Here is a 115343-nt window from a genome sequence, read left to right as displayed (position 1 = left end):
GCGGTGCTGGCGACGGGGAACCCGTTCGCGTCGTTCGCGGCGGCCTGGGCGCTGGGCGGGGCGCTGCGTGTGCCGTACGTGCTGGACTACCGCGACCCGTGGACGTTCAACCCGCTGACCGGCGAGCTGTCCTTCCCCCCGGAGAGCAACGCGTGGGCGTGGGAGCGGCGGGTGCTGCGCGGCGCGGCGGAGGTGCTCCACGTCAACGAGCCCATCCGGCAGTGGTACGCGGACCGCTACCCCTTCGCGGCGGGGCGGCTGCGGGTGGTCCACAACGGCTGGGAGCCGGAGATCCTGGGCCGCCCGCGCTGGTCGCCGCGGCCGAGGGGCCGGCCGCTGCGCTTCGGCTACATCGGGACCCTCACCGACCACCTGCCGCTGGAGGTGCTCTTCGACGGGTGGCGCCTCGCCCGGCGCGACCCGGCGCTCGCGGGGGCGGAGCTGCACCTCCACGGGCACCTGGGGTTCTTCGCGCACAGCGCGCGGCCGCTGCTGGACCGGATGCCCGACCCGGCGGAGGGCCTCGGCGTGGTCTACCGGGGGCCGGTGGCCAAGGCCGAGGTGGCGGCGGCGTACGCGGAGATGGACGCGGTGGTGTTCCTGGCCGGGGGCTCGCGCTACGTCACCTCCGGCAAGGTCTTCGAGTACATGGCCACCGGCAAGCCGATCGTCTCGGTGCACCGGCCGGACCACGCGGCGGCGGAGGTGCTGCGCGGGCACCCGCTGTGGTTCGGCGGCGGGCGGCTGGACGCGGAGGCGGTGGCGGCCGCGTTCACGGCGGCGGGCCGGGCGGCGCTGGAGCTGACACCGGACCAGGTGGACCGGGCGCGGGAGCACGCGGAGCGGTTCACCCGCGAGGCGACGCTGGCGCCGTTCGAGGAGCGGTTGAGGAGGATCGCAGGTGGCCGCTGACCGCAGGCAGCACAGGGCCGGGCGGGCCCGCCCCGAGGGGCGGACCGGGAGCCTGGCGGTGGTGACGCCCTGGTACCCGTGTCCGCAGCGCCCGCACGCCGGGTCGTTCGTGCGGACGGCGACCGCCGCCGTGGCGGAACGTTTCGCCAGGGTGGACGTCCTCAACGGCGAGGACTGGCCCTCCACCCCCGGGGAGTTCCGGCACGACCTGGTCCGCACCGCCTACGAGCGCCTCGCCGGACCGCCCGGCGCCGCCCGGGCGCCCGTCCTGCCCGAGCACACCGCCGAGGGCTGGCGGCTGACCCGCGTCCCCGTGCCGGTGCGCCCCCGCGCCCCGTACGCGGACTGGGCGCGCGCCCACGAGTCCGCCCTGCGGGCCGTGCTCCCCGGCGGCGTGATCGACGCCGACGTCGTCCACGGCCACACCGGCGTCTACGGCGGCTGGGCGGCGTGCCGCCTCGCCCGGCCGGGCGCGCGGATCGTCGTCACCGAGCACGCCTCCTTCCTGCCCGCCGTGCTGCGGCAGCCCCCCTCCCGCGAGCTGTACCGGCAGGTGGTGGAGCGGGCCGACGCCTTCCTCTGCGTCAGCCCCTGGCTGCGCGAACGGCTGGCGCAGTCCTTCCCCGGGCACGCGGGGAAGTTCCGGGTGGTGCCCAACGCCGTGGACGTGGCGGCGGTCCCGGTGCGCCCCCGCCCGGTGCGCGAGCTGCGCCGCTGGCTCTTCGTCGGCAACCTGGTGCCCGCCAAGGGCGTGCCGCTGCTGCTGGACGCGTTCGCGGCGGCCGCCGTCGACGACCCCCGGCTGGAGCTCACCCTGGTCGGGCCGGGCGACGCGGAGGCCGTCCGGCGGCGGGCCGCCGAGCTGGGCGTCGGCCACCGGGTGGCCGTCCGCGGGCCGGTGGAGCCGCACGAGGTCGTCGGCGTCATGCACGACCACGACCTGCTGGTGCACCCCAGCACCTTCGAGACCTTCGGCATGACGGTCGTCGAGGCGGTGGCCTCCGGCATGCCGGTGCTCGTCACCCGCTGCGGCGGCCCGGAGCAGACCCTCGCCGGACTGGAGGGCGCCGCCGGGCGCCTGGTCGACCTCGCCGACGGGCCCGGGCCGCTGCTGGAGGGCTACCGGGCACTCGCCGCCGGCGTCGGCCGCCTGGACCCGGCGCGCGCCCGGGCGGCGATCGAGCGCCGCTACGGGCTGGCCGCCGTCGGCGCCCGGCTGGCCGAGGTGTACGCGGAGGCGGCCGTCCGTCCGTCCGCCCCGCCGTCCCCCGGCGTCGCGGCCGCCCCCGCCGTCCCCGCCGCCCCCTCCGCCCCTGCCGGCGCGGGCGCGGGCGCTGACGCGGACGGGCGGTCCGGGCGGGCCGACCGGCCCGGACCGCCGGGCGGCACGGCCCCGGGCGGCCGCGCCCGGCCGTCCGGCGCCCACCCGGGAGCGCCCGTCCGAGGGGCGGCATTGCACGGGCCCGCGACTCACGGGCCCGCACTCCGGGGGCCCGCCGGACCGCGTCCCCCGGCCGGGGCCGTCCCCGGCGGCCCCCCGGCCGCGGCCTCCGCCGGCCCCGGCGACCTGCCCCTCCTGCCGTGCGAGGGCGGGTACCGCCCGCCGCCCCCCGCCCGCGACGGCGCACCCGCCGCGCCCGGCGCCGCCGCCGGCCCCGGAGCGCCGGGCCTCCCGCCCGGCACGCCCCGGCACCCCGCCGCACCCCGGCCGGCCGCGCACGGCGGCCGGTCCCGCCCGCCGCAGGCCCCCCGCCACCGCCCCGAGCGGCACTCCTGCCTCCACCCCGCCGACCGCCGCCCCGCGCCGGCGGCCGCGTACCCGGACCCGCCGCGCCCCGGCGCGGGCGCCGTGCTGCTGCTCGCCCTGGGCGCCACCCGGCAGCGGGCCGTCGTCGAGGACGCCCGGTTCCTGGCCGAGCGCGGTGTGCCCGTCGTCGTGGTCGCGGGCCGCCGCGAGGTCGCCGAGGCCGCCGCGGAGGACCCGCGCGTCTGGACGGTCCTGCTGCCCCCCGGCGGCGGACTCCTCGGCGGCTGGCAGCTGTGGCGTGCCGCCCGCCGCGGACTGCGCGGCCTGCTGCCCCGCGGCCCGCGCCCCCGGATCGCGGAGGCCGTCGTGTGCGACGCCCCGGCCGCGGCCCTCGCCTGGCACCTCGCCCGCGCCGAGCCCGGCCTGCCCCTGCGCTGGGGCGTGGCGCGCGGCGCGTACGGGGCCGCGGCCCCCGCGGGCCGCCCCGGGACCCCCGCCGACCGGGCGGAGGCGGTCCGATGAGCGCCCAGGCCGCCGCCCCGGCCGACGCCCCGGCCGCCCCGGTCCGCGCCCCCGACCGCCCGGCCGCTCCCGGGGGCGGCGCAGGGAGCGGTGCGGACCGCCGCGTGCTGCTCCTCGCCCTCAACACCCGCCGGGTGGCTGCGGTCTGCGAGGACGCCGCGTTCCTGCTCTCCCGCGGGTTCGCCGTGGACCTGCTCACCGTCAATCCCGACCCGTGGCGGGCCGCCGGGCTGCCCCCGGCCGTACGGGCCTGGTCGCTGCGGACCGGCGAGGGCCGCCACCCGCTGCCCCGCGGCGAGCGGCTGCTGGTGTACCGCGCCCCGCGCAAGGCCCTCGCCCTGCTGCGGAGGGCCGCCGAGCCCCACTACGGGCACCCCGGCGCGGGCCGCCCGCTGGAGCTCGCGATCGGCGCGGCCGTCCGTGCGCACACCCGGCTCGCCGACGCCTTCCACCACCGGTTCTTCATCCGCGGCTACCGCGTGGTGCGCCCCTACCTGCTGTGGCGGGTGGCGCGCCGCGACCCCGGCCCGGCCCTGGTGTCCGCGGGCACCGAGCGCGTCGTGGTCTACGACACCTACGCCGTGCCCACCGCCTGGCACCTGGGCCGCCGCCACCCGCGGGTGGCGATCTCGCTCGGCCTGGACCGGGACCTCCACCCGGAGGAGCCCCGCGCGGACGAGCCCCGCGCGGAGGAGAGCCGTCCCGAGGAGCCCCGTCCGGGGAAGGAGGGCCAGGGATGAGCGGCACCCTGACCGGGCGGCAGGCCGGACAGGCGCCGCCCGCCCGCAAGCCGGAGCACCACCTCTTCCGCGCCCGGCGCGCGGGACTGCCGCACGTCCCGGCCTACCTCGGCCAGCTGTGGCAGCGGCGGCAGTTCGTCCACGAGATGGCGCGCAGCACCCTGCGGGCGCAGAACTACACCAGCTTCTTCGGCCAGCTCTGGCTGGTGCTCAACCCGCTGCTGCTGGGCTGCGTCTACTACGTCCTGGTCGACATCCTGGGCAGCGGCACCCGCCAGCACGACTACTTCGCCAAGCTGCTCGCCGGGCTGTTCGCCTTCAACTTCTTCTCCGGCTGCCTCGCCCAGTGCGCCGGCTCGGTGATCGGCAGCAGCCGGCTGATCATGAACAGCTCCTTCCCCCGGCTGCTGCTGCCGGTCACGCAGATCGTCATCGCCTTCATGCGGTTCCTGCCGTCGCTGGTGGTGTTCCTGGTGGTCCACGAGGTGGAGGGGCTGCCGTGGAGCTGGGCCATGGCCTGGGGGGTGCCCGCCTTCGTCTGCGTGGCGCTCTTCGGGGCGGGCCTGGGGTTCCTGTCCGCGACCGTCCAGGTGTACTTCCGCGACTTCGCCAACTTCCTGCCGTACCTGATCCGGATCTGGCTGTTCCTGTCGCCCGTGCTGTGGGCGCTGGAGGACCAGCTGGCCAAGGGCGGCCCCAAGGCGGTCCTGATCGCGGCCAACCCGCTCTCGCCGATGCTCGGGACCTGGGGCGACGCCCTGGTGCGCGGCCGCTTCACCCACCCCGAGTGGCTCGCGCAGGGCGCCTGCTGGGCCGTCGGGGCGTTCCTGACGGGCGCCCTGGTCTTCATGTGGAGGGAGCGTGAGTTCGCTGTCCGCCTCTGAACTGTCCGCCGCCGGGCCGTCCGCCGCCGGGCCGTCCGCCCCCGGGGCGGCCCCTGCGGACCGGGACCCCGGCGCGGCACCCCGGCCCGGCCGGAAGGGGACGCCCGCGGTGCAGATCCGCGACGTCCACATCACCTACCGCATCCCGCGCGACCCGCGCGCCAACACCCTGCGCTACCGGCTGACCCGGCCCGCACAGCGGCGCCGGGAACTGGTCCGCGAGGTGCGGGCGCTGCGCGGCGTCAGCCTCGACGTGCCGCACGGCAGCGTCCTCGGCGTGGTCGGTGCCAACGGCGCCGGGAAGTCCACCCTCATGCGGGCCGTGGCGGGCATCCTGCCGCCGAGCGCGGGCGAGATCGAGGTCCACGGCCGCATCAGCACCCTGCTCGCGCTGGGCGTCGGCTTCAACGGCAACCTCAGCGGCCGCGAGAACGTGGTGCTGGGCGGACTGGCCGCCGGGCTGAGCCGCCGCCAGATCGCCGAGCGCTACGAGCGGATCGCCGCCTGGGCGGACCTCGGCGACTTCATCGACATGCCGATGAAGACCTACTCCTCCGGCATGTACGGGCGCCTCGCGTTCGCGGTCTCCACCCACATGGAGCCCGACGTGCTGCTCATCGACGAGGCGCTGTCGGCCGGCGACGCCAAGTTCAAGCGCAAGTCGTACGACAAGATCCGGGAGCTGGTGGACCAGGCCCGCACCATCCTCCTGGTCAGCCACGCCGTGGGCACCATCCGCGACCTGTGCGACGACTGCCTCTGGCTGCACCAGGGGCGGGTGATGATGCGCGGCGACCCGGAGGAGGTCACCGCCGCCTACATCCGCTTCCAGGACGTCGGCGAGGACGCGGTCGTCATGGAGGACGTCTGACCGGCCCCCGGCCGGGCGCCCCCGGTCCGCCCCGAGGACGGACCCGCCGGCCGGGCCCCGGGCCCCGGGCCCCACCCGGCCCCCACCCGGCCCCCACCCGGGCCCCACCCGGGCCCCGAGCCCCCACCCGAGCCCCGAGCCCCCACCCGAGCCCCGAGTCGGCGGTGCGAGCCATGACCCCTCCCACGCATCCCCCGCCCCCGGACGGCGCCCCCGCCGCCCTGCCCGCCCCGGTCGACGTCTCCGTGGTCACCAGCGGCCACCACGTCGCCGACGCCCGCCTGCACCGGCACTGCGCCGCCCTGCGCCGTGCCGGGCTCACGGTGGAGGTGCTGGCCCGCGGCACCGCCCGGGACGCGCCGCCGGGCGTCGACTTCCGGCCGATCCGCGCCGGCGGGCTGGCCCGCCGCGGCCTGCACGCCGCCCTGCTGCCGTCCCGCGCCCGCGGCCGGGTGCTGCTCACCCTCGACCCCGACCTGGTGCCCGCCGCCCGCCTGCACCGGGCCGTCCACCGTCCGCTGCCCGGCGGGCGCCGGCTGCTCGTGGTGGACGTCCACGAGGACTACCAGGCGCTGCTGCGCGACCGCCCCTGGGCGCGCGGCGCCGTCGGCGCGGCCGCCCGGGTGTGGGCGCTCGCCGCGACCCTGCTCAGCCGCGGCGCCGACCTCACCGTGGTCGCCGACGAGCACGTGCCGCCCCGCACCGCCGCCCGCCGCCTGGTCGTCCGCAACATGCCGGACGTCCGGCTGCTGCCCGCCCCGCAGCCCCCCGGCCCGGTCCCGCGGGCGCTGTACGTGGGGGACCTGCGCGGGAGCCGCGGCCTGTGGGCGATGCTCGCGGCCGTCGAGGCGGCGCCCGACTGGCACGTCGACCTGGTGGGCCCCGTCGCCCCCGCCGACCGCGACCGGCTCCTGCACTGGCAGCGGACCAGCCCGGCCGCCGGGCGGGTCCGGCTGCACGGCCGGATGCCGCCGCGGGCGGCCTGGCGGCTGGCCGAGGGGGCCTGGGCGGGGCTCGCCCTGCTGGAGCCGACGCGGGCCTTCGTCGACTCCGTGCCGTCGAAGGTCTACGAGTACCTGGCCTGCGGCCTGCCGGTGCTCAGCAGCCCGCTGCCGCGCGCGGCGGAGCTGGTCCGCTCCTGCGGTGCGGGCACCGTCGCCGACGGCCCGGAGCAGGCGGCCCGCATCCTGGCCGGCTGGTCGGGCGCGCACCGCGCCGCGTACGACCGCTGCCGCGCCGGCGCGCTGCGGTGGTCCGACGGGCACCGGCAGGCCGCGAGCCCCTACGACGAACTGGCCGCGGCGGTGGCGGGGCTGCTCGCCGCCGCCCGGCTCCACCCGCTGCCCGAACCGGCGGCGGCGGCGTGACCGGGCCCGGCCCCGGCCCGCCCGGGGCCTGCGACCGCGGCGCCCTCCCCCGGCTGCACGGCGCCGCGGCACACGACGACGCGGCACACGACGACCCGGCACACGACGACACGGCACACGACCACGCGGCACACGGACGCAAGCAGACGACACCACGGAGGTGGCCGCCATGCGCGGGAGAGACCGAGAGCTGATCCCTGCGGCGCCGGCCGGTGCCGCCCCGGCCCCGGCGGGCCGGCGATGAGCGCCCCGGCCGGGGCCGCCGGACGCCGCACCCTGCGGGCCGGCCTGATCGGCCTGGGCGCGATGGGCCGCAACCACGCCCGCGTGCTGCGCGGACTGGACGGCGTGGAGCTCGTCGCCGCGGTCGACCCCGCCGGCGACCGCACCGGCGCCGCCCGCGGCGTACCGGTCGTGCACACCGTCGCCGAGCTGGTCGCCCTGGGCGTCGACTACGCCGTGGTGGCCTGCCCCACCGCGCACCACGAGGCCGTGGGCCTGGAGCTGGCCGCCAACGGCGTCTGCGCGCTGATCGAGAAGCCGCTGGCGCACTCGGTGGCCGCCGCCGAACGGCTGGTGGACGCCTTCGAGGCGCGCGGCCTGGTCGCCGGCGTCGGCCACATCGAGCGGTTCAACCCCGCGCTGCAGTCGCTGCGGGCCCGGCTGGAGGCCGGCGAGCTGGGCGAGGTGTTCCAGGTGGTGACCCGCCGCCAGGGGCCCTTCCCGCACCGCATCGCCGACGTGGGCGTCGTCAAGGACCTCGCGACCCACGACATCGACCTCACCGCCTGGGTGACCGGCCAGGAGTACTGCTCGGTGGCGGCCCGCACGGTCTCCAAGAGCGGCCGTCCGCACGAGGACATGGTGGCCGTGGTCGGCGAGCTCTCCGACGGCACCGTCGTCAGCCACCTGGTCAACTGGCTGAGCCCGCTCAAGGAGCGGTTCACGGCGGTCACCGGCGCGCGCGGCTGCTTCGTCGCCGACACCCTCACCGCCGACCTCACCTTCTACGCCAACGGCGCGGTGACCACGGAGTGGGAGGCCCTGCGCGCCTTCCGCGGCGTGGCCGAGGGCGACATGGTCCGCTACGCGATCCCCAAGCGGGAGCCGCTGCTCGTGGAGCACGAGCGGTTCCGGGACGCGGTGGAGGGCAAGCCCGGCGACCTGGTGACGCTGCGGCAGGGGCTGCGCACGGTGCAGGTCTCGGCGGCGGTGCTGGAGTCGGCGCAGCGGCGGACGACCGTGGCGGTCCGGGCGCGGATCGCGGACGAACCCCAGCCCGAGCCCGCCTGAGCCGCCGGCCGGACCACCGCCCGGGGCACCGCCTGCGGCACCCCGGCCGACGGAGGCTCCGGCCGCCGTCGGCCCGCCGCGTCAGTCCCGCCCTGCCGCCGCCCGCTCCGTCAGCACCCGCGCCACCCGGCCCGCCGCCCGCCCGTCCCCGTACGGGGCGCCGCGCGGCGCCGCGGGGGCCGGGCGGGCGGCGGTGGCCGCCCAGGCGGCGGCGGTCAGCAGCTGCGGGTCCGGCACCAGGGCGTTCCAGCCGCCCTCCAGCGTCTCCGGCCACTCGGTCTCCGGACGCAGCGTGGTGCAGGGGCGGCCCAGCAGGTACGCCTCCTTCTGCAGGCCCCCGGAGTCGGTGACCACCCCGGCGGACCCGAGCACGGCGGCCACCAGGTCCGCGTACGGCAGCGGCCGGCCCACCCGGACGGCGCCGCGGGCCAGCTCCACGCCGTGCTCCCCGGCGCGGGCCAGCAGCCGGGGGTGCGCCAGCAGGGCGACGGGCAGCGGCAGGGCCGCGAGGGCGTCGGCGATCGCGGCGAGCCGCTTGGGGTCGTCGGTGTTCTCCGCCCGGTGCAGGGTCGCCAGCAGGTACGGCCGGTCCGCCGCCACGCCCTCGGGCAGCCGTGGCACCCGGCGCTCGGCCAGCGCGGCGTCGCGCACCCGCAGGCAGACGTCGACCATCACGTCGCCCACCAGCTCGGTGCGCTCCGCCAGGCCCTCGGCGGCCAGGTGCCGCACGGCCTCCTCGGTGGGGGCGAGCAGCAGGTCGGCGGCGTGGTCGGTCAGCACCCGGTTGTGCTCCTCGGGCATCCGCCGGTTGAACGACCGCAGGCCGGCCTCCAGGTGGGCGACCGGCAGGTGCTGCTTCACCGCCGCCACCGCCCCGGCCAGCGTGGAGTTGGTGTCGCCGTACACCAGCACCCAGTCGGGGCGCTCTGCCGCCAGGACGGGGTCCAGCGCGGCGAGGACCCCGCCGGTCTGCACGCCGTGGCTGCCCGAGCCGACGCCCAGGTGCACGTCGGGTGCGGGGATGCCGAGGCCGGTGAAGAAGACGTCCGACAGGTCGGCGTCGTAGTGCTGCCCGGTGTGGACGATGACGTGCCGCGCCCCGGCGGCGGTCAGCGCCTCCGCGACCGGGGCGAGCTTCACCAGCTGGGGCCGGGCCCCGACGACACTGAGGACCTTCACGGCGGGTTCCTCCTCCGGGCGGGAACGGGGGCGCGCCCCACAGGGGTGCGCTCCTCACGCTAGGCAGCGCCCGCGTGCACGCTCCCGGACCACGCCGGGCGGCCGCGGCCCGTCCCCCGTCTGCCGCCCCCCGGTACGCCGCTCCCCGCCCCCGCCCCCGCTCCCGCCCTCGCCTCCGCCCTCGCCTCCGCCCTCGCCTCCGCCCCAGGCCCCGTCCCCCGTCCGCCGCGCCCGGGAGGCCCGCCCGCCGGCCCGCGCCGACAATCGCAGGGGAGCGGGCCGCAGCCGGGGCCCCGGGCCTGCGGAGGGCAGCAGCCGTGCGGATCTGTGTGGTGGCGCTGGGCAAGATCGGTCTGCCGCTGGCGGTGCAGTTCGCCGCCAAGGGGCACCACGTGGTCGGTGCCGACGTCGACGAGCGGGTGGTGCGGCTGGTGGGGGAGGGGACGGTGCCCTTCCCCGGGGAGGCCGGGCTGGACGTCCGCCTCAAGGAGGCCGTCTCCGCCGGGCTCCTGCGGGCCACCACCGACACCGCCGCCGCGGTCGCGGAGGCCGAGGCCGTCGTCGTGGTGGTGCCGCTCTTCGTGGACGCCGCGGGCGAGCCGGACTTCGGCTGGATGGACGAGGCGACCTGTGCCGTCGCCGCCGGGCTGCGCCCCGGCACCCTGGTCAGCTACGAGACCACGCTCCCGGTGGGCACCACCCGCGGCCGCTGGGCGCCCCTGCTGGAGCAGGGCTCCGGCCTGACCGCCGGGCGGGACTTCGCGCTCGTCTTCAGCCCCGAGCGGGTCCTCACCGGCCGCGTCTTCGCCGACCTGCGCCGCTACCCCAAGCTGCTGGGCGGCGTCGACGCGGAGTCGGCCCGGCGCGGGGCGGAGTTCTACCGGGCCGTGCTCGACTTCGACGACCGCGACGACCTGCCGCGCCCCAACGGCGTGTGGGACCTCGGCTCCGCCGAGGCCGCCGAGCTGGCCAAGCTCGCCGAGACCACCTACCGCGACGTCAACATCGGCCTGGCCAACCAGTTCGCCCGCTACGCGGACACCGTCGGCGTGGACGTCACCCGGGTCGTCGAGGCGTGCAACACCCAGCCGTACAGCCACATCCACCAGCCCGGCGTCGCCGTCGGCGGCCACTGCATCCCGGTCTACCCGCGGATGTACCTGTGGAACGACCCGGCGGCGACCGTGGTCCGCGCCGCCCGCGAGGCCAACGAGGCCATGCCGGGCTACGCGGTGGACCTGCTGGAGCGGGAGTTCGGGCCGCTCACCGGGGCGGGCGTGCTGGTGCTGGGCGCCGCCTACCGGGGCGGGGTGAAGGAGACCGCGTTCTCCGGCGTCTTCCCGGTGGTGGCCGCGCTGCGGGCGCGCGGCGCGCAGCCGTACGTCTCCGATCCCCTCTACACCGCCGCCGAGCTGTCCGCGCTCGGCCTGCCGCCGCACGGGGGGCAGCCGGTGTCCGCAGCCGTGGTGCAGGCCGACCACGCCGACTACCGGGTGCTGTCCGCCGCGGACCTGCCCGGCGTGCGGGTGCTCGTGGACGGCCGGCGGGTCACCGACCCCGACCGCTGGCCCGGCGTGCGGCGGCTGGTGATCGGCGGCTGAGCCGCCCGGCACCCCCTCGGTCCCGGCGGGCGTCCACCGGGGTCTACCGTCTGTTCATCGCGGGGGACCGGCCGGAGTCCTCCCCGCCCGACGGGGGCGGGACGGCCCGGTGCCCCGGGGAGGGCGTGGCCGGTGCAGAACCTCACCCTGTCGTGGCAGACGGCGGGCGGCGCGTCCGCCGTGCTGCTCGCCGCCTCGTACGCGGTGCGGCGGGCGGCGGCCGTCCGGCCCGACGCACACCGGTCCGCCAAGGACCGGCCCGCCACGGACCGGTCCGCCAAGGACCGGCCCGCCACGGACCGGTCCGCCGCGGACCGGCCCGCGACGGGCCGCGCCCCGGCGGCCGCCGCGGTGCTGCGCGAGGCCGGCACCCTGCTGGCGCTCTTCGCCCTGTGGCAGCTGGCCGGCCACCTCTCGCTCATGGGCACCGACCACGCCCTGGACCGCGCCCGGCGGATCCACCGCGCCGAGCTGGCCCTCGGCCTGCCCGACGAGGCGTCCTGGCAGCGCGCCGTGCTGCCGCACCCCTGGCTGGTGAAGGCGGCGAACTACTACTACGCGGTCCTGCACTTCGGCGCGATGATCGCCCTCCTGCTCTGGGTCTTCCTGCGCCACCGGCGGCGCTACGCGTGGGTGCGCACCACGGTGGTCCTGGTCACCGCGGCCTGCCTGCTGGTGCAGTTCGTCCCGGTGGCGCCGCCGCGGATGCTGCCCGGCAGCGGCTTCGTGGACGTCGCCGTGCAGTACGGGCAGTCGGTGTACGGCGGGCCGGTGGGCGGCGTCGTCGCCGACGAGCTGTCCGCGATGCCGTCGGTGCACGTCGCCTGGTGCGTGCTGGTGGCGGTGGCGGTGGTGCGGATCTCCCGCAGCCGGTGGCGCTGGCTGGCGGTGCTGCACGCCGCCGCCACCGTGGCGGTGGTCGTGGTGACCGCCAACCACTTCTGGGCCGACGGCATCGTGGCGGTGGCGTTGCTGCTGCTCGCGTACGCGGTCCAGGCGGGCGCCGCCGCCCTGCTGCGCCCCCGGGCGGCCGGCGCGGTCCCGGGATCCGCACCGGGATCCGCACCGGGTCCCGGGCCGGGTCGCGCCGCCCCCGCCGCGGAGGCCGCACAGCAGCCGGTGGCCGGCCGGGGCTGAGCCGGACGGGCGGCCGGCCCGGTCCCGGGCGCCCGCCCGGCCCCGTGCCCCCGGACCCTCAGACCTGGCGCTGCGCCGGGATGCGCAGGGCCAGGATCGCCATGTCGTCGGAGGGCGGTTCGGCGGCGAACCGCTCCACCGCGCGCTGCACCCGGGCCGCCACCGCCCCCGCGGTCAGGCCGGTGCAGCCCGCCAGCACCTCCGCCAGGCCGTCGTCGCCCAGCATCCGGCCGCCCTCGCGCCGCTCGGTGACGCCGTCGGTGACGCAGAGCAGCACGTCGCCCGGGTCCAGGACGACGGTCTCCTCCGACAGCTCCAGGTCCTCCATCACGCCCAGCAGCGGCTGGGGCTCGGCGGCGGGCACCACCTCGCCGCCCGGCCGCAGCCGCAGCGGCAGCGGGTGCCCCGCGCAGACCAGCCGCAGCTCCACCGAGCCGTCCGGGCACGGCGTCATCTCCCCGTAGAGGAGGGTGAGGAAGCGGCTGCGGGAGCCCTCGTCGAGGATCGCCGCGTTCAGCCGCTGCAGCACCTCGGGCGCGGCCAGGCCCTCGCGGGCCAGCAGCCGCAGCGAGTGCCGGGCCAGGCCGGTCACGGACGCGGCCTCCGGCCCGGTGCCGCAGACGTCGCCGATGGCGAAGCCGTAGGTGCCCTCCCGGATGGGGAAGACGTCGTAGAAGTCGCCGCCGACCTCGTTGCCCTCGCCCGCCGCCCGGTAGATCACCTCGACCTCGACGCCGGGCACCGGCGGCAGCTCCGGCGGCAGCAGGCTGCGCTGCAGGGCCTGGCTGATGGCGGTGCGCTCCGAGTACAGGCGGGCGTTGTCCAGGGCCAGGGCGGCCCGCCGGGAGAGGTCCTCGGCGAGCTCCAGGATCTCCCGGCGGAAGCGCTCCTCCGCGGACCGGCCGAGCGCCAGCAGCCCGATGACCCGGTTGCGCGCCACCAGCGGCAGCACCACCGTCTCGCCGCCGACCGCCGCCGAGGTGGCCAGGGCGGTGCCGGGGCCGGCGGCCGGCTGCGCGGCGTCGCCCAGGCCCAGAGAGCGCAGCGAGGCGCGCAGGGCGGCGGCGTGGGCGGCCTCGGCGGGGGCCTTCCAGGGGCGGGCGCCGGGGCTGGGGTCCGGGTCCGGCGGCGGCACCTTCTCCAGCAGGGCCCGCAGGCCGTCGATCCGGTCCTCGTCCTCGTGCAGGACGAACGCCAGCTGCGGCGGCCCGGCCTGGTCGCCGGTGGTGTACACCGCGCACCACGCGGCCAGGGTGGGCACGGTCATCTGCGCCATCAGCGCCAGCGTCTGGTCCCGCTCCAGGGTGCCGGCCAGCAGGTCGGAGGCCTCCACCAGGAAGGAGAGCGAGCCGCGCCGCAGCCGCTCCAGCTCGGTGAGCCGGGCGCTCTCCACCGCCAGCGAGATGCGGTCGGCGGCGAACTGCAGGCGCAGCGCGTCGTCGTTGGTGTAGCGGGCGGGGGCCTGGGCGGCGACGCCCAGGGAACCGGTCAGCCGCCCCTCGACCTTCAGCGGGACGGTGACCACCGAGCGCATCCCGGTGCCCGTCAGCAGCGGCACCGCGCCGGGCTGCGCCGTGAGGTCGTCGTGGACGGCGGGCATCCGCGCCGAGCCGTACCGGCCGGTGCCGCCCTCCACCGGCACGCGCGCGAACCGCTGCCGCCCCGAGGGCAGCCCGGCGCTGGCCCGGACCTCCAGCTCGGTCTCGTCGTCGGTGGCGAGCAGCAGGTAGGAGGCGTCGCCGTCGAGCATGTCGCGGGCCCGCTCCACGGTGCGCTGCAGCAGCCCGTCGAGGTCGTCGGCCGACGGGCTGCCGAGCAGCGCGTCGAAGGCGTCGGCGGGCCGCCGGTCGCGGCCGTCGGCGCGGCCCGCCGCGCCGCCCTCGGCAGCGGGTGCCCGGAACGGCGACTGCAGCACCGCCCGGTCCTGCTCGCGGACCAGCAGGCAGACGGTGGAGGGGGCGCCCTCGGCGTCCCGCATCCGCAGGTGGGAGCCGTACACGCCGGTCACCCGGCCGTCGCCGCCGCGGATGCCGTAGCTGCCCTCCCAACGGGAGAGGGCCAGCGCCTCCTGGAGCCCCAGGCCGGTGCCCGGCGTCTGCGGCCAGGCCGCGTACTCCGCCAGCGGGTGCCCGGTGACCTGCGCGGCCGGCAGGTGGAAGAGGCCCTCGGCGTCGGCGTTCCAGGACCGCACGACCCCGTCGGCGTCCACCCGGACCACGCCGACCAGCACGCCGTCGCCGGCGGCCGGCAGCGCCCCCTCCGGCCCGGCGGGGGCGGCGAACCGGGTGCCCGCGCCGCGGGCGGGCAGCACCATGCGGAACCACACCAGCTTGTGGGTGGCGCTGTACTCCACGCCCCAGCGCGGCGCCAGCGCGGAGCAGAGGAGGAGGCCGCGGCCGCCCTCGCGCTCCGGGTCGCCGAGCCGCCCGCGCGACGGCTCGCCGACCGGGCCGACCCCGTCGAGCGGCAGCTCCCGCTCCGGGTAGCGGTCGGCGACCTCGATCCGCACCGCGTCGTCCTCGCGCAGGCAGGTCACCTCGGCGGCGGTCCCGGCGTGCACCACGGCGTTGGTGACCAGTTCGCTGGCGAGGACCACCGCGTCGTCCACCACGTCCGCGAACCCCCAGCCCTGGAGGGTGTCGCGGACGAAACCGCGGGCGGCGGCGACCGAGCGGCCGACCGGCTCGAAGGTGGCGGCTGCCCGCGCGGTGACCACTGCTCCCGGCTCCTCACGTCTCGTCGGCCGCCCTTCCACGGGGCGCCGCCCAGGCCGACAGGTTACTTTCCGCCGCTGCTCCCGTGTGGCTCCGTCGCCGAGGAAGGGCGGGGCGGACGGGACTTTTCGGGTCCGCGTCCGAACCGGTGCGGGGCCGGTCGAGAATGCGATACCCCGGGACCGGCCCCGTACAACCGTCCTCGTGCCCGTGTCCTCGCACACCCCGTGATGCAAGACTGGGGGGTCCGCGCACGGTGTCGGTGCTGTGCCTGCTCCAGCAGCCACATCGAGACCTGCCAGATCGACTACGCGGGAGGGACCCGTTGAGTTCGGGCGAATCGGCACCAGCCGGTACGACGGGGGGCGCGTCCCCCCGTGGCGGCACCAGGACCGCCGCGGCGGGCGGGGCGTCCCCCCGCAGACCGGTCCCCGCCGGCGGCGCCAGGGGGGCCGACGCCGCCAACCTGCGCAAGCTCCTCTCCGCGCTGACCGCGATGCGGGACGGGAACTTCCGCCGCCGGCTGACCGTGCCCGGCGACGGCGTCATGGCCGAGATCGCCGCGGTCTTCAACGAGGTCGCCGAACGCAACCAGCACCTCACCGGCGAGCTGGCGCGCGTGCGGCGGGTGGTCGGCCGCGAGGGGCGGCTCTCCGAGCGGCTGGAGGCGGGCGCCGGCGAGGGCGCCTGGGGCTCGGCGGTCGACAACTGCAACGCCCTGATCGACGACCTGGCCCGGCCGATGGCCGAGGTGGGGCGGGTGCTGGGCTCCATCGCCGAGGGCGACCTGGAGCAGCGCATGGAGCTGCGCTCGCTGGGGGCCGACGGCCTCACCCACCCGCTGCGCGGCGAGTTCCTGAAGATCGGCCGCACGGTGAACGGGCTGGTCGACCAGCTCTCGGAGTTCACCGACGAGGTCACCCGGGTCGCCATCGAGGTCGGCACCGAGGGCAAGCTCGGCGGCCAGGCTCGGGTCCGCGGCATGTCCGGCAGCTGGAAGGACCTCACCGACTCGGTCAACACCATGGCCGGGCGGCTGACCGCCCAGGTCCGCGACATCGCCCTGGTGACCACCGCGGTCGCCAAGGGGGACCTGTCCCGCAAGGTCACCGTCCACGTGGACGGCGAGATGCTGGAGCTGAAGAACACCGTCAACACGATGGTCGACCAGCTCTCCTCCTTCGGCGCCGAGGTGACCCGCGTCGCCCGCGAGGTCGGCACCGAGGGCCAGCTGGGCGGTCAGGCGCAGGTGCCGGGCGTCGCCGGCATCTGGAAGGACCTGACCGACAACGTCAACTTCATGGCGAACAACCTGACCGCCCAGGTCCGGGAGATCGCCCAGGTCACCACGGCCGTCGCCAACGGCGACCTCTCCCAGAAGATCACCGTCACGGCGCGCGGCGAGATCGCCCGCCTGGCGATGACCATCAACGCGATGACCGAGACGCTGCGGACCTTCGCCGCCGAGGTCAACCGGGTGGCGAGCGAGGTCGCCTCCGAGGGCCGCCTCGGCGGCCAGGCGATGGTGCCCGGCGCGGCGGGCGTGTGGAAGGACCTCACCGACTCGGTGAACAACGCCTTCCGGGACCTCACCGCGCAGGTCCGCGACATCGCCCAGGTGACCACCGCGGTCGCCTCCGGCGACCTGACGCAGAAGGTCACCGTCGACGTCTCCGGCGAGATGCTGGAGCTGAAGAACACCGTCAACACGATGGTCGACCAGCTCTCCGCCTTCGGCGGCGAGGTCACCCGCGTCGCCCGGGAGATCGGCGCCGAGGGCCGCCTCGGCGGCCAGGCGCAGGTGCCGGGCGTCGCCGGCACCTGGAAGGACCTCACCGACTCGGTGAACAACGCCTTCCGCAACCTCACCGGCCAGGTCCGCAACATCGCCCAGGTGACCACCGCGGTCGCCTCCGGCGACCTGTCGCAGAAGGTCACCGTCGACGTCTCCGGCGAGATGCTGGAGCTGAAGAACACCGTCAACACGATGGTCGACCAGCTCTCCGCCTTCGCCGCCCAGGTGACCCGGGTCGCGCGGGACGTGGGCGTGGAGGGCCGCCTCGGCGGCCAGGCGCGGGTGCCCGGCGTCGCCGGGGTGTGGCGCGACCTGACCGACTCGGTGAACTTCATGGCGAACAACCTCACCGACCAGGTCCGCAACATCGCCCAGGTGACCACGGCGGTGGCGCGCGGCGACCTGTCACAGAAGATCGAGGTGGACGCCCGGGGCGAGATCCTGGAGCTGAAGAACACCATCAACACGATGGTCGACCAGCTCTCCGCCTTCGCCGAGCAGGTGACGCGGGTGGCGCGCGAGGTGGGCACCGAGGGCATGCTGGGCGGCCAGGCGAGCGTGCCCGGCGTCGCCGGCACCTGGAAGGACCTGACCGACAACGTCAACTTCATGGCGAACAACCTCACCGGCCAGGTGCGGAACATCGCCCAGGTCGCGACCGCGGTGGCGCGCGGCGACCTGTCGCAGAAGATCGAGGTGGACGCCCGGGGCGAGATCCTGGAGCTGAAGACCACCATCAACACCATGGTCGACCAGCTCGGCGCCTTCGCGGACGAGGTGACCCGGGTCGCCCGCGAGGTGGGCACCGAGGGCCGCCTCGGCGGCCAGGCCCTGGTGCCGGGCGTCTCCGGCACCTGGAAGGACCTGACCGACAACGTCAACCTGATGGCGAACAACCTCACCGGCCAGGTGCGGAACATCGCCGAGGTGACCACGGCGGTGGCCCGCGGCGACGTCTCCAAGAAGATCACCGTGGACGCCCGGGGCGAGATCCTGGAGCTGGTCACCACCGTCAACACGATGGTCGACCAGCTCTCCGCCTTCGCGGACGAGGTGACGCGGGTGGCGCGCGAGGTGGGCACCGAGGGCATCCTCGGCGGCCAGGCCCGGGTGCGGGGCGTCTCCGGCATCTGGAAGGACCTCACCGACAACGTCAACTTCATGGCGTCCAACCTGACCAGCCAGGTCCGCAACATCGCCCAGGTCGCCACCGCCGTCGCCAACGGCGACCTGTCGAAGAAGATCACCATCGAGGCGCAGGGCGAGGTCGCCGCCCTCGCCGGCACCCTCAACACGATGGTCGACCAGCTCTCCGCCTTCGCCGTCGAGGTGACGCGGGTGGCGCGCGAGGTGGGCACCGAGGGCATCCTCGGCGGCCAGGCGAACGTCCCCGGCGTCGCCGGCATCTGGAAGGACCTCACCGAGAACGTCAACCTGATGGCGAACAACCTCACCGGCCAGGTGCGGAACATCGCCCTGGTCACCACCGCCGTCGCCAACGGCGACCTGTCGAAGAAGATCGACGTCGACGCCCGCGGCGAGATGCTGGAGCTCAAGACCACCCTCAACACCATGGTCGACCAGCTCTCCGCGTTCGGCGTCGAGGTGACGCGGGTGGCGCGCGAGGTGGGCGCCGAGGGCCGCCTCGGCGGCCAGGCCCGCGTCCCCGGCGTCGCCGGCACCTGGCAGGACCTCACCGAGTCGGTGAACGAGCTGGCCGGCAACCTCACCCGCCAGGTCCGGGCCATCGCCCAGGTCGCCACCGCGGTGACCCGCGGCGACCTCTCGCTGCGCATCGACGTGGACGCGTCCGGGGAGCTCGACGAGCTCAAGGACAACATCAACCAGATGATCGCCAACCTGCGCGAGACCACCCGCACCAACAAGGAGCAGGACTGGCTCAAGACCAACCTCGCGCGGATCTCCGGCCTGCTCCAGGGCCGCCGCGACCTGGAGGCGGTCGCCGCGCTCATCATGAGCGAGCTGACGCCGGTGGTCTCCGCCCAGCACGGCGCCTTCTTCCTCGCCCAGCCCGGCGGCCGCTCCGCCGCCCTGGTCACCGAGGACGACGACCAGAGCGACGTCGTGCTGCGCCTGATCGGCTCCTACGGCTACCAGCGCCGCGCGATGCCCACCCACTTCCGGCTCGGCGAGTCGCTGATCGGCCAGGCCGCGGTCGAGAAGCGGCCGGTCATGCTCCGGGACGCCCCGCCCGGGTACCTCAAGATCGCCTCCGGTCTCGGCGAGGCCTCGCCGGCCCACGTGATCGTGCTGCCGGTGATGTTCGAGGGCCGGGTGCTCGGGGTGATCGAGCTGGCCTCGTTCAGCTCCTTCACCAGCGTCGTGCTGGACTTCCTGGAGCAGATCGCCGAGATGATCGGCGTCACCGTCAACAACATCAGCGTCAACACCAAGACCGAGGGCCTGCTGCTGGAGTCGCAGCGCCTCACCGCCGAGCTCTCCATGCGCTCCGCCGAGCTGGAGGCGCGCCAGGAGGAGCTGGAGCACACCAACGAGGAGCTGCAGGAGAAGGCCGAGCAGCTGGCCCAGCAGAACCGCGACATCGAGATCAAGAACAGCGAGATCGAGGAGGCCCGCCAGGTCCTGGAGGAGCGCGCCGAGCAGCTGGCGCTGGCCTCCCGGTACAAGAGCGAGTTCCTGGCCAACATGTCGCACGAGCTGCGGACCCCGCTCAACTCGCTGCTCATCCTCGCCAAGCTCCTCGCCGACAACAACGAGGGCAACCTCTCGCCCAAGCAGGTGGAGTTCTCCGAGACCATCCACGGCGCCGGCACCGACCTGCTCCAGCTGATCAACGACATCCTGGACCTGTCCAAGGTCGAGGCGGGCAAGATGGAGGTCCGCCCCTCGCGGATCGCCCTGGTCCAGCTCGTCGACTACGTGGAGGCCGCCTTCCGGCCGCTCACCGCCGACAAGGGCCTGGACTTCGCCGTCCGGGTCTCCCCGGACCTGCCCGTCACCCTCCACACCGACGAGCAGCGGCTCCAGCAGGTGCTGCGCAACCTGCTCTCCAACGCGGTGAAGTTCACCGACGGCGGTGCGGTGGAGCTGCTGATCCGCCCCGCGGGCGACGACGTGCCCGCGTACGTGCGCGAGCAGCTGCTGGAGGCCGGGGCGATCGCCGGGCCCGAGGAGCCGCTGGTCGCCTTCTCGGTGACGGACACGGGCATCGGCATCCCCAGCAACAAGCTCCGGGAGATCTTCGAGCCCTTCCGGCAGGCCGACGGCACCACCAGCCGCAAGTACGGCGGCACGGGGCTCGGCCTGTCCATCAGCCGGGAGATCGCCCGGCTGCTGGGCGGCGAGATCCACGCCGAGAGCGAGCTGGGCCGCGGCTCCACCTTCACCCTCTACCTGCCGCTGCGCGCCGACGAGCCGGACGCCGAGCGCCGCGGCGGCGAGCCGTACCCGGCGGAGGCCGCCCGGTCCGGGCACGACGCTGCGGCCGGCAGCCCGGCGGAGCACTGGGCGCAGGAGGTCCGGGAGCTGGCCGAGGAGCGGCGGCGCGGGACGGCGGCCGACCGCCGCCGGGCGGCCGCGCAGCGCGACGCGGCGCACCGCGACGCCGGGCACCGGGCGGGGCCGCCGCCGGCCGCCGCGCCGGAGCCCCCGGCGCCGCCCGCCCCCCGCGCGCTCCCGCGCGCCGTCGCGTTCCCCGGCCGGGGCGCCGCCGCCGCGGACGACCGGGCCGGGGAGGGGCAGCCCTTCCAGGGCCGCTTCGAGGGGGAGAAGGTGCTGATCGTCGACGACGACATCCGCAACGTCTTCGCCCTCACCAGCGTGCTGGAGCAGTACGGCCTGACCGTGCTCTACGCGGAGAACGGCCGGGAGGGCATCGAGGTCCTGGAGCAGCACGACGACGTCGCGCTGGTGCTCATGGACATCATGATGCCGGAGATGGACGGCTACGCCACGACCGAGGCGATCCGCAGCATGCCGCAGTTCGCCGGACTGCCCATCATCGCCCTCACCGCCAAGGCGATGAAGGGCGACCGGGAGAAGAGCATCGAGGCGGGCGCCTCCGACCACGTCACCAAGCCCGTGGACACCGACCACCTGCTGGGGGTGATGGACCACTGGCTGCGGGCGCGCGGACGGTAGCCCCGGCGCCGCCCGCCGCGCCCCGCCGCGCCCCGGGCCGCGCCGTCACCCGAACGCGTGGTGGCCCCCCGGGACGGGAACCGGGTAGGGTCGCTCGGCGTTGCCAGGAGGGGCCGGGGGATCCGGTGGCAGGTCGCGTGCCGCGAGACGTCGTCGCGGCGGGCGGCGACGTGCTGTGGCCGACGAAAAGGTGCGACTACCATGACCGGCACGAGGGCAGGCGGCGCACAGGTGTCGCCCGTGGGGGCGGCGACCGGGGCACTCCCGGGGCGAGGAGGACGGGCCATGGTGCAGAAGGCCAAGATCCTCCTGGTCGATGACCGGCCGGAGAATCTGCTGGCGCTGGAGGCGATCCTCTCCGCGCTCGACCAGACCCTGGTGCGGGCATCGTCCGGGGAGGAGGCGCTCAAGGCGCTGCTGACGGACGACTTCGCGGTCATCCTGCTGGACGTGCAGATGCCCGGCATGGACGGCTTCGAGACCGCCGCCCACATCAAGCGCCGCGAGCGCACCCGCGACATCCCGATCATCTTCCTCACCGCCATCAACCACGGCCCCCACCACACCTTCCGGGGCTACGCGGCCGGCGCGGTGGACTACATCTCCAAGCCGTTCGACCCGTGGGTGCTGCGGGCCAAGGTCTCCGTCTTCGTCGAGCTGTACATGAAGAACTGCCAGCTCAAGGAGCAGGCGGCGCTGCTGCGCCTGCAGCTGGAGTCGGGGCAGGCGGCGGGCGCCGACGAGGCCGAGCGCAAGGAGCCCCCGGTCAGCGGCGGGCTGCTCGCCGAACTGTCCGCCCGGCTGGCGGCCGTGGAGGAGCAGGCCGAGGCGCTCACCAAGCAGCTCGACGGGTCCGCCGACACCGCCGCCGCCGCGACCGCCGCCCACCTCGAGCGGAAGGTCGCCGGGCTGCGGCGGGCCCTGGACGCCCTGGAGCCCGGCGCGGGCGGCGTCGGCGGCGCCTTCCCCGGCTAGGGCCGCCCGGCCCGCCGCCGTCCGGGGTCCTGCCGTCCGGCACCGGCGTCCTCCGCAGGTGTGCCGGGGAAGGGCGGCCCGGACGGGATTGCCGGGACGGGCAGGTGACGGGCGCTCGGGTGACGGCCGTTCGGGTGGACCGCCGCGTCCCGCCCCGGCCGCGACACGCCCCCCGGGGCCGCGTCCGGCCGCATGTCCCCCGGGTGGCGGCGCCGGTACCCTCTGACCATGGCCACACGTACGTCCGGAAGTGCCCCGCGCACGCCGCCCTCGGGGCCGTCGAAGAAGGGCGCCTCCGGAGCGGCCGGCAAGGGGGCCGCCAAGCCCGCGGCCGCCAGGCCCGCGGCCCGCAGGGCCCCCGCGAGGAAGGCCGCCCCGCCGCCACCGCCGCCCCGGCCCGTGCTCTTCCGGGCCGTGCGCGCCTGCTGGCTGGGCCTCGCGCACGCCGTCGGCGCCGTCTTCCGAGGCTTCGGCGACGGCGCCAAGGGCCTGGACCCCGCCCACCGCCGCGACGGCCTCGGACTGCTGCTCCTCGCCCTGGCCCTGGTGACCGCCGCCGGCACCTGGTTCACCCCCCAGGGCTGGCTGGGCGTCGCCGCCACCGCCGTGGTCAGCGGCGCCTTCGGCCGCCTGGACGTCCTGGTGGCCCTGCCGCTCGCCGGGATCGCCTGGCGCCTGCTGCGCCACCCCGAGCGCCCGGAGGCCAACGGCCGGATCGTCATCGGCCTGGGCGCGCTGACCGTCGGCGTCCTGGGCCTGGTCCACATCGGCTGCGGGGCGCCCGGCATGCAGACCGGCGCCACCCGCATCCGGCAGGCCGGCGGCATCGTCGGCTGGGCCGCCTCCCGCCCGATGATGGCGGCCGCCGGACCGGCCCTCGCCGTGCCGCTGCTCCTCCTCCTGGCCTTCTTCGGCCTGCTGGTGGTCACCGCCACCCCGGTCAACCGGATCCCCGAACGGCTGCGGCTGCTGGGCCACCGCCTCGGCGTCGTGGAGCGGCCCCCGTCCGCGGACGCCGCCGCACCGGGCGCGGCCGACCGGGAGCACTCCACCGAGCCCCCCGAGGACGCCGACTACACCGCCCTGCCCTACACGCTGGAGAAGGACGGCGGCGACCCGCCGGCCAAGCGCCGCCGCCCGCGCCGCAGGCAGGCCGAGCCGCTGCCCGAGCCCGCCGACGACGGCCTCTTCGCCACCCGCGACGTGGCGCGCGGGGTCGCGGCCGACCTGCAGGGCGCCGTGGAGTTCGGCGTGCCCGGCTCCTCCACCCTGGCGGGCATGGTGCCCCGCGTGGTCGACCGCACCGCCCCGCCCGAGGAGCCCGTCCTCCCGGCCGCCCGCAGCGGCTCCGGCCCCCACGCCCCCGGCGGGCCGGACGCCCCCGACGGCCACGGCCCGGCCCCCGTCCGCATGGAGCAGCTGCAGCTCTCCGGGGACGTCACCTATGCGCTGCCCTCCCTGGACCTGCTGGAGCGCGGCGGCCCGGGCAAGGCCCGCAGCCAGGCCAACGACGACGTGGTGGCCCAGCTCACCGGCGTCTTCGCCGAGTTCAAGGTGGACGCGGCCGTCACCGGCTTCACGCGCGGCCCGACGGTCACCCGCTACGAGGTGGAGCTCGGCCAGGCCGTCAAGGTGGAGCGGATCACCGCCCTCGCCAAGAACATCGCCTACGCGGTCGCCAGCCCGGACGTGCGGATCATCAGCCCGATCCCCGGCCGGTCCGCCGTCGGCATCGAGATCCCCAACCGCGACCGCGAGATGGTCAACCTCGGCGACCTGCTGCGCTCCCGCGCCGCCGCCGAGGACGGCCACCCGATGCTGGTCGGCATGGGCAAGGACGTGGAGGGCCACACCGTGGTCGCCAACCTCGCCAAGATGCCGCACATCCTGGTCGCCGGCGCCACCGGCGCGGGCAAGTCCTCGTGCATCAACTGCCTCATCACCTCGATCCTGGCCCGCGCCACCCCCGACGAGGTGCGGATGGTGCTGGTCGACCCCAAGCGGGTCGAGCTCACCGCGTACGAGGGCATCCCGCACCTGGTCACGCCGATCATCACCAACCCCAAGAAGGCCGCCGAGGCGCTGCAGTGGGTCGTCCGCGAGATGGACCTGCGCTACGACGACCTGGCCGCCTACGGCTTCCGCCACGTCGACGACTTCAACGCGGCGGTGCGCGCGGGCAGGGTGCAGCCCCCGGCCGGCAGCGAGCGGGAGCTGGCGCCCTACCCGTACCTGCTGGTGATCGTCGACGAGCTGGCCGACCTCATGATGGTGGCCCCGCGCGACGTCGAGGACTCCGTGGTGCGGATCACCCAGCTCGCCCGCGCCGCCGGCATCCACCTCGTGCTGGCCACCCAGCGGCCCTCGGTCGACGTGGTGACCGGGCTCATCAAGGCCAACGTCCCCTCCCGGCTCGCCTTCGCCACCTCCTCGCTCGCCGACTCCCGGGTCATCCTGGACCAGCCCGGCGCGGAGAAGCTGATCGGCAAGGGCGACGCGCTCTTCCTGCCGATGGGCGCGGGCAAGCCGGTCCGCATGCAGGGCGCCTTCGTCACCGAGGCCGAGGTCGCCGCGGTGGTGAAGCACTGCAAGGAGCAGCTGACGCCCTCCTACCGCGAGGACATCACCGTCGGGTCCGGCCAGAAGAAGGAGATCGACGAGGAGATCGGCGACGACCTCGACCTGCTCTGCCAGGCCGCCGAGCTGGTGGTCTCCACCCAGTTCGGGTCGACCTCGATGCTCCAGCGCAAGCTGCGTGTGGGATTCGCCAAGGCGGGAAGGCTGATGGACCTGATGGAGTCGCGCGGGATCGTCGGCCCGAGCGAGGGGTCGAAGGCCCGCGACGTCCTCGTCAAACCGGACGAGCTGGACGGCGTCCTCGTCGAACTCCGGGGGTGACCTCCCGGTCCCGGACTCGTTCGGGAGGTGGGGAACCGATCGGCGTGCCGCTGCGTCCACGCGGGCAGGGGCCGTGCGGACGCCGGTCCGCACACGCGGCCGGCGCGGCCGGGACCGGGCGACCGGTCCGGGTACGGGCCGGTCCGGGCACGGGGGGCCGGACGCCGGTTCCACCGGGCCCGCCGGGTGCGTGGGCACGGGCCGTGCGCATTCGGTCCCGCCCGGCTTGATAAAGGGTTTCCCACCCCCTCTAGACTGATATTCCAGCAGGTGGCCAACGCTCGAAAGGCGCCCAAGTGACCATCGGCAAGTCCCCGCTCGGCGACAACCGCCGGTCCGACACCGCCGCGCCCGGCTCCGCTCCGACGATGTCCGGGTCCTCCGCGATCGGGCGGCGCAGACCGCCCGTACCCGCCTCCTTCCAGCCGCCTGCCGAGGCCGTGCCGGCCGCCGCCCCCCTGCCCACGATCGGCCGGATCCTGGCCTCCGCCCGGATCGACGCCGCGCTGACCGTCGATCAGGTCAGCTCCGCCACGCGGGTCCGGGTGCCGATAGTGCACGCCATCGAGGAGGACGACTACAGCCGCTGCGGCGGCGACTTCTACGCCCGCGGCCACATCCGGGCCATCGCCCGGTACGTCGGCGTGGACGGCGACGCCCTGGTCGCCCGGTACGACGCGGAGCACGGCGGCGCGCCGTCCTCCGCCCGCCCGGCGCAGATCTTCGAGGCGGAGCGGATCCGCACCGAGCGGCGGCGCCCCAACTGGACGGCCGCCATGGTCGCCGCGATCGTCGCCGTCGTCGCGCTCATCGGCTTCAACCTGGCGAGCGGCCGGGGCGCCGGGCACGCCGAGAAGGTCGCCTCCACGCCGCTGCCCAGCCGCAAGGCGTCGGCCCCGGTCACCGTCCGGCCGACCCCGCCCGCCACCCCGCGCACGGAGTCGCCGATCGCGGCCGCCCCCGCGGACCGGGTCACGGTCAAGCTGGTCGCCCAGAACGGCGACAGCTGGGTCTCCGCGATCGACAGCCAGGGCAACACCCTCTTCCAGAAGAACCTGCAGTCGGGGGAGGACCAGACCTTCACCGACCCCAGGAAGATCAGGCTGGTGCTCGGCAACGCCGGCGCCGTCCACCTGTACGTCAACGGCAAGGACCTCGGCCCGGCCGGGCCGGACGGCCAGGTGGTCAGGCTCACCTACACCCCGGGCGACCCCGAGGCCGCGTAGGCCCCGCAGCCCGGCCCTGCACTGCCCCCGCCGCCCGCCGCGGCGGCCGCGCGGCCTCCGGAGACACACCTCCGGGGGCCGCGCGTTAACCTTGCGGCATGCCAGAACGCCGTACTGTCGCCCTTGTCACGCTCGGATGCGCCCGCAACGAGGTCGATTCCGAGGAACTCGCCGGGCGGCTGGAGGCCGACGGCTGGCAGCTCGTCCCGGACGCCGCCGACGCCGACGTGGCCGTCGTCAACACCTGCGGCTTCGTCGAGGCCGCCAAGAAGGACTCCGTGGACGCCCTGCTGGAGGCCAACGACCTCAAGGGCCACGGCCGCACCCAGGCCGTCGTCGCGGTCGGCTGCATGGCCGAGCGCTACGGCAAGGAGCTCGCCGACGCCCTGCCCGAGGCCGACGCCGTCCTCGGCTTCGACGACTACGCCGACATCGCCGACCGCCTGCAGACCATCCTCTCCGGCGGCCACCACACCGCGCACGCGCCCCGCGACCGCCGCAGGCTGCTGCCCCTGACCCCCGTCCAGCGCCAGGCCGCCGCCACCGAGGTCGCCGTCCCCGGCCACGGGGCCCCGGAGGACCTCCCCGAGGGCCTGGCGCCCGCCTCCGGCCCCCGCACCCTGCGCCGCCGGCTGGACGACAGCCCGGTCGCCTCCGTGAAGCTCGCCTCCGGCTGCGACCGCCGCTGCTCCTTCTGCGCCATCCCCGCCTTCCGCGGGTCCTTCCTCTCGCGCCGCCCCGCCGACGTCCTCTCCGAGACCCGCTGGCTCGCCGAGCAGGGCGTCCGCGAGGTCATGCTCGTCAGCGAGAACAACACCTCGTACGGCAAGGACCTCGGCGACATCCGGCTGCTGGAGGCCCTGCTGCCGGAGCTCGCCGCCGTCGACGGCATCGAGCGGGTGCGGGTCAGCTACCTGCAGCCGGCCGAGATGCGGCCCGGCCTCATCGACGTGATGACCGGCACCCCCGGCGTCGTGCCCTACTTCGACCTGTCCTTCCAGCACTCCGCGCCCGCCGTGCTGCGCCGGATGCGCCGCTTCGGCGACACCGACCGCTTCCTGGAGCTGCTGGAGGGCATCCGCGCCAAGGCGCCGGAGGCCGGCGTCCGGTCCAACTTCATCGTGGGCTTCCCCGGCGAGACCGAGGCCGACCTGGCGGAGCTGGAGCGGTTCCTCACCCACGCCCGGCTCGACGCGATCGGCGTCTTCGGCTACTCCGACGAGGACGGCACCGAGGCCGCCGGCTACGACGGCAAGCTGCCCGAGGACGAGGTCGCCGAGCGGCTGGCACGGCTGAGCCGCCTGGCGGAGGAGATGACCGCCCAGCGCGCCGAGGAGCGCGTCGGGACCGAGGTCGAGGTGCTGGTGGAGTCGGTGGTCCCCTACGACGACGCCGAGGACGGCGACGGCGACGGGCCGGTGGTCGAGGGCCGCGCCGCGCACCAGGCGCCGGAGACGGACGGCCTGACCACGCTCACGGGCGCGGTGGACGCGGCGCCCGGCCGGTTCGTCCGGGCCCGCGTGGTGGCCGCCGAGGGCGTCGACCTGGTGGCCGAGCCGCTCGACGGCGGCGCGGGGGGCGGCGCGTGACCCGTGGGGCCCGGGCGGGGGGCAGAGGCGCCCGCGTGGAGGAGGCGGCCGGGCTGACGGCCGCCGAGGCGGCGGGAGAGGCCATGGCGGAGCACCACGCCCCCGTGCCCCCGTCGGTGCCGCCGGGCGCCGGCGGGGCGGCGGACGGCAGCGGGCCGCCGCCGGGCATCTGGAACGTCGCCAACCTGCTGACCATGCTGCGCCTGCTGCTGGTGCCGGTCTTCGTGGCGCTGCTCCTCGCCGCGGGCGGCCACGACCCCAAGTGGCGCGCCGTCGCCTGGGCCTCCTTCGCCGTCGCCATGATCACCGACCTCTTCGACGGCGAACTCGCCCGCCGCAAGGGCCTGGTGACCGACTTCGGCAAGATCGCCGACCCCATCGCCGACAAGGCGATCATGGGTGCGGCGCTCGTCGGGCTCTCCGTCCTCGGCGACCTGCCCTGGTGGGTGACCGCGGTCATCCTCGCCCGCGAGCTCGGCATCACCCTGATGCGCTTCTGGGTGATCAAGCACGGCGTCATCCCGGCCAGCCGCGGCGGCAAGCTGAAGACCCTCACCCAGGGCATCGCGGTCGGCATGTACGTGCTGCCCCTCACCGGCTGGCTGGCCACCGCGCGGGCGGTGCTGATGGGCGTCGCGGTGCTGCTCACCGTGGGCACCGGCGCGGACTACGTCCGCCAGGCGCTCGTGCTGCGGCGGGCCGGGCTTGCCCGCGCCCGTGCGGGGGCATGATCCGGGTATGAGCACGCCCGCACCCGGGGACGGCGGCGACGCCGTCCCCGACCTCGCCCGGCGGCTGCACGCGGCGCTCGGCGCCGCCGGCGGCACCGTCGCCGTGGCCGAGTCCCTCACCGGCGGCCTGCTGGCCGCGCAGCTGGTGGACGTCCCGGGTGCCTCCCGCACCTTCCGGGGCTCGGTGACGGCCTACGCCACCGACCTCAAGGAGTCGGTCCTCGGCGTCGACGGCGGCCTGCTGGCCGCCGAGGGCCCCGTCCACCCCCGGGTGGCGCTCCAGATGGCGGAGGGCGTGCGGCGGCTGATGGGCGCCGTCTACGGCGTGGCCACCACCGGCGTGGCCGGCCCGGACCCGCAGGACGGCAGGCCGGTGGGCACCGTACACCTCGCGGTGGTCGGCCCGGGGGGAAGTGCGGTCTCCTCGCCCGTGCTGTCGGGGGGGCGTGCCACAATCCGACGCAAGGCGGTGGCCGCCGCCCTGGAACTGCTCCAGGACCAGCTGGGACTCCCCGCCGGGGCCCACGGCGGGACTCCCGCCGGGCCCGGCCCCCGCGTCGGGGACGGGGAGGAACGGGGTGTGGACGGGGAGGGGCGGGACCGTGCGGGGAAGGACCGTGAAGGGGCCGGGAGGCACCGGAATGGGTGAGGGGCGCCCGGTGTTGCAGGCGTCCACCGGGGCGCCCGACGGCGCGTCCATAGCGGGAACCACAAGGGAGGGGCCATGCGTACAGCCGAGAGTGAACACGACCATGGCCCCCGCACGTGATGCGGGCAAGGCGGTACGGTGGGGACGTGACGTCTCGATCCGCGGTCCGAGGAGGGAGCCACCGATGATCCTGCTCCGTCGCCTGCTGGGTGACGTGCTGCGTCGGCAGCGCCAGCGTCAGGGCCGTACCCTCCGCGAGGTGTCCGCGGCGGCACGCGTCTCCCTCGGGTACCTCTCGGAGGTCGAGCGCGGACAGAAGGAGGCGTCCTCCGAGCTGCTCTCCGCCATCTGCGACGCGCTGGACGTCCGCATGTCCGAGGTCATGCGCGAGGTGAGCGACGAGCTGTCGCTGGCCGAGCTGGCCGCCGGCGAGCCGGTGCGCCCGGTGCTGGAGCCCGTCCCGGTCCCCGGCCCCGCCGCCGACCGGATGAGTTCGATCACCCAGAAGACCGCCCAGGCCGCCGCCGTCGACGTGGTGGCCGCCTGACGGGCCGGCCGCCCGCCGCCGCCCGTCCGGGCACCCTCCTCCCCGAACGGTCCGAACGCCCCCACCGGCCCGAATGGTCCGCCGGATCGGGGGCATGCGACCGGTGCCGCCCCGGAGACCGCTCCGGTCGGCGTGATCGAGTCCCCGGCTGCCCGGGGCGGCCGCCGCCGTCCGGGGCGGGAGGAGCAACCCAGAGATGACAGTCGTCAAGAGCCCGCTCTCCGACAGCGACCGCGAGGTCACCGGCAACGCCCTGCAGAGCGCGCTGGTCGACCTGCTCGACCTCTCGCTGCTGGCCAAGCAGGCCCACTGGAACCTGATCGGCCCGCGGTTCCGCTCCATCCACCTGCAGCTCGACGAGGTCGTCACCACCGCCCGCACCTACTCCGACACCGTGGCGGAGCGGGCCGCGGCGATCGGCGTCAACCCCGACGGGCGCGCCGCGACCGTGGCCAAGACCAGCGGCCTGCCCGACTTCCCCTCGGGCTGGGTGCGCGACACCGACGTGGTGGAGGCCCTGGTGGAGGCGTTCGCCGCCGCCATCGGCCGCATGCGCGAGCGCATCGAGGCCACGGAGAAGCCCGACCCGGTCACCCAGGACCTCTTCATCGGCCTCACGGCCGAGATGGAGAAGCAGTACTGGATGTTCCAGGCGGAGAACCAGAGCTGAACCCGGTGGAGGCGGCCGCGCCGGGAGCGGCGCGGCCGCCGAGCCGTGCGCCCTCACCCCTGCGGACCTGGCTCCCGCGGACCTGGCTCCCGCAGACCTGACCCCGCAGACCTGACCCCGCGGGTCCGGCCCCTGCGGACCGGGCGGACCGCGGGGCCGGAGCCCACAGGGGCCCTGGCCCCAGGGGCCGTGTCCTCCTTCGTCCCCGCCCGGCCCCTGGTACCGCGACCGGTCCGTGCCCCACCGTCGTGACCTCACCGCCCCGCCCGTGCCCCACCGTCCTGGCCCCACCCGTCCGTACTCCGCGACCGGCCCCTTCGAGGCCCCAGGGAGGCGGGTCCCATGCATCGGTCCACGCATCGGCCTCCGACGACCCCGCGCTCCGCGGACACCGTCCCGCGCGCCGTCCGTACGGCGGTCTCCGCCTGCCGCGCCGCGGTCCCGCTGCCCCGGCGCACTCCGGCGGCCTGGGCCGCCGCGGCCCTGCTGTCGGCGCTCTGCTGGTGGCTGCTGCTCGCCGGCCCGGCCGTCCTGCCGGGCGGGACCGCATCCGTGCTGGGGGCGCTGGCCGGCAGCGGTCTCGGGCTGAGCCTCCTGCCCGTGCACTGCAGCCGCCGGCGCACCGGCCCGGTCCGTCGCCGGCGCCCCGTCCGCCCGGACCCGGAAGGCCCCGGCCCGGGACGTCCCGACTCCGGGCGTCCGCTCTCCGGCGCCCCGTCCGCCGGCAGCTCGTCCTCCGGCAGTTCGTCCGCCGGCCTCCCGGATGCCTGCCCTCCCGTCTCGCGCGGTCCGGCCGGGCCGTACGGCTGCATCCCCGGGTGCCGGGTGCGCGCCGCCGGCCGGCAGCTCCGCGCTCCGGGTGGGGCGTCCCTCTGCGGCCGCCGGGTCAGCGGCGGGGAAGGCCTCTGCGGGGGGTCTGCGGAACCGGGGACGGACCCCGCTGGCAGACCGGGCACCAGTAGGTGATCCGCTCCAGGGACGGGTCCTCCCGCTCCGCCACCGCCACCGTGGTCCCGCACCGCAGGCACGGCTGCCCCGCCCTGCCGTAGACCCAGTGCCGCCGGCCCGGCCGCGTGTCGCCCGTGGTGACGTGGCCGTACCGCAGCTTGTTGGCGTCCAGCGCCCGGTGGGCCAGGTCGAGCAGCCGCCCGGGACGGTCCACCTCGCCGACGGGGGTCCACGGGGTGACCCCGCGCAGGAAGCACAGCTCGCAGCGGTAGACGTTGCCGATCCCGGCCAGGGTGCGCTGGTCGAGCAGTGCCTCGCCGAGGGGGCGGTCGGGCTGCCGCAGCAGCCGCCGCAGGGCCTCCTCCGGGTCCCAGTCCGGCCCGAGCAGGTCCGGCCCGAGGTGCCCGACGGCCTGCGCCTCGTCCTCGGTCCGCAGCAGCTCCACGACGGGGAGCCGGTAGCCGACGGCTGCGCCCGCCTCGGTGCCGAGGACCACCCGGACCTGCCAGTCGGGCCCGCCGCGCCAGCGCTCCCCGGGTCGGTACACCTGCCAGCGGCCGTCCATGCGCAGGTGGGTGTGGAGGGTCCAGCCGCCCGAGACGCGGGTCAGCAGGTGCTTGCCCCGGGGGACGACCGCGGTGACCTCGCGGCCGGCCAGGTCCGCGGTCGCCAGCCGGGGCACCCGCAGGTCGGCGGTGGTGAGCACCCGGCCCGCGAGCGCCTCGCGGAGCCGGGTGGCGGCCATGTACACGCTGTCGCCTTCGGGCACCCCTCCATCATGCCGCGCGCCCCCGGGCCGCGGCGGCGGTGTCGCCGTGCGGCCCGGGGGCTCACCGGTCCCGGTGCGGGAGGCGGGTGGACCTCAGTGCAGCGGGCCGGTCAGGGGGAGCACCACCTGGCAGGGGATGCTGCGGGGGTGCTCCGGGTCGAGGGCGTTGAGCACGTAGGTGAGGGCCACCGGGTCGTAGGACATCTCGAGGTGGTCGGTGAGGTCGGCCTCGCACTGGTCCTGCACCGTGATGTTGACGGTGTCCGGGCCGCTGAGGTAGGCGGTCTGGTAAGGGGTCACCACCTTGTCGTACCGGGTGACGACCGTGGTGTAGGAGATGCCCGGCACGGTGTCGCCGCCCGCGTTGAGCGCGGTGATGAACGGCGAGCCGGCCTGCTGGTCGGCCAGGGCGGGGAAAGTGGTGTTGAGCAGCCGGTTGACGGGCTCGAGGATGTGCAGGGCCTGGCCGAGCCCGGTCAGGCCGTCCAGGGTGGTGCCGTGGCCGCTCGGGGACATTCCGACGAGCCGGCGGACCTTCGTGGAGCCGCCGAGGAACTTCGTGTAGTAGCGGGCGACGGCTCCGCCCTGGGAGTGGCCGACGAGGTCGACCCGGTCGGCCCCGGTGGCGGCGAGGACGCGGTCGACGAACGAGGCCAGGGATGCCGCGCTGCCGGTGATGCGGCCGACGCCCTGGATGGCGGAGTCGGGGGAGGGGCCCCCGTAGGTGAGGGCGAAGACGCAGTAGCCGTTGTTCGCCAGCAGCGGCGCCGCGCCGCGCCAGGTGCTGTTCATGTTGCCGAACGTGCCGTGCACCAGCACCACGGGGTCCGGGTGGGCGGCGCTCGGACGGCAGCTCCAGTTGTTCGCCCCCGGCGGCGCCTTCTGAGGGGTCAGGAACCCCCGGACGAATCCGGACGAGAAGTTGTAGTTCACCGGGAGCTGCTGGGCCTGGGCGGGTGCGCCGACGACCGCGGACAGGGCCAGTGCCGCCGAGGTGGCGGCGGCGGTGGCGGCCGCGCGGAGGGTGCGGCGGGTACGGCGGGCAGTGCTGCCGGAGTGGGTCGCGGTGCCGTCGGAGGTGGCGGGTTCGGGGCGGGTTGCGGGTTCGGGGCGGGTTGTGGAGGTGCTCCGCGTGCTCGGGGTGAGGTGCCGGCGACGGGTGGGACGCATGGCAGGTCCTCTCGCTCGGGGTGCCTGCGCGGTCGATCGGGTGGTGCGCAGGGTCACCGGTGGCGCCCCGGCCGGAATGCCGGCCGGGGCGTGCGCGGGAATGGCGAGGAACGAGGAATACGACCTGCGGAGAGGAATTCGGGGGCGCGGGCAATCCCTCCCGCAGGCTGGCCAGACCGTAGGATCCGGCCTTTCCGGGTGTCAACGGAGAAGTACGCGGCGGGTCGAAGATGGCGGCGGGCGAAGAGTCCGGTACGGGGAAACACTCGCCGGGGCGAGTGTTTCGCCGGTGTTGCGGGCTCCCGTCGCGGACGCTCCTCCGGCGCCCGTGAGCAGCTTCCGCCGAGGGACGGTGACGGACCGTCATGACGGTGCAGGGCCGGTGCGCGGCCGGTGCGGGCCGGCGGAACCGGCGGCCGGCGCCGCTGCACACGGCCGTTCCGTGCGCAATCCTTCACAGGACGGAAAGGCGCGGGATGCGGCGTTGACACGGGTCCGGAAGCAATTCGATACTGCGGCGGAGTCGGAAATCCTCCGTTTCGGCAGGGCGTTCCACCGCGTCGCGCCGTCCCCGCCGGCAGTCGTCCGCTTGCACCTGCGGAGGGCCGGGGGTGCGGAGGGAGTGGGACGGATGCCGCCGGTACGGGACGGCAGGGCCGGCGGACCGGCGGCGGGCCCCGGCGGGCCCGGAGCGCCGGAGGTCTCCTACGACCGCCCGTGGGCCGCGCTGCCGCCGGAGTTCGCGCCGCTGCTGCGCGCCGAGCACCGCAGGCTGACCGCGGAGATCGTCGCGGAGGTCCGCCGCCGGATACCGGAGTTCGCCCGGCCGCTCCACGGCTCCTTCGGCACCGGCATCCAGCTCGGGGTACGGCAGGCGCTGGACCGCTTCGCCGACCTGATCGCGGGCGACGACGCCCCGGACGAGGAGGGCACCCGCGTGTTCCGCGCCCTGGGGCGCGGCGAACTGCGGGAGGGGCGCAGCCTGGACGCCCTGCAGGCCGCCTACCGGCTCGGCGCCAGGCTCGCCTGGCGGCGCTACTCGGTCGTCGCCGAGCGCGCCGGGATGAGTCCCGCCCTGCGCGCGGTCCTGGCCGAGGCGCTCTTCGCCCACATCGACGGGATCGCCTGCGCCTCCGTGGAGGGCTACGCGGAGGCCCAGGCCGACGCCGCGGGCGCCCGGCAGCGGCGGCGGCACCGGCTCCTGGAACTGCTCGCGGAGGGAGCGGCCCCGCCGCTCGTGAGGGAGGCGGCGCGCGCGGCCGAGTGGCGCTGGCCGCAGGAGGTCAGCGCGGTGGTGCTGGGGCCGCCCGCCGACCCCTGGGCCCCGCGGACGTCCGCCGCGGCGCCGGACTGGCCCGCCGGGGTGCTCTGGGACTTCGAGCGGCCCGACGCGTTCGCCCTGGTGCCGGAGCCCCGGGACCCCGGCCGGGCGGCCCTGCTGCGGGCCGTCCTGGCGGGCCGGACCGCCGTCGTCGGCCCGGCCGTCGCCCCGGAGCGGGCCGCCCACTCGCTGCGCTGGGCCCGGCTGCTGCTCGACCGGCTGCTTCCGGACCCGGCGCAGCAGCGGGCGCCGCGGGCGGTGTTCTGCGACGACCGGCTCGACACGCTGCTGCTCCTGGTGGACGAGGAGCTGGTGCGGCTGCTGGCGGAGCGCCGTCTGGCGCCGCTCGAGGCGCTGACGGAGAAGCAGCGCCGCCGTATCGAGGAGACCCTGCTGGCCAGACTGGAGACCAACGGGAGCGGACCGGAGATCGCCGCCCGGCTGGGCATCCATCCGCAGACGGTGCGTCAGCGCATGCGCCGGGTGGAAGAGCTGTTCGGCCAGGCCCTCGTCGACCCCGGGGTGCGCTTCCAGCTGGAGGTGGCGCTGCGCGGCAGGATGCTGGCGGAGCGCGGACCGGCCGAGCGCGGACCCGCCGGGCCTGGCCCGGCCGGACGCGTCCCGGCGCGGCGCGACCTGACGGGGCACGACCTGACGGGGCGTGTTCCGGGCTGACCCGGGCGCGTCCCGGCCCGCTGCGGTCCGGCGGGACCGGGCGTCTCCGGCCGGGTGCCGGTGTCGCACGCACCCGGTGGCAGCCGCCACCGGCAGCCGGACGTCGCTGACGCCGGGTCAGCACGGCGAGGGAGCCGCCGCCGTACGGCCCCGGCCTCCTCGCCGGTCGCGGCGGCCGCCGTGCGCGGCGCCGCTCATCCGCGCAGCCGCAGCCCGCGGGGGGTGGGGTGGAACCCGGCCTCCTCCAAGGCGCGGCCCAGGGGCGAGGTGAGGGCGGCCTCCCCGTTGGTCCGCTCCACGGTGACCCCGCCGAGCGCCCCCTCCCGGACCGCCCGTGCCAGGGCCTCGGTGGCCGGCCCGAGCCGGTCGGCGTCGTCGGCCCAGGAGAGCAGCGACTTGCCGCCGCGCTCCACGTACAGGACCAGCTCCCCGTCGACCAGGACGACCAGCGCCCCCGCCTTGCGGCCCGGCTTGTGCCCCGACCGGGCGTCCTCGGCGCCGGGTGGGTCGGGCCAGGGCAGGGCCGCACCGTACGCGTTGGCGGGGTCGGCGGCCGCCAGGACCAGGGCCCGCGGGCCGTCGTCGGCCCGGGGGCCGCGGCCCCCGGGCGGTCGGATGCCCGGCGGCAGGGGGCCGGGACCGGGCAGGCCCGGCCCCCCGTCGGGGTCGCCCCATCCCGCATCGGCGGCGGCCGACCTCTCCAGGGCGCCGTTGACGGCGCGCAGCCGGTCCACCGCGCCGTCGGTGGCGAACTGGGCGGCGCCCAGGCCGTCCACGACGTAGCCGCGCCGGGCCCGGCCGTTCTCCTCGAAGGCGGACAGCACCCGGTAGGCGGCGGCGAAGCCGCCCGGCACGCGCTCGGCGGCCACCGCGCCCCGGGTGACGACGCCGTGCCGGTCCAGCAGGGTCTGTGCCACGGCGGTGGCGCGCAGCGTGGGGTCGCCGGTCCGTTCGGGAAGCAGCGACCAGCGGCCTGCCGTCGTGGGCGGCCCGGTGCGGGAGGTGTGTCCGGCGCGGCCGCCGAGCCCCCGGCCCGCGCCGCCGATGCGGCCGCGGGGGACGGCGCGCGGCGCCCGGTGGGCCGTGGAGCCCGCGGTGCGGCCCGAGCCCAGCAGGGCCCGCATCGGGCCGAGGGTGTCGTTGGTGGCGTACCCGGCCCAGACGAGGTCCCACAGGGCGTCGGCCAGGGCGGCGTCGGACGGCGGGGCGTCCCCGGCGGCGGCCGCCGCGGCCGCGGCCCGGTCGGCGAGCTGCCGGAAGAAGAGGCCGTAGCCGCCCGCCAGGGCGTCCAGCAGGGCGCGGTGGACGGGCGTGGTCTCCAGGGGCAGCGGCTCGGGCAGCAGCAGGTGGGCGGTGTCGGCGAGGTGGAGCGTGACCCAGCCGTCCTTGCCGGGCAGTGCCCCGGCGCCGGACCAGACGACCTCGCCGGCGGCGGTGAGCTCGTCGAGCATCGCGGGGGAGTAGTCGAGCATCCGGGAGGGCAGCACCAGCTTCTCCAGGGCGGAGGCGGGCACGGGGGCGCCCTGGAGCTGCTCCACGGCGCGGACCAGCCCGTCCACGCCCCGCAGCCGGCCGGCCCCGACGTGCTGCCACCGGGGGAGGAAGGCGGCGAGCGCGCGCGGCGGCACCGGCTCCACCTCCTGGCGCAGCGCGGCCAGCGAGCGCCGCCGCAGCCGCCGCAGCACCTCGCTGTCGCACCACTCGCTGCCGCTGCCGCCGGGCCGGAACTCGCCCTGGACGACCCGCCCGACGGCGGCCAGCCGGTGCAGGGCGCCGGCGGCCACGGCGGTGCCGAGGCCGAACCGGGCGGCGGCGTCGGCGGCGGTGAACGGCCCGTGGGTGCGGGCGTGGCGGGCCATCAGGTCGCCGAGGGGGTCCTTGACCGGTTCGGTGAACGCCTCGGGCACGCCCACCGGCAGCGGTGTGCCCAGGGCGTCGCGCAGCCGCCCGGCGTCCTCGACCGCGGCCCACCGCTCCTCGCCGGCGATCCGCACCCGGATGGCGCGGCGGGCGGCCTCCAGCTCCGCGGGCCAGCCGGGCTCCGCGCCCCGTTCGGCCAGTTCCGCCGTGGTCAGCGGGCCCAGCAGCCGCAGGGCGTCGGCGACGCCCTCGGCGTCCTTGACCCGCCGGTCGGGGGTGAGCCGCTGCAGCTCGGCCTCCAGCCCGGCGAGGACGTCCAAGTCCAGCAGCTCGCGCAGCTCGGCCTGGCCGAGCAGCTCGGCGAGCAGCCGGGAGTCCAGCGACAGTGCGGAGGCGCGCCGCTCGGCCAGCGGCGAGTCGCCCTCGTACAGGAACTGGGCGACGTAGCCGAAGAGCAGCGAGCGGGCGAAGGGGGAGGGCTCGGGCGTGGTCACTTCGACCAGGCGGACCCGCCGGGCCTCGATGTCGCGCATCAGCTCGACCAGCCCGGGGACGTCGAAGACGTCCTGCAGGCACTCGCGGACGGCCTCCAGCACGATCGGGAACGACCCGAACTCCGAGGCCACCTGGAGCAGCTGCGAGGCCCGCTGGCGCTGCTGCCACAGTGGGGTGCGGCGGCCGGGGCTGCGGCGCGGCAGCAGCAGGGCGCGGGCCGCGCACTCGCGGAACCGGGAGGCGAACAGGGCCGAGCCGCCGACCTGGTCGGTGACCAGCTGCTCCACCTCGCCCGGGTCGAAGACGGCGGCGTCCGCGCCGAGCGGTGCCTCGTCGGCGCCGGGGGCCGGTCCGGCGCCGGCCGCCCCGGCGAACGGGTCGAGCTCCTGCGGGAAGTCCAGCAGGTCCGCGTCGGGGAGCCGCAGCACGATGCCGTCGTCGGCGTGCATGACCTGCGCGTCCAGCCCGTACCGCTCCTGCAGCCGTGCGCCGAGGGCCAGCGCCCAGGGGGCGTGCACCTGGGCGCCGAAGGGGGAGTGCACGGCGACCCGCCAGTCGCCCAGCTCGTCGCGGAACCGCTCCACCACCACGGTCCGGTCGTCGGGCACGTGCCCGCAGGCCTGCCGCTGCTCGGCGAGGTAGGAGACCACGTTGGCGGCGGCCCACTCGTCCAGCCCGGCGGCCCGCAGCCGCTCGCGGGCGGCGTCGGGGGCGAGGCCGCCGACCTCCCGGAGGAACGCGCCGAGGGCCCGGCCCAGCTCCAGCGGCCGCCCCAGCGCGTCGCCGTGCCAGAACGGCAGCTTGCCGGGGACGCCGGGCGCGGGGGAGACCAGCACCCGGTCGTGGGTGATGTCCTCGATCCGCCAGGAGGTGGTGCCCAGGGTGAAGACGTCGCCGACGCGCGACTCGTACACCATCTCCTCGTCGAGCTCGCCGACCCGGCCGCCGCCCTTCTTCGGGTCCGCGCCGGCCAGGAAGACCCCGAACAGGCCCCGGTCGGGGATGGTGCCGCCGGAGGTGACGGCGAGCCGCTGGGCGCCCGGGCGCCCGGCGACGGTACCGGCCACCCGGTCCCAGACGACCCGGGGCCGCAGCTCGGCGAAGGCGTCGGAGGGGTAGCGCCCGGCGAGCATGTCCAGCACCGACTCGTACGCCGACTGCGGCAGCGCGGCGAACGGCGCGGCGCGCCGCACCACGGCCAGCAGCTCGTCGACGTCCCAGGTGTCCAGGGCGGTCATCGCGACGACCTGCTGCGCCAGCACGTCCAGCGGGTTGCGCGGCACCCGCAAGGACTCGATCCGGCCCTCGCGCATCCGCTCGGTGACCACGGCCGCCTGCACCAGGTCGCCCCGGTACTTGGGGAAGACCACGCCGGTGGAGACCGCCCCGACCTGGTGCCCGGCCCGGCCCACCCGCTGCAGGCCGGACGCGACCGACGGCGGCGACTCCACCTGGACGACCAGGTCGACGGCGCCCATGTCGATGCCCAGCTCCAGGCTGGAGGTGGCGACCACGGCGGGCAGCACCCCGGCCTTGAGCTGCTCCTCGACCACGGCGCGCTGCTCCTTGGAGACCGAGCCGTGGTGGGCGCGGGCCAGCACCGGCGGCGCCGCCCGGCTCGCCCCGGCCTGCGCCGCGGTCGCCGCGGGGGAGTGGTCCTCGGGCAGCGGTCCGCCGCCCGCACGCTCGTGGGCGATCTCGTTGAGCCGGTTGCAGAGCCGCTCGGCGAGGCGCCGGGAGTTGGCGAAGACGATGGTCGAGCGGTGCTCCTGCACCAGGTCGGTGATCCGCTCCTCGACGTGCGGCCAGATCGACGCCTGTCGCGCCGGGTCGCCCGGGGGGCCGTCCTGCTCCGGGGGCCGGCCCCCGGACAGCTCGCCCAGGTCCTCCACCGGGACGACCACCGACAGGTCGAACTCCTTCGCCGACGGCGGCTGGACCACCGCCACCCGGCGCTGCGGGCTGAGGAAGCGGGCGACCTCGTCCACCGGGCGCACGGTCGCGGAGAGGCCGATGCGGCGGGCGGGCCGCTCCAGCAGGTGGTCCAGCCGCTCCAGGGTGAGGGCGAGGTGGGCGCCGCGCTTCGTCCCGGCGACGGCGTGCACCTCGTCGAGGATCACCGTCTCCACACCGCGCAGCGCCTCCCGGGCCGCCGAGGTGAGCAGCAGGAAGAGCGACTCGGGGGTGGTGATGAGGATGTCCGGCGGGTGGGTGGCGAAGCGGCGCCGCTCGGCGGCCGGGGTGTCCCCGGACCGGATGCCCACCTGCACCTCGGGTTCGGGCAGGCCGAGCCGCACCGCGGTCTGCCGCAGGCCGGTGAGCGGGGAGCGCAGGTTGCGCTCGACGTCGACGGCGAGCGCCTTCAGCGGCGAGACGTACAGGACCCGGCAGCGCCGGACGGCCTCGGCGGGCGGCGGGACGGTGGCGAGGCGGTCCAGGGCGGAGAGGAAGGCGGCGAGCGTCTTGCCGGAGCCGGTGGGCGCCACCACCAGGACGTCGGAGTCCTCGCCGATGGCCCGCCAGGCGCCGGCCTGGGCGGGGGTGGGGGCGTGGAAGGCCCCCTCGAACCAGGACCGGGTCGCGGGGGAGAACCCGGCGAGCGGGTCGGACGGCGCGCCCGCGGGTGCGCCGGGCCCGGGGCCGGACGGCCCACCGGACCGCGGGCCGGACCGGGGTCCGCCGGCCGTGCGGGGCCGCCGGTCCGCGGCGTCCCGGGGGCCGGGGTCCGGGTCGGGGCCGCCCTTCGGGGCGGGGGTGCGTCGCGCCATCCCCCCATGGTGCCCCGCCCCACTGACAGCCGGCCCCGGACGGGACCGCCGTCCCGCGTCCGGTCCAGCCCGGCGCGGCATACCTCACATTCTGCTCATATCGTATGAAAGGACCTGTGATCTCCCGCAGGGCGCCGGCGACGGTTGGAGGTGCGGTGCAGCAGGTCAGGAGCCGCCGTACCCTCCTCCTGCCCGTCCGGTGCCTGGTCGTGCTCTCGCTCGCCGCACTGATCCTCGGCGGGGCCGTCCCCTACGTGGGCGGCCCCGGCCACGCCTACCTCGGCTACCTGGTCGTCGCCGACCGGGACGACGCGTCCGGCGCAGCCCTCGCCGGACGGGAGGTGCGCGCGGCCGGCGGCACCGTCGTCCAGGACTACCCCCAGATCGGCGTGGTCCTCGCCTACGCCGACAGCCGTTCCTTCGCGGACCGGCTGCGGCGGCGCCCCGGCATCGCCGAGGCCGGCGCCGCCCGCACCGCCCCCGTGCCCGCGCCCCCCGGGAGCCTGGCGGACCCCGGCGACCTCCGCCGCCCCGGCGGCCCCCGGCCCCCGCGCGGCGCCGCCCCCCTCCCGCAGGACGCGGCACCTGGGCCGCAGGGTGCGGCACCCGGGCCTGAGGGCGCCGCACCCGGGCCGCAGGACGCCGCCCCCGCCCGGGGCCGCCCGGCGGACCTGCTTCCGGCCGACAACACCCCGACCGTCCCGGACCCCCGCGAGCGGCCCGCCTGGAACCTGGAGATGATCGGCGCCGACCCGGGTCCGGGCGGCGACGTCGCCGGACTGCCCAGCGGGTTCGGCGGCGACCGGCGGCAGGAGGCGCTCGGCCGCGTGGTGGTGGCCGTCCTGGACTCCGGCGTGGACGACAGCCACCCCGACCTGCGCGCCGCGGTCGACCCGGACCGCTCGGCGTCCTGCGCCGACGGCAGGCCCGACCGCTCCGACGGCGCCTGGCGGCCCGACGGCACCATCCCCGAGAGCGGCCACGGCACCCACGTCGCCGGCATCGTCGGCGCGGCCCGGGACGGCGACGGCGTGGTCGGGGTGGCCCCCGGCGTGCGGATCGCCGCCGTGCGGCTGCTCGGCCCGCAGGGCCAGTACTACGCCGAGAACATCGTCTGCGGGCTGCTGTGGGCGGCCGACCACGGGGCCCGCGCCATCAACGACAGCTACTTCTCCGACCCGTGGAAGTACAACTGCCCCGAGGACCCCGACCAGGCGGCCGTCATCGCCGCCGTCGCCCGCGCGGTGCGCTACGCCCAGGAGCGCGGCGCCGTGGTGGTCGCCTCGGCCGGCAACGACGCCCAGGACCTCGGGGCGCCCCGCACCGACGCCCGCAGCCCCAACGACCGGACCGCCGGCGCCGCCCCGGTGGTCCGCACCCTCGGCAGCGAGTGCATCCGCCTGCCGGCGGAGCTGCCCGGGGTCGTCGCGGTGAGCGCCGTGGAGCGCTCCGGCGCGCTCGCCGGGTACTCCAACTACGGAGGCGGCCGGATCACGCTCGCCGCACCCGGCGGCGACCCGGACGGCGGTTCGGCCAGGGCCGTGGTCTCGGACTGGCCGGGCGGGCGCTACGCGGCGCTGGCCGGCACCTCGATGGCGGCCGCGCACGTCACCGGCGCGGTGGCGCTGGCGGCGGCCGCCCACCCGGACTGGGGCTCGGACCGGCTGCGGGAGGCGCTGACCGCCGCGGCGCGGCGGGGGCGCTGCCCGCTCGGGCCGGAGCTGTGCGCGGACCCCCGCTACTTCGGCGCCGGGGTGCTCGCCGTCCCGCCGGACCCGCCCGCTCCGGGTTCCGGCCCGTAGCCGCCCCGCGCCCCGTACCGGGGCCACCGCGCCGCCCGGCCGCCCGCCCGGGGCCGCGGGCCCGGGACCCCGGGTGCGGGGCGGCCGCGGCGGCGCCGGTGCGTCGGGCGGCCGCCCCCGGCGGCGGGGGCGGCGCGGGGCGCCATACTGGACGCCATGCGGCTGACAGAGTTCTGGCGGAGGATGAACGCCCACTTCGGCGAGGCGTACGCGGACAGCTTCGCCCGCGACCACGTGATGACCGAGCTCGGCGGGCGCACCGTCCACCAGGCCCTGGACGCGGGGTGGGAGGCCAAGGACGTCTGGCGCGCGGTGTGCGCGGCGATGGAGGTGCCCGCGGCCCACCGCTGAGCCCTCCGGGAACCCGTGAGCCCCGGGCCCCGTGCCCCCGGGGCTCTGCTCCCCGGTGCGCCCCGGGCCGCCGGACCTGCGGCGGAGCGGGCGGCGGGGTGGCGGGTCCGTGCGCGGGCCGCTGCATGCATGGGTGAGACTGGGCCCGTGGCCGGCAGCGACGAACCCCAGCAGACCCCCGGGATCCCGCAGGGACCCGGGCCCCGGCAGGCCCCCGGCGCCCCCGGGTCCGCGCCCGCACCGGGGCGCGCCTCCCGGTGGGGCGAGGCCATGCCCCCCTGGCTCCCCAGGGCGCTGCTGCTCGGCTTCGCCTTCGCGGGGCTCTTCGAGTTCGCCGACTGGGCCTTCCACCGGCTGGTCGGCCTCTTCACCATGCTCCTGGTCTCCTTCTTCCTGTCCCTGGCGATGGAGCCCGCCGTGGACCGGATGGCGGCCCGCGGGGTGCGGCGCGGCCTCGGCACCCTCGTCGTCTTCCTGGTGGTGCTGCTCTGCATGGCCGGCTTCCTGGCCGCCCTGGGCACCCTCCTGGTCGACCAGGTCGGCCAGGTGGCGCGGCAGCTGCCGCACCTGCTGGACGACCTGGTCCGCCGGGTCAACGCCACCTTCCACACGCAGCTGACCCTGGACGAGCTGCAGCGGCGAATCCTGCGGGACTCCGGCGACGTCGAGCGGTACGCCCAGCAGGCCGCCGGGAACGTCTGGGGCCTGTCCAGCACGCTGGTGGGCGGCCTCTTCCGCCTCTTCACCATCGCCCTCTTCACCTTCTACTTCACGGCGGACGGCCCCCGGGTGCGCCGCACGGTCTGCTCGCTGCTGCCGCCGTCGCGGCAGGCCGAGGTGCTGCGCGCCTGGGAGATCGCCCTCGCCAAGACCGGCGGGTACCTCTACTCGCGCGCCCTGCTGGCGCTCTTCTCCGCCGTGGCGCACGCGGCGCTCCTGTTCGCCCTGGGCATCCCGTACGCGGCCGCGCTCGCGGTCTGGGTGGGCGTGGTCTCGCAGTTCGTGCCGACCATCGGCACCTATCTGGCCGGGGCGCTGCCGATCCTGGTGGCGCTCACCGTGGACCCGGTCGACGCGCTGTGGGTGCTGGTCTTCGTGGTCGTCTACCAGCAGGTGGAGAACTACCTGCTGCAGCCCCGGGTGACCGCGCGGACGGTGGAGGTGCACCCGGCGGTGGCGTTCGGCGCGGTGGTCGCGGGGGCCGCCCTGCTGGGAGGGGTGGGCGCGGTCATCGCCATCCCGGTGGCGGCGACCCTCCAGGGGTTCGTCAGCACGTACGTCCGGCGCTACGAGGTCGCCCACGACCCGCGGATCGACCGGGGCGAGGCGCGGCGGCTGCGGCGGCTGCGGCGCGCCGAGGCGGCCCGGCGCCTGCGCCGGCTCGTCTCCCGGCGCCGCCGCGGCGGCGGGGGGACCGGCCCCGGGACCGGCCCCGGGGCGGGTCCCGGGGCAGGTGGCGGCGGGGACGCCGGCGGTCGGGACGGCGGTCCGGGCGGCGGTCGGGACGGCGGCGGGGGCGGGTCCGCGGCGGGCGGTCCGGACCGCGGCTGAGGGCGCTCCCGCGGGGCGCCGGTGCTGCTCCGGGGTGTCCCGGGCCCGGTCCCGGGGTGCCGTTCCCCCCGGTAATCGAACTTGTGTTCTGTATGCTGGTTCCCGGCGGGTTGTCCACAGGCGGGGCCGCCCGGGCCCGATTGTCAGTGGTACGCGCTAGCGTCGAGGACGATGAAGCGCACAGCACAAACCAGCAGGGTGGAATCCATGGCAGGTACCGATCGCGAGCGGGCCCTCGAGACCGCACTCGCGCAGATCGAGCGACAGTTCGGCAAGGGGTCGGTGATGCGCCTCGGTGACGAGGCGCGTGCACCGATCGAGGTCATCCCGACCGGCTCCATCGCCCTGGACGTCGCCCTCGGCGTCGGCGGGCTCCCGCGCGGCCGCGTGGTGGAGGTCTACGGTCCGGAGTCCTCCGGCAAGACGACCATCGCCCTCCACGCGGTGGCCAACGCCCAGCGGGCCGGCGGCATCGTGGCGTTCGTGGACGCCGAGCACGCCCTCGACCCCGACTACGCGAAGAAGCTGGGCGTCGACACCGACGCCCTCCTGGTCTCGCAGCCCGACACGGGCGAGCAGGCCCTGGAGATCACGGACATGCTGATCCGCTCCGGGGCCATCGACCTCATCGTCATCGACTCGGTGGCGGCCCTGGTGCCGCGCGCCGAGATCGAGGGCGAGATGGGCGACTCGCACGTGGGCCTCCAGGCCCGCCTGATGAGCCAGGCGCTGCGGAAGATCACCGGTGCGCTCAACCAGTCCAAGACCACCGCGATCTTCATCAACCAGCTCCGCGAGAAGGTCGGCGTGATGTTCGGCTCCCCCGAGACCACCACCGGTGGCCGGGCGCTGAAGTTCTACGCCTCGGTGCGCCTGGACATCCGCCGCATCGAGACCCTCAAGGACGGCACCGAGGCGGTCGGCAACCGCACCCGGGTCAAGGTCGTCAAGAACAAGGTGGCCTCGCCGTTCAAGCAGGCCGAGTTCGACATCCTCTACGGCGTGGGCATCAGCCGCGAGGGCGGCCTGATCGACATGGGTGTGGAGCACGGCTTCATCCGCAAGTCGGGCGCCTGGTACACCTACGAGGGCGACCAGCTCGGCCAGGGCAAGGAGAACGCGCGCAACTTCCTGCGCGACAACCCCGACCTCGCCGACGAGATCGAGAAGAAGATCAAGGAGAAGCTGGGCGTCGGACCGCGCGTCGACACCCCCGCCGCCGACCCGGCGGACCCGGCCGCCGCGGCTGCTCCGGCCGTCCCGGCCGCCGCCGCCGACGACGCGGCCAAGCCCATCACGGCCACCGCCGCCAAGGCCGCGGCGGCCAAGAAGACCGCCAAGGCCTGATCCGCCGATGCGGAGCAGCGCCGAGCCGCCCGTCCCCGGCGGAGAACCGGGGACGGGCGACTGGGGTCCCCTGGACTGGTGCGCCAGCGGCGTCGGGGGCACCTCGTACCAGCAGCACGAGCCCCGGCCGGAGCCCGGACCGGCTGCGCCCGACGGGGACGGGGGCGAACGGCCGCCGTCCGCGCCGGCCCGCCGGTCCCCGGCCGGGTCCGGCCGACGCACACGCACCGGCCGGTCCGGGCGTACGGCGGGCCCCTCCTCCCGTGCGGAGGAGGAGCCCGACACGCGCGATCCCGCGACGCAGGCGCGGGCGATCTGCCTGCGGCTGCTCACCGGGTCGCCGCGCACCCGGAGGCAGCTCGCGGACGCCCTGCGCAGGCGGGGCATCCCCGAGGAGGCCGCCGAGGAGGTGCTCTCCCGGTTCGAGGACGTGGGCCTGATCGACGACGCGGCCTTCGCCGGAGCCTGGGTGGAGTCCCGTCACGCCGGCCGCGGGCTGGCCCGGCGCGCCCTCGCCCGGGAGCTGCGTTCGCGGGGGGTCTCCGGCGACGTGGCCGACGAAGCGGTCTCCCGGCTCGACCCGGAGCAGGAGGCGCAGACCGCCCGCGCCCTGGTGGACCGCAAGCTGCGCTCCACCCGCGGCCTCGACCGGCAGGTGCGCATCCGCCGCCTGGCCGGGATGCTCGCCCGCCGTGGGTACCCCGAGGGCCTGGCCCTGCGGGTCGTGCGGGAGGCGCTCGCCGAGGAGGGCGAGTCCGGCGAGGCACTGGACCACTGGCTGCCCGACGACTGAGCACCCGACGATCGAGAGCCCGACGACCGAGCACCGAGCACCGGGCGGCCGGGCACCCGACAGCCGGGCACCCGGCGGCTGGGCGCAGGGCGGTTGGACCCGCGGAGACCGGCTCCCGACGGCTCGGCGCACGATCACGGAGCACGCCGACGGTCGAGCCGCCCGGCGGTTGCTGTCCGCCGGTCCGGCCGCCGGAGGGGTGCCCGTCCGCCGACAGGGCTTCGGGCGTCCGGTGCCGGTCCGGGCCGTGCGGTGGCCCCCCTGCCCGGGCCGGTGCGCGGGGGACGCGCCGGGTCCCGGCAGCGGAGCGGGGCCCGCGGCCGGCGGGCTCACATCTCCGGCACGGCACACACCGCACGGCCGACCGCCCTGCCGTCCGCTCGTCGCTGTCCGCTCGTCGCCGTCCATTCGCCGACGTCCGTTCCGCCGCCGGCCGCTCCGACTCTGCTCACTCCGGGGCCGGCGGCTCGACGGGCAGGCCGGCGGCGGCCCACGCCTGGAAGCCGCCGACCATGTCGGTGGCCCGGTGCAGGCCGAGTTCCCGCAGGGAGGCCGCGGCGAGGGAGGAGGCATAGCCCTCGTTGCAGAGCACGATCACCCGCAGACCGTGGTGGACGGCCTCGGGCAGCCGGTGGTCGCACTGCGGGTCGAGACGCCACTCCAGTTCGTTGCGCTCCACGACCAGGGCGCCGGGCACCGTCCCGTCCCGTTCGCGCAGCGCGGCGTAGCGGATGTCGACCAGCAGCGCCCCCTCCTCCCGCACCGCGGCATCCGCCTGACGGGGCGTCACCCTGTCGAGACGGGCGCGGACCGCCGCGAGGACCTGGTCGATGCTGCGGGGTGCCCCCGTCACCGCGTCCACTCCCCGGGCTCCTCGACGGCTTCCAGGCGCAGCACCTGTCCGTCCCTGCTGTAGCGCCGCAGCAGGGGCAGCGGCGGGTGGTAGACGTGCACCGAGACGGCGTGCCCCTCCGGTGAGGTGTTCACCACCTGGTGCACGTGGTGGGGGCCGAAGGCCCGTCCTCGCCCGGCCGGGAGGTCGCGTTCGCGGTCGACGCCCTCCATCAGCTCCAGCGTCCGCCACCCCTCGGTGGGCAGCTCCGCGGCGAGCGACTGCTCGGTGAGCCGGCCTGCGGCGGTGGCGAAGGCGCCGCGGGAGCCGCCGTGGTCGTGCCAGCCGGTTCCGCTCCCCGGCGGCCAGCCGATCACCCAGGCCTCACTGCCGCCGGGCCCCTCCAGCGCGATCCAGGTCCGCTCCTCCGGACGGAGCGGCAGCCGGGCCAGGACGGCGGGGTCGGCGGCGGTGCGGTGGGCGAAGTCCAGCAGCTCGGCGAGCGAGGGGCCGCCGTCCGCAGGAGCGGCCACCACGGGAGCGGCTGCGGCAGGAGCGTCCGCCGGGTTCCCGGTCCTCGGGTTCCCGGCCGCCCGGCTGCCGGTCGCCGGGTTCCCCCGCGTCACGCGTGCGGACACCGGCGGGGCAGGCGCGGACGTACGGGAGGAGGCGGCGGACGTGCGGGTGGACGCGGACGCGGATGAGTCGGTGCGGGGCAAGGAGGACCGTCCTGGGGCGGCGCCCGGGTGCGGGCGACTGCGGGTGCGGATGGCCCGGCCGGGAGTGCGGCGGGGCGGCTGCGCTGGGCGCGACGACGCGGACGGCGCGGGCTGCGGGGCGGCGGCCGGCGGGATCCGCGGACGGGGTCGGTCAGACGGCGCAGCGGCAACACAGGCAGCCGACGTACCGGACCGTGTCCAGGTGCGTACGGCGGAAGAGCCTGATGCCGAGAAGTCCCACGGTCGGACTCAACCACGTGAGCGGAACCCGGTCAAGGACGCACCGCGCCGCCGGTGGCCCGCACCCCCGCATCCCGCAGCACCGCCGCATCCCGCCGTCCCGCCGTCCCGCGGTGCTGCTCCCCTGCGCGCCGCCCCGGGCGCCGGTGGCCTGCTCAGCCGCGCCGTCGACCGCCGCGTGCGGCCCCCGTGCCCGACCCGCGTATGCGGCCCCCGGGCTCACCGCACGGGTCCGACCCCCGGGGCCGACCCCGGGCCCGACCGGCAGGCTCAGCCGGCGGGCTCGGTGGCGGGCTCCGCGGTGGGCAGGGCGGCGGGGCCGCCGCGGGCGCGGTCCGCGAGCTCCCGCAGCTCCTCCGGCCGGTGCCCCTGCACCGTGCCGACCAGGTGGCCGTCCGGCCGGACCAGCAGCACGGTGTGGGCGGCCGCACCCTCGTACACCTCGGCCACCACCACCTCGGCGGGCGCCGGCAGCGCCGCGGCGGACGCCGCGAGCCGCGGCATCAGCCCGGCCCCCAGCCAGTGCTCGCTGGCCCACACCCCCGTGCCGGGGGCCACCAGGACCAACAGGAACCCGCGGCCGAGCCGTTCGTACAGCCGGTGGTGCGCGCCGTCGGCGGTGATCACCGGGACGTCCGGCACCAGGACGCCCGGCGCCGTGGAGGCCATGCCCTCCGAGAGTGCGGTGGCGCCCCGCCCGCCCCGGCCGCCGCCCGTCCCGCCGGACCGGGCCGGGCCGCCGGGGCCGCCCGGGTAGGCCGGGGGGCTGCCGAAGCGCCCGGTGCCGAGCGTGCCGTCGGCCAGCAGCGGGGCGTGCCGGCGGAAGGAGCCGGACAGCAGGCTGCGCCGGGCCTGCTGCCAGCCCTTGACGGGCCGCAGCAGCGGCATGGCCTGGTCCACGGCCCGCAGCCGTGCGCCGACCGCGCCGCGCCGCTCGGCCTCGTAGGAGTCCAGCAGGGCGTCGCCGGCGTGGTGGTGCCAGACGAGGGCGAGCTTCCAGGCGAGGTTGGCGGCGTCCCGCAGCCCGTCGTCGAGGTTCTGCATGCCGAGCGCACCGTGCAGGTGGGCGGCGTCGCCGGCGAGGAAGCAGCGCCCGGTGCGGAACCGCCCGGCGAGCCGCTGCTGCACGGTGTGGTCGGCGGCGGCCAGCAGCTCGTAGCGGGGGACCTCGCCGCACCAGCCCGCCAGGGTGGCGCGGACCCGGGCGACCAGGGTGTCGCCGGTGACGATGCCGGGCCAGGTGGCGTGCGGGTCGACGGGTTCGGCGGGGGAGGGGCGGCCGGGCGGCAGCCGCCAGTCGAGCCGCCACACGCCGTCGGGCAGCGGGCGGGCCAGGGCCTCGCGGTCGCCGCGCCACGGCGGGTCGCGGTGCAGCCGGGCCTCGCCGGGGAAGGGCAGGTCGACACGGAGGGTGGCGACGGCGTACCGGTCGACGGCCGTCCGGCCGGGGAAGCGGACGCGCAGCAGGCGGCGCACCGTGGACCGGGCGCCGTCGCAGCCGACGAGGTGGCTGCCGCGCCACCAGGTGGACCGGCCGTCCTGGGCGTGCCGGGTGCGCACGCCCACCCCGTCGCCGTCCTGCTCCAGCTCCTCGACGCGCTGCAGCGGCACCAGTTCGACCAGCGGCTCGGCGCCGGCGGCGTCCCGCAGGCCGCGCTGGAGGCGGTGCTGGGGCAGGTGGAGGACGGGCGTCGCGGACAGGTCGAGGCGGAGCACCTCCTGGCGGCGGCGCAGGACGTGCCAGGCGTCCCAGGCGGCGCCGTCGGCGGCGGCGCGCGTGTAGCCGAGCCGGGCGAGCTGGGCCGCGGTGTCCGGGCGCAGGACGGTGGTGCGGGGCGACTCCGGGCACAGGCCCGGCCCGTCGTCGAGGACGACGCTGGGCACCTCGTGGCGGGCGAGGTCGAGCGCGAGGGCGAGGCCGACCGGTCCGGCCCCGACGATGATCACCGGATCCACGGTGCGGCTCCCGGGAGGGGCTGCGGGGGTCGCGTACGGCGCAGCCGACGGTGTGTCGGTCCGCCCGGTGGGCCGCCTGGCCGCAGTACCCCGCATCCTGTCACGAAGAGCAATGCAACAGATCGCCGGGGGGCGCGTCAAGCAGCTCCGGGTGCACGCCGGATCGCGCCGTGGAGACCGGGGAGCCCCCGGGGCGCCGGGCGCTCCGGGGGCGGTTGACGCTGCGTCAGCCGAGACGGTCCGCTCCCCGGCGGCCCGCCTCCCGCCGGCTCACTCCCCGGTGGCCGCCGATCCCGCGGCCGCGGGCCCCGCCGCGGCCGGCAGGCCCGCGCCGCCGGTCCCCGCGTCCTTCGCCGGTGCGCCGGGCCCCGCGCCGCGGTTCCGGCGGCCGCGGGTCTCCAGCCACCGGGCCAGGCCGGACAGGGCCAGGCACAGGCCGATGTAGACCGGCGCGATCACGAGCACGACCGGCACGTAGGGGTAGCCCTCGGCGGTGCTGGTGGTGCCCGCGATCAGCTTGCCGACGTACAGCAGCTCCTCGTAGGTGATGATGTAGCCGAGCGAGGTGTCCTTGAGGGTGACGACCAGTTGGCTGAGCACCGACGGCAGCATCGCCCGGACGGCCTGCGGCACCAGCACGCCGCCCATGACCTGGGACTTGCGCATGCCGAGCGCGTACGCCGCCTCGGCCTGCCCCCGGGGCACGGCGTTGATGCCGGCGCGGAAGATCTCGGCCTGCACCGAGCCGTTGTACAGCGTCAGGCCGGCCACCAGCGCCCACAGCGGGGCGTCGCCGAAGAGCCCCTGGTAGAGCGCGAAGATCATGATGACCAGCGGCATCGCCCGGAAGAACTCGACGAAGGCGGTGCAGAACCAGCGCACCGGCCGGTGGTCCGAGAGCCGCCCGGCCGCCAGCAGCGCGCCGAGGGCCAGCGACAGCACGGCGGCGAACGCGAACGCGGTCAGGGTGTCCTGCAGCCCGTGCAGCAGCCGCTCCTGCACGTTCTTGTACTGGAACGGCGCCCACATGTCGGCCGAGAACTGCCCGTGCGAGGCCAGCCGCGCCACCGCCACCCAGACCAGGGCGGCGATGCCCGCGGTGGCGAGCACGCCGACGGCGAGGTTGCGCCGGCGGGCCCGGGGGCCCGGGGCGTCGTAGAGGACGCTGCCGCTCATCGTGCCACCGCCAGTCGGTTCTCCAGGGCGCGGAACAGCCCGCTGATCGCGAAGGTGATGACGAGGTAGCCCACGGCCACCCAGAAGAAGATCGCGACGATGTCGTAGCCGCGCTCGTTCCAGGTCCGCATCACGCCGTAGAGCTCGAAGACGTTGAACGCGCCGGCGATCGCGGAGTTCTTGGCGAGCGCGATCAGGACGGACCCGAGGGGCGCCACCACCGTGCGGGTGGCCTGGGGCAGCACCACCAGGCGCAGCGTCTGGCCGAAGGTCATGCCCAGGCTGCGGGCCGCCTCGGCCTGGCCCAGCGGCACCGTGTTGATGCCCGAGCGCACCGCCTCGCAGACGAAGCTGGAGGTGTAGCAGCCCAGCGCCAGCACGGCGAAGGTGAAGTAGTCCAGCGAGACGCCGATCTTCGGCAGGCCGAAGACGACGGCGAAGAAGAGCAGGACGAGCGGGGTGTTGCGGAGCACGTTCACCCAGACCGTGCCGAAGACGCGCAGCGGCGGCACGGGCGAGACGCGGAAGGCGGCCAGCAGCACCCCCAGCAGCAGGGCGAGCAGGCCGCTGATCGCGGTCAGCTCGACCGTGTGCAGGAAGCCGTCGCGGAAGAGCGCGAGGTTGTGGTCGCGGAACAGGAGGTCCAAGGCGGCCTTCCTCCTCCCGGGGTGGGGATTCGGGCGTGGCCGGGGCGGCGGCCGGACGGCCGCCGCCCCGGGGTTCGGTCAGTAGCGGGCGAGCTGCGGGGGCGTGGCGGTCGACCCGGACTTGCCGAGCGTCGCGTCGTACGCCTTCTTCCAGTCGCCGTTCTTCTCGTGCGCCTCGATCGCGTTGTTGATCGCGTCGCGCAGCGCCTTGTCGTCCTTGTTGAGGCCGACGCCGTAGGGCTCCTGGGAGAACGGCTTGCCGACGACCTTGAGCTTGCCCTCGTACTTGGCGGCGTAGCCCTTGAGGATGGCGTCGTCGGTGGTGACGGCGTCCACCGAGCCGTCGAGCAGCTTGTCGACGCACTGCGAGTAGGTGTCGAAGGCGACGATCTGCGCGCCGTACTTCTTGATCCGCTCGATGGAGGTCGAGCCGGTCGCCGAGCAGACCTTCTTGCCCTTGGTGGCCTCGGGGCCGGTGATGTCCGTGTTGTCCTTGGCGACCAGCAGGTCCTGGCCGGCGACGTAGTACGGGCCGGCGAAGGAGACCTTCTGCTTGCGGTCGTCGTTGATGGTGTAGGTGCCGACGTAGTAGTCGACCTCGCCGCCGGAGATCGCCGTCTCGCGGTTGGTCGACGGGACGGTCTTGAACTCCACCTTGTCGGCGGGGAAGCCCAGGTCGGCGGCGATCATCTTGGCGATCTCGATGTCGAAGCCGGTGCGGGTGCCGTTGGCGACGTCCTCGAAGCCGAGGTTCGGCTGGTCGGCCTTGGCGCCGACGATCAGCTTGCCGCGCTTCTTCGCTGCGTCGAAGGTGGGGGAGCCGGAGACCGAGACGTCCTTCTTCACCTCGTACGAGGAGGCGGGGCCCGAGCTGTCGCCGTTCGGCGACCCCTCCTTGCCGCACGCGGCGACGGCGGTCAGGGCGAGCACGGCCAGTGCGGCCGCGGCGGTGCGACGAGTCCTCATGCGGGTTCTCTCCTTGGCGGGGTCTCGCCCGGCCCCCGGCCACGGGGAGCGGGCGTCGGCCTGCTCGGCGGCAGGGTGCGGGAGCGGACGGGAGGGGGCGGGAGGGGGCGGGATCGGGGCGGAAGGGCGGCCGCGGCCCGGTTCAGTGGTGGAGGATCTTCGACAGGAAGTCCTTGGCCCGGTCGCTGCGGGGCGCGGTGAAGAAGGCCTCCGGGGTGTTCTCCTCGACGATGCGCCCGTCGGCCATGAAGACGACCCGGTTGGCGGCGGAGCGCGCGAAGCCCATCTCGTGGGTGACCACGATCATGGTCATGCCCTCGGCGGCCAGCTGCCGCATCACCTCCAGGACCTCGTTGATCATCTCGGGGTCCAGGGCGGAGGTGGGCTCGTCGAAGAGCATCACCTTGGGGTCCATGGCCAGGGCGCGGGCGATGGCGACGCGCTGCTGCTGGCCGCCGGAGAGCTGCGCCGGGTACTTGTCGGCCTGGGCGCCGACGCCGACCCGGTCCAGCAGCGTCCGGGCCTTCGCCTCGGCCTGGTCGCGCGGCACCTTCCGCACCTTGACCTGGCCCATGACGACGTTCTCCAGCACCGTGCGGTGCGCGAAGAGGTTGAAGGATTGGAACACCATGCCGACCTCGGCGCGCAGCCGGGCCAGCTCCCGGCCCTCGGCGGGCAGCGGCCGGCCGTCCACGGTGATGGTGCCGGAGTCGACCGTCTCCAGCCTGTTGATCGTGCGGCAGAGGGTGGACTTGCCGGAGCCGGACGGGCCGATCACCACGACCACCTCGCCCGCGGCGATCTCCAGGTCGACGTCCTGGAGCACGTGCAGGGCACCGAAGTGCTTGTTCACGCCCTTCAGCGACACCAGGGCGTCGGCCCCGGCGGTGGTCCCGGAGGTGGCGGCCTCGGTCATGCGCACACTGCTCCTTCTCGCCGTCCTGCCGGCTGCTTCCGCCGGCTGCCCGTTCCCCGCCGGCCGTACCGGCTGCCCGGCCGTGCCGACCGTCCGGCCGTACCGGCTGTTCAGCCGGGGCGCGGACCGGCGGAGTCCGCAGCCCCGGTGGGGCGACCATAGGAGCGCGTGCGACGCTCCGTCAGCAGATCTGAGCGGAACTTGAGGATCACGATCGGGACACGGGGGGCCTCCCCGCAGGTGGCGGACGGCGCCGTCGGCAAGGTTCCAGGTCAATAACGGTACCTGCGGGTTCACCGGATCGGGGTTGACCCGGACGGGTGGCCTGGGCGTGGATTCAGGGAACCGCGGCGGCCTGCCGAAGCGACATGGACAGAGCGACAGCGACACGGACACCGACAGCGACACGGACGGGTCCGGACGGCACGGAGCCGGACGGCGCCGTGAGGGAACCCGGGCGGAAGGGGAGAGCGGGATGCGCCTGCTCCTCGTCGAGGACGACGACCGCGTGGCGGCCGCCCTGGTGGCCGTACTCGGCAGGCACGGCTTCCAGGTGCGCCACGCCCGCAGCGGCAGTGAGGCGCTCGACGCGCTCGTGCCCGACGGCGCGGAGCCCTACCGCGTGGTGCTGCTCGACCTCGGCCTGCCCGACCGCGACGGCTTCGAGGTGTGCAGCCGGATCCGGGACTCCAGCGGGGTGCCCGTGATCATGGTCACCGCGCGCGCCGACACCCGGTCCCGCATCCACGGCCTCAACCTCGGCGCCGACGACTACGTCACCAAGCCGTACGACATGGGCGAGCTGCTCGCCCGCATCCACGCCGTCGCCCGCCGCGGCTCCGCGCCGCCCGCCGACCGCGCCGGCGCGCCGCCCTCCGCCGACCGGGCCGCCGAGGCCGGTCCGCTGGCGGCCCGGGGCATCGCCATCGACCGGGAGTGCCGCCGGGTGACCGTGGAGGGCCGCGAGGTCCCGCTCACCCGCAAGGAGTTCGACCTGCTGGCGCTCCTCGCCCAGCACCCCGGCGTCGTCTACCGGCGGGAGCAGATCTTCAGCGAGGTGTGGCGCAGCGGCTGGGAGGGCAACGGCCGCACCCTGGAGGTCCACGTCGCCTCGCTGCGCGCCAAGCTCGCGCTGCCGGCGCTGGTGGAGACGGTGCGCGGCGTCGGCTACCGGCTGGTCCCCGAGCCCCCGGACGGGCCGCCCGCCCCGCCCGCCCCGCCCGCGGCGGCCCGGAACCCGGCGGCCCCGCCCTCGGCCCCCGGAAGCGGCCGCTGACCCGTCATGCGCACCCGCCTCCTCGGCATCCTCCTCTCCCTGATGGCCGGCGTCCTGGCCGCCCTCGGCGTGCCCCTCGCCGCCGCCGAGGCCGCCGCCGAGCAGCAGCGCGTCGTCGTCGACCGGATCGACGACTCCGCCCGCTTCGCGGGCCTCGCCCAGTACGTCCCCGCCGACAGCGGGGACTCCGCCCCGCTGGACGTCCTGCGTGCCGAGGTCGTCCGGTACAGCGAGGTGTACGGCATCCGGGCCGGGGTCTTCTCCCGCAGCGGACGCGCCCTCGCCGTCTCCCCGGGCCGCTGGTGGAGCCAGGAGGACGGCCCCCGGAGCGAGCCGTTCCAGGAGGCGCTCGACGGCCGACGCAGCCACAACCCCCCGCAGGTCTGGCCCTGGTCGGACGACCGCACCCTGACGGTCGCCTCCCCGGTGGTCCGCGACGGCGACGTGGTGGCCGTGGTCTACACCGACTCGCCCACCGGCGCGCTGCGCGCCCGGATCCTGCGCCGCTGGCTGCTGCTGGGCGCCGGCGAGGCCGCCGCCATGACCCTCGCCGTGCTGGCCTCCGTCCGCCTCACCGGCTGGGTGCTGCGTCCCGTGCGGGTCCTCGACCGGGCCACCCACGAGATCGCCACCGGACGGATGAACGCCCGCGTCGCCCCCGCCGGCGGCCCCCCGGAGCTGCGCCGCCTCGCCGGGTCCTTCAACGAGATGGCCGACCACGTGGAGCTGTCCATGCAGCGCCAGCGGGACTTCGTCGCCGACGCCTCCCACCAGCTGCGCAACCCGCTGGCCGCGCTCATGCTGCGGATCGAGCTGCTGGGCCTGGAACTGCCCGAGGGCCACGAGGAGGAGCTGGCCGCGGTGCGCGAGGAGGGCCGCCGCCTGGCCCGCGTCCTCGACGACCTGCTGGGGCTCGCCACCGCCGAGCACGCCCGCCCCGAGGCGGTCCGCACCGACCTGGTCAGGCTGGCGCTGGGGCGGGTGGACGCCTGGCGGCCGGTCGCCGGGCAGCGCGGTGTGGAGCTGGCCTGGGAGGGGCCGCCGATGGCCCTGGGCTGGACGGACCCCGTCGGCTTCGGCAGCGCGCTGGACGCGGTGGTCGACAACGCGCTGAAGTTCACCCCCCGCGGGGAGCCGGTACGGGTGTCGGTGGCCCTGCGCGGCGACGACGTCGCCGTCACCGTGGCGGACGGCGGGCCCGGACTGACCGACGAGGAGCTGGCACGGATCGGCGACCGCTTCTGGCGCAGCCCCCGCCACCAGAACGTCGACGGGTCCGGCCTCGGCCTCTCCATCGCCCGCACCCTGCTGGCGGCCACCGGCGGGGCGCTGGAGTTCGGCCCGGGCGAGCCGACGGGGCTGCGGGTGACCCTGACCGCCCCGCGCCGCACGGCGGACTGAGGCCGGACCGCCGGCCCCGGGACACCGGCCGCCCCCCCGGGACATCGCCCCCGGCCACGCCGTCCCGCCGCGCCCGCGCCGCGTCAGCCGGCGTTCCGCCAGGTCTGGTCGGAGCAGGTGCCCGGCCTCGGCTGCAGCAGGCCCAGCGGTTCCAGCCACCGCTTCCACGAGGCGTGCCAGGCGCCGCTGTCGACGTAGCGGTCGATCGACGCGCAGACCCGGCGCCGCATCGCCTCGTCGCCCAGCGCCATGCCGACGCCGTACGCCTCCGATCCGAAGGGGGCGTCCAGCAACTGCAGCCGGCCGCGGTACTGCTCCTGGTAGCCGGCCAGGATGATCTCGTCGGTCGAGACCGCGTCCACCCGGCGGGCCAGCAGGTCCTTGACGCACTGCTGGTAGCTGTTGCGGTACGCCACCCTGATGGCGGGGTAGTACTTCGCCAGCCGCTCCCCGGGGGTCGATCCGCGGGCCGTGCACACCGTGCGGCCGGCCAGGTCCTCCGCGCCCTGCACGCCGGTCTGGTCGGTGCGGAGCAGGAAGTCCTGCCCCGTCAGGTAGTACGGTCCGGCGAAGGTCACCTCCCGGGCCCGCTCCGGCGTCATGCTGTAGCTGGCCACCACCAGGTCCACCGAGCCGTTCTGCAGCATCAGCTCCCGGCTGAGGGTGTTCACGGTGACGAAGCGCACCCGGGACGCCCCGAACCCGAGGTCCCGGGCGATGTACGAGGCCATGTCCACGTCGAAGCCCTGGTAGAGGTTCCGGCGCGCGTCCTTGAGCACGCCCAGCCCCGGCTGGTCCTGCTTGACGCCGATGACCAGCATGCCGCGCTGGCGCGCCTGCACCATCGTCGGGGAGTCCGCCAGGTCGTCCTGCGCGTCCCGGCCGCGGTGGCCGAGCCAGGCCGCGCCCGCCACCAGGGCGAGCACGACCGCCAGCGCCGGCAGCCGCAGCCGCCGGTCCCGCCACCACGCCCGCCGGACCGGCCGGTCCCCGCCGGGGCCGGGCTCGGCGGGGCCGCCGTCCCGGCGGGCACCCCCGGAACCGGCCCCGCCGCCCCCGCCCCCGTCGCCGGTGCCGGTGTCCGACCCGACCAGGCGCCAGGTCCGCAGGTCGAGCGAGGAGGGCGTCGCCGGGGTGTCCTGCACCACGTGGCGCAGCAGCTCCTCGGCCCGGTCCGCGGTCGTCCGGTCCGCCGGGTCCTTGGCCAGCAGCCCCGCCAGCAGCGGCCCCAGCGGACCGGCGTGCACCGGCGGCGGGGGCTCCTCCTCGCGGACGGCCAGCAGCACCTCGTACGGGGTCGCGCCGCGGAACGGCAGCCTGCCCTCGACCATCTCGTACAGGGCCACGCCGAGCGACCACAGGTCGCTCGCCGGGCCGGGCGGACGCCGGTCGGACGGGACGGCCAGCTCCGGCGCCAGGTAGGCGGGCGTGCCCACGGTCTCGTGCAGCCGGGTCACCTGGGCGGCGCCCTCGAAGGTGGCGATGCCGAAGTCCATCAGCACCGCGCGGCCGTCGCGCCGGAAGAGGACGTTGTGCGGCTTGACGTCGCGGTGCAGCACCCCGGCGGCGTGCACCGCCCGCAGCCCGCGCAGCACCTCCAGGCAGATCCGGGCCGCGTCCTGCAGCGGCAGCCGCCCGTTGGCCCGCAGCAGGTCCGCCAGGGAGCGCGGGTCGACCTGCTCCATCACGATCCACACCTGGCCGTCGGCCTCGGTCACGTCGTACACCGTCACCACGTGCTCGTGGCCGATCCGGGCGATGGCCTGCGCCTCGCGGCGGGCGCGCTCCACCCACTGGGCCTGCGTCTCGGGGTCCACGGCGCCCCGGAAGAGCAGCTCCTTGACCGCCACCTGCCGGTGCAGCCGGGTGTCCCTGGCCTCCCAGACCACCCCCATGCCGCCCCGGCCCAGGCGGCGCTGCAGCTCGTAGCGGTTGTCGATCAGGCGTCCCGGGTGCCCCTCGGCCCCGTCCCGGTCGGCGGCCCGGGGGCCGTCCTCCTGCTCCCGCCCGGCGGGCGCGCCCTGCGCGCGCTCCTCGCCGTCGGGTCCACCCCCGGTCTGCATGCCCCGCCCCCTGGCTCGAGTGCCGTCCGGCCGTTCAGCCGTTCAGCCGTTCAGGGGATCAGGTTAGGGGGCCCGGCCGGGCGGGACCATCTCCCCTCCCCTCCCGTCCGGGGAACGCCGGGAGGAACCGGTCGAATACGGCGTCCCGCGCGGCGGTGCGCGACCCGCGGGCGGCTCAGGGCTTCACGGAGGCGTAGTAGCGGCGCGCCCCCTCGTGCAGCGGCAGCGGGGCGGTGTACACGGCCGTCCGCAGGTCCATCAGCTGCGCGGCGTGCACCTGGGCCCCGATCGCGTCCCGGCTGCCGACCACCGCCTGGGTCATCCGCTGGACCAGGGAGGTGTCGGTGTCGTCACGGGTGATCATCAGGTTGGCCACGGCCACTGTCGGCACCGGCTTCCCCGGGGCGATCGCCAGCGGATAGGCGTCGGCGGGCATCACCGCGGCCCGGTACGCCTCCGAGCCGTCGTCGCCGCCCTGGTGCAGCGCCCCGGCCAGCTCGCCGAGGGGCACCAGCCTGATCCGCATCTGGCGGGAGAGGTCCTCCACCGCCCCGGTCGGCAGGCCCCCGGACCAGAAGAAGGCGTCGATCCGCCCGTCCCGCAGGGCGTCGGCCGCGGCGCCGATACCCATCGGCATCGGCGTGATGTCCCGGGCGGGGTCCAGTTCTGCAGCCCTCAGCAGCCGCTTGGTCACCAGCGACACCCCGGACTGCGGCTGGCCCACGCCGACCCTCAGCCCCCTGAGGTCCGCCGCCCTGCGCACCGGCGAGCCGGCCGGCACCACCAGCTGCAGGTAGTCGTCGTACAGCCGGGCGATCGCCCGCAGCCGCTCCCTCCCGGGCCCGTCGTAGACGGCCACGGCGTCCGCGGTGGCGATGGCGAAGGAGTCCCGCCCGGTCGCCACCCGCTCCAGGTTGTCCGGGGAGCCCTCCGACGCGTCCAGCCGCAGGTCCACCCCCGGCATCGCGGTGCGCACGTACGCCCGCAGCATCGTCCCGTACTTCTGGTACACACCGCGCGGCACCCCGGTCGCGAAGCCGACGGTGCCCCGCGGGTAGGACGGCGCCTCGGGGGCGGACAGCCACCACCCCAGCAGGAGGGAGGCGACGACGGCCAGCGCCGTGCCCGCGCGCCACAGCCGGGACGAGGCACGGCTGCGGACCGCCGCGGCCAGGCGGGGGAGCGGGCGTGCTGCGGAGTCGGCCATGCCCGGATCCTGCCATCCGCGGCCTCCGGAGGGGAGGGGCGGCGGGGAGCCCGGGGCGCGTACCCTTGGCCCTGAGATGAGCGCGCGAACCTACCGAGTGGTCACCTACGGGTGCCAGATGAATGTCCACGACTCCGAGCGGCTGTCGGGCCTCCTGGAGGACGCCGGCTACGTCAAGGCCGACCAGGACGGCAGCCCCGACGTCGTCGTCTTCAACACCTGCGCGGTGCGGGAGAACGCCGACAACCGGCTGTACGGCAACCTGGGGCGGCTCGCCCCCGTCAAGGCGAACCGGGCGGGGATGCAGATCGCCGTCGGCGGCTGCCTGGCCCAGAAGGACCGGGACACCATCGTCCGCAGGGCCCCCTGGGTCGACGTGGTCTTCGGCACCCACAACATCGGCCACCTGCCGGCGCTGCTGGAGCGCGCCCGGGTGGAGTCCGAGGCCCAGGTGGAGATCCTGGAGTCGCTGGACACCTTCCCCTCCACGCTGCCCTCCCGGCGCGAGTCCGCGTACGCCGCGTGGGTCGCCATCTCCGTCGGGTGCAACAACACCTGCACCTTCTGCATCGTCCCCGCGCTGCGCGGCAAGGAGAAGGACCGCCGGCCCGGCGACGTCCTCGCCGAGGTCGAGGCGCTGGTCGCCGAGGGCGTCGTCGAGGTCACCCTGCTCGGCCAGAACGTCAACGCCTACGGCTCCGACATCGGCGACCGCGAGGCGTTCTCCAAGCTGCTGCGCGCCTGCGGGCGGATCGACGGCCTGGAGCGCGTCCGCTTCACCTCGCCGCACCCGCGCGACTTCACCGACGACGTCATCGCCGCCATGGCGGAGACGCCCAACGTGATGCACCAGCTCCACATGCCGCTGCAGTCCGGCTCCGACACCGTGCTGCGCGCCATGCGCCGCTCCTACCGGCAGGACCGCTACCTCGGCATCATCGAGAAGGTCCGCGCCGCCATGCCGGACGCCGCCCTCTCCACCGACATCATCGTGGGTTTCCCCGGGGAGACCGACGAGGACTTCGAGCAGACCCTGCACGTGGTCCGCGAGGCCCGCTTCGCCCAGGCCTTCACCTTCCAGTACTCCAAGCGTCCAGGCACCCCGGCCGCGGAGATGGACGGCCAGATCCCGAAGGAGGTCGTCCAGGAGCGCTACGAGCGGCTGGTCGCCCTCCAGGAGGAGATCTCCTGGGCGGAGAACAGGAAGCAGCTCGGACGCACCCTGGAGGTCCTCGTCGCCGAGGGCGAGGGCCGCAAGGACGACCGCACCGAGCGGCTCTCCGGCCGCGCCCCCGACAACCGCCTGGTGCACTTCACCCGGCCCGAGGGGACCGCCCCGCGCCCGGGCGACATGGTCACCGTCGAGGTCACCTATGCCGCCCCGCACCACCTGCTGGCCGAGGGCGCCCCGCTCGCGGTGCGCCGGACCCGCGCGGGCGACGCCTGGGAACGGCGCCACGCGGCCCCGGCCGCCGCGCCCGCCGGGGTGATGCTGGGCCTGCCCACCGTCGGCGTCCCGGCCCCGCTGCCCGCCGCGCCCGGCGGCGCCTGCGGCTGCGACTGACGGCACCGGCACCCGTGCGCACGGGCCCGGCGGGCGGACGACGCCCCGCCGGGCCCGCGCCGTTCCCGCACCCCGCGCCGCGCGGCGCCCCGCCGCGCGGCGTTCCCGCCGCCCCGCGCCGTGCCCGGCGCCGCACCGCCCGGCTAGAGTGCGGATCATGCTGGTCGCCGCCGCCGTCTGCCCCTGCCCGCCGCTGCTCGTGCCCGAGGTCGCCGCCGGCGCCGCCCCGGAGCTGGACGCGCTGCGCGACGCCTGCGACCGGGCGCTGCGCGCCGTGGCCGAGGCCCGGCCCGACCGGCTCTGGGTCGTCGGCACCACGGACAGCGACGACGGCGACTGGCGCAACTCCTTCCCCTGGGGTGCCCGGGGCTCCTTCCGCCGCTACGGGGTGGACCGCACCGTCCGCCTCGGCCTGGGCCGGGACCCCGGCGACGGCGTGTGGGGCGAGCTCACCGCGTCGGTGGCCGTGGGCGCCTGGCTGCTGGAGCGGGCCGGGTGGACGGGCCCCTGCGAGGCCAGGTGCGTGCGGCCGGACGAGGACCCCGGCGCCTGCCTGCGCCTCGGGGCGGAGCTGGCGCAGGCCGCGCCCCGCACCGCGCTCCTGGTGCTCGGCGACGGCAGCGCCCGCCGCTCGCTCAAGGCCCCGGGCTACCTCGACGAGCGGGCGGAGGCCTTCGACGCCGCAGCGGCCCGTGCCCTCGCCGCCGCCGACACCGCCGCCCTGGCCGCGCTGCCGCCGGACCGCGCGGCCGAGCTGATGGCCGCCGGGCGCGCGCCCTGGCAGGTGCTGGCGGGCGCGGCCGGGGGCGCCGGGCTCGGCGGCCGCCTGCTGTACGACGAGGCGCCCTACGGGGTCGGCTACCTGGTCGCGGCCTGGACCTGACGCGGGACGCCGCCGGGTCCGTGCTGGAGCGCCCTGTCCGGGTCCGGCGCCGTCGCTGCGCCCGCCGCCCCCGCGGAGCGGCGCCCACCCGGGCCGACCATCCCCCGCGGCCTGCGAAACTGGGTGCGTGACCAGCCCCACCCCCGCCCGTCCCGCCGCTCCCGCCGCCCCCGGCGGCCCGTCCGCGCAGCCCAGGGTCGTCGCCGTCGTCGGCGCGACCGCCGCCGGCAAGTCCGACCTGGCCGTCGCGCTCGCCCGCGAACTGGGCGGCGAGGTCGTCAACACCGACTCCATGCAGCTCTACCGGGGCATGGACATCGGCACGGCCAAGCTCACCCCCGAGGAGCGCCGCGGCGTCCCGCACCACCTCCTCGACGTCTGGGACGTCACCGAGGCCGCGAGCGTCGCCGAGTACCAGCGGCTGGCCCGAGCCGTCGTCGACCGGCTGCTCGCCGCGGGCCGCACCCCGGTGCTGGTGGGCGGGTCCGGGCTGTACGTCCGGGCCGCCGTCGACGTGATGGAGTTCCCCGGCACCGACCCGCGGGTGCGGGAGCGGCTGGAGGCCGAGCTGGAGCAGCACGGCTCCGGGACGCTCCACGCCCGGCTCGCCGCCCTCGACCCGGCCGCCGCCGAGGCCATCCTGCCGAGCAACGGCCGCCGCGTCGTGCGGGCCCTGGAGGTCGTCGAGATCACCGGGCGCCCCTTCACCGCCAGCCTCCCCGGCCACACCTCGGCCTACGACACCGTGCAGCTCGGTGTGGCGGTGCCCCGCCCGGAGCTGGACGCCAGGATCGCGCTGCGGGTCGACCGGATGTGGGAGGCCGGCCTGCTCGACGAGGTCCGCACGCTGGAGGCGGCGGGCCTGCGGGAGGGCCGCACCGCCTCGCGGGCGCTGGGCTACCAGCAGGTGCTGGCCCACTTCGCGGGGGAGTGCGGGGAGGACGAAGCCCGCGAGGAGACCGTCCGCGCCACCCGGCGCTTCGCCCGCCGCCAGGAGTCCTGGTTCCGCCGCGACCCGCGGATCCACTGGCTGCCGGGCGGGACCGGCTCCGACCCGGGCGACCTGCTGCGGCGCGCGCTGGAGCTGGTCCGGGCCCGACACGGCGCGGGGTCTGACGCAGGACCGGCCTGACGCGGCGCCGGGACCGGGGACGGCCCCGCCCGGCGCCGGACACGGCGCCGGGCGGGCCGCGCGCCGGCCGGTCCGGCCTCCGGCGCGTGCGCCGCGCACGGCGTGCGTCCGGGGCGGCCGGTGCATACGCAGGGCGCATGTGCAGGTGCAGAGGGACACCGCGGTCACGGCTGGATCACGTGATGGCCACGGATCACCCGAGGACCTCGTGTGACGCGCGGTGACCACCCGGGGGCGTGCCATCATCGACCACATCAGGGTGACGATCTCTTGTCGCACCATGCGTCGAATGTCCGGGGAGGCCGCGTGTCGACGGGTACCGGCCCCGAAGCGGACCGGAGGCTGGACGCCCCCGCCGCGGGACTGCGCGCCGCCCTCCCCGACCGGATCGGCGGGACGCCGCTCGCCCCGCTGGATCCGCAGGACCCCTTCGCCGGCGGCCTGGAGCTGATCGGCGGCACCGCCGCCGCCCCGCCGGACGGCGTGGTCCACGAGCGCGAGATCCGGCCCAGGCGGCGGCTCCGCTGGTGGCAGACGCTGCCGATCGCGGTGGTCGGCATCCTCGGCTCGCTCATGTTCGCCTTCCCGCTCGCCTTCGAGTCGGGCGGCGGCGGCGCCGTCGTCGGGATGCTCGGGCTGCTGCTGACGTCGGCCTCGGTCGGCTGGGGTGCGATGGCGGCCCGGCGGGTCGGCTACACCTGGCCCGGCCTGCCGCGGCGCGGCTCCGGCGAGCGGGCGGGCTGGCGGCCCCTGGCCGCGTACACCCTGGTCGGGCTCGCCGCCGTCGGTCTCGCCGTGTGGCGCGTCGCCCTGCTGCGCGGCTGACGCCCGCCCCGCGCCTCCGCCCGCCCCGCCGGTCCTGTCCCGCCGCGACCCGCACCGCCGCGACCTGCACCGGGGCGAACCCGTACGCTGGCACCGTGAGCGACCACACCCCGGGTGCGACCCCGACCTCCGACGGACCGGCCTTCCTCAAGGGCCACGGCACCGAGAACGACTTCGTGATCGTGCCGGACCCGGACGGCGTGCTCGACCTCGGCCCGGCCCAGGTCGCCCGGCTGTGCGACCGCCGCGCCGGCATCGGCGGCGACGGCCTGCTCCGGGTGGTCCGCTCCGCCGCCCACCCGGAGGCCGCGGCGCTCGCGGGCGACGCCGAGTGGTTCATGGACTACCGCAACGCCGACGGCTCCGTCGCCGAGATGTGCGGCAACGGCGTCCGGGTCTTCGCCCGCTACCTGGTCCACGCCGGCCACGCCAAGCCCGGCGACCTGGCCGTCGCCACCCGGGCCGGGGTGCGCCGGGCGCACGTCGCCGAGGACGGGCCGGACGGCCGCCCCGGGGACGTCACCGTGGACATGGGCCGCGCCGTGCTGCCCGGACCGGAGTCCGTCGAGGTGTCCGTCGGCGGCCGCCGCTGGCCCGCCCGCAACGTCAACATGGGCAACCCGCACGCCGTGGCCTTCGTCGAGGACCTCGGCCACGCGGGCGACCTGCTGACCGCCCCCTCGGTCGCCCCGGACGGGGCCTACCCCGACGGCGTCAACGTGGAGTTCGTCGTGGACCGCGGTCCGGCCCACGTGGCCATGCGGGTCCACGAGCGCGGGTCCGGCGAGACCCGCTCCTGCGGCACCGGGGCCTGTGCCGTCGCCGTGGCCGTCGCGCGCCGCGACGGCGCCGACCCCGCCGTCACCGGCCGGTCCGCGACCTGCACGGTCGACGTGCCCGGCGGCCGGCTGGTGATCACCGAGCACCCCGACGGCCGGGTGGAGATGACGGGTCCCGCGGTGATCGTGGCCGAGGGCGTCATCCTCCCCGACTGGCTGGCCGCGACGGCCTGAGCGGTCCCGCTCCCCAGCGCCGCTTCCGTTGAATCCCCCCTATCGGGTGATTGTTCTGACGCTCCGCAGGTGAACCGTCGCCTGCCGTGATGGGCTCGGTAGCATGGACCACCGGGGTCGGGACGCGCTCCGGTGTTCGCTGCCGGAGGTGCCCATGACCATTCGAGCCGGTGATCCGTCGGCCGACGCGCACGCCCCGACCACGCCCCCGCGGCAGCCCCCCGCCCAGGAGCCGCCGACCCGGCAGCCGCCCTTCCGCGAACCCGCCCCGAGGCAGGCCTCCCCGGAGGCCTCCCCGCGCCCGGCCCCGGCGGAGCGGGTCGCGGTGCAGGAGCCCCCGGGCCGGGCCGCGGCCGCCGGGGTCCCGAGGACCGTCCGCCGCCTCGGACGGGCCGCCCTCGGCAGGGCCGGCCGCGCCGCCCTGCTGGCCACCGGCCGGCCCCCGCTCCCCGACGCGATCGAGCCCATCGTCCGCGCCCACCGGGCCCACCACCCGCGCGCCGACCTGGCCCTGCTCGGCCGGGCCTACCTGAGCGCCGAGGCCGGCCACCGCGGCCAGACGCGCAAGAGCGGCGAGCCCTACATCACCCACCCGCTCGCCGTCACCATGATCCTCGCCCAGCTGGGCGCCGAGACCACCACCCTGGTCGCCTCCCTCCTCCACGACACCGTGGAGGACACCGAGATGACCCTGGACCAGGTCCGGGCGGACTTCGGCGAGGAGGTCGCCTACCTCGTCGACGGCGTCACCAAGCTGGAGAAGGTCGACTTCGGCGCCGCGGCGGAGGCGGAGACCTTCCGGAAGATGCTGCTGGCCACCGGCAACGACGTCCGGGTGATGGTCATCAAGCTGGCCGACCGGCTGCACAACATGCGCACCATCCGGCACATGAAGCCCGCCAGCCGCGTGCGGATCGCCAAGGTCACCCGCGACGTGCTCATCCCGCTCGCCGAGCGCCTCGGCATCCAGGTCGTCAAGACGGAGCTGGAGGACATCGTCTTCGCGACCCTCCACCCGGAGGAGTACGGGCGCACCGCCGCCCTGGTCGCCGCCGCCGACACCTCCACCGGGCCCCTCGCCGACCTCGCCGCCCGGCTGCGCCGCCAGCTCGCCGAGACGGGGGTCGCGGCGGAGGTCACCGTCCGGCCCCGGCACTGCGTCTCCGTCCACCGCGTGCTGCTCAAGCGGCTCGCCGCCCCCGGGGCGGACGGCCGCCCCCAGCAGCTGCGCCCCGCGGACCTCGGGCGGGTCCTGGTCGTGGTGGAGGAGAACGCCGACTGCTACGCCGCCCTCGGCGAGCTGCACACCTGCTGGACGCCGCTGCCCGGCGAGTTCAAGGACTTCGTGGCCGCACCCAAGTTCAACCTGTACCAGTCGCTGCACACCGCGGTCGCGGACGAGCGGGGCGACGTGGTGGAGGTGCTGGTCCGCACCCGGCGGATGCACCGGGTGGCCGAGTTCGGCGTGGTCGCGCTCGGCAGCCCCCGCCAGCCGGAGCCGCAGGGCCCCGGCGGCGGCCCGGAGGGGGACCGGCCGGCCGAGGACGGGACCGCCGGGTCCGGGACCGCCGGGTCCGGGACCGCCGTGTCCGCGCCCGCCCCGTCCGGGCTGGATGCGGACGGGCCGGAGGCGCCCGGCCGCACCGAGCCCGACCGCGACGAGCTGGACCGCACCGACCCGGCGCGCCCCGGCTGGCTCACCCGCCTCCTGGACTGGCAGCGCGACACCCCCGACCCGGACACCTTCTGGTCCACCCTGACCGCGGACCTCTCCGACGACCGGGAGATCACCGCCGTCACCGAGGAGGGCGCCACCCTCACCCTGCGGGCCGGCGCCACCTGCGTGGACGCGGCGTACGCCCTCGGCGAGCAGGTCGGCCACCGCTGCATCGGCGCCCGGGTCAACGGGCGGCTGGCCGCCCTCTCCACCCAGCTCGGCGACGGCGACGTGGTGGGCGTGCTCACCGAGCCCGGGCCCGGCGAGCCCTCCGGGCCCTCCCCGGAGTGGCTCCGCCACGTCCGCACCCCCCGCGCCCGGCTGGCCATCGAGCACTGGCTGGCGGCCCACCCGGCCCCCGCCGCGGAGGATCCCGCCGCCGGCCCGGCCACGGAGGGTCCGGCCCCCGCCGCCGACGGCGGGCCGCCGCCCGCCGCCCCGGCCCGCGGCGCCGACCGGGACGGCCGTGACGGCGGGCCCGGCGCCGCCGCCCCCACGGCGGGCCCGGTGGAGGTGCGCGGCCGCCCCGACGTCCCCGTGCGGCTGGCGCGCTGCTGCACCCCCGTCCCCCCGGACCGGGTCACCGGCTTCGCCATCCGGGGCGGCACCGTCGCCGTCCACCGGCGGGACTGCCCCGCCGGCCGCCAGATGCGGGCCGCCGGGAGGACGCCGGTCGAGGTCGGCTGGACCTCCGGCCCGCGCCGCCGGGGCTACCGGGTCACCCTGCTGGCGGACGCCCTCAACCGTCCGCGCCTGCTCGCCGACCTCACCGCCGCCATCGCCGCCGAGGGCGTCGGCATCGTCTCCGCCGCCGTGGAGCCCCCGCAGGAGCTGCGGGTCCGCCACACCTACACCGTCGAGCTGCCCGACCCGGCCGCACTGGCCCCCCTCATGCGGGCCATGCTGCGCGTCTCGGGGGTGTACGACGTCTACCGGCCGGGCCCGGGCGGGACCCGCCGCCGGGCAAATGCAGGTGACCCCGCGGCGCCGGGCGTGCGACCATCGTCGGGAATCCGCGGCGCCGCCGCGGCGTTCACCAGGAGTGCCGAGTGAGGCCGGGCGAGACGCCGGGCACGATCCCGGCGGCAGATCCGTTCCAGCACCCCTAAGGACACGATGACCTCCACGTTCGACAACCGCGACCACTCCACCGGGCGCGCGGCTCGCCGCCCGGAGGACCTCCGGGCGGCAGCCCTCATGGACGAGGACCTCGCGGGGATCGACGAGGACCTCGACCACGGCTTCGACGGCGACCAGTACGACCGCAGCGACCGCGCCGCCCTGCGCCGTGTCGCGGGCCTCTCCACCGAGCTCCAGGACGTCACGGAGGTCGAGTACCGGCAGCTCCGCCTGGAGCGCGTGGTGCTCGTCGGCGTGTGGACGGACGGCACGGCGGAGGAGGCCGAGACCTCCCTCGCCGAGCTCGCCGCCCTCGCCGAGACGGCCGGCTCCCAGGTGCTGGACGGTGTGATCCAGCGCCGCGACGTGCCCGACGCCGGCACCTACATCGGCTCGGGCAAGGCGAAGGAGCTCCGCGACATCGTCGCCGCCGTCGGCGCCGACACCGTCGTCTGCGACGGCGAGCTCACGCCCGGCCAGCTGATCCACCTCGAGGACGTCGTGAAGGTCAAGGTCGTCGACCGGACGGCCCTGATCCTCGACATCTTCGCCCAGCACGCCAAGTCCCGGGAGGGCAAGGCGCAGGTCTCGCTCGCCCAGATGCAGTACATGCTGCCCAGGCTGCGCGGCTGGGGCCAGTCCCTGTCCCGCCAGATGGGCGGCGGCGGCTCCGGCTCCTCGGGCGGCGGCATGGCCACCCGAGGCCCCGGTGAGACCAAGATCGAGACGGACCGGCGGCGCATCCGCGTCAAGATGGCCCGGCTCCGCCGCGAGATCGCCGACATGAAGAAGGGCCGCGACACCAAGCGGCAGGAGCGCCGGCGCCACCAGGTGCCGTCGGTGGCCATCGCGGGCTACACCAACGCCGGCAAGTCGTCCCTGCTCAACCGGCTCACCGGCGCGGGCGTCCTGGTGGAGAACGCGCTGTTCGCCACCCTGGACCCGACCGTGCGCCGCGCCACCACGCCGGGCGGCCGCGTCTACACCATCGCCGACACCGTGGGCTTCGTCCGGCACCTGCCGCACCACCTGGTCGAGGCGTTCCGCTCCACCATGGAGGAGGTCGCCGACGCCGACCTCATCCTGCACGTGGTGGACGGCTCGCACCCCGAGCCGGAGTCGCAGCTCGCGGCGGTCCGCCAGGTGATCAACGACGTCGAGGCGCAGCACGTGCCGGAGATCGTCGTGGTCAACAAGGCCGACGCCGCCGACCCGCTGGTGCTCCAGCGGCTGCTGCGCCGCGAGCCGCGCGCCATCGTGGTGTCGGCCCGCACCGGCCAGGGCATCGACGAGCTGCTCAAGCTGGTCGAGGACGAGCTGCCGCGGCCCTCGATCGAGGTCGAGGCCCTGGTGCCGTACACCCGCGGCGACCTGGTCTCCCGGGTGCACGCCGAGGGCGAGATCACCGGTACCGAGCACACCGCCGAGGGCACGCTGCTGCGGGCCAAGGTCGCCGCGGACCTGGCGGCCGAGCTGGGCCGGTACGCCGTGGCCGTCGCGCCGTGCCCGCGGGTCAGGACGACTTGCGCGTGAAGTAGTCGAACATCTTCTGGGCCACCGTGCCCAGGTACGGGCCGGCCTCCCAGGTCGGGTTGTCCACCGGGCCGATGGAGTTGTCGCTGACCAGGCCCGTCCTGCCGTCCGGCATCCGGGTGAACCAGCCGCCGCCGCTGGAGCCGGCGGTCATCGTGCAGCCGATGACGAGCATCGGCGGCCGGCTGGTGTCGAAGGACAGCCGCACCGGCGGGATCGTGCTGCGGCAGCGGTACAGCTCCTGCCCGTCGAAGGGCTCCTTGGCCGGGTAGCCCCAGTTGGCGACCGGGGCCATGGCGGTGCGCGGCGCGTTGAAGTACACCGGGATCGCGCTGCCGACCGTCTCCTCCAGCGAGCGGCCGTCCCCCTGCGGGTTGTGCACCCGCAGCACCGCGAAGTCGTACTGGCTGGACTTGTTCACCGGGCCGTGGGTGGCCGGCGGCCCCTCGGCCGCCCACTGCGGGGAGGTGACGATGTCGTCCGCCCACCACTGGCCGAGCGGGGCCAGCGCCCGGTCCAGCGACTGCTGCCCGCCGCTGCCCACGCCCGAGCTGTTGTAGCCCGGCACGAACATGATGTGCTTGTACCAGTCGCCGCCCCTGCCGCCGTGCACGCAGTGGCCGGCGGTCCACACCAGGTTGCTCTTCCCGGGGTGCGCCGGGTCGCTCACCACGGTGCCCGAGCAGACGGCCGTGCCCTCGGGCTCGTCGAAGAAGATCTTCCCGACGGCGCCGAACTTGGTGTAGGGGCGCTCCACGGCCGTCGCCCGGATCGGGGCGGGCTCCGGGTCGCTCCCGTTGTCGGTACCGCCGTTGCCGTTGTCGTTCGGCGGGTCCGCCGGGGGCGCCTGGTCCTTGGGCCGGGCCTGCTTCATCTTCTGCGGGTCCCACAGGCCCTTGATCACCGGGTTGTTGAAGACGTGGTCCTGGGCCCACTTGTCCCAGTCGTCGAACGTCCAGTTCTTCAACTGGTCCAGGCTGCTCGGCAGGCCGTCGAGCAGGCCGCTGGGCAGGCCGCTCGGCAGCGCGCTGGCCAGGTCCCCCGGCAGGCCCCCGTCGGCCCCGGACGTCGCCCGGGCGGTGACGCTCCCGCCCGCCTCGGACGAGCCCCCGTCGCTGGTGCAGGCGGTCACCCCGAGCAGGGTGACGCCTGCCAGGGCGGCGGCGGCGAGGGAGGTGCCGGTGCCGGTGCGGGTCGTCCGGCGGCGCAGGGGCCCCCTGCGTATGGGTGACATGAGCTCAGTTCCCCCAGAGTTCAAGACACGGCTCGCGCCGTCGTCGGGCGGCACTACTTTCCCACCTCCGAGGTCGACGGGGCACATCGCCCCCCGGTTGCGGGCGCTGACGGACGGTCACCGAAACGTGACGACCGCCCGGGCCCCCTGTACGCGCCGCCCGCGGCCGGCGGTTCGCCGCGTCACCCCCCGGGGTGAAACGGGCGGCCGGAATCACCACTTCGAGTGGCCGGCCGCTTGCCCGCCGTCACCGAACTAAGGTAAGCCTTACCAGCTAACCCGCGGACGTGTCCGGGCAGCGCCGCTGCCGCCGCTACGCCGCTCGGAAACGCTGCCCAGCAGGAGGCGCCCGTGGACCCCGCCCTCACCGGCCCGAGCACCATCGTCCCCGTCCAGGCCGCCGACCCCGTCCAGGCCGCCGACCCCGTCCGGGCCGCCGGTCCAGACCCGGCGGCCGCCCCCTGGCGGGCCGCCGCAGCCGCCCGGCCGGACGGTTCCGCCGGACCGGGCGGCCGCGCCCCGGCCGACGGGCCCGCCGAGCCCCCCGGGCCGGACCCGCTGCTCCACCCGGACCCGGACCTCGCCGCCGACCACGCCGCACTCGAGAGCCTGCTGCGCTGCTGGGTCCGCGAGACCGGCGTCGCCCCGCCGCCCGACGGCGTCCTCCGCATCCCGGTCGCGGCCGGCGCCGCCCGCCTGACCGCGCCGGTCCGCCACTGGTCGGCCGCCGGCTGGCACCGCTTCGGCCCCGCCCTGCTCGCCCCGGCCGCGGAGCACGAGGGCCACCGGGACGGCGGTGCCCCCGCCGGAGCCCCACGGGACGCCGTACCGGTCGACGCCGTCACCGCCGCCGCCCTGCTCACCCGGGAGGCCGGCCCCGCCTCCGCCGCGGACATCGCCGACCTCGCGGGCCGCGTCGCCGACTCGGTCCGCCGCACCGCCCGCTTCCTCGCCCACCGCCGCTCCGAGCCCGCCGCGGCGGCCCGCCCGCCCCTCCCCTTCCTGGAGGGCGAGCAGGCACTGCTGCTGGGGCACCCCCTCCACCCCACCCCCAAGAGCCGCGAGGGCATCGGGGGGGCGGAGGCCGACGCCTACTCCCCGGAGCTGCGGGGATCCTTCCGCCTCCACTGGTTCGCCGCCGACCGCGACCTGGCGGCCGCCGACTCCGCCCTGGCCGTCCCGGCGGCCCGCATCGCCGAGGACCTGCTCGGCGGCGCCGCGGTCCTGCCCCCGGGCACCGTCGCCCTGCCCCTGCACCCCTGGCAGGCGAAGGACCTGGCGCTGCGTCCCGCCGTCCGCGCCCTGCTCGACGAGGGCCGCCTGCACGACCTCGGCGCGCACGGTGACCCCTGGTACCCCACCTCCTCCGTCCGCACCGTCTGCCGCCCCGGCACCCCCTGGATGCTCAAGCTCTCCCTCGGCCTGCGGATCACCAACTCCCGCCGGGAGAACCTGCGCAAGGAGCTCCACCGGGGGGTGGAGGTCCACCGCCTGCTGGAGAGCGGACTCGCCGCGGAGTGGCACGCCCACCACCCCTGCTACGACATCGTCCGCGACCCGGCCTGGCTGGGCGTGGACATCCCCGGCCTGCCGCCCGGCACCGCCGGCGGCCTCGACACCGCCGTCCGCCTCCAGCCCTTCGGCCCCGCCGACCGAGTGCTGTGCGTCGCGGGCCTGGTCGCCGAGCGGCCGCTGCCCGACCCCGCCGCACCCGGGCGCCCCGCCGCCCCCTCCCTCCTCGCCGACCTGCTGCACGGCCTCGCCCGCCGCACCGGCCGCCCGCTCGCCACCGTCGCCGCCGAGTGGTTCCTGCGCTACCTCGACGCCGCCGTCCTGCCGGTGCTCTGGCTCGACGGACGCGCCGGGGTGGCCCTGGAGGCCCACCAGCAGAACAGCCTGGTGCTCCTCGACGCCGACGGCTGGCCCGCCGGCGGCCGCTACCGCGACAACCAGGGGTACTACTTCCGCAGCTCCCGTGCCGATGCCCTGGACGCCCGCCTGCCGGGCATCGGCACCCGGAGCGACACCTTCGTCGACGACCGGGTCGCCGACGAGCGCTTCGCCTACTACCTGGGCATCAACCACCTCCTCGGCCTGGTCGGCGCGTTCGGCTCCCAGCGGCTCGCCGACGAGCGCCTCCTCCTCGCCGCCCTGCGCCGCTTCCTCGCCGCCGACCGCACCGCCGCCACCGGCTCCACCCTCCCCGCACGGCTGCTGGACTCCCCGACACTGCGCTGCAAGGCCAACCTCCTCACCCGGCTGCGGGGCATGGACGAACTGGTCGGGCCGGTCGAGACCCAGTCCGTCTACGTCACCGTCCCCAACCCGGTGGCCTGGGCGGGCACCCCGGACCTCCTCCCCGGCGGCCCGGCATGACCGTCCCGTCCGGAGCGCCGGAGGGCACCCGGACCCGGGCACCGGGGGACGCCCCGCCCGGGGGACTGCTCGGCGACCTCGGGCGCCTGCCCGCCGCGGACACCCCGGCGGGCCGGTTCCGCCTCCGCCCGGTCCGCCTGCCCGACGACCTCCCGATGCTCGCCGCGTGGATGAACGACCCGGCGGTCGCCGCCTTCTGGGAGCTCGACGGCCCCCCGGGGACCACCGCCGACCACGTCGGCGCCCAGCTCGCCGGCGACGGGCGCAGCGTCCCCTGCGTCGGCGTCCTCGACGGGCGGCCCGTGAGCTACTGGGAGCTCTACCGGGCCGACCTCGACCCGCTGGCCCTGCACTACCCGGCCCGGCCCCACGACACCGGCGTCCACCTCCTCCTCGGTCCCGCCGACACCCGCGGCAGGGGGCTGGGCGGCCTCCTGATCGGGGCGGTCGCCGACCTCGTCCTGCGGGCCCTGCCGCACTGCACCCGGGTCGTCGCCGAGCCGGACGTCCGCAACGCCGCCTCCGTCGCCGCCTTCCGCGCCGCGGGCTTCCGCCGGACCGCCGACCTGGACCTCCCGGGGAAGCGCGCCGCCCTCATGGTCCGCGACCGCTCCCCGCAGCCGACCCCGCCGGCTCCGCCCGTCCGCCGCTCCCCGGCGGATCCCCCCTGACCGCCCCCGGCGGTCCTCCCGTCCGCCGTCCCCGCCCGCACCCGCACCCGCACCCGCAGCCCTTCCCGTGCCCCGCGGCCGACCGGACCACCGTCCACGGCCGGCGGCCCCCACCCCGGACCACCGTCCCCGCACCCCCGGTCCCCGACCAGGAGCCCACCGTGCAGAAGTCCCCTGCCCGTCCCTCCGCCCCCGAAGGCCCCCTCCACCTCCCCCCGCACCTCGCCCCCGGGCCCTGGCGGCAGGCCTGCCGCGGCCTGGCGGCCAAGATGATCGCCGAGTTCAGCTACGAGGAGCTGTTCGCCCCGCAGCCCCTCGCCCCCGGCACCCCCGCCGCGTCCCCCGGCACCCCTGCCGCACCCCCCGGTGCCCCCGCCCTGCCCTACCGGCTCGCCCTCCCCGGCGGCGACTACCGCTTCACCGCCCGCCGCGGCGCCTACGGGAGCTGGCGGGTCGACCCGGAGAGCGTCACCGCGCCGGACGGCGCCGACCCCGACCCGGTCCGGCTCCTCCACGCGGCCCGCCACGCACTCGGCATCAGCGGCGACACCGCGGGCCACCTCGTCCGCGAGCTCACCGCCACCCTGACCGCCGACGCCCACCACGCCGCCCACCCCCTCACCGCCGCCCGGCTCGCCGACCTGGACCACGCCGACCTGGAGGGCCGTCAGACCGGCCACCCCTGGATCGTCCCCAGCAAGGGCCGCCTCGGCTTCTCCGCCGCCGACACCGCCCGCTGGGCCCCCGAGTCCCGCAACCCCCAGCGCCTCCCGTGGATCGCCGTCCACACCCGCCTCGCCGCCTACCGGGGCACCGCGGGCCTCGACACCCCCGACCGCCTCTACGACGCGGAGCTCGACCCCGACGTCCGCGAGGCCTTCCGGCGGGCCCTCCTCGCCCGCGGCGCCGACCCCGACGACCACCTGCTCCTGCCCGTCCACCCCTGGCAGTGGGACGAGACCGTCGTCCCCCTCTTCGCGCCCTCGATCGCCGCCGGGGACATCATCCCCCTCACCACCGACAACGACCTCCGGCTGCCCCAGCAGTCCATCCGCACCTTCCTCAACGCCAGCCGGCCCGACCGGCACCACGTCAAGCTCCCGCTCTCCATCCTCAACACGCTGGTGTGGCGCGGCCTGCCCACCGAGCGGACCCTCGCGGCCCCCGCCGTGACCGCCTGGGTCCACTCCCTGCGCGACCGCGACCCCTTCCTGCGCGACGAGTGCCGGGTCGTCCTGCTCGGCGAGGTCGCCTCCGTCACCGTGGAGCACCCGGTGTACGGCGACCTCCCCGAGGCGCCCTACCAGTACAAGGAGCTCCTCGGCGCGATCTGGCGCGAGCCGCTCACCCGCCACCTGGCCCCGGGCGAGCGCGCCCGCACCCTGGCCGCGCTCCTGCAGACCGGCTGCGACGGCCGCCCGCTCACCGCCGAGCTGGTCGCCCGCTCCGGCCTCGCCGCCCGGGACTGGCTGCGCCGCCTGTTCGCCGTGATGCTGCCGCCCCTGCTGCACTTCCTCTACCGGTACGGCACCGTCTTCTCCCCGCACGGCGAGAACGCCGTCGTGCTCTTCGACGAGCGCGACGTCCCGGTGCGCCTCGCGGTCAAGGACTTCGTCGACGACGTCAACGTCAGCGACCGGCCGCTGCCGGAGCTCGCGGACATGCCCGCCGACGTCGCCGCCGTGCTGCTGCGCGAACGCCCCGACTTCCTCTGCCAGTTCATCCACTCCGGGCTCTTCGTCGGCGTCTACCGCTACCTCGCCCCCCTGGTGGAGGCCCACCTCGGCGTGCCCGAGGAGGAGTTCTGGGGCATGGTCCGCGAGGAGGTCCTCGCGTACCAGCGGCGCTTCCCCGGCGCGGCCGACCGATTCGCCCTCTTCGACCTGCTCACCCCCCGCATCGAACGGCTCTGCCTCAACCGCAACCGCCTGCTGCTCGACGGCTACCGCGACCGCCCGCAGCGGCCGCACGCCGCCGTCCACGGCACCGTGCCCAACCCGCTGCACCGCCCCGCACCGCCGGCCCCGCACCTGTCCGCGCGCCCGGCCGCGCCCGCCCGGTCCGCCGGGGGCCGCCCCGCTGTCGGCGGCGCCCCGTAGTCTGGTCGCGCCATGACGAACGACACCTCCACCCCGACGCCGGGCCCGCAGACCCCCGGTCCCCGGGCCGACGCCCCCGACCCGGCGGACGGCGGAGCCGTCCCGCCCGTCGCGGACGACGCCTCCGTCCACGCCGTGCCCGACGCCGAGCGCGCCCGCGTCCGGGAGCTCCTCCACGCCGCGGTCACCGCCGTCGGCGGCGTGGAGCGCCCCGGCCAGGTGCGGATGGCCGAGGCCGTCGCCGACGCGGTCGCCACCGGCGAGCACCTGCTGGTCCAGGCCGGCACCGGCACCGGCAAGTCCCTCGCCTACCTGGTGCCCGCCCTGGCGCACGGGGACCGGGTCGTCGTCGCCACGGCGACCCTCGCGCTCCAGCGCCAGCTGGTCGAGCGGGACCTCCCGCGGACCGTGGAGGCGCTGCGCCCGCTGCTGCGGCGCACGCCGCAGTTCGCGATGCTCAAGGGCCGCTCCAACTACCTCTGCCTGCACCGTGCCAACGAGGGCACCCCCAGCGACGAGGGCGAGGGCCTCTTCGACCCGGCGGAGGCCCTGGGCGGGCCCAGCAGCAAGCTGGGGAAGGACATCCTGCGGCTGCGCGACTGGGCGGACGAGACGGAGACCGGCGACCGGGACGACCTCACCCCCGGCGTCTCCGACAAGGCGTGGGCGCAGATGGCGGTCACCTCCAAGGAGTGCCTGGGCGCGTCGCGCTGCCCCTACGGCCAGGACTGCTTCGCGGAGAAGGCCCGCGAGCGGGCCAAGGCGGCCGACGTGGTGGTCACCAACCACGCGCTGCTGGCCATCGACTCCATCGAGGGCGCCCCCATCCTCCCCGAGCACGAGCTGCTCATCGTCGACGAGGCCCACGAGCTGGTCTCCCGGGTCACCGGCGTCGCCACCGCGGAGCTCACCGCGGCCGCCGTCAACCGCACGGTCAAGCGGGCCGCCCGGCTCGCCAACGAGAAGGCCGTGGACGCCCTCCAGGCGGCCGCGGAGAACTACCACGGCCTGATGGAGGTCGCCCAGCCCGGCCGGGTGGAGGAGCTGCCGGAGAACCTCGCCTACGCGGTGGCGGCGATCCGGGAGGCGTGCCGGGCGGTCATCACCTCGCTCGGCGAGGTCCGGGACAAGGGCGTCTCCGACGAGGACGCCGTGCGCAAGCAGACCCTGGCCTCCGCCGAGTCCCTGCACGAGACCGCGGACCGCCTCCTGGAGGAGTCGCCCTACGACGTGGTCTGGATCGAGCGCAGCGACCGCTTCGGGATGGGCGCCGCCTCGCTGCGGGTCGCCCCGCTCACCGTCTCGGGCCTGCTGCGGGAGAACCTCTACGCCGAGCGCTCCGTGGTGCTGACCTCGGCCACCCTCAAGCTCGGCGGCGACTTCGGCGGGGTCGCGGCCTCGGTCGGCCTGCCGCCGGAGGGCCGCCTGCCGGAGGAGCGCGGCACGGACGAGCCGGAGCGGGAGCGCGGGGAGGGCGCCCCGCCGGTCTGGCGCGGGCTCGACGTGGGCTCGCCGTTCTCCTATCCCAAGCAGGGCATCCTATACGTGGCGAGGCACCTTCCGCCGCCGGGCCGCGAGCCCGACCGGCCGGAGATGCTGGACGAGCTGGCCGACCTCATCGGCGCGGCCGGCGGCCGCACCCTCGGCCTCTTCTCCTCCATGCGTGCCGCCCAGGCGGCGGCGGAGGCGCTCCGGGAGCGGCTGGACCACCCGATCCTGCTCCAGGGCGAGGACACCCTGGGCGAGCTCATCCGGGCCTTCGCCTCCGACGCGGAGACCTGCCTCTTCGGCACCCTCTCGCTCTGGCAGGGGGTGGACGTGCCCGGCTCCGCGTGCCAGCTGGTGGTCATGGACAGGATCCCCTTCCCTCGGCCGGACGACCCGCTGATGAGCGCCCGGCAGAAGGCCGTGGAGGAGGCCGGCGGCAACGGCTTCATGGCGGTCGCGGCCACGCACGCGGCGCTGCTGATGGCCCAGGGCGCGGGCCGGCTGGTGCGGGCGGCCGACGACAGGGGAGTGGTCGCCGTCCTCGACCCGCGGCTTGCGACGGCGCGGTACGGCGGATTCTTCCGCTCCTCCATGCCGGACTTCTGGTACACCACCGACCGCAATCAGGTGCGGCGCTCCCTGGCGGCCGTCAATTCCTCCGCGCCCCCGCCCCGGGCGGTCGCGAAGCGGAAATAGCCGGGCCAGGCCGAACGGCGGAAAGGCCGGAGCCGCGTGCCCTGCTCTCGGAGGAGAGGGCGCGCGGCTCCGCGGGCGGCCGGACGGGTCGTCTCAGATACGGCGCAGGACCGCCACGACCTTGCCGAGAATGGTCGCGCTGTCGCCGGGAATCGGCTCGTAGGCGGCGTTGTGCGGCAGGAGCCAGATGTGGCCGTCCTCGCGCTTGAGGCGCTTCACGGTGGCCTCGCCGTCGATCATCGCCGCGACGATGTCGCCGTTCTCGGCGACCGGCTGGCGGCGCACGGTGACCCAGTCGCCGTCGCAGATGGCGGCCTCGATCATCGAGTCGCCGCTCACCTTGAGGGCGAACAGCTCCCCGTCGCCGACCAGCTGGCGGGGCAGCGGGAAGACGTCCTCGACCGTCTGCTCCGCGAGGATGGGGCCGCCGGCGGCGATCCGGCCGACCAGCGGCACGTACGAGGTGGACGGGCGGCCCGCGTTGTCCGCGGTGTTCGGCCGGGCCACCTCGACGCCGCGCACCTCGTAGGCGCGGGGGCGGTGCGGGTCGCGGCGCAGGAACCCCTTGCGCTCCAGCGCCATGAGCTGGTGGGCGACCGACGAGGTGCTGGAGAGCCCGACGGCCTGGCCGATCTCCCGCATGCTGGGCGGATATCCGCGGCGCTGGACGGAATCCCGGATCACCTCGATCACCCGGCGCTGGCGGTCGGTCAGGCCCGATTCGTCGGTGCGGATTCCGGGCGGCCGGCCCGGAAGCGACCGGGTGGGGACGTCATGGCCGCCCGGCAGCGCGGCGTCCTGTGCGGCGGCGTGCTCGACGGGCTGGTCGGGAACGAGGCCCGATCCGGCGGCGCGGCGGTCTTCCTGATTCTGGTCCATGGATTTCTGGGAGCGTTCCTGCACCGGGACGGTGCTGCTTTCTGCGGTGGTCACGGCGGCCCCTCTCGACGGAAGTTCTCCCTGAACAGGCCAACGGTAGTTCCTATCGAAAGGTTGCGCCAAACACACGTTCGAGTGAATTTACAGCGAGTCGGCTGACTTGATCAAGCATTTCGGTGTAAGGGGCTATACGAGCACGTGTTCGACGTGATCAGTCTAGTGGCCCCGGGCCGTGCACCGCAGCCCCTCCGCCGCGGCGCCCGTGCGCCCCCTCCGCCGCGGCGCCCGTGCTTTCCCTCCGGGGCGGACCGGGACGCCTTTCCGCGACACCCGTCCGCGCCACCCGTCCGCGTCACCCCTCCGGGCGCCGCCCGGAAGGGGTGTCCCCGCCCCCGCGGCCCCTCCGTCAGGCCCCTCCCGCCGGTCCCCGCGCATGCCCGGCGCGCCCCTCCGGGCGGCCGTCCGGGTGACCTTCCCCGCGGGCCCCGCGGGCCCCCGGCGACCGCTCGGCGCTGACCAGCGCCGATTGCGGGCGGTGAACCGGGCGCTACCGACACGCCACCCGTACGCGTGCAGCGGACACCACATCTTGTGGCTAGAGTGATGCCCGAGCCCACAGGTTGTGGTCCCCCGGGGATCACGCCCTCCGGGCGTCGCCTACACTTGTCGCTGCTCCGGGGGGTCGTCACCCGTCCTCCCGGTGTCGGTGATGCCCGCTGACGAAGGAAGGGAGCCCCCGTGCACTGCCCCTTCTGCAGGCACTCCGACAGCCGTGTGGTCGACAGCCGCACCACCGACGACGGCACCGCCATCCGGCGGCGCCGGCAGTGCCCCGACTGCAACCGGCGCTTCACCACCGTGGAGACCGCGACCCTGATGGTGATCAAGCGGAGCGGGGTCACCGAGCCCTTCAGCCGCGACAAGGTCATCTCCGGTGTCCGCAAGGCGTGCCAGGGGCGCCCCGTCACCGAGGACGCCCTGGCGCTCCTCGGGCAGCGGGTCGAGGAGTGCGTGCGCTCCAGCGGCAGTGCCGAACTGTCCACCCACGACGTGGGACTGGCCATACTCGGCCCGCTGAAGGAGCTGGACGTCGTCGCCTACCTGAGGTTCGCCTCGGTGTACCGGGCGTACGACTCCCTCGAGGACTTCGAGGCCGCCATCGCGGAACTCCGCGACGAGCGGCCCCCCGCGGCGGAGGAGGGCGCCCCCGTGCCCGCCCCCGCCCCCGCGCCCTGACCCCAGGGCGCCCCCGGCCCCGTGCGGGCCCACCTGATGCGAGAGGCAGTGCCCCGGGAAGCTGCGGGGCACGCAGGGCGTTTGCCCAGGAGGAGGAGAAGTGACCGAGACGACGAGCGGCTCCGCACGCGGTTCACGCGCCAAGGGCACCGGCAAGGGCGCCGCCAGGCCCGGCCGGGGCCTGCGGGTCGAGCGCATCCACACCACCCCGGGCGTCCACCCCTACGACGAGGTGACCTGGGAGCGCCGGGACGTCGTCATGACCAACTGGCGTGACGGCTCGGTCAACTTCGAGCAGCGCGGCGTGGAGTTCCCCGACTCCTGGTCCGTCAACGCGGTCAACATCGTCACCAGCAAGTACTTCCGCGGCGCCGTCGGCACCCCGCAGCGGGAGTGGAGCCTCAAGCAGATCATCGACCGCGTGGTGAGGACCTACCGCGCCGCCGGCGAGGAGAACGGCTACTTCGCCACCCCCGCCGACGCCGAGATCTTCGAGCACGAGCTGACCTACGCCCTCCTCCACCAGGTCTTCAGCTTCAACTCGCCGGTCTGGTTCAACGTCGGCACCCCCCAGCCCCAGCAGGTCAGCGCCTGCTTCATCCTGGCCGTCGACGACTCCATGGAGTCGATCCTCGACTGGTACAAGGAAGAGGGCATGATCTTCAAGGGCGGCTCCGGCGCCGGCCTGAACCTCTCCCGCATCCGCTCCAGCAAGGAGCTCCTCACCTCCGGCGGCAACGCCTCCGGCCCCGTCTCCTTCATGCGCGGCGCCGACGCCTCCGCCGGCACCATCAAGTCCGGCGGCGCCACCCGCCGCGCGGCCAAGATGGTCGTGCTGGACGTCGACCACCCCGACGTCGAGGCCTTCATCGAGACCAAGGTGAAGGAGGAGGAGAAGATCCGCGCGCTGCGCGACGCGGGCTTCGACATGGACCTCGGCGGCGACGACATCACGTCCGTCCAGTACCAGAACGCCAACAACTCGGTCCGCGTCTCCGACGAGTTCATGAAGGCCGTCGAGACCGGCGGCGAGTTCGGCCTGCGCGCCCGCCTCACCGGCGAGGTCATCGAGACCGTCGACGCCAAGAAGCTCTTCCGCAAGATGGCCGAGGCCGCCTGGGCCTGCGCCGACCCGGGCATCCAGTACGACTCCGTGATCAACCACTGGCACACCTGCCCGGAGTCCGGCCGCATCAACGCGTCCAACCCCTGCAGCGAGTACATGCACCTGGACAACTCCTCGTGCAACCTCGCCTCGCTCAACCTGATGAAGTTCCTCCGCGACGACGACACGTTCGACGCCGAGCGCTTCGCCAAGGTCGTCGAGCTCGTCATCACCGCGATGGACATCTCCATCTGCTTCGCCGACTTCCCCACCGAGAAGATCGGCGAGACCACCCGCGCCTTCCGCCAGCTCGGCATCGGCTACGCCAACCTCGGCGCCCTGCTCATGGCCACCGGCCACGCCTACGACTCCGAGGGCGGCCGCGCCCTGGCCGGCGCCATCACCTCGCTGATGACCGGCACCGCCTACCGCCGCTCCGCGGAGCTCGCCGCCATCGTCGGCCCCTACGACGGCTACGCCCGCAACGCCGAGCCGCACCAGCGGGTCATGCGCCAGCACGCCGAGGCCAACACCGCGGCCACCCGCATGGACGACCTGGACACCCCCGTCTGGGCCGCCGCCACCGAGGCCTGGCAGGACGTCCTGCGCCTCGGCGCCGAGAACGGCTTCCGCAACGCCCAGGCGTCCGTGCTCGCCCCCACCGGCACCATCGGCCTGATGATGGACTGCGACACCACCGGCGTCGAGCCCGACCTGGCCCTGGTCAAGTTCAAGAAGCTCGTCGGCGGCGGCTCGATGCAGATCGTGAACAACACGGTCCCGCGCGCCCTGGCCCGCCTCGGCTACCACCCCGAGCAGGTCGAGGCGATCGTCGCCCACATCGCCGAGCACGGCAACGTCGTCGACGCCCCGGGCCTCAAGCCCGAGCACTACGAGGTCTTCGACTGCGCCATGGGCGAGCGCGCCATCTCCCCGATGGGCCACGTCCGGATGATGTCCGCGATCCAGCCGTGGATCTCCGGCGCCATCAGCAAGACCGTCAACATGCCGGAGAGCGCCACCGTCGAAGAGGTCGAGGAGATCTACTTCGAGGCGTGGAAGCTCGGCGTCAAGGCGCTCGCCATCTACCGCGACAACTGCAAGGTCGGCCAGCCCCTCTCGGCCAAGACCAAGGGCAGCGACGCGAAGGCCGCCGAGAAGCCGGCCGCCGCGGTCGAGAAGGTCGTCGAGTACCGCCCGGTCCGCAAGCGCCTCCCGAAGGGGCGCCCGGGGATCACCACCTCCTTCACGGTGGGCGGTGCCGAGGGCTACATGACGGCCAACTCCTACCCGGACGACGGCCTCGGCGAGGTCTTCCTCAAGATGTCCAAGCAGGGCTCGACCCTCGCGGGCATGATGGACGCCTTCTCCATCGCCGTCTCCGTCGGCATGCAGTACGGGGTCCCGCTGGAGACCTACGTCTCCAAGTTCACCAACATGCGGTTCGAGCCGGCCGGCCTGACCGACGACCCGGACGTGCGGATGGCGCAGTCGATCGTCGACTACATCTTCCGCCGCCTCGCGCTGGACTTCCTGCCCTTCGAGACCCGCTCCGCCCTCGGCATCCACTCCGCCGAGGAGCGCCAGCGGCACCTGGAGACCGGCTCCTACGAGCCGGCCGAGGAGGAGGACGTGGACGTCGAGGGCCTGGCCCAGTCCGCGCCCCGGGAGAAGTCCCGGCCCGCCGACGTGCCCGCCACGCCCCGGGCGGCCGCCCAGCCGGTGCCGGTGCAGGTCCACTCCTCCACGGAGCTGGTCGAGGCGCAGCAGGGCCTGAACGCCGACGCCCCGCTCTGCTTCTCCTGCGGCACGAAGATGCGCCGCGCCGGCTCCTGCTACCTCTGCGAGGGCTGCGGCTCGACCAGCGGCTGCAGCTGAAAATGACCATCCTTGCCGTGTCCCCTCGTCGCCCGTTGGAGGAGCTGCAGGCGAAACGCCGACTGACGGCAGTGTGACCAACCAGTGTGTCCCCCCGGAGCACCCGCTCCGGGGGGACACACTGGTCTGGAGACGGCATGGCATGTGCGGTGAGGGTCTGGCTGTCGCGCGTCAGACTCTGTGGCCGGACCTGTTTCTTGTGGGTCCTGCCGGCGGTGAAGGAGTCTGATCGATCATGGTGAGGCCGCCGTCTGTGCCGCCGGAGGAGAAGGTCCGGATCGTGCTGTCGATCCTGGCCGGTGAGATGACCGTGGCGGAGGCCGCCCGTCGGGCGAAGGTCTCCGAGCAGTCCGTCGGGAACGGGAAGCGCCGGTTCCTGGAGTCCGGCCGTTCAGGGCTGGCGGCGGGCAAGACCGGTCCCGTCAGCCGCGAACATCAGGTGGAGGTGCAGGTCGCCGACCTGACTCAGGTGCTCGGTGAGGCCGCGGTCGAGCTGCGGGTGTGTGAGAAGTCCGCCGAGGGCCGTCTGGGCCCGTCGCGGACCTCGAGGTGATCCGCACGGAGGCGGGCATGCCGACCGCGAGGTTCTGTCGTCTGACCGGTGTGCCCGAACGGACCTGGCGCCGCCACCAGGCCCGTGCCAGGCAGGGTGCCCAAGCGCGGCGACCGTGGCCGCGTCCGGCCCGGGAACGGCTCACGCGAGCGCGGCTTCGGCTCGTTGAAGTACGAGAAGCTGTTCCTGGGGGAGATCCCCGACGCCCTCGACCTGGTCCGCCACGCCGAGGACTACCGGATCGAGTACAACGCCGCCCGCCCGCACGAGGCACTCGCCTGGAACCGGCCCCACGACGTCCACCTCGGACTGGCCGACCCCCTCGTCCCCAACTTTCCCGAGCCCGAGAACCTGCCAACTGCTTGACGCGGGACACGGTTGCTCATCACCGAAGCCGACGGCATGCGCATCGTCTGCTCCGCGACCAACGGCGTCGACATCCCGATCGCAGGCGCGGAATTGCGGCACCGTCGGCGGGCCTGCACTGAGGACCGCATCTGGGCGGCCCGCGACACCGGCCTGCGGAACCTGCCCCTGGCTGACGCCGCGCAGAATCGCATCTGCTCGGAGATCGTCCAGCTCGCCCTGGACCTGCCGGCCTGGATGTCCATGCTCGCCCTGGACGGGGCCGTCCGAGGCCGGGAGTCCAAGCGCCTGCGGCTGCGGTTGTTCCCCGCCGTGGCCCAGCCCGTCACCACCGGCAGCTGCCGCCGCCTTGCCCGCCACTGGCCTTGGACCCAGGTGGTCACCACCGCGTCCGAGCGACTCCAAGCCCTCTCGAAACCAGGCTGAGCAGCGAGGACGACCTGCCCCTACGAACCACCCCGCGACCGGAGCAGTGGAACCCGGCGCCCACCCGACGCCACAGCCATACCCGGCACCAAGCCGAACAGCCGAAGCCGCCCACCGGGAACCGACGGGCCGTCACGAAAGATCGAGACTGGAGGCGAACGGAACTCGGCGGCGCGGACGCCCGGGCATCGCTAGCATCACCTTTCTCATTGATCCACGAGCTACCCCAGGGGGACTGTTCATGCGCACGTCCCTGCGTACAGCCCAGGCTCTCGCCCTGCTGCTGGGCTTCTACACCCTCACCGTGGGCGCGCTCGCGGTCATCGTCACGGTGAACGTGGTGCTCACCCAGGTGTGGCTCCGCAGTGGCGGCCCCTCGCCGTTGCAGATCTGGGGATTCAGCGCGCTGCTCTGCTACCCCCTGGTGCGGGGGCTGTTTGTCGCCCGCGGCAACCGGCGCTGTCCCGACGGGGTCCGCGTGTCCGCGGAGGAGCAGCCGGAGTTGTGGCAGCGTGTCCACCGGGTTGCCGGGGCCGTCGGAACTCGTCCACCGGCCGAGCTCTGGCTTGTCGACGAGGTCGAGGCCGCGGTGTGGCAGAGTTCCTGGCTGCTGGGTCTGATCCCCGGAAGACGGCGGATGGTGCTCGGTCTGCCACTGTTGGCTGGACTGACGACGGCGGAGTTGGACTCGGTGCTGGCCCACGAGCTCGGCCACTACGCCCACTTCGACACCCGGCTGGCCGCCCTCACCGCGCGCAACCGTGCCGGGCTCCGGCAGATCGTGGCCCGTTACGGGGACGCGCAGGGCTTCGGGCACGGCATCGGCCGCGGTTTCGCCCGCTACGCCCGCATGTGCCTGAGCGTCAGTCAGGCGAGTTCGCGGGCTCAGGAGGTCGCGGCCGACCGCGCCTCCGTGCGGATCGCGGGCCGGGCCGCCGCGGTGTCGGCGCTGCGGCAGGTGCGGGCGCTCGATGCGGCGCACGGCCGTTACACCGAACAGCAGTCGGGGATCGGCTGGACATTGGGGCTCCGACCGCCGGCCGAGGACATGCTGCCGAGGTTCCGGCGCTTCCTTGGTACCGAGACGTGGCGACGCGAGGCGGAGCGGATGCTTGTCGACCCGCCGCGTGAGAAGGTCTCGCTGTACGACTCGCATCCACCGATCGAGGAGCGCATCGCGCTGATCGAGGCGCTGCCCGAGGCCGAGGCCGAGAACGCCGGCCGGGCAGTGGACGGCGCCACCGCTTCGGCGTACGGACTGCTGCGGGAGGCGGACGCATTGGGCGGCCGGACCGCACTGGCCAGGCCAGGTGCAGGGGAACGGCGCGAGGTGCCTTGGGATGTCCTCGCTGCCGCGGTCGGCCAGGCCGAACTGTTTTCGGAAGGCGAGCCCTTGCTGCGCTCTGCCTCTGCGGTGCTGCGGCGCAGGTCCGGCCTCGATGAAATACTCGATGCCGTCGACGCGGGGCGCTGGTCCGAGCTCGTGGACTGGATCCCTCACCAGGGATCGGTCATTGTCGTGTCGGCCCCCGCGAGCCGGACCATGAAGGTCGCTGCCGCCTCCGACGCGCTGTACTCCCTCTCTCTTTCCTCGCTTGTAGAGCGGGGGCGCGGGCGCTGGCGTATGGACGTCGGGCGCGGCAAAGTACTAGCTCTGGACGCGGGACTCGACCCGCTCTTCGGGCCGGCCATCGACGCCGCAGTGGACGCCGGAACCGCAGACACCTCCATCCTGCGCCAGCTGCTGGCAGATGCCGAACCGGAGGTCCGCGCCGAGCCCGAGCCGATGCCGAACTGAGTCGCTGCCCTGCCTGACGACGGCTTGGCGGTGGTCATCTGATCAAGGACGGCGGCTGGCCCGCGGGACTGGGCTGACGACACAGAGGCTTTTCCACCCTCAGCCTGACGTCGCCAGGTGAAGGGCGAGGACGGCCCTGACCAGGTCGGTGATGCGGGTGGTGCTGCAGCGGAGCTTGCGTAGCAGGCGCCAGGACTTCAAGGTGGCCATCGCCTGTTCGCCGACCGCGCGGATCCTGGCGTGGGGGCACCCCCGGCCGAAGGCCGGGGGTGCCCCCATCGGCCTTCTGGCCCGCGGAGAGCTTCTCCCAGCGGCCGCGGTAGGGGACGCGCACCGTGCCGCCGGCACCCTGGTACCCCTTGTCCGCCCAGCACCGCACACCGGCCTCGGCCAGGGCGTCGATGACGCCGTGGGCGCGGGCGGCCCTGATGTCGTGGACCGCGCCGGGCAGGGCGGGCGAGGCCCACAGCAGCCGCCCTGGGGGCACCTCCCGGCCGTCAGGCCGGGGGAGGGTCGGCGATGACCTGCACGTTCATGCCGTGCTTCTTGTGCTTCCCGGAGTAGTACGGCCGGTCGGCGGCGATCGCCCCCAGCCTCCGGCCGGGAGGTGCCCCCAGTCGATGGGCAGCAGGGTGCCGTCGAGGATGACGAACGCCTTGCGTGCGGCAGTGCGGGTGGCCGTGGCCAGGTCCGGGGCGACTGCGGCCAGGACCTCGACCGCTTCGGTCATGGAGCGGTGGACGGTGGCGATCCCGACGCCGAAGCCGGCTGCGAGCCGGGCGTTGGGGTCCCTCCCGGCCGGAGGCTGGGGGCGTGTGGCCACACCGCAGGTGGGCCAGGGCAAGCAGGGCCTGCCGGTCCGCGGGGAGCCGGCGCCACCGCGTGCCGAGCTCCCGGCGCCGAGCGGCCAGCAGGCGGGAGAGGTACCGCAGGGTCGAGCTGGACAGATCGATCCCCGATGGGTGGACAAGCATGCGAAGCTCCGGGCGGACAGGTTGCTCTTGGTCGACAACCGATCTACCAGGAGCTTCACCCCTTCCCGGACCCCGCACCCGCACCAACTGGCCATCCCCTCAGACAAGTTGAAATCGGCTCACTGCATGGTCTCGAGGTGGGGATGGTCGAAGGACGTGGGGCAGATGTAGATCTGCAGGGTGTAACCGCGGCCGATCTGGACCATCGGGGGGTTGGACGGATGCCTGATCCCGACAGGACCGGTGTGGTCGCGGTCCTCGAGCGGGATCCAGCTGCCGCTTCCGCCGTCCCATTCCCCCGAGTCGACGGTCAGAAGGGGCCGGCATTCCGAGCCGCAGGTCCCGCAGTTCATGGGCGACGGGTCGCGGAAGCTCCACGGGCCCCACCCGCCGACCTTCCAGCCGGGGGCAACGCTGTGCTCGTCCTGGTAGTACGTGCTGCCGTGGTGGCCGTCGTCCTCCGGGTGCAGCCCTGCCCACGCGTTGCGCCCCCAGGCGCTGAGGCGTTTGCCGAGTTCGTCGGGAAGCTCGTGGGACGCCGGGTACTCGGTGACGACCTCCGGGTGCAGCACGCAGGGCTCGGGCACGTAGTTGCCGTAGTGGTCGACGTCGAGCGGGACGGGCGGCTGGGCGAGCACCTCGCGGACGTCGGCGGAGTCCCGCCAGAAAAGGCGGGCCGCGGGTATGCCCTCCGCGTGGTCGAGCGGGCACCACAGTATCTGGAGGACATCTGCTCCCTCGGGCCCGGAGAGTCCCGGGATGTCGCGCAGGTGGAGCTGTGCGACCGGGAGGAGCGGATTCGGCTCGTGGTGCGGAGGGTGTCCTTCTCTGAGCTTGTCCATGTGCGCCCGCTGCTCTGCCGTGAGGAGGTTCTCCCCCGGGGACCGCGGCCGGAGCCATGCGGCTTCCAGCAGGTCGCGGTACCGGCGGACGTCCTCCAGTGAGACCGGCCGGTCCCAGTGTCCGTGTTCGTCACTGCATGCGGGCCAGTCCTCGTCGGCAGGCCAGAGCAGCGGGCCGCCGACCGAGCTCTCGTGGATCGTGGGCCGGCCTGGGCGGGGGTGCAGGCGAACGGCCTGCCGTGCCAGCGGCCCCAGCTCGGGGAACACGGTGGCGACGTCGATCGGCCGGGGCGGAGTGGTCCTCGCCATCTGAGCTCCTTCAACTCACCTGCAAGCGATCGGCGGACTCTATCCCCACGTCATGACACATCCATCGACAGCCGGGCCGGGGCGAGGGCACACCGCGGGTGCACGAGGCCGATTCCTGACGTGGTTCCAGCCGGGCCGGAGAGCCCTTGGACCTGGGACGCAGAGATCCCCCTTGAGGAGGCCGAAAGGCGGGGGCGCCCCCGGGACGGCCAGGTCCAGCCGATCCCCTGCGCGGACCGGACGCCGTCCGGCCCCGTGCGAGCGGCCCCCCGACCCACCGCGGTCGGGGGCCGCCCCCGTTCCCGGCCCCGGCCGGGCCCCGGCGCCGGGGCCCGGCGTCCTGCGCCGGCCTCCCCGTGCCGGGGCTGGGGGCGCCCTGCCGCGCGGGGGCCGCAAGCGGCGGTCCGGTACCCGTTCGTGGGCGGTGCGCGCACGGAATGTGGGTAATCCGTGGACGGCGCGGGCGGGAGCCGGTAGAACCGGTAGCCGGAGTCCGCCGCGACCCCCGCGCCGACGGGGCGTCAGGGCACGGCGGCGCGTGCCGGGGGGTCGGCGTGGGGCGCACGAAGAGGCTGGCCGTCGTGATGGCGGCCGTACTGGCGGCGGTGACCGGTGCGGCGGGGGCGGGCAGGACGGCGGCCCCCGGCGCGGGCAGGACGGCGGCGGGCAGGACGGCGGCCGCCGCGGCGGCCGCCGACACGGCGGTCCTGGGCGCGACCACGCCCGGTTCCCGGACCGACAGCGGCGACGCGAACTACATGAACGCGACGCGCTACGTCACGGGGGCGTCCGGGGGCACCGTGACCAGCATGAGCGTGTACGTGGGCGCGGTGAGCGCCGCCCCGCGCAACCAGTTCCAGGTCGCGCTCTACAGCGACAACGCCAACGCGCCGGGCACGCTGATCGCGAAGAGCGCCTCCGCCGCGCTCACCGCGAACAGCTGGAACACCGTCGCCGTCTCCGCGACGGTGAAGCCCAACACCGCCTACTGGCTGGCCTACAACACCAACGCGTCCAGCTCGACCGCCAACAACATGACGTACGACAGCGGCGGCCGCAGTGCCTACGCCACGGGCGGCACGGCCTTCGGCACGTGGCCCTCGGGCTTCGGCAACGCCGCCTACCAGTCGGTGTCCTTCGCCGTCCGCGCCACCTACACGGTGGACACCACCCCGCCCCCGGACCCCGGCCCGGGCTCCGGCAGCGGGGGGCCGATCCTGGTCATCGCCTCCGCGGCCAACCCCTACTCGCGCTACTACGGCGAGATCCTCACCGCCGAGGGCGTCCCGTACTTCAAGGTCCTGGACATCTCGCAGGTGACCTCCGCGACCCTGGCCGGCTACGACGTCGCCCTGCTCGGCGAGATGCCGCTGACCCAGGCGCAGGCGACCATGCTGGGCGACTGGACGACCGGCGGCGGGAAGCTCGTCGCCATGCGCCCCGACAAGAAGCTGGCGCCGCTGCTCGGGATCGCGGACGCGGGCGCGGTCCGCTCCGACGCCTACCTGAAGATCGACACCTCCTCCGGCCCGGGCGCGGGCATCACGGGCGCGACCATGCAGTACCACGGCGCCGCCGACCGCTACACGCTCGACGGCGCGACCGCCGTCGCCACCCTGTACGGGGACGCCACGACGGCGACCAACGACCCGGCGGTGACGCTGCGCGGCGTCGGCTCCTCCGGCGGCCAGGCGGCGGCGTTCACCTACGACCTGGCGAAGTCCGTGGTCCAGACCCGGCAGGGCAACGTCGCCTGGGCGGGCCAGCAGCGCGACTCCACGGACGGCTACGAGGCCAGCGAGATGTTCTTCGGCACCAACGGCCAGCCCGACTGGAACAACCTCGACAAGGCGATCATCCCGATCGCCGACGAGCAGCAGCGGCTGCTGGTGAACCTGATCACGCAGATGGACCGCCCGCGCAAGCCGCTGCCCCGCTTCTGGTACTTCCCCCGCGACGTGAAGGCCGTGGTGGTGATGACCGGCGACGACCACGGCATCGGCGGCACCGCCGGACGCTGGGACGGCTACATCGCGCAGAGCCCGTCCGGCTGCGACGTCGCGGCCTGGCAGTGCGTCCGCGGGTCGTCGTACCTCTACACCAGCGGGCCCATGACCGCGGCGCAGGCCAAGGCCTACACCGACCAGGGCTTCGAGGTGGGCGTGCACGTCACCACCGACTGCCGGCCGTGGGGCGCGGCCTCCGCGCTGTCGGGCCTCTACCAGGACCAGCTCGGCGCCTGGAAGGCCAAGTACCCCGCCCTGCCGGGCCCGTCCAGCAGCCGCACCCACTGCGTGGAGTGGGACGACTGGGCGACCCAGCCCAAGGTGAAGAAGGCGAACGGCATCCGTCTGGACACGGACTACTACTACTATCCGGCGTCCTTCACGAAGAACCGGCCGGGGTTCTTCAACGGCACCGGCGAGATCATGCGCTTCGCCGACGAGGACGGCAGCGTCATCGACACCTACCAGGCCACCACGCAGATGACCGACGAGTCGGGCCAGACCTACCCGTACACCGTCGACACCCTGCTGGACGCCGCCTACGGCTCCCAGGGGTACTACGCCGCGCTGACCGCCAACATCCACACCGACTACGCGGCGTCCGCGGCCTCCGACGCCATCATCGCCTCGGCGAAGGCCCACGGGGTCCCGGTGGTCTCCGGCCGCCAGATGCTGACCTGGCTGGACACCCGCAACAGCTCGACCTTCACCAACCTCGCCTGGCAGAACGGCAGGCTGACCTTCGACGTGGCGGGCGGCGCCAACGGGCTGCGCGGCATGGTCCCGGCTTCCTCGGCCGGCGGCAGCCTCGCCGGCATCACGTTCGGGGGCGCCCCGATCCCGTACCGGACCGACACCGTCAAGGGCGTGCAGTACGCCTTCTTCGACGCGAAGCCGGGCTCCTACACGGCCACCTACGGCCAGGACACCACCCCGCCCTCCGTCACCTCCACCGCTCCGGCGGACGGCGCCAAGGACGTCGCCCTCACCACGGCGGTCCGGGTGGGATTCGACGAGCCCGTGGACCCGGCCACCGTCACGGGCTCCACCGTCACCCTGCGCACCGCGGCGGGCGCGGCCGTGCCCGCTGCGGTGGCCTGGGACGCCGCCGCGAACGCCGCGGTGCTGACGCCCGCACAGCAGCTCACCGCCGACACGGCCTACACCCTGACGGTGCAGCAGATCAAGGACACCGCCGGGAACGCCATGGCGTCGCCCTTCACGGCCGGCTTCACCACCGGGGGCGTCCCGCTGCAGACCCTCGGCAACACCCAGGCCGGCAGCCAGCTCGACGACGGCAACGCCAACCACATGAACGGCAGCAAGGTCACCACCGGGGCCGCCGCCGTGTCGCTGAAGTCGATGTCGGTCTACGTCGGCAGCGTCAGCGCGGCGCCCGCCGACAAGTACCAGCTGGCCGTCTACACCGACAACGCCGGGTCGCCCGGCACCCTGGTCGCCTCCACGGCGACCGGCACCCTCACCGCCAACGCCTGGAACACCCTGCCGCTCACCGCCACGCTCGGCGCGAACACCACCTACTGGCTGATGTACAACACCAACGGCGCCGACGGGACGTCGAACAACATGCGGTACAGCGCAGGGAGCGCCGGGCAGGGCGCCTACAGCGCGGGCGGGGTCGCCTTCGGCAGCTGGCCCGCGTCCTTCGGCAGCTCGGTCAAGGCCGCTGCGGCCTACTCCCTGTACGCCTCCTACTGACCCCTGCCGGAGCCTCCTCCGGCGCCGGGCCCTTCGTCACAGGATGTCGACAGAAGGGCCCGGCGGCCCTCCGGGGCGGTGACCCCCATGATCGGGAGCCCTACAGTTCCGTCCACGCCGAGGCCGCACGGGCCCCGGTAAGGCCGAGGGGGGCATCATGTCGGACACCGCGCCGGCTGCCGGGGCGCCTGGAGCAGGCGGCGGGAACGGCGTGCCCGCGACGCCCGCCACCGGCGGCTCCGCCGCCGTGGCACGCCCGGGGACCGGGACCGGGCCGGGAGGTCCGCCGCCGCAGGGGGCGGCGGCTGGGACGGCGGCGGCCGGGGCGGCCCCCGGGGCGGCTGCCGGGGGCCTCCCGCCCGTGCCGTGGGCCGTGCCGCGGGTGACGCCCGCCTGGAGGAAGGCGGTGCGGCCGCAGGGCGGGCCGGCCCCGGCGGGCCCCTGGGTGCTCGGAGCGGTGCTGCTCACGGGCCTGCTGTCGACCCTGCTGCTCGGTTCAGGCATCGGCCCGGGCCTGCTGCTGGTGGCGTCGGCGGCCGCCGGCGGGGCCGCGGCGGCCGCACGGGCCGCCCGGCGGCGGGCCAGACCCTGGACGCTGGCCTGGGCCGCCACGGCGCTGCTGCTGCTCGCGGTCCCCGCGCTGAGCGAGGCGGGGTGGCCGGTCTTCCTCGCCCTGGCGGGTGCGCTGGCGGCGGGTTCGCTCGCCCTGCACGGCGGGCGCCGCTGGGCGGGCGTCCTGCTGGGGGCGGCCGGCCTGCTCCTCGCCGTGGCGCCGGGGGCGGCCTGGGCCTGGGAGGGGCTGCGTGCGCGTTCGCTGCCTGCCCGTGACCGGTGGTGGCCGGTCCTGCGTGCGGCCGGGCTCGCCCTGGTGCTGCTGCTGGTCTTCGGTGCGCTGTTCGCCGGCGCCGACGCGGCCTTCGCCGACCTGCTGAGCGGGGTGGTGCCCAGCGTGCCGGTGGCCGAGGTGCCGCTGCGCGTGCTGCTCTTCGGCGGCGGTGCGGCCCTGGCCCTGGCCGCCGCGAGGACCGCTGCGTCCCCGCGGCGCTGGGACCGGCTGCCCGTCAGGCCCGCCAGGCCGCGCGGACTGCTGGAGTGGGCGCTGCCGCTGGTCGTGCTCGACGTGCTCTTCGCGGTCTTCATCGGCGTGCAGCTGGTGGTGCTCTTCGGCGGCTACGCGGCGGTGCTGCGCTCCACCGGCCTGACCTACGCCCAGTACGCCCGCCAGGGCTTCTGGCAGCTGCTGTGCGTCACGGTGCTCACCCTGGCCGTGGTGGCGGCGGCCCACCGCCGGGCGCCCCGCGCCACCCGCCGCGACACCGTGCTCGTGCGCTGCCTGCTCGGCACGCTCTGCCTCCTCACGGTGGTCGTGGTCGCCTCCGCGCTGCGCAGGATGCAGCTCTACGTGGACGCCTACGGGCTGACGCAGCTGCGGGTCTGGGTGGGGGCGGTCGAGATCTGGCTCGGGGCGGTCCTCCTGCTGCTGATGGCGGCGGGACTCCTGCGGTCGGGGCGCTGGCTCCCCCGGGCGGTGGCGCTCAGCGCGGCGGTCGGTGTCCTGGCGTACGGCCTGGCCTCGCCCGACGCGCTGGTCGCCCGGCAGAACGTCTCCCGCTTCGACCGGACCGGCCGGATCGACCTGGGCTACCTGCGCCTGCTCTCCGCCGACGCCGTCCCCGCCCTGGACCGCCTGCCGGAGCCCCAGCGCAGCTGCGCCCTGGAGGAGGTCGCGGGGACGCTGGAGCGCGAGTCGCCCCCCTGGTACGCGGCCAGCCTGAGCGAGGCCAGGGCGCGCGCCCTGCTGCGGGACCACCCGCTGGTCGATCCCGAGAGCGCGTGCGACCGGGCGGGACAACCCGTGGACGAGGGGCGCTTCGGGTACTAGGCCCGCCCGCCAACTGCCAACTGCCGCCTGCCGCCTGGGATCTGTTGCCGGGGCCGGGTGCGGAGGACACCTCCTCCGCACCCGGCCCCGGCGGGCGTCCGGCTCGCCGGCTGCCGGCCACCGGGTGCGTCGGTCAGAGGCCGGCGCTGTGCACGGGCTCGGCGGGGAGGGCCGCCGCTCTGGGCTTGATGACGAAGACCGCCGTCAGCAGCGCCACGACCGCCAGGGCCGCCCCGACGACGAACGCCTGGGAGATGCCGTGCACCAGCACCTCGTTCCCCCAGTGGCCCGGCAGTTGCTGCGTCCTCAGCGCCTCCGCCTTCTGGGCGGGCGTGGCCTGGGCGAGGAACGAGGGCAGCTGGTGCTTGGCCTCGTCCCTGGCCGCCGTGCCGAAGACGGTCGTGAGGATGGACAGGCCCAGCGATCCGCCGACCTGCTGGGTCGCGTTCAGCAGGCCGGAGGCCGCGCCGGTCTCCCGCGGCGGCACCCCGGAGACCGCGATCAGCATCAGCGGGACGAAGATGCAGCCCATGCCGAGGCCGAAGAGCACCGTCGGTCCGAGCACCCCCTCGGGGTAGCCGCTGCTCGCCGTCGTCCTGGTCAGCCACAGCAGGCCCGTGGTGACCAGCAGCGCACCGGTCGCCATGAACGGCTTGGGGCCGGTCCTGGCCTGGAAGCGGGAGGAGATCTGCGCTGCCGTGATGATCGACGCGCTGATCGGGAGGAACGCCACGCCGGCCTTGAGCGGGCTGTAGCCCAGGGTCCGCTGGACGAAGAGCGTGACGTAGAAGAAGATCCCGAACATCGCCGCGGCCAGGCAGAGCATCATCACGTAGCTGCCGCTGCGGTTGCGGTCGGCGAACATGTGCAGCGGCGTGATGGGCTGCGCCGTGCGCCGCTCGGTGGCCACGAAGAGGGCCAGCAGGACGGCGGCGGCCGCGAAGGAGGCCACCGCCCAGGTGTCGCTCCAGCCGTCCGAGGCGGCGCGGATGAACCCGTACACCAGGGAGACCAGGCCCAGCGTCGAGGTCAGCGCGCCGACCAGGTCGAACCGGCCCGGGTGGCGCTCGGACTCGTTGATGTACAGCGGCGCGGCGATCGCGATGGCGACGGCGATCGGGACGTTCACGAAGAGCACCCAGCGCCAGTTGAGGAACTCCGTGAGCAGGCCGCCGGCCAGCAGGCCGATGGCGGCGCCGGAGCCCGCGACGGCGGAGAAGACGCCGAAGGCCCGGTTGCGCTCCGGCCCCTCCTTGAAGTTGGTCGCGATCAGGGCGAAGGCGGTCGGCGAGCAGATCGCGCCGCCGATGCCCTGGAGCGCGCGGGAGGCCAGCAGCATGCCGGAGTTCACTGCGAACCCGCCGAGCAGCGAGGCGAGGCCGAAGAGCAGCACGCCCACGATGAAGACCCGGCGGCGGCCGAGGATGTCGCCGGCCCGGCCGCCGAGCAGCAGCAGGCCGCCGAAGGTGAGCGTGTAGGCGTTGATGACCCAGGACAGGTCGGTGGTGGTGAAGTGGAGTGCGTCCTGGATGTGCGGCAGTGCGATGTTCACGATCGTGGCGTCGAGCACCACCATGAGCTGGGTGGCGGCGATGACCGTGAGGGCGACCCCCGGGTGCTGCCCCCTGCTCGCCCTGGGTGGTGCGTGCTTGATGAGTGTGTCCGAGACGGCCACCGTGTGCCCCCTGTCGGCTCTGTCCGTCAGCCTGGATACGGGTTGCCCGCGGGTGCCGTATGGCACGGCGCACCTGTCGGCGGGCTGGGAAGGAACGCTGCCGTTCACTAGGATCGACCCTAGCGAGGGAGGGATTGTGTACGCAACCGTTCCTTATGGAACCTGACGGAGAATCGGCGGATGACCTCTTCACCCGACCACTCGAAGGCGGCGGCCCCCCGCGACCCCGTGGCCGCACCGGTGCGGCGCCGCGGCAAGGCGCTGGAGCGCGCGATCTTCGAGGCGACCCTGGACCAGCTGACCTCCGGCGGGTTCGCGCGGTTGACGATGGAGGGCGTGGCGGGTGCGGCGCAGACCGGCAAGGCAGCGCTGTACCGCCGCTGGGCGTCGAAGCAGGACCTCGTCCTCGACGCGTTGGACTCGAGCCTGCCACCCGCCACTGACATCCCCGACCGGGGGTCGGTCCGCGAGGAGCTCCGCGACCTGATGCGCCGGATGTGCGCCACCGTCCAGTCGCCGGGCGGCTGTGCCGTGCGCGTCCTCATGGCCGAACTGGAGCACGAGCGGGCGCAGGTCTTCGCCGCCTTCACCATGAAGCGGGTGGTCGAGCCCGCCAAACGGGCCGTGCTGGAGATCCTGCGGCGCGGCGAGGCCCGCGGCGACGTGCGCCCCGGCGCCGCCGTGCCGCTGGTCGCCGACGTCGCCCCCGCCCTGCTGCTCTACCGCGCCAAGCTGCACGGCGGCTCGCTGCCCGAGGACTTCGCGGACCAGGTGGTGGACCAGGTGCTGCTGCCGATGGTCCGCCCCCTCCCCTGAGCCCGCGGGCGCCCGGAAGGCGCGGTCCGGCGGACGGGGACGCCACGGCGGCCCCCGGGGCCCGCGCTAGTCTGGGCGGGTGCCGTACGAACCCCCGACCCACAGCGTGGAGCGCTCGCTCCGCCGCGCAGGCGCCGCCGTGGTGGCGGGCGTCGACGAGGTGGGCCGAGGCGCCTGGGCCGGCCCCGTCACGGTGTGCGCCGCCGTCACCGGCCTGCGCCGCCCGCCGGAGGGGCTGACCGACTCCAAGCTGCTCACCCCGCGCCGCCGCACCGAGCTGTCGGGCGTGCTGGCCGGGTGGGTCACCGCCCACGCGCTCGGGCACGCCTCCGCCGAGGAGTGCGACGCGCTCGGCATGACCGCGGCGCTGCGGCTGGCCGCGGTGCGCGCCCTCGAGGGGCTGCCGGTCCGTCCCGACGCCGTGATCCTGGACGGGAGCCACGACTACCTGGGCGGACCGTGGAAGGTCCGCACCGTGGTCAAGGGCGACCAGAAGTGCGTCTCCGTGGCTGCGGCCTCCGTGCTCGCCAAGGTCCACCGCGACGCCGCGATGGCGGAACTCGGCGCGGACCTCCCCGTGTACGGCTTCGCCGACAACGCGGGCTACCCCTCCCCGGTGCACCGGGCCGCCCTCGCCGAGCACGGGCCCAGTCCGTGGCACCGACTGTCCTGGTCCTACCTGGACGCCCTGCCCGCCTGGCGCCACCTGAAGAAGGTCCGGACGCCCGCCCGGGACGAGGGGCAGTTGGCGCTCGACATCTGACGTCCCGTCGGATATTCGGGGGGCATGCCCCGCCGCCTTACCACCTGCTCCCGCGGCCCCGACAGGAGGGGCCCTGCTGCGCGCCGCACCTGCATTTGATAGACATCCCGGTATGCCTGTCTTCCCCGAGGAGCCGGAGATTCACGAGAGCATCCCGGGCCCCGGCGTTCCCTTCCCCCGCGAGTCGGACGCAGTAGCCCCCCGTACGCCCGCAGCGGCCACCGCCGCTCCGGCGTCCCCCGCCAGCACGGCACCGGCCCCCGCGCCGGTTCCCCGACCGGCCCCGCCCCGCCCCGCGCCACCGCGCGGCGACCGGCCGGGCCCGCGGAACACCCGCATCCCCAAGCCCGGCCCCGCCGCACGGCGCCCCGCGGCACCCTCCGCCCCGGAGGTCGAGCTGGTGCAGGCCACCGCGCAGACCGCCCTGGAGTGTGCCGACGAGGCGGTGGACCGCCTGCTGGAGGCCGGCCGGGCCCCCGGCGACATCCTGGTCCTCACCACCGGCGAGGCCCACCCCTGGCAGCAGCACGAGGTGTCCTTCGGCGAGGACCGCTACTGGGCCCAGCTGGAGGAGGGCGGCGACGTCTTCTACGCCGAGGCCCGTGCCGCCCGCCAGGCCCGCCGCGAGGTCGTGGTGATCGCCGCCAACGGCGCGCCCGAGCAGACCGCGAAGGTGCTGTCCGGCGCCCTGGGCAGGGCCCGGTCGCTGGTCGTGGCCTGCGGCGACACCGTTCAGCTGCGCGCCCTCGTGGACGGCGTGCGGCAGCCCGCCCACGCCTGAGGGCCGTACCGCGCTTCGGAGCGCGGGGGCCCGGCCGTACCGCGGCCGGGCCCCCGCGGCGGTGTTCTCCGGCCCGCGCCGTTCCCCGTCCGCCCGTCTCCCGTCCCTCTGGTCCTGCGTCCGGCCACGCGCCGGCCGCGTACCGATCGCCTGCCCGCCCGGGTGCGGGCCCGGCAGGGCGGCCTGCGGCCGGGTTCAGCGGGCCGCGGTACGGCGCACCGGCCCTGCGGGGCCGTGGGCCCACTCCGGACCGTCGTGTCCCGTGAGCCCGTCCGGCACCGGCCCGTCGTACCCGGCGAGCCCGTCGTGCACCGTCAGCCCCGCGACGGCGGGCGGCCCCCCGTAGGCCCATGATCCGGCGTGCGGGGTGCGGCCGCGGCGGCCGTCGCCGAGGACCTGCCAACCCTGCCGGGTCAGGGTGATGACGGAGCCGCACCGCAGGCCGTGCAGTCCGGCGGCGTCGCGCAGCCCCCACATCCAGGCGCCGTCCTGGGGGGTCCAGCCCCCGTCGCCCTCGCGGCACAGCAGCAGCACCGCGGTCCGCGAGGGAGCGGTCCGGCGGAGGTCGTGCGGCACGATGCGCCGCAGGTGGGCGAGGAGCGCGTTGCGGTGCTGCCAGCCGTCGCCGCTGCTGGGCCTGGGCGTGAACGACGCCGAGCCGACCAGCCGGTGCAACGCGTCCAGGACTCCCACCACGACCGTCCCCGGAGGGGGCAGGTGGCGCTGGTGGAGATCGGCGACGAAGGCGCGGGGGTCCCGCAGGAGCGGTGCACCCAGGGCGGACCACGCCTCCAGGTCGAGCGTGCGGCTCATGGTGGAGGGCGTGAGGCCGCGGCCTATGCCGTCGATCACGTTCCTCCTTCCGCATGCTCTCGCGGTGTGCGGGTGTGCGCGCACGCCGGAAGCCGGGCCCGAGGGGCCGGAGTCGGGGGACGCTCCCCAATTGTCACGTCCCACCGGCACGAGCGGCAATGATGAAATGACGAACGCTGCCCGTTACCCCATGCTCTGCCGGATATATTCCACATCGCACGGGGAGATCATGCCGACCGGGGCCGTCCTTCGGCGCCCGGTCACGCCTGGACCGCCAGCACCAGCGGCAGCACCCCCTCCGCGCCGGCCCGCCGCAGCAGCCTGGCCGCCACCGTGATCGTCCACCCGGTGTCGGACAGGTCGTCCACCAGCAGGACGGGACCTCCCGCGGCCGCCAGCGCGGAGGCCAGCTCCGGAGGGACCACGAAGGCGTCGTGCAGGGCCCGCAGCCGCTGGGCGCTGTTGCTGCGCGCCCCACGCGGCGGCCCGGCGGGCCCGTACTCGACCCGGCCCAGCAGCGGCAGCCGCCCGACTCCCGCGATCCGGGCGCCCAGGCTCTCCACCAGCTGCGGGCGGGTGGCCGAGGCCACGGTCACCACACCCACCGGGCGCGCCGCGCCCCCGCCCGGCGCCGCCCATCCGCCCGGGCCGCGCGCCCAGTCGGCCAGCACGGTCACCATCGCGTCCACCACCTCGCCCGGGACCGGCCCGTCCGGCGCCCCGGGCGCCAGCAGCGCCCGCAGCCGGGTGCCCCAGCCGATGTCCGAGAGGCGGCCGAGCGCCCGGCCGGTGGACGCCTGCTCCTCCGGGGCGATGCGGCCCTTGAGGGCGATCCCCACGGCCTCCATCCCCGTCGGCCACATCCGGCGCGGTTCCACCTCCACCCCAGGCCTGCCGAGCGCCGCCCGCGCCGCCTCCAGCGCCTCCGCCGAGACCTCGGGGGAGTGGCGGGGGCCCGCGCAGACGTCGCAGCGGCCGCAGGGGGCCGCCTGCTCGTCGTCCAGCCGACGGCGCAGGAACTCCATCCGGCAGCCGCCGGCCGCCGCGTACTCCCGCATCGCCTGCTGCTCGCTCTCGCGGGCCTCGGCGACCCGGGCGTAGCGCTCGGCGTCGTACGCCCAGCTGCGGCCGGTCGCCGTCCAGCCGCCCCGGACCCGGCGCACCGCGCCGTCCACGTCCAGGACCTTGAGCATCGTCTCCAGGCGGGTCCGGCGCAGGTCGACCCGGCTCTCCAGGGCCGCGGTCGAGACCGGCCGGTCGGCCTGCGCCAGGACGTCGAGGGTGCGCCGGACCTGCTCCTCCGGCGGGAAGGCCAACGAGGCGAAGTAGCGCCAGATCGCCTCGTCCTCCCGCCCGGGCAGCAGCAGCGCCTCGGCCCGGTCCACGCCGCGGCCCGCCCGTCCGACCTGCTGGTAGTAGGCGATGGGGGAGCTGGGCGAGCCCAGGTGCACCACGAAGCCCAGGTCCGGCTTGTCGAACCCCATGCCCAGGGCGGAGGTGGCCACCAGCGCCTTGACCCGGTTGTCGAGCAGGTCCGCCTCGGCCGCGCGGCGCTCGGCGTCCTCGGTGCGGCCGGAGTAGGAGGCGACCGTGTGCCCCCGCTGCCGCAGGAAGGCGGTGACCTCGTCCGCCGCGGCCACGGTCAGGGTGTAGACGATCCCGGAACCGGGGAGCTCGTCCAGGTGGTCGGCCAGCCAGGCCAGCCGGTGGGCGGGGTCGGGGAGCTGCAGGACGCCCAGGGTGAGGCTCTCCCGGTCCAGCGGGCCGCGCAGCACCAGCGCCCCGCCGTCGCCGTCGTCCGATGCGCTCTCGCCCGTCGTGCCGCCCCCCGGCGTGCCGGTGCCCAGCTGCTCGGCGACGTCCGCGGTGACCCGGGCGTTCGCCGTGGCGGTGGTGGCCAGGACGGGGACGCCCGGCGTCAGCTCGGCCAGCATCGTGCGCAGCCGGCGGTAGTCGGGGCGGAAGTCGTGGCCCCAGTCGGAGATGCAGTGCGCCTCGTCCACCACCAGCAGACCGGTGGAGGCCGCGAGCTTCGGGAGGACCTGGTCCCGGAAGTCGGGGTTGTTGAGCCGTTCGGGGCTCACCAGCAGGACGTCCACCTCGCCGGCCGCCACCTCGGCCTGCACGGTGTCCCACTCGTCGATGTTCGCGGAGTTGATGGTGCGGGCCCGGATGCCCGCGCGGGCGGCGGAGTCGATCTGGTTGCGCATGAGGGCGAGCAGGGGGGAGACGATCACGGTCGGGCCCGACCCGCGCTCGCGCAGCAGGGCGGTCGCCACGAAGTACACCGCGGACTTCCCCCACCCGGTCCGCTGGACCACCAGGGCCCGGCGGCGGTCGACGACCAGGGCCTCGATGGCCCGCCACTGGTCCTCGCGCAGCCGCGCCCGGTCACCGGCCAGCCGACGCAGCACCTCGTCCGCGCGCTCGCGGACGGCCGCACGGTCGGGGGAGGTCCGGTCGGACCGGTCGGAGGAGCCCGAGGGGCCGGGGGGCGGGGTGGTCGGATGCGCGTCCATGCCCCCATACAACCCCGCCCCGCCGACATCCGGCCAATGCCGCCCCGGACCTGTGCACAACCGGCCCCACGGCGGCCGCCACCGGACCGGCGCGCCGGACCGGGCCCGCGTGCCTCATCCGTACGGGTGACACGGTTATCCACACGGCGCGTGTCGTCCACAGGCGCGACGGCCACCCCGGCGGTGGCGCAGGACTCCCGGCACAGTGCTCGCCATGAGCGCAGACGAGAACACCAGCAGGAACACCGACCGCGACACCGACATCGGTGCCGACACCGGCACCGGCACCGACCGCGACACCGCGCGGAACACCGGCACCGACCGCGACGCCGGCACCGGCGCCGCCGGCAGCCCCGGCACCCCCTCCGGGAGCGCGGGCGGCCTGCCAGGTGCGGGCCCGCGACCGCCGGGCCCTTCCGCCGGGCAGCCCGTGGTGAGGATGCGCGGCCCCGCCGACATGGCCGAGATGCTCCCCTACCTGCTCGGCTTCCACCCCGACGACAGCATCGTCGCCCTGGGCCTCCAGGGCCCCGGGCTGCGCCAGGGCGGAACCGTGCGGGTCGACATCCCCCGCCGGCCGGACTGGGAGCGGGTCGCGGCCGACACGGCCCGCCTCCTGGTCCGGCTGTCCGAGGCACACGACCGCAGGCCCCGGGGCGTGGTGCTGTACCTCGTCCGGGACCCCGGCCCGGGCCGGGACGGACGCGCGGTCGCGGACGGCCTCCGGCCGCTGGCCGAGCTGCTCGACACCGCCTTCCGCGGCCTGGGCCTCGACGTCAAGGAAGCCCTCTGCGTCTCGGACGGCCGCTGGTGGTCCTACGCGTGCCGCCGGCCGGGGTGCTGCGACCCGGACGGCACCCCCGTCCGCGCCGCGGGCGACGCCGGTCCGGTCGCGGCCGCCGCCACCTACGCCGGGCTCACCGTCCGGGGAAGCCGCCGGGAGCTCCGCGCCGCCATGGAACCCGTCGGTCCCCCCGAGGCGCAGGAGCTGGCGGAGGCCTTCGCCCGGGTCGCCCCCGTCCTGGCCGCCGAGGTCGGCCGCCCCGGCGGGGCCCGGCAGGTCGGGGAGCGGACCGGGGCGCTCCTCGACGCCGCCATGGAGCGCTTCCGCGCCGGCGCCGACCGTCTCGACGACGAGGAGGCCGTGCGGCTCGTCCTCGGGCTGCAGGACAAGCGGACCCGTGACCGGGCGGCCGAGTTCGCCGAGCCGACCGACCTGGCGGCCGCCCGGCGGCTGTGGCTGTTCCTGGCACGCAGGTGCGTCGCGCCCTTCCAGGACCACGCGGCGGCTCCGCTGACCCTGCTGGCCTGGACGGCGTGGCTGGCCGGGGACACCGCCACCACCAGGGTGGCCCTCGCCCGGGCGCTGGACGCGGACCCGGACTACACCCTCGCCCAGCTCCTCTACGACTCCCTCAACGGAGGCCTGCGGCCCGACCGGCTGCTGGCGACCGTCCGCAGGGAGCGGGCCCGGCGGCTGGCACGCCGGGACGGTCGGAGCGGTCCGGGCGGCTCGGCCGGGCGGGGCCGGCCCGGCCGTCCGGCAGCGGGGGCCGTGTGACCTCCCGTCCCGCACCGCCGCCGGTCCGCCCGCCGCTCGGCCGCCCCCGCCGGCGGGCCCGTCCGCCCCCGCTCACACCTCGCCGCGCCCCATCCGGATCAGCCGGTCCAGCACCCGGCCGTCGCTCACCCGCAGGCCGTCGTGCTCCCATTCGTCGGTGACCCACGTGCGCAGACCGCGTACGCTCCGAGCCGTCTCCAGCGAGTGCGCGGTGTCCACGTACATGTCGGCGTGGTAGACGGCGGCCGTCACCGGCACCTCGTTGGCGGCCAGCCGCGCCGGGTCGTAGAGGTCGGGCCAGTCCTCCCGTTCGGCGATCAGTTCGGCCGCCTCCTTCAGGGGCAGCAGCGCCGGGTCCGTGTCGAACATCCAGGGGTAGATCATCTCGCCGGTGAACAGCACCGGGCCGTCCCCCGCCAGCGCCCCGTCCACCTCGAACGCCGGGAACTCCCCGCGCACCCGCTGCGCCGCCCAGCGGGTCCCCGAGGGGTCGACCGAGCGCTGCCCGTAGATCGACTCGTGCAGCACCGCGTAGAGCGGGTTGCCCGCGAAGGAGAGGTGCGCCTGTACGCCCGCCAGGAAGGTGTCCGACAGCTCGGGGCCGCCGGCCCCGCCCACCCAGGCCTCCTCCAGGAGGTAGTGCAGGACGTGGGAGCCGCTCCCGGTGCCCAGCAGCATGCCCAGGGACTGGAACGCCTCCGCGGTCAGCAGGCCGCCGTCCGGCAGCCGCACCGGACGGGACCGCAGGTGTCCGGCGATCCGACGCACCTCCTCCGCGTCCTGCGGGTGGCGCGCGTAGTGCTCGCGGTTCTTCTCCGCCACTCGCGGATAGGCCGCCCGGTACACCGCCTCCGCGCCGGTCCGCAGGCCCGCCAGGCCGCCCGTGACGAACGCCTCCCGCAGGCCCTCCGGCGCCAGGGACAGGTAGGTCAGGGTGCAGAAGCCCCCGAAGCTCTGCCCCAGCAGGCTCCACCGGCCCTCCTCGCCCAGCAGCCGCCTGCGGACGGCCTCCGCGTCGCGCACGATGGCGTCCGCCCGGAAGTGCGCCAGGTACCGCGCCTGCTCCGCCGGGCCGCCCCGCAGCGGGAGCGTCCGGCGGTCGGCCGGCGTGGAGCGGCCCGTCCCCCGCTGGTCGAGCAGCAGCACCCGGTAGTCCTCCAGGGCGCGCCCCAGCCAGCCGTCCCGCCCCAGCGGCCTGGCGGCCTTGTTCCCCGGACCGCCCTGCAGGAAGAGCAGCCACGGCAGGTCCTCGCGTTCCCGGCCCGCAGCCACCACCTCCCGCGCGTAGACCTCGATCCGCTCGCCGGCCGGGTCGGCGTGGTCCAGGGGGACCTGGACGACGTGGTCGGTCGAGACGATCCCCGGCAGACGGAGGACGGACATGAAGGAACTCCCTGGAACGCACTGGTGGCTGTCGTGCCCGGGCACCGTACCTTCCGGGGCCGCCGCCGCGGGCCGCGCCCCGTCCCGACCCCGTTCCGCTGTTTATCGTCAGGGAGACGACTAGGATCGGCCCCATGTCGCGTTACGATCCGTCGGCCTTCCCCCCGTTCGCCGTCACGGTCGACCTCGTGGTGCTCACCGTGCGCGAGCACGCCCTGTGCGCGCTCGTGGTCCGCCGGGGGGAGCCGCCCTTCCAGGGCTACTGGGCGCTGCCCGGCGGGTTCGTGCGGCCCGACGAGGGGCTCGGCGAGGCCGCGGCCCGGGAGCTGGCCGAGGAGACGGGACTGCGGGCCCAGGCCAACCACACCCAGGCCGAAGCCCCCGCCGACCTCGTGCGGGGCGAGCGTGCACGGGGCGGCCACGCCCAGGGCGCCGGCGCCCACCTGGAGCAGCTCGCCACGTACGGGCACCCGCAGCGCGATCCGCGGATGCGGGTGGTGAGCGTGGCCCACCTCGCCCTCGCCCCGGACCTGCCCGCCCCCCGTCCCGGGGGCGACGCCCGCAGCGCCCGCTGGGCCCCGGTGGGCGAACTGCTCGGCAACGGTGCGGAAGGCGGCGTGCCGCTGGCCTTCGACCACGCCGCGATCCTCGCCGACGGGGTCGAGCGCGCCCGGTCGAAGATCGAGTACTCCTCGCTGGCAACCGCCTTCTGCCCCTCGGAGTTCACCGTCGGCGAGCTGCGCCGGGTGTACGAGTCGGTCTGGGGCGTGGCGCTCGATCCGCGCAACTTCCACCGCAAGGTCACCGGGACCCCCGGCTTCCTGGTGCCGTCCGGCGGGACGACGACCCGTCAGGGAGGTCGCCCGGCCCAGCTGTTCAGAGCGGGCGGGGCCACCGTGCTCAACCCCCCGATGCTGCGCCCGGAAGCCTAGGCGAACCGGTCACCCGTACCCCGGCGTCGCCCGATCGGGTGGGCCCGGCCGCCGGGTGCCCGGCGGCGCCCCGGCAATGCCCGGAATGGCACGCGGCCCGTTCTATCGTGCTGACCCGGGCCCCCCGAGGCCGCCGCGGAGCCGCCCGGCGGAGCGGTGGCGGGTCCCGGGCGCACGAGTGGGAGCCACCGATGATCCACGCCACCGGGCTGACCAAGACCTATCGGCGCGGCCGCGCCCCCGCCCTGCTCGACCTCACCCTCGACGCCCGTCCCGGCACGGTCACCGCCCTGCTCGGACCCGGCGGCTCCGGCAAGTCCACCGCCGTCCGGCTGATGCTGGGCCTCGAACGCGGCCGGGGCGCGGCCCTGTTCGGCGGGCGCCCGTACCGGGCCCTGCGCCGTCCCGAGCGCGAGGTCGGCGTGGTGCTGCAGGCACGTCCGGGGACCGGCCACTCCGGCGCCCCCGGCCGCACCGCGCGCGGCCACCTCAGGATGCTGGCGGCCGCGCTGGGCGTATCCGGCGCGCGCGCCGACCTGCTGCTGGAGCAGACCCGGCTCGGCCCGGTGGCCGACCACCGCCTGCGGACCTTCTCCCCGGCGACGGGGCGCCTGCTCTCCCTCGCCGCCGCCCTGCTCGGCGACCCCTTCGTGCTGCTCCTGGACGCGCCCACCGACGGCCTGTCGGAGCGCAACGCGGCCTGGTACCACGCCTTCCTGCGCGCCTTCGCCGCGTCCGGGGGCACCGTCCTGCTCACCTGCCGCGATCCCGAGGAGGCCGCCCTGGCCGCCGACCGGGTGGTGACCCTGGACGGCGGCCGGCAGGTGGCCGACCAGTCCGTGTGCGACTTCGTGGACACCCGGGTCCGCAGGGAGGTCACCGTCCGCGGTCCGCAGGTCGGACGGCTCGCCGACCTGCTGCTGGCCCGCGGCGCCGAGGTGCGGCCGGAGAGCGGCACCGCCATCGCCGTGGCCGGCATGGGCCGTACCGAGATCGGCGAGATCGCCTACCGCAACGGTGTCCTGCTGCACGAACTCGCGGACCGGGTCTCCCCGCGCCGCGTGCGCCAGGCCGTCCCCGGCGGTCTTCCCGGCACCGTCCGCGCCGGTGCCACGCGCTCCTCCGCCGTGAAGCTCCCCGTCGCGTCCGCCCCGGGGGCCGCCGTCGCCGCCGCGGGCCCTGTCGCCGCGGGCTCCCCTCCCGCTCCCGTTGCCGCTCCCGTTGCCGCCGCCGTTCCCGCCATCGCCGTTCCCGTTGCCGCCGCCACCGCCGCCGGGCAGGGTTCCGCCTCCGCCTGGCCGGCAGGGGCCGTACGCAGCCGCGACGCTCAGGGGCGGCCCCTGGTGCCGGTCCCCGACCCGGAGGAGACCGTCATCGTCCTCTCACCGGGCGCGGCGGTCGCGGCGACCGTGGTGGGCTCCCCGCGTGAGGACCGTCCGCTGGCCCCGGACTCCGCAACGCCGTTCCCCGCAGCGCCGTTCCGCGGCGGTGCCGTCCGGCCCCCGCACCGGGAGCCGACGGAGGAGCGGGCCGCCCTGCCCCCGTCCCTCCCGTCCGTCTCCGCCCCGCCTGTTCCGTCCCTGTCCGAGCCGCAGGCCGGCCCGCGCCCCTGGAGCGAGTGACCGCGTGCACACCCTGACCTACGAGGCGCGGCGGCTGGCCGGCCTCCGCTCCACCTGGCTCGTCCTGGCCGCCACGGTGGTTGCAGCAGCCGTGTTCGCCGCCGTGGCCTGCCGACGTGACCCCGTCGGGGCGGTTTCCGCGGCACAGGCGGCCCGTCGGCTCACCGCCGCGCCCCCTCGGTCGGCGTTCCCCCTCGCCGCCCTCGGATCGGGCGTGCTCGGCGCCCTGTCGTACGGCCACGAGCTCAGGAATCCCGCGCTCTCCGCATCCCTCGTCCCCGTCGGGCGGCGGCTTCGGCTCCTCGTCGCGAAACTGCTCGCCGTGGCGGTCGTGGCCGTCGGCCTGACGGCGGCCACCGCGCTGGTGGACGCGGCCGTGTTCCGCGCCGCGGCCCCCGGCGGCCTGGGGTGGGCCGTGCCGCCCCGGCCGGGCGGACTCCTTGCGGCACTGCCCGGTTCGGCCGCACTGGCCGTGGGGGCGGGGTGGACGTGCCTGCTCGCGGCCGGCCTGCTGCGCGGCGCCGCGGCCGGGCTGTCGGCACTGCCGGTGCTCGCCGTCCTGCCCGTGGTCCTGCGGGATCCCGCGACTGCTCTGCTGCGCCGCGGCGGACACGGCACGGGCCTCACCGCACCCCTGCCCGCGTCCTGCATCGCGGCGGGCCTGTCCGCGGTGGTGCTGCTCGCCGTCTGGACGGCGTTCCAGCTGCGGCGACGGACGATGTGAAGGGCGAATCGATCCACTTACGACGCCAATGAGCGTTGGGTCCTGATAGAAAGTCAATTGTCGACTGATGGGCGATCACCCTTTCGTGTGCTTTTCACGAAAGCTCTCAAGTCGCAGGCGGCTGTCGCCGACAAAGGACCTGTGAGTACCCTTGCGCACCCCACCATGAACCCCAACCGTTCCGTCGAGTCGGGAGTCCCGGCCGCCGACGAGCTGGACCGCTACGCACTGTCCGAACGGCCGGTGCCACCGGCCCCCCGCTGGGAGGGCGCGGAGGGCGACCTCGCCAGGATCGGCCGCAAGACCACCAGCAGCCGCGGCCGCGGCCTGCACGGCCAGCTGGTGCAGCAGCTGGGCCAGATGATCGTCGCCGGGGACCTGGGCGCCGACCGCCCCCTGGTGCCCGAGGAGATCGGGCAGCGGTTCGAGGTCTCCCGCACCGTCGTCCGCGAGTCGCTGCGCGTGCTGGAGGCCAAGGGCCTGGTCAGCGCCCGCCCCAACGTCGGCACCCGCGTCCGGCCGGTCAGCGACTGGAACCTCCTCGACCCCGACATCATCGAGTGGCGGGCCTTCGGCCCCCAGCGCGACGACCAGCGCCGCGAGCTCTTCGAGCTCCGCTGGGCCATCGAGCCGCTGGCCGCCCGCCTCGCCGCGGGCCACGGCCACGAGGACGTCCAGCAGCGGCTCGCCGACATGGCCGAGATCATGGGCCACGCCGCCGCCCAGGCCGACCCCGTGACCTTCGCCCGCGCCGACGCCGAGTTCCACGCCCTGGTGCTGCAGCTCGCCGGCAACCGGATGCTGGAGCACCTCTCCGGCATCGTCGCCTCGGCCCTGCAGATCAGCGGCGGCCCCGCCACCGCGTGCGAACGCCCCTCGGAGGCGTCCGCCCTGCTGCACGTCCGCCTGCTCGACGCGCTCGGCGCCGGCGACGGCACCGCCGCCGAGGCGGCGATGCGGTCCCTCCTCACCGTCCACCCCGACCTCGTCCTCTCCGACGTCGAGCACGTCGTCCCCGGGCCCCGCGAGCACTGACTGCGCCGGGGCCGTCCGACCGGCCGCCGCCGACCGGCCGCCGCCGACCGCCCACAGCCGACCGCCGTCCGCCCGGGGCCCGCACGGGCGGCGTCCGGCGCGCCGCGCGGAACCGGAGGCGCGCCAGGTGCGGTGCGGGTCCCGCGGGGGAGCCCGGAGGGGCCGAGGGGGTGGGGGCCGGATCCGGTGGCCGGTCCACGGCGGAGCGGCGCGCGGCGACCGGCGCGGCCACGCCGTCGGGCGGACCCGCCGGGCCCGCGTCCTCCGCCTCCTCCGCCTCCTTCCCGCCCGCCGCCCCTCCCTCCGGGCCCTGCCGCCGTCACGGTGCGGCCTCCCGTCGTCGGCGTGCCGCGGGAAGGGCAGGTGCCTCCGGCGTGCCGGCCGGGACGGTCGGCACGGCCTAGGCGGTCGCCGAATCCCCGGGCGGCCGTGCCCGCCGCCGGTGACGGTCCGGGCGGGGCCCCGTCCTGGCCCGGGCCCGCTGGACGGAGAGGGGCGGCCGGGTCGGTCCGGCCGGGACAGTCCGGCCGCCGGGGCGGCCCGAGGAGGGCGGCCAGGGGGCGCCGGCGGGCCGTCCGGCCGGAGCGCGCGCCGGGCCGGCGGCGCCCCCGCGGCACTGCGGGCCCGGACGCGCGCCCCCCGCGCGCCGTCGAGCCCCGCGCGAATGCCGACCGGACTGCGTCGGGGCAGTGTGACCCGCACCACGGAGGGCATGCGTAACACTTGAGTCTGCGCAGCGATGTGTACGGAGGTGGAAGCAGCTCCGGAATAGGGCGGCATGTCAGAATGCTGTGTTGCCCTGCGGCGCTGCTCCTGTCCCGCAAGCCCAGCCGTGAAGCCCGAACCCGACCCGCACCGTCCGCGCACCTGCCGCGCACCGGTACTCCTCCTGCCCTCATCGGCGGGGGGACGGAGCCGGCTTCCCGTCCACTCACGTCCGAGAGGTTGTTCGTGTCGGCCAGCACATCCCGTTCGCTCCCACCCGAGATCGCCGAGTCCGCCGCTCTCATGGCGCTCATCGAGCGGGGCAAGGCCCAGGGGCAGATCGCCGGTGACGACGTGCGTCAGGCCTTCGAGGCGGACCAGATCCCGGTCACCAAGTGGAAGAACGTCATGCGCAGCCTCAACCAGGTCCTCATCGAGGAGGGGGTGGACCTGATGGTGAGCGCGGCGGACCCGTCCGCCTCCAAGCGCACCCGGAAGAGCGTCGCTGCCAAGAGCACCGCGAAGCGCACCGCCACCAAGACGGTCACCACGCGCACGGCGGCCGCCCCGCAGTCCGTCCCGGTGCGTCCCGTCGCGGCCCGCACGGCCGCCGCCGCCGTCGCGGCCGCCCCGCTTGTCGCCGTCGCCGACGCGGACGACTCCGTCGACGAGGTCGCAGCCCCGGCCGCCTCGGCCGCGAGGAAGGCCGCGCCCGCGAGGAAGGCCGCGGTCAAGAAGGCCGTCCCCGCGAAGAAGACGGCGGCGAAGAAGACCGCCGCCAAGGCGGGCAAGAAGGGCGACGACGCCCTCGGTGACGAGGAGCTGGTCGAGGACACCGCGCTGCCCGGCGCCAAGGCCGACGGCGAGCCCGCCGGTCCCGAGGAGGAGTCCGAGGGCTTCGTGCTCTCCGACGAGGACGAGGACGACGCCCCCGCGCAGCAGGTCGCTGCGGCCGGCGCCACCGCGGACCCGGTCAAGGACTACCTCAAGCAGATCGGCAAGGTCCCGCTGCTCAACGCCGAGCAGGAGGTGGAGCTCGCCAAGCGGATCGAGGCGGGCCTCTTCGCCGAGGACAAGCTCGGCAACGGGGACAAGCTCGCGCCGAAGCTCAAGCGCGAGCTGGAGATCATCGCCGAGGACGGCCGCCGCGCCAAGAACCACCTGCTGGAGGCCAACCTCCGGCTGGTCGTCTCGCTGGCCAAGCGCTACACCGGCCGCGGCATGCTCTTCCTGGACCTGATCCAGGAGGGCAACCTCGGTCTGATCCGTGCGGTCGAGAAGTTCGACTACACCAAGGGCTACAAGTTCTCCACCTACGCCACCTGGTGGATCCGGCAGGCGATCACCCGCGCCATGGCCGACCAGGCGCGGACCATCCGCATCCCGGTCCACATGGTCGAGGTCATCAACAAGCTCGCCCGCGTGCAGCGCCAGATGCTCCAGGACCTGGGCCGTGAGCCCACCCCGGAGGAGCTGGCCAAGGAGCTCGACATGACCCCGGAGAAGGTCATCGAGGTCCAGAAGTACGGCCGGGAGCCCATCTCGCTCCACACCCCCCTGGGCGAGGACGGCGACAGCGAGTTCGGCGACCTGATCGAGGACTCCGAGGCGGTCGTCCCCGCCGACGCGGTCAGCTTCACCCTGCTCCAGGAGCAGCTGCACTCCGTGCTGGACACCCTCAGCGAGCGCGAGGCCGGCGTGGTCTCCATGCGGTTCGGCCTCACCGACGGCCAGCCGAAGACGCTGGACGAGATCGGCAAGGTCTACGGGGTCACCCGTGAGCGCATCCGCCAGATCGAGTCCAAGACCATGTCGAAGCTGCGCCACCCCTCCCGTTCCCAGGTGCTGCGCGACTACCTGGACTGATCACTGCCGGTGCCGCCGGCCCCGGGGTGCGTCCCCGCGGGCCGGCGGTGTCCGTGCGGGGCGCCCCCGCAGGTCCGTCCGCGCGCGGGGCCGCCCGTCGGCGGTGTCCGTGCACGGGGTGTCCGTGCACGGGGGCGCACCCCCGCGGAGCGCGCCTCCGCGGGCGGCGGGCGGGACGGCGAGGCCTCTTCCCCGGGGCCCGGAGCAGCGGATGCTCCGGGCCCCGCGGCGTGCCGTCCCTCGGAAGGGTTGTTCCGCGACCCGTTCCGGGCACGGAGAGTCATCGTTCTCTTACGCTGGGTCGGTTGTCTGTCGCAGATACCTCCAGGAGGACACCGGTGCTGGCCATCCGTCGGGCGCGTGCCGCCGAACCACCGCGCCGAGGCGCCGCCCTGGCCCTGCTGGCCCTCATCCCGCTGGCGGCCGCGACCGGCGCCGGCGGCACCGCGCAGGACGCCCACGCCGAGCGGCGCATCGTGGGGGGATCGCCGGACTCCACCGAGCAGCACCCCTGGGTCGTGGCCCTCGCCAGCCGGCTGCAGTTCGGCTCCACCCGCTCCGGCCAGTTCTGCGGCGGTGCCCTGGTGGCGCCGACCAAGGTGGTGACCGCGGCGCACTGCTTCTACGACGAGTCGACCGGCATCCGGGCGAACCGGCCCGGGCTCCGCGTGATCGTCGGCCGGACCGACATCACCGGCGGCGCGGGCACGGAGGTGGCGGTGCGTGACGTGTGGATCGACCCGGAGTACTCCTTCGAGGCCAACACGCGTGACGTCGCCGTGGTGACCCTCGCCGAGCCCCAGGAGGGCCGCCCGACCCTGCCCCTGGTGGCGCAGGGAGACCGGAACCCCTACCGGCCGGGTACCGGGGCCACGGTGTTCGGCTGGGGCGACACGACGGGTGCCGGGCGCTACGCGGCGCGGCTGCACGCCGTGGAGGTGACGGTCCTCGACGACGCGGTGTGCGCGGACGACTACCCCGGCGGTCCGAACGGGCGCTTCGACGGCTCGGCCATGCTCTGCGCGGGGGCGCCCTCCGGGGGGCGCGACGCCTGCCAGGGGGACAGCGGCGGCCCCCTCGTGGTCCACGGGCAGCTGGTGGGGCTCGTCTCCTGGGGCACCGGCTGCGCCGAGTCGGGCCACCCGGGCGTCTACACCCGCCTGGGCGCGCTCGCCGACGAGGTCCGCGGCCACCTCTGAGGCGTGCTCCGCCCCGACCGCACACCCTGAGTGTGCGTCATTTCACTCCGAGTGAGGTGCCGTCATGCCCGGGAATGCAAAAACCGGGCGGCGGACCGCCTCGGTCCGCCGCCCGGCTGCCGGTCCTGCCGGCCTCAGCTCGTCGGTGGGGTGTCGCTCGTGTCAGCGCTCCTCGGTGGAGGCCGTGGCGGAGGTCGCGGAGAGTCGACCGGTCTCGTCCTGTATCTCCACGGCGATCTTCTTGAGCTCCGGCTCGAACTTCCGCCCGTGGTGGGCGCAGAAGAGCAGCTCGCCGCCACTGGCCAGCACGACGCGCAGGTAAGCCTGGGCGCCGCAACGGTCGCAACGGTCAGCCGCGGTGAGCGGGCTCGCGGGGGTCAGAACAGTGGTCACGTCGCCTCTTCTCTAGCTCGACGAGCTGTCGTACCAGGGTCAACATCCAACCAGGCCGAATTCGTTCCCGCTCACAGCTTTTCTTTCTGCAACCTTCTGATCACTGTGGGCGGATCGGGGCCGGTCCCGGCCGGCTGACCGGTGGCGGCGTACGGTGGCGGCCTCTTCGCCGCCGGTTCGCCTGCTTGCCGTCTGGGGGATTCCGTTGTGTTGGTGAGGACGTGCCCCGGCCGCGGAGGGTTCATGCGTCCCGGCGCCCGTGACGTGTCTATCACTCGAACGTGTTATCGAACTGCTGTCCGAGGTGCGCGTAGCATAGAACGCACCCGGGTGGGAGCATAAGCCCCCGCCCCCGCACCGGTAGCCTGCACCTCAGCGGGGCGGCCCCCCTAGGCTGGCCCCGGCGGCGGTGCGCGGCGGTGCCCTGCGGCGCGTTCCGGGCGGACGCATCCTCAAGTCCGTGTTCGCGCAGCGCGTACAGCCCCCGCGCCCCCGCCAAGGCCGCACCATCACCCAGACGGATCGAGGAGTAGCACCGCGTGACCGCCGAAACGACCGTGCCGACCGCCCTGCTCGCCGGCGACGACGGCTCCAACTACACCGCGCGGCACCTGCTCGTCCTCGAAGGGCTCGAAGCCGTCCGCAAGCGGCCGGGCATGTACATCGGCTCGACCGACAGCCGCGGCCTGATGCACTGCCTGTGGGAGATCATCGACAACTCCGTCGACGAGGCCCTCGGCGGCCACTGCGACCGCATCGAGGTCCTGCTCCACGAGGACGGCTCCGTCGAGGTCCGCGACAACGGCCGCGGCATCCCGGTCGACGTCGAGCCCAAGACCGGCCTGTCCGGCGTCGAGGTCGTCATGACCAAGCTCCACGCCGGCGGCAAGTTCGGCGGCGGCTCCTACGCGGCCTCCGGCGGCCTGCACGGCGTCGGCGCCTCCGTCGTCAACGCCCTCTCCGCCCGCCTCGACGTCGAGGTCGACCGCGGCGGCCACACCCACGCGGTCAGCTTCCGCCGCGGCACCCCCGGCCTCTTCACCGAGCTCTCGCCCGACGCCCCCTTCGAGCCCGGCAGCGGCCTGGCCAAGGTCCGCAAGGTGCCCCGCACCCGCACGGGGACCCGCATCCGCTACTGGGCCGACCGCCAGATCTTCCTCAAGGACGCCCGGCTCTCGCTGGAGAACCTGCACAACCGCGCCCGCCAGACCGCCTTCCTCGTCCCCGGCCTGACCATCGTCGTCCGCGACGAGCGGCTCCTCGACACCGACACCGTCGACGAGCAGGTCTTCCACTACGACGGCGGCATCGGCGAGTTCTGCGAGTTCCTCGCGCCCGACAAGGCCGTCAGCGACGTGCTCCGCCTCACCGGCTCCGGCACCTTCAAGGAGACCGTCCCCGTCCTCGACGACCGCGGCCACATGACCCCCACCGAGGTCACCCGCGACCTCGGCGTCGACATCGCGCTGCGCTGGGGCACCGGCTACGACACCACCCTGCGCTCCTTCGTCAACATCATCGCCACCCCCAAGGGCGGCACCCACGTCGCCGGCTTCGAGCGCGCCCTCACCCGCACCCTCAACGAGGTGCTGCGCTCCGCGAAGCTGCTGCGCGTCGCCGAGGACGACGTCACCAAGGACGACGCCACCGAGGGCCTCACCGCCGTGGTCACCGTGCGCCTCGCCGAGCCCCAGTTCGAGGGCCAGACCAAGGAGGTCCTGGGCACCTCGGCGGCCTCCCGCATCGTCGCCGCGGTGGTCGCCAAGGAGCTCAAGGCCTTCCTCACCTCCACCAGGCGGGACGACAAGCAGCAGGCCCGCTCTGTGATGGAGAAGGTGGTCGCCGCCGCCCGGACCCGCGTCGCGGCCCGCCAGCACAAGGAGGCGCAGCGCCGCAAGACCGCGCTGGAGACCTCGTCGCTGCCCGCCAAGCTCGCCGACTGCCGCAGCGACGACGTGGAGCGCAGCGAGCTCTTCATCGTCGAGGGCGACTCGGCGCTCGGCACCGCCAAGCTCGCCCGCAACTCCGAGTTCCAGGCGCTGCTGCCGATCCGCGGCAAGATCCTGAACGTCCAGAAGGCGTCCGTGGCGGACATGCTCAAGAACGCCGAGTGCGCCTCGATCATCCAGGTGATAGGGGCGGGCTCGGGCCGGACCTTCGACATCGACCAGGCCCGCTACGGCAAGATCGTCCTGCTGGCGGACGCCGACGTCGACGGCGCGCACATCCGCTGCCTGCTGCTGACCCTCTTCCAGCGCTACATGCGGCCCATGGTCGAGGCCGGCCGGGTCTTCGCCGCCGTCCCCCCGCTGCACCGGATCGAGCTCACCAACCCCGGCCGCGGCCAGGAGAAGTACCTCTACACCTACTCCGACAGCGAACTGCGCTCCCTGCTCCTGGAGCTGCAGCGCAAGGGCAAGCGGTGGAAGGAGCCCGTCCAGCGGTACAAGGGCCTCGGCGAGATGGACGCCGACCAGCTCGCGGAGACCACCCTGGACCCGCGCCACCGCACGCTGCGCCGGATCAACCTCGGCGACCTGGAGGCCGCGGAGCGGGTCTTCGACCTGCTGATGGGCAACGACGTCGCCCCCCGCAAGGAGTTCATCGTGGACTCCGCCGCCACCCTGGACCGCTCCCGCATCGACGCCTGAGACGCCTGACCGCCCGGGACGCCTGACCGCCCTGGGCGGCCGTGGCGTCCGGACGCCCGGGCCCGCGCTGCCGTCGGCGGGCCCCCCCCCCCGGGGGGGGGGGGGCCGCCCCCCCCCCCCCCCCCCCCCCCCGCCCCCCCCCCCCCCCCCGCCCCCGCCCCCCC

The 115343-nt window shown here is 75.7% G+C and carries 77 protein-coding genes and 2 pseudogenes (1 of these 79 running past the window's edge); 56 read left to right on the top strand and 23 right to left on the bottom strand.

Features of this window, described 5'->3' with window-relative positions:
- The 7 genes from LO771_RS20565 to LO771_RS20535 all read left to right on the top strand — a co-directional run.
- Window positions 1-912 carry the 3' portion of a glycosyltransferase gene (locus LO771_RS20565; protein WP_230654582.1) on the top strand. It extends 543 nt beyond the left edge of the window, so only the last 912 of its 1455 coding nucleotides appear in the window; its start codon lies off the left edge, out of view; its stop codon occupies window positions 910-912.
- Window positions 902-3181 carry a glycosyltransferase gene (locus LO771_RS20560; protein ID WP_230654580.1) on the top strand — a complete coding sequence of 760 codons (2280 nt, stop codon included), beginning with the start codon at window positions 902-904 and terminating at the stop codon, window positions 3179-3181. Before LO771_RS20565 ends, LO771_RS20560 begins: the two co-directional genes overlap by 11 nt.
- Entirely contained in the window at window positions 3178-3921 is a 744-nt protein-coding gene (locus tag LO771_RS20555) for a hypothetical protein (protein ID WP_230654579.1), read from the top strand. The genes LO771_RS20560 and LO771_RS20555 overlap by 4 nt, the downstream gene beginning before the upstream one ends.
- The gene (locus LO771_RS20550; RefSeq protein ID WP_230654577.1) at window positions 3918-4805 is read left to right on the top strand and encodes an ABC transporter permease; all 888 of its coding nucleotides are present in this window, start codon (window positions 3918-3920) and stop codon (window positions 4803-4805) included. Before LO771_RS20555 ends, LO771_RS20550 begins: the two co-directional genes overlap by 4 nt.
- A 109-nt stretch (window positions 4806-4914) precedes the next feature.
- Window positions 4915-5676, top strand: a complete 762-nt coding sequence (locus LO771_RS20545; protein WP_230654575.1) for an ABC transporter ATP-binding protein — start codon at window positions 4915-4917, stop codon at window positions 5674-5676.
- Window positions 5677-5849: 173 nt separating this feature from the next.
- Complete coding sequence (locus LO771_RS20540; protein ID WP_230654573.1) at window positions 5850-7043, top strand: glycosyltransferase; 1194 nt, start codon at window positions 5850-5852, stop codon at window positions 7041-7043.
- A gap of 240 nt (window positions 7044-7283) precedes the next feature.
- A complete protein-coding gene (locus LO771_RS20535; protein WP_230654571.1) occupies window positions 7284-8336 on the top strand; it encodes a Gfo/Idh/MocA family protein in 1053 nt (350 codons plus the stop codon).
- An 81-nt stretch (window positions 8337-8417) separates the two neighbouring features.
- On the opposite strand, the gene wecB is transcribed toward LO771_RS20535, so the two are convergent.
- Complete coding sequence (gene wecB / locus LO771_RS20530) at window positions 8418-9515, bottom strand: non-hydrolyzing UDP-N-acetylglucosamine 2-epimerase (RefSeq protein WP_230654569.1); 1098 nt, start codon at window positions 9513-9515, stop codon at window positions 8418-8420.
- 317 nt (window positions 9516-9832) lie between these two features.
- On the opposite strand from wecB, the gene LO771_RS20525 reads away from it, so the two are divergent.
- On the top strand, window positions 9833-11116 hold the full coding sequence (locus tag LO771_RS20525; protein ID WP_230654567.1) for a nucleotide sugar dehydrogenase: 1284 nt from the start codon (window positions 9833-9835) through the stop codon (window positions 11114-11116).
- A gap of 132 nt (window positions 11117-11248) precedes the next feature.
- A complete protein-coding gene (locus LO771_RS20520; RefSeq protein ID WP_230654565.1) occupies window positions 11249-12253 on the top strand; it encodes a phosphatase PAP2 family protein in 1005 nt (334 codons plus the stop codon).
- Between the two features lie 58 nt (window positions 12254-12311).
- Here the strand turns inward: LO771_RS20520 and LO771_RS20515 are convergent, their stop codons facing one another.
- The gene (locus LO771_RS20515) at window positions 12312-14969 is read right to left on the bottom strand and encodes a SpoIIE family protein phosphatase (protein WP_230654563.1); all 2658 of its coding nucleotides are present in this window, start codon (window positions 14967-14969) and stop codon (window positions 12312-12314) included.
- A gap of 494 nt (window positions 14970-15463) precedes the next feature.
- On the opposite strand from LO771_RS20515, the gene LO771_RS20510 reads away from it, so the two are divergent.
- The 9 genes from LO771_RS20510 to LO771_RS20470 all read left to right on the top strand — a co-directional run bounded on the left by LO771_RS20510 (window position 15464) and on the right by LO771_RS20470 (window position 30169).
- Window positions 15464-20884: a HAMP domain-containing protein gene (locus tag LO771_RS20510; protein WP_230654597.1), complete on the top strand. Its 5421-nt coding sequence runs from the start codon at window positions 15464-15466 to the stop codon at window positions 20882-20884.
- A 285-nt stretch (window positions 20885-21169) separates the two neighbouring features.
- Window positions 21170-21859 carry a two-component system response regulator gene (locus LO771_RS20505; RefSeq protein ID WP_230654561.1) on the top strand — a complete coding sequence of 230 codons (690 nt, stop codon included), beginning with the start codon at window positions 21170-21172 and terminating at the stop codon, window positions 21857-21859.
- Between the two features lie 228 nt (window positions 21860-22087).
- Window positions 22088-24757 carry a DNA translocase FtsK gene (locus LO771_RS20500; protein WP_230654559.1) on the top strand — a complete coding sequence of 890 codons (2670 nt, stop codon included), beginning with the start codon at window positions 22088-22090 and terminating at the stop codon, window positions 24755-24757.
- Between the two features lie 296 nt (window positions 24758-25053).
- A complete protein-coding gene (locus LO771_RS20495) occupies window positions 25054-25983 on the top strand; it encodes a helix-turn-helix domain-containing protein (protein WP_230654557.1) in 930 nt (309 codons plus the stop codon).
- Window positions 25984-26081: 98 nt separating this feature from the next.
- The gene (gene rimO, locus LO771_RS20490) at window positions 26082-27572 is read left to right on the top strand and encodes a 30S ribosomal protein S12 methylthiotransferase RimO (RefSeq protein ID WP_230654556.1); all 1491 of its coding nucleotides are present in this window, start codon (window positions 26082-26084) and stop codon (window positions 27570-27572) included.
- Window positions 27573-27607: 35 nt separating this feature from the next.
- Window positions 27608-28303 carry a CDP-diacylglycerol--glycerol-3-phosphate 3-phosphatidyltransferase gene (gene pgsA, locus LO771_RS20485; protein WP_230654555.1) on the top strand — a complete coding sequence of 232 codons (696 nt, stop codon included), beginning with the start codon at window positions 27608-27610 and terminating at the stop codon, window positions 28301-28303.
- Window positions 28304-28310: 7 nt separating this feature from the next.
- Entirely contained in the window at window positions 28311-28952 is a 642-nt protein-coding gene (locus LO771_RS20480; RefSeq protein ID WP_230654553.1) for a CinA family protein, read from the top strand.
- A 184-nt stretch (window positions 28953-29136) separates the two neighbouring features.
- Window positions 29137-29499 carry a helix-turn-helix domain-containing protein gene (locus tag LO771_RS20475; protein ID WP_111492725.1) on the top strand — a complete coding sequence of 121 codons (363 nt, stop codon included), beginning with the start codon at window positions 29137-29139 and terminating at the stop codon, window positions 29497-29499.
- Window positions 29500-29695: 196 nt separating this feature from the next.
- Window positions 29696-30169 carry a Dps family protein gene (locus LO771_RS20470; RefSeq protein ID WP_230654551.1) on the top strand — a complete coding sequence of 158 codons (474 nt, stop codon included), beginning with the start codon at window positions 29696-29698 and terminating at the stop codon, window positions 30167-30169.
- Window positions 30170-31055: 886 nt separating this feature from the next.
- On the opposite strand, the gene LO771_RS20465 is transcribed toward LO771_RS20470, so the two are convergent.
- On the bottom strand, window positions 31056-31886 hold the full coding sequence (locus LO771_RS20465; protein WP_230654550.1) for a DNA-formamidopyrimidine glycosylase family protein: 831 nt from the start codon (window positions 31884-31886) through the stop codon (window positions 31056-31058).
- A gap of 93 nt (window positions 31887-31979) precedes the next feature.
- Complete coding sequence (locus tag LO771_RS20460) at window positions 31980-33056, bottom strand: alpha/beta fold hydrolase (protein ID WP_230654549.1); 1077 nt, start codon at window positions 33054-33056, stop codon at window positions 31980-31982.
- A 631-nt stretch (window positions 33057-33687) separates the two neighbouring features.
- Here LO771_RS20460 and LO771_RS20455 point away from each other — a divergent pair.
- Window positions 33688-35052: a helix-turn-helix domain-containing protein gene (locus tag LO771_RS20455; protein WP_230654548.1), complete on the top strand. Its 1365-nt coding sequence runs from the start codon at window positions 33688-33690 to the stop codon at window positions 35050-35052.
- Between the two features lie 194 nt (window positions 35053-35246).
- Here LO771_RS20455 and LO771_RS20450 read toward each other — a convergent pair whose 3' ends face one another.
- Window positions 35247-40175, bottom strand: coding sequence for an ATP-dependent helicase (locus LO771_RS20450; protein ID WP_230654546.1), 4929 nt, complete (start codon window positions 40173-40175; stop codon window positions 35247-35249).
- Between the two features lie 155 nt (window positions 40176-40330).
- On the opposite strand from LO771_RS20450, the gene LO771_RS20445 reads away from it, so the two are divergent.
- From LO771_RS20445 to recX, 5 genes are all read left to right on the top strand, one after another.
- Window positions 40331-41977: a S8 family serine peptidase gene (locus LO771_RS20445; RefSeq protein ID WP_230654545.1), complete on the top strand. Its 1647-nt coding sequence runs from the start codon at window positions 40331-40333 to the stop codon at window positions 41975-41977.
- 156 nt (window positions 41978-42133) lie between these two features.
- Entirely contained in the window at window positions 42134-42328 is a 195-nt protein-coding gene (locus tag LO771_RS20440; protein ID WP_230654543.1) for a DUF3046 domain-containing protein, read from the top strand.
- Between the two features lie 147 nt (window positions 42329-42475).
- Window positions 42476-43879, top strand: coding sequence for an AI-2E family transporter (locus LO771_RS20435; protein ID WP_230654542.1), 1404 nt, complete (start codon window positions 42476-42478; stop codon window positions 43877-43879).
- 207 nt (window positions 43880-44086) lie between these two features.
- The gene (gene recA, locus LO771_RS20430) at window positions 44087-45226 is read left to right on the top strand and encodes a recombinase RecA (RefSeq protein ID WP_230654541.1); all 1140 of its coding nucleotides are present in this window, start codon (window positions 44087-44089) and stop codon (window positions 45224-45226) included.
- A 7-nt stretch (window positions 45227-45233) separates the two neighbouring features.
- Window positions 45234-46019, top strand: a complete 786-nt coding sequence (gene recX, locus LO771_RS20425) for a recombination regulator RecX (protein ID WP_230654540.1) — start codon at window positions 45234-45236, stop codon at window positions 46017-46019.
- 448 nt (window positions 46020-46467) lie between these two features.
- Here recX and LO771_RS20420 read toward each other — a convergent pair whose 3' ends face one another.
- The 7 genes from LO771_RS20420 to LO771_RS20390 all read right to left on the bottom strand — a co-directional run bounded on the left by LO771_RS20420 (window position 46468) and on the right by LO771_RS20390 (window position 53471).
- Window positions 46468-46881: a rhodanese-like domain-containing protein gene (locus LO771_RS20420; RefSeq protein WP_230654539.1), complete on the bottom strand. Its 414-nt coding sequence runs from the start codon at window positions 46879-46881 to the stop codon at window positions 46468-46470.
- Window positions 46869-47387: a cysteine dioxygenase gene (locus LO771_RS20415; RefSeq protein ID WP_230654537.1), complete on the bottom strand. Its 519-nt coding sequence runs from the start codon at window positions 47385-47387 to the stop codon at window positions 46869-46871. The genes LO771_RS20420 and LO771_RS20415 overlap by 13 nt, the downstream gene beginning before the upstream one ends.
- Before the next feature lie 693 nt (window positions 47388-48080).
- Complete coding sequence (locus LO771_RS20410; protein ID WP_230654536.1) at window positions 48081-49766, bottom strand: FAD-dependent monooxygenase; 1686 nt, start codon at window positions 49764-49766, stop codon at window positions 48081-48083.
- 270 nt (window positions 49767-50036) lie between these two features.
- Entirely contained in the window at window positions 50037-50942 is a 906-nt protein-coding gene (locus LO771_RS20405) for an amino acid ABC transporter permease (protein WP_230654534.1), read from the bottom strand.
- A complete protein-coding gene (locus LO771_RS20400; protein ID WP_374228205.1) occupies window positions 50939-51580 on the bottom strand; it encodes an amino acid ABC transporter permease in 642 nt (213 codons plus the stop codon). Before LO771_RS20400 ends, LO771_RS20405 begins: the two co-directional genes overlap by 4 nt.
- Before the next feature lie 87 nt (window positions 51581-51667).
- Window positions 51668-52555 carry a glutamate ABC transporter substrate-binding protein gene (locus LO771_RS20395; RefSeq protein WP_230654532.1) on the bottom strand — a complete coding sequence of 296 codons (888 nt, stop codon included), beginning with the start codon at window positions 52553-52555 and terminating at the stop codon, window positions 51668-51670.
- A gap of 142 nt (window positions 52556-52697) precedes the next feature.
- Window positions 52698-53471 carry an amino acid ABC transporter ATP-binding protein gene (locus tag LO771_RS20390; RefSeq protein WP_304944847.1) on the bottom strand — a complete coding sequence of 258 codons (774 nt, stop codon included), beginning with the start codon at window positions 53469-53471 and terminating at the stop codon, window positions 52698-52700.
- Between the two features lie 475 nt (window positions 53472-53946).
- Here LO771_RS20390 and LO771_RS20385 point away from each other — a divergent pair, with 475 nt between their 5' ends.
- Together LO771_RS20385 and LO771_RS20380 are read left to right on the top strand one after the other, a co-directional pair.
- Window positions 53947-54747, top strand: coding sequence for a response regulator transcription factor (locus LO771_RS20385; protein WP_230654531.1), 801 nt, complete (start codon window positions 53947-53949; stop codon window positions 54745-54747).
- A gap of 6 nt (window positions 54748-54753) precedes the next feature.
- Window positions 54754-56148 (top strand): HAMP domain-containing sensor histidine kinase, encoded by a 1395-nt coding sequence (locus tag LO771_RS20380; RefSeq protein ID WP_230654529.1) that lies wholly within the window; start codon window positions 54754-54756, stop codon window positions 56146-56148.
- 83 nt (window positions 56149-56231) lie between these two features.
- Here the strand turns inward: LO771_RS20380 and LO771_RS20375 are convergent, their stop codons facing one another.
- Both LO771_RS20375 and LO771_RS20370 read right to left on the bottom strand, forming a co-directional pair.
- Window positions 56232-58211, bottom strand: a complete 1980-nt coding sequence (locus LO771_RS20375) for a bifunctional serine/threonine-protein kinase/glutamate ABC transporter substrate-binding protein (RefSeq protein ID WP_230654528.1) — start codon at window positions 58209-58211, stop codon at window positions 56232-56234.
- 175 nt (window positions 58212-58386) lie between these two features.
- A complete protein-coding gene (locus LO771_RS20370) occupies window positions 58387-59418 on the bottom strand; it encodes a TAXI family TRAP transporter solute-binding subunit (RefSeq protein WP_230654526.1) in 1032 nt (343 codons plus the stop codon).
- Window positions 59419-59494: 76 nt separating this feature from the next.
- On the opposite strand from LO771_RS20370, the gene miaB reads away from it, so the two are divergent.
- The 7 genes from miaB (at window position 59495) to hflX (ending at window position 69204) form a co-directional block, all read left to right on the top strand.
- Window positions 59495-60982, top strand: coding sequence for a tRNA (N6-isopentenyl adenosine(37)-C2)-methylthiotransferase MiaB (gene miaB / locus LO771_RS20365; RefSeq protein WP_230654524.1), 1488 nt, complete (start codon window positions 59495-59497; stop codon window positions 60980-60982).
- A gap of 157 nt (window positions 60983-61139) precedes the next feature.
- Complete coding sequence (locus LO771_RS20360; protein ID WP_230654523.1) at window positions 61140-61865, top strand: hypothetical protein; 726 nt, start codon at window positions 61140-61142, stop codon at window positions 61863-61865.
- A gap of 127 nt (window positions 61866-61992) precedes the next feature.
- Window positions 61993-62997: a tRNA (adenosine(37)-N6)-dimethylallyltransferase MiaA gene (gene miaA, locus LO771_RS20355; protein ID WP_308188959.1), complete on the top strand. Its 1005-nt coding sequence runs from the start codon at window positions 61993-61995 to the stop codon at window positions 62995-62997.
- A gap of 306 nt (window positions 62998-63303) precedes the next feature.
- The gene (locus LO771_RS20350; RefSeq protein WP_230654521.1) at window positions 63304-63822 is read left to right on the top strand and encodes a hypothetical protein; all 519 of its coding nucleotides are present in this window, start codon (window positions 63304-63306) and stop codon (window positions 63820-63822) included.
- Window positions 63823-63917: 95 nt separating this feature from the next.
- Entirely contained in the window at window positions 63918-64835 is a 918-nt protein-coding gene (gene dapF / locus LO771_RS20345) for a diaminopimelate epimerase (RefSeq protein WP_230654519.1), read from the top strand.
- A gap of 154 nt (window positions 64836-64989) precedes the next feature.
- Window positions 64990-67605, top strand: a complete 2616-nt coding sequence (locus LO771_RS20340) for a bifunctional (p)ppGpp synthetase/guanosine-3',5'-bis(diphosphate) 3'-pyrophosphohydrolase (RefSeq protein WP_230654518.1) — start codon at window positions 64990-64992, stop codon at window positions 67603-67605.
- A 63-nt stretch (window positions 67606-67668) separates the two neighbouring features.
- Window positions 67669-69204, top strand: a complete 1536-nt coding sequence (gene hflX / locus LO771_RS20335; RefSeq protein ID WP_230654516.1) for a GTPase HflX — start codon at window positions 67669-67671, stop codon at window positions 69202-69204.
- On the opposite strand, the gene LO771_RS20330 is transcribed toward hflX, so the two are convergent.
- Entirely contained in the window at window positions 69185-70438 is a 1254-nt protein-coding gene (locus tag LO771_RS20330) for a serine protease (protein WP_230654514.1), read from the bottom strand. The two genes, hflX and LO771_RS20330, sit on opposite strands and share 20 nt — an antisense overlap.
- A 351-nt stretch (window positions 70439-70789) precedes the next feature.
- Between LO771_RS20330 and LO771_RS20325 the strand changes: the two genes are divergently transcribed.
- From LO771_RS20325 to LO771_RS20310, 4 genes are all read left to right on the top strand, one after another.
- Window positions 70790-72814 carry an IucA/IucC family siderophore biosynthesis protein gene (locus LO771_RS20325; protein ID WP_230654512.1) on the top strand — a complete coding sequence of 675 codons (2025 nt, stop codon included), beginning with the start codon at window positions 70790-70792 and terminating at the stop codon, window positions 72812-72814.
- On the top strand, window positions 72772-73485 hold the full coding sequence (locus tag LO771_RS20320) for a GNAT family N-acetyltransferase (protein WP_374228204.1): 714 nt from the start codon (window positions 72772-72774) through the stop codon (window positions 73483-73485). The genes LO771_RS20325 and LO771_RS20320 overlap by 43 nt, the downstream gene beginning before the upstream one ends.
- A gap of 161 nt (window positions 73486-73646) precedes the next feature.
- Entirely contained in the window at window positions 73647-75584 is a 1938-nt protein-coding gene (locus tag LO771_RS20315; RefSeq protein WP_230654509.1) for an IucA/IucC family siderophore biosynthesis protein, read from the top strand.
- A 12-nt stretch (window positions 75585-75596) separates the two neighbouring features.
- Window positions 75597-77768, top strand: coding sequence for an ATP-dependent DNA helicase (locus tag LO771_RS20310; RefSeq protein WP_230654507.1), 2172 nt, complete (start codon window positions 75597-75599; stop codon window positions 77766-77768).
- 93 nt (window positions 77769-77861) lie between these two features.
- On the opposite strand, the gene lexA is transcribed toward LO771_RS20310, so the two are convergent.
- The gene (gene lexA / locus LO771_RS20305) at window positions 77862-78647 is read right to left on the bottom strand and encodes a transcriptional repressor LexA (protein ID WP_230654592.1); all 786 of its coding nucleotides are present in this window, start codon (window positions 78645-78647) and stop codon (window positions 77862-77864) included.
- 738 nt (window positions 78648-79385) lie between these two features.
- Here lexA and nrdR point away from each other — a divergent pair.
- From nrdR to LO771_RS20275, 6 genes and pseudogenes are all read left to right on the top strand, one after another.
- Window positions 79386-79883: a transcriptional regulator NrdR gene (gene nrdR, locus LO771_RS20300; RefSeq protein ID WP_230654505.1), complete on the top strand. Its 498-nt coding sequence runs from the start codon at window positions 79386-79388 to the stop codon at window positions 79881-79883.
- A 100-nt stretch (window positions 79884-79983) separates the two neighbouring features.
- The gene (locus tag LO771_RS20295) at window positions 79984-82866 is read left to right on the top strand and encodes a vitamin B12-dependent ribonucleotide reductase (RefSeq protein WP_230654504.1); all 2883 of its coding nucleotides are present in this window, start codon (window positions 79984-79986) and stop codon (window positions 82864-82866) included.
- A gap of 235 nt (window positions 82867-83101) precedes the next feature.
- Complete coding sequence (locus tag LO771_RS20290; protein WP_230654502.1) at window positions 83102-83419, top strand: helix-turn-helix domain-containing protein; 318 nt, start codon at window positions 83102-83104, stop codon at window positions 83417-83419.
- An 84-nt stretch (window positions 83420-83503) separates the two neighbouring features.
- A complete protein-coding gene (locus LO771_RS20285) occupies window positions 83504-83785 on the top strand; it encodes a transposase (RefSeq protein ID WP_230654500.1) in 282 nt (93 codons plus the stop codon).
- Between the two features lie 3 nt (window positions 83786-83788).
- Window positions 83789-84211, top strand: a pseudogene (locus LO771_RS20280) (transposase); the annotation flags it as partial.
- 241 nt (window positions 84212-84452) lie between these two features.
- Window positions 84453-86009, top strand: a complete 1557-nt coding sequence (locus LO771_RS20275) for a M48 family metallopeptidase (protein WP_230654498.1) — start codon at window positions 84453-84455, stop codon at window positions 86007-86009.
- Window positions 86010-86108: 99 nt separating this feature from the next.
- Here the strand turns inward: LO771_RS20275 and LO771_RS20270 are convergent.
- Together LO771_RS20270 and LO771_RS20265 are read right to left on the bottom strand one after the other, a co-directional pair.
- Window positions 86109-86983, bottom strand: a pseudogene (locus LO771_RS20270) (transposase family protein).
- 119 nt (window positions 86984-87102) lie between these two features.
- Window positions 87103-88134 carry a hypothetical protein gene (locus LO771_RS20265; RefSeq protein ID WP_230654497.1) on the bottom strand — a complete coding sequence of 344 codons (1032 nt, stop codon included), beginning with the start codon at window positions 88132-88134 and terminating at the stop codon, window positions 87103-87105.
- Between the two features lie 554 nt (window positions 88135-88688).
- Here LO771_RS20265 and LO771_RS31410 point away from each other — a divergent pair.
- Together LO771_RS31410 and LO771_RS20255 are read left to right on the top strand one after the other, a co-directional pair.
- Window positions 88689-91859, top strand: coding sequence for an Ig-like domain-containing protein (locus tag LO771_RS31410; protein WP_230654495.1), 3171 nt, complete (start codon window positions 88689-88691; stop codon window positions 91857-91859).
- Between the two features lie 382 nt (window positions 91860-92241).
- The gene (locus LO771_RS20255) at window positions 92242-93741 is read left to right on the top strand and encodes a DUF4173 domain-containing protein (RefSeq protein WP_230654493.1); all 1500 of its coding nucleotides are present in this window, start codon (window positions 92242-92244) and stop codon (window positions 93739-93741) included.
- 133 nt (window positions 93742-93874) lie between these two features.
- Here the strand turns inward: LO771_RS20255 and LO771_RS20250 are convergent, their stop codons facing one another.
- Window positions 93875-95416: an MFS transporter gene (locus LO771_RS20250; RefSeq protein ID WP_308188958.1), complete on the bottom strand. Its 1542-nt coding sequence runs from the start codon at window positions 95414-95416 to the stop codon at window positions 93875-93877.
- Between the two features lie 180 nt (window positions 95417-95596).
- Here LO771_RS20250 and LO771_RS20245 point away from each other — a divergent pair, with 180 nt between their 5' ends.
- The 3 genes from LO771_RS20245 (at window position 95597) to LO771_RS31405 (ending at window position 97776) form a co-directional block, all read left to right on the top strand.
- The gene (locus LO771_RS20245) at window positions 95597-96232 is read left to right on the top strand and encodes a TetR/AcrR family transcriptional regulator (RefSeq protein ID WP_230654491.1); all 636 of its coding nucleotides are present in this window, start codon (window positions 95597-95599) and stop codon (window positions 96230-96232) included.
- 79 nt (window positions 96233-96311) lie between these two features.
- A complete protein-coding gene (locus tag LO771_RS20240; RefSeq protein ID WP_230654489.1) occupies window positions 96312-96995 on the top strand; it encodes a ribonuclease HII in 684 nt (227 codons plus the stop codon).
- Between the two features lie 400 nt (window positions 96996-97395).
- The gene (locus LO771_RS31405) at window positions 97396-97776 is read left to right on the top strand and encodes a hypothetical protein (RefSeq protein WP_308188957.1); all 381 of its coding nucleotides are present in this window, start codon (window positions 97396-97398) and stop codon (window positions 97774-97776) included.
- A 195-nt stretch (window positions 97777-97971) separates the two neighbouring features.
- Here LO771_RS31405 and LO771_RS20230 read toward each other — a convergent pair whose 3' ends face one another.
- Window positions 97972-98589, bottom strand: coding sequence for a hypothetical protein (locus LO771_RS20230; RefSeq protein ID WP_230654588.1), 618 nt, complete (start codon window positions 98587-98589; stop codon window positions 97972-97974).
- 260 nt (window positions 98590-98849) lie between these two features.
- Window positions 98850-101108, bottom strand: a complete 2259-nt coding sequence (locus LO771_RS20225) for a RecQ family ATP-dependent DNA helicase (RefSeq protein ID WP_230654486.1) — start codon at window positions 101106-101108, stop codon at window positions 98850-98852.
- Window positions 101109-101322: 214 nt separating this feature from the next.
- On the opposite strand from LO771_RS20225, the gene LO771_RS20220 reads away from it, so the two are divergent.
- Entirely contained in the window at window positions 101323-102669 is a 1347-nt protein-coding gene (locus LO771_RS20220; protein WP_230654484.1) for a DUF4192 domain-containing protein, read from the top strand.
- Window positions 102670-102741: 72 nt separating this feature from the next.
- Here LO771_RS20220 and LO771_RS20215 read toward each other — a convergent pair whose 3' ends face one another.
- Window positions 102742-104052 carry an alpha/beta fold hydrolase gene (locus LO771_RS20215; protein WP_230654482.1) on the bottom strand — a complete coding sequence of 437 codons (1311 nt, stop codon included), beginning with the start codon at window positions 104050-104052 and terminating at the stop codon, window positions 102742-102744.
- A 134-nt stretch (window positions 104053-104186) separates the two neighbouring features.
- Between LO771_RS20215 and LO771_RS20210 the strand changes: the two genes are divergently transcribed.
- The 6 genes from LO771_RS20210 to LO771_RS20185 all read left to right on the top strand — a co-directional run bounded on the left by LO771_RS20210 (window position 104187) and on the right by LO771_RS20185 (window position 112135).
- Complete coding sequence (locus LO771_RS20210; RefSeq protein ID WP_230654480.1) at window positions 104187-104984, top strand: NUDIX domain-containing protein; 798 nt, start codon at window positions 104187-104189, stop codon at window positions 104982-104984.
- Window positions 104985-105175: 191 nt separating this feature from the next.
- Window positions 105176-106606, top strand: coding sequence for an ATP-binding cassette domain-containing protein (locus LO771_RS20205; RefSeq protein WP_230654479.1), 1431 nt, complete (start codon window positions 105176-105178; stop codon window positions 106604-106606).
- 4 nt (window positions 106607-106610) lie between these two features.
- Window positions 106611-107330, top strand: coding sequence for a hypothetical protein (locus tag LO771_RS20200; protein ID WP_230654477.1), 720 nt, complete (start codon window positions 106611-106613; stop codon window positions 107328-107330).
- Between the two features lie 87 nt (window positions 107331-107417).
- Entirely contained in the window at window positions 107418-108365 is a 948-nt protein-coding gene (locus LO771_RS20195; RefSeq protein ID WP_308188956.1) for a FadR/GntR family transcriptional regulator, read from the top strand.
- Window positions 108366-109316: 951 nt separating this feature from the next.
- Window positions 109317-110936, top strand: a complete 1620-nt coding sequence (locus LO771_RS20190) for an RNA polymerase sigma factor (protein ID WP_308188955.1) — start codon at window positions 109317-109319, stop codon at window positions 110934-110936.
- Window positions 110937-111241: 305 nt separating this feature from the next.
- A complete protein-coding gene (locus tag LO771_RS20185) occupies window positions 111242-112135 on the top strand; it encodes a trypsin-like serine protease (protein WP_230654471.1) in 894 nt (297 codons plus the stop codon).
- A 162-nt stretch (window positions 112136-112297) separates the two neighbouring features.
- On the opposite strand, the gene LO771_RS20180 is transcribed toward LO771_RS20185, so the two are convergent.
- Window positions 112298-112528, bottom strand: coding sequence for a hypothetical protein (locus tag LO771_RS20180; protein ID WP_230654470.1), 231 nt, complete (start codon window positions 112526-112528; stop codon window positions 112298-112300).
- 539 nt (window positions 112529-113067) lie between these two features.
- On the opposite strand from LO771_RS20180, the gene LO771_RS20175 reads away from it, so the two are divergent.
- Window positions 113068-115179 (top strand): type IIA DNA topoisomerase subunit B, encoded by a 2112-nt coding sequence (locus LO771_RS20175; protein WP_230654469.1) that lies wholly within the window; start codon window positions 113068-113070, stop codon window positions 115177-115179.
- Window positions 115180-115343 lie beyond the last annotated feature (164 nt).

Origin of the sequence: Streptacidiphilus sp. ASG 303 (genome assembly GCF_020991365.1) — a bacterium.
Classification (GTDB): Bacteria; Actinomycetota; Actinomycetes; order Streptomycetales; family Streptomycetaceae; genus Peterkaempfera.
The sequence above is the reverse complement of the archived record's forward strand: the minus strand, read 5'-3'. Positions and strand labels throughout refer to the sequence as shown.

Bases quoted from the DNA above. Each gene is read 5' to 3' on its own strand.
- LO771_RS20225 (WP_230654486.1), bottom strand. From the start codon at position 101,108: ATGGACGCGCATCCGACCACCCCGCCCCCCGGCCCCTCGGGCTCCTCC.
- LO771_RS20370 (WP_230654526.1), bottom strand. From the start codon at position 59,418: ATGGCCGACTCCGCAGCACGCCCGCTCCCCCGCCTGGCCGCGGCGGTC.
- LO771_RS20220 (WP_230654484.1), top strand. From the start codon at position 101,323: ATGAGCGCAGACGAGAACACCAGCAGGAACACCGACCGCGACACCGAC.
- LO771_RS20405 (WP_230654534.1), bottom strand. From the start codon at position 50,942: ATGAGCGGCAGCGTCCTCTACGACGCCCCGGGCCCCCGGGCCCGCCGG.
- LO771_RS20275 (WP_230654498.1), top strand. From the start codon at position 84,453: ATGCGCACGTCCCTGCGTACAGCCCAGGCTCTCGCCCTGCTGCTGGGC.
- LO771_RS20385 (WP_230654531.1), top strand. From the start codon at position 53,947: ATGCGCCTGCTCCTCGTCGAGGACGACGACCGCGTGGCGGCCGCCCTG.
- hflX (WP_230654516.1), top strand. From the start codon at position 67,669: ATGACCTCCACGTTCGACAACCGCGACCACTCCACCGGGCGCGCGGCT.
- LO771_RS20450 (WP_230654546.1), bottom strand. From the start codon at position 40,175: ATGGCGCGACGCACCCCCGCCCCGAAGGGCGGCCCCGACCCGGACCCC.
- LO771_RS20480 (WP_230654553.1), top strand. From the start codon at position 28,311: ATGAGCACGCCCGCACCCGGGGACGGCGGCGACGCCGTCCCCGACCTC.
- LO771_RS20505 (WP_230654561.1), top strand. From the start codon at position 21,170: ATGGTGCAGAAGGCCAAGATCCTCCTGGTCGATGACCGGCCGGAGAAT.
- LO771_RS20390 (WP_304944847.1), bottom strand. From the start codon at position 53,471: ATGACCGAGGCCGCCACCTCCGGGACCACCGCCGGGGCCGACGCCCTG.
- LO771_RS20395 (WP_230654532.1), bottom strand. From the start codon at position 52,555: ATGAGGACTCGTCGCACCGCCGCGGCCGCACTGGCCGTGCTCGCCCTG.
- LO771_RS20340 (WP_230654518.1), top strand. From the start codon at position 64,990: ATGACCATTCGAGCCGGTGATCCGTCGGCCGACGCGCACGCCCCGACC.
- LO771_RS20210 (WP_230654480.1), top strand. From the start codon at position 104,187: ATGTCGCGTTACGATCCGTCGGCCTTCCCCCCGTTCGCCGTCACGGTC.
- LO771_RS20540 (WP_230654573.1), top strand. From the start codon at position 5,850: ATGACCCCTCCCACGCATCCCCCGCCCCCGGACGGCGCCCCCGCCGCC.
- LO771_RS20455 (WP_230654548.1), top strand. From the start codon at position 33,688: ATGCCGCCGGTACGGGACGGCAGGGCCGGCGGACCGGCGGCGGGCCCC.
- LO771_RS20230 (WP_230654588.1), bottom strand. From the start codon at position 98,589: ATGAGCCGCACGCTCGACCTGGAGGCGTGGTCCGCCCTGGGTGCACCG.
- lexA (WP_230654592.1), bottom strand. From the start codon at position 78,647: ATGGACCAGAATCAGGAAGACCGCCGCGCCGCCGGATCGGGCCTCGTT.
- LO771_RS20510 (WP_230654597.1), top strand. From the start codon at position 15,464: ATGCGGGACGGGAACTTCCGCCGCCGGCTGACCGTGCCCGGCGACGGC.
- LO771_RS20205 (WP_230654479.1), top strand. From the start codon at position 105,176: ATGATCCACGCCACCGGGCTGACCAAGACCTATCGGCGCGGCCGCGCC.
- LO771_RS20550 (WP_230654577.1), top strand. From the start codon at position 3,918: ATGAGCGGCACCCTGACCGGGCGGCAGGCCGGACAGGCGCCGCCCGCC.
- recA (WP_230654541.1), top strand. From the start codon at position 44,087: ATGGCAGGTACCGATCGCGAGCGGGCCCTCGAGACCGCACTCGCGCAG.
- LO771_RS20440 (WP_230654543.1), top strand. From the start codon at position 42,134: ATGCGGCTGACAGAGTTCTGGCGGAGGATGAACGCCCACTTCGGCGAG.
- LO771_RS20360 (WP_230654523.1), top strand. From the start codon at position 61,140: ATGCTGGTCGCCGCCGCCGTCTGCCCCTGCCCGCCGCTGCTCGTGCCC.
- LO771_RS20500 (WP_230654559.1), top strand. From the start codon at position 22,088: ATGGCCACACGTACGTCCGGAAGTGCCCCGCGCACGCCGCCCTCGGGG.
- LO771_RS20330 (WP_230654514.1), bottom strand. From the start codon at position 70,438: ATGTCACCCATACGCAGGGGGCCCCTGCGCCGCCGGACGACCCGCACC.
- LO771_RS20460 (WP_230654549.1), bottom strand. From the start codon at position 33,056: ATGCGTCCCACCCGTCGCCGGCACCTCACCCCGAGCACGCGGAGCACC.
- LO771_RS20470 (WP_230654551.1), top strand. From the start codon at position 29,696: ATGACAGTCGTCAAGAGCCCGCTCTCCGACAGCGACCGCGAGGTCACC.
- LO771_RS20215 (WP_230654482.1), bottom strand. From the start codon at position 104,052: ATGTCCGTCCTCCGTCTGCCGGGGATCGTCTCGACCGACCACGTCGTC.
- LO771_RS20535 (WP_230654571.1), top strand. From the start codon at position 7,284: ATGAGCGCCCCGGCCGGGGCCGCCGGACGCCGCACCCTGCGGGCCGGC.
- LO771_RS20380 (WP_230654529.1), top strand. From the start codon at position 54,754: ATGCGCACCCGCCTCCTCGGCATCCTCCTCTCCCTGATGGCCGGCGTC.
- LO771_RS20290 (WP_230654502.1), top strand. From the start codon at position 83,102: ATGGTGAGGCCGCCGTCTGTGCCGCCGGAGGAGAAGGTCCGGATCGTG.
- rimO (WP_230654556.1), top strand. From the start codon at position 26,082: ATGCCAGAACGCCGTACTGTCGCCCTTGTCACGCTCGGATGCGCCCGC.
- LO771_RS20265 (WP_230654497.1), bottom strand. From the start codon at position 88,134: ATGGCGAGGACCACTCCGCCCCGGCCGATCGACGTCGCCACCGTGTTC.
- LO771_RS20245 (WP_230654491.1), top strand. From the start codon at position 95,597: ATGACCTCTTCACCCGACCACTCGAAGGCGGCGGCCCCCCGCGACCCC.
- recX (WP_230654540.1), top strand. From the start codon at position 45,234: ATGCGGAGCAGCGCCGAGCCGCCCGTCCCCGGCGGAGAACCGGGGACG.
- LO771_RS20475 (WP_111492725.1), top strand. From the start codon at position 29,137: ATGATCCTGCTCCGTCGCCTGCTGGGTGACGTGCTGCGTCGGCAGCGC.
- miaB (WP_230654524.1), top strand. From the start codon at position 59,495: ATGAGCGCGCGAACCTACCGAGTGGTCACCTACGGGTGCCAGATGAAT.
- LO771_RS20310 (WP_230654507.1), top strand. From the start codon at position 75,597: ATGACGAACGACACCTCCACCCCGACGCCGGGCCCGCAGACCCCCGGT.
- LO771_RS20555 (WP_230654579.1), top strand. From the start codon at position 3,178: ATGAGCGCCCAGGCCGCCGCCCCGGCCGACGCCCCGGCCGCCCCGGTC.
- LO771_RS20375 (WP_230654528.1), bottom strand. From the start codon at position 58,211: ATGCAGACCGGGGGTGGACCCGACGGCGAGGAGCGCGCGCAGGGCGCG.